We start from the raw sequence: 115,343 nt of genomic DNA on the forward strand, positions 1-115,343 counted from the left end.
ACATTAAATGAAGTTATTACAGATGCTATTTCTATGAATCCAACACCAACTGATAAAGGTCGTAGATTAAATGTATTCTATGCTACTCAAGTGGCGATAGAACCGCCTACTTTTGTCGTATTTGTAAATGACATAGAACTAATGCATTTTTCTTATAAACGTTACCTTGAAAATCAAATAAGAGCTGCTTTTGGATTCGAAGGCACACCTGTGCACATTATATCAAGAAGAAGAAACTAATAAATGGAGGGGTTACATGTCTAATATAACTGTATTTGGTACAGGAAGTTTCGGTACGGCGTTAGCAAATGTCTTAGCGGAAAATGGACATCAAGTATTAATGTGGGGAAAAAATAAAAATACTGTTCAAGAAATCAATGAAGAACATTTAAACACAAAATACCTTAAAAATGCACAACTTGAAACATCGATTACAGCAACTCATGATATTAATGCTGCGATAACACATGCAGATGTTTATCTAATGGCTCTACCTACGAAAGCGATGAGAGAAGTGGCTAATGAAATTGATTCACACTTAACCACTCAAAAAATATTTATACATGTAGCAAAAGGAATTGAAAACGATACTTACAAACGTGTATCTGAAATGTTAGAAGACAGCATATCTGAGGAGCATAATGGTGGCATAGGTGTATTATCAGGGCCAAGCCATGCCGAAGAAGTTGTAATCAAACAGCCTACTACAGTCGCTGCTTCTTCTAAATCACCAGAAGTGAGCAAGCTTGCACAAGATTTATTTATGAACGATTATTTAAGAGTATACACAAATGATGACTTAGTAGGGGTTGAACTGGGTGGCGCTTTAAAAAATATTATAGCCGTTGCGAGTGGCGTGATTTCTGGAATGGGCTTTGGAGATAACGCAAAAGCTGCATTAATGACTAGAGGTTTAGCTGAAATTAGTCGCTTAGGTGAAAAATTAGGCGCCGATCCACTTACGTTTTTAGGGCTCGGTGGTATTGGAGATTTAATTGTTACTTGTACTTCTACACACTCTAGAAACTATACACTCGGCTATAAGTTAGGCGAAGGTAAATCTTTAGATAAAGCGTTAGAAGAAATGAATATGGTTGTAGAAGGTGTATATACTACCAAATCTGTTTACAATTTAGCTGAAGCGCACAATATTGAGATGCCAATTACTACTGCTTTATACAAGGTTTTATTTGAAGATCAACCTGTCGATGAAAGTGTAAAAGACTTAATGGGACGTGGCAAAAAGTCAGAATAAAAAAGTACTATTACACTTTTTTGCAAATATATAACATTTTGATATTAAAATCCTATTAATTCAACGTTTTTTGCACATAAATCATTGCAGTTGCAGTAATCCTTGTGTTAAAGTCATAGCATAATGATATTAAGATATCATTATAGACCCCAGGGGAGGTGAATTCATAATGAACAAGACAGATTTAATCAATGCTGTTGCAGAGCAAGCCGACTTAACTAAAAAAGAAGCTGGTTTAGCTGTAGATGCAGTATTCGAATCAATTCAATCATCACTTTCTAAAGGTGAAAAAGTACAATTAATTGGATTCGGTAATTTCGAAGTACGCGAACGTGCTGCTCGTAAAGGTCGTAATCCACAAACTGGTAAAGAAATTGATATTCCTGCAAGTAAAGTTCCAGCATTCAAAGCTGGTAAAGCTTTAAAAGATGCAGTTAAATAATTCTTTACTTAAAAGCGAAGCCCTTTTAAAGGGGCTTTTTCTTTTTTTATAAGCTCTTTTAAATAAATAACTAAAAATTGATTGTTAACTATGCCTCTTAATATGATATCATTCGGTATAATGGTGTTATATTAAGAGCTTTTTAAAAATGATTAAACATAAACTTTTAATATATCGTTTTTCTTCAAAAATAATCAGTAAAAAGCTCATGGTTTATTTCACAAATTTTATAATTCACAAAATACATAAAACGTAAATATTTATCACTTTGAAAACCGTCGATTTTAATTTTCCTTATATAATGTTAATATGTATATTGATAATAACGTGAGGTGTGAACATGGAAACGACATTAAGCATTTTTGAAAAACAAATTACCCAGCGCTTGAAAGGTATACATTATCATGACACTATTTATGTAAATAAAATGTTAGCTCAAATTCTTGATACCTATGATATACCTGAAGATGCTAAATTAGCTTGCCTCACTATAGATACTGCGATGCGTCATTTAGATGAGGTTTCTAAAAACCTATCCTCTAAAAAATCCATTTTGATTGGCGATTTGCTAAGCGCTCACTTTTATACATTATTAGCTAAGTTAAATGATCCAATTTATCAAAAGGAAATGAGTAAAGCGATTGTGGAAATCAACGAAATGAAATCATCCATTCATAATGGCGCAATTCCAGAAAAAGATATAGGGCATTACATTTTAAAGATAGAAAACAAATTTCCATTTATTACAATTAATCGATATGTGTCCAATAGCAAAATAGCAAATATCGATCAAAAATTATTAACTAACTTGTTAGAAAATCATCCTTCATATTTAAAAAATTATTCAAAAGATGAATTAAACACAATTTTAGAAGAAGTTAAATCAGAAATTTATTCAAAAAAGAGGTAATCAAACATGGCAGATAATAAAGCGAAAAAAGAACAAGTCCATAATGTGTTTCAAAATATTTCTAGAAAATATGATCGTCTCAATAATATCATTAGCTTTGAACAGCATAAAACATGGAGAAAACGTGTTATGAAAGAAATGAATGTTAAACCAGGTAGCAAGGCATTAGATGTTTGCTGTGGAACGGCAGATTGGACTATTTCTTTAAGTAAAGCAGTGGGGCATACTGGTGAAGTATTAGGTGTAGATTTTAGTGAAAACATGTTGGAAGTAGGTAAAAATAAAACAAAGGATATGCAAAATATTCAGCTTATTCACGGCGATGCTATGAATTTGCCCTTTGAAGATAATGAATTTGATTATGTCACTATCGGCTTTGGTTTACGTAACGTACCTGATTATTTAGCTACGCTTAAAGAACTCAATCGAGTTCTAAAACCTGGTGGCATGGTTGTTTGTTTAGAAACAAGTCAACCGAGTGCTCCAATATTCAAACAGTGTTACAAATTATATTTTAAATTTGTTATGCCTGTATTTGGAAAAATATTTGCAAAATCAAAAGATGAATACGAATGGTTACAACAATCTACTTTTGATTTTCCAGATAAAGAAAAATTAAAACGCTTATTCTCACAAGCTGGATTTAGTAACATTAAAGTACGTAGCTTCACTGGTGGCGTTGCAGCGATGCACCTAGGCTATAAATAAAAATGAAACAACCAAAGGTGATTACTGTGTCAAAGTTAAATATAAATAATGAAATTAAGATAATTGAAAAACAATTAGAAAAATCATTGATAAGCAAAGACCAAATCCTAGAGAAAGCTTCTTATCATTTATTTTCATCAGGAGGTAAACGTGTAAGACCTGCCTTCGTTATTTTGAGCAGTCAATTTGGTGAGGAAATGAATGAAGACGTGTACCGTGTAGCTGTTGCGCTTGAATTAATACATATGGCGACATTAGTCCATGACGATGTTATTGATAAAAGTGATAAACGCCGAGGTAGTCTAACAATCGCTAAAAAATGGGACCAGGATACAGCAATACTTACTGGAAACTTTTTATTAGCTGTGGGTTTAGAACATATTTCGAACATTGAAGATAACCGTGTACATAAAGTAATATCTAGTGCAATTGTTGAAGTATGTATGGGTGAGTTATACCAGTTTCAAGATCAATTTAACGCGAAGCAAACGATCACTAATTATTTAAGAAGAATCAATCGCAAAACGGCATTGCTAATCCAATTATCTACAGAAGTAGGCGCTATCGCTTCTCACGCTGATCACAAAACCATTCGAAACTTAAAAATGATCGGTCATTACATCGGGATGAGTTTTCAAATTGTGGATGATATTTTAGATTTTACTAGTACAGAAAAGAAATTAGGAAAACCAGTAGGTAGTGATTTAATGAATGGTCATTTAACGCTTCCAGTATTACTAGAAATGCGTAATAATCCAGATTTCAAACTAAAAATTGAACAACTTAGTCCTGAAAGCGAACAATCATTATTCGATGAATGTATTCAAACAATCAAAAACTCAGATGTCATTAAGCAATCACAAGCGATAAGTGATCGATATTTAGAAAAAGCACTTTATCTCATTGATCAGTTAGAAAAAGATGATGCGAAACCATTATTTAAAAAAATAATCAAAAAAGTAGGGAAAAGAAACGGGTAATTATGTGAAAACCATTGAAAGCGCTTTAATTAACTGTTAATATATTAATGTGCTATAAAACATAATAATGTTTTGTTTTATATTTTTGTTCAAAGTATTTAATTTTATCTTTGTACATTATACATAATTAACAGGGGGATAAACACACAATGGAAAGAACATTTCTAATGATTAAACCGGATGCGGTTCAACGCAATATGATAGGAGAAATTGTTTCTCGTATAGAACGTAAAGGGCTTAAACTAGTAGGCGCTAAATTAATGACAGTACCTAAATCACTTGCTGAAGCACATTACGCTGAACATACAGATAAACCATTCTACGGTAATTTAATCGACTTTATTACTTCTGCGCCTGTGTTTGCGATGGTAGTAGAAGGTGAAGATGCTGTCCATGTCGCTCGTCATATCATTGGCGCAACAAATCCATCAGAAGCAACACCAGGTACTATTAGAGGGGACCTTGGTTTAACTGTCGGAAGAAACATTATCCATGGTTCAGATTCAGTAGACTCAGCAAATAAAGAAATCAATCTTTGGTTTAATTCTGAAGAGTTAAGTGAATTTACAGAATCACGCGAAATGTGGTTGTACGAATAATCGTTTACAAGATAACTCAAATAATGTAGTTAATATGAAAATAAATAAAGTACATAAGTGTAATTTTAAGCGCAAACATATTAAACATTTGAAAATCTACTTTTACTTTCCATTACATTAAAAGTAAATAGGAAAGAGAACAGCTGACTGTATAGGTTAAATTACAGTCAGTTTTTTTATTTTAAGTATCATACTATTGGAATAGCAATATTGCTTTCTAAAATAACAATTGAAATCCATGTGAAATCCATGTGAAATCCATGCTCAAGTCATTTAATATCATAAGTTATTACTGAAAAAATATTCAAATGTTATCATTGTACTTAGGTGTATTATATAAACATTAACAATTTTGAAATTTTTCTGTTAATTTGAACTATTGAATATGATAAGATAAAGGACATATAATCATTTAAAGTACTAAAGAACGGAGTGGGTAAATAATGAGATATTTAACTTCAGGAGAATCGCACGGTCCACAATTAACGGTAATTATTGAAGGTGTGCCATCAAATTTAGAAATCAATGTATCAGATATTAATGAAGAAATGTTTAAACGTCAAGGCGGATACGGTAGAGGGCGTCGTATGCAAATTGAGAAAGATAGTGTTGAAATTGTATCAGGCGTACGTAATGGGATTACACTTGGTAGTCCAATTACGCTTATTGTTACAAATGATGATTTTAAACATTGGAGAAAAATTATGGGGGCAGACCCAATAAGTGATGAAGACCAAGAAAACATGAAACGCGTCATTACCAAACCACGACCAGGTCATGCAGATTTAATTGGCGGTATGAAATATAACCACAGAGATTTAAGAAATGTATTAGAACGCTCTTCTGCTAGAGAAACAGCAGCACGCGTAGCTGTAGGTGCAGTTTCTAAGATTTTACTTAAACAACTTGATATTCATTTTTATAGTAGAGTCATGGAAATTGGCGGTATTAAAGATGATTTAGAATATGACCTTGAAACAATTAAATCTAATGTTGATAAAAATGATGTCCGTGTAATTAACGATGAAATCGCACAACAAATGAGAGATAAAATAGATGATGCGAAAAAAGCAGGTGACACTATAGGTGGAGTTGTCCAAACAGTTATTGAAGGTGTACCTGTAGGCGTTGGTAGCTATGTGCATTATGATCGCAAATTAGATGGTAGAATAGCTCAAGGTGTAGTGAGCATCAATGCATTTAAGGGTGTGAGCTTTGGTGAAGGCTTTAAAGCAGCAGAAAAACCTGGAAGTGAAGTACAAGATGAAATACTTTACGATACAACAAACGGCTACTATAGAGGGTCAAATCATTTAGGTGGGTTTGAAGGTGGCATGTCTAACGGTATGCCTATCGTCGTTAATGGTGTGATGAAACCTATCCCAACATTATATAAACCGCTTAATTCAGTAGATATAAATACAAAAGAATCTTTCAAAGCCTCTGTTGAACGTTCTGACAGCTGTGCTGTACCTGCTGCAAGTGTTGTAGTAGAAAATGTAGTTGCTTTCGAACTTGCAAAAGCGTTGCTAGAAGAATTCCAGTGCAATCATATCGACCAATTAAAAACACAAATTGAAGAACGTCGTTTATTAAATATTGAATACTAAGATTAATTTAAAAATTTTAAGATTAACTAGGTGATATCTATGAAACTACAAACCACTTATGAATCAAATAATTACCCTATAATTATAAAACATAATGCTTTAGATCATTTACATCAATACATTAAGCAATATAAGGATATTGTGCTTATCGTCGATGGTACAATTGATAAAGAATGGAATGAAACTTTAAATTTCATCACGTCTGAATACGATGCACACAAACTTGTTATACCATCTGGAGAATCTACTAAATCTCTAGATTTTTATGGACAGTCAATAGAGACCTTGCTCAGTAACAAGTTAACTCGAAATACTTGCATTATTGCAGTGGGCGGAGGCGCTACTGGAGATTTTAGTGGTTTCTTAGCTGCTACATTGTTAAGAGGCGTCGACTTTATCCAAGTACCTACAACGATATTGGCGCATGATTCTAGTGTAGGAGGAAAAGTAGGCATTAATTCAAAACATGGCAAAAATTTAATAGGCGCTTTTTATAGACCTAAAGCAGTTATCTATGATTTGAATTTTCTTTCAACATTACCTTATACAGAAGTACTCAGTGGTTATGCTGAAGTATATAAACATGCTTTGTTGAACAATGATAATGATGTAAATGAGATTGAAACTCATTTTACAAATAAAAAAACATTAGCTTCTTTAAATGAAATTGAATATTATATTTATAAAGGTATCGAGACAAAATTGAATCTTATTGTCCAAGATGAAAAAGAATCGCATGTACGTAAATTTCTAAATTTAGGTCATACGTTTGGTCATGCAGTAGAGTATACATTTAAAATTCCACATGGCCATGCTGTGATGATAGGCATTATTTTTCAATTTATTGTAGCGAATAAAGTTTTAAACCAAAATTTTGATATAGCCCATTATATTAATTATTTAAAATCTTTAGACTACCCTTTAAATATTATAGAATCATTTGAATTCGACCCGCTTTATGAGCTTATGTTAAAAGATAAGAAAAATGATCAGTTAGGTGTGCAAATGGTCTTATTAGATGGCATTGGTCATCCTGTGGTTAAGCACGTAGGTAAATCAACTTTGTTAGAGAGTTTTAAAGATTTACAAACATATTTTAAAAAGTAGGTGGCATATTTGGTTAATAGTAAAACAGTTGATATAAAAGGGCCTCTTGTTGGAGATATAGAAGTCCCTGGGGATAAATCTATGACGCATAGAGCAATTATATTGAGCTCACTAGCATCAGGAAAGTCAACGATATATAAACCACTATTAGGCGAAGATTGTATTCGTACTGTAGAAATTTTTCGTTTGCTTGGCGTCGAAATAGAGGTCTTAGAAGATAAGATTGAAGTTAATTCCCCTGGATACAAATACTTCCAAACACCACACCAAGTACTTTATACCGGTAACTCTGGTACTACGACACGTTTAGTTGCTGGTTTATTATGTGGGCTCGGCATCGAAACGGTACTCTCCGGAGATGCTTCTATTGGGAAAAGACCTATGGATAGAATTATGAAACCTTTAGGCTTAATGAATGCTAATATTACAGGCATAAATGATAACTTCACGCCATTAATCATTAAACCCGCACGTATTAAAGGGATAACATACCAAATGGAGGTTGTCAGTGCGCAAGTAAAAAGTGCCATATTATTTGCGAGTTTATTTGCAAATGAGAAAACAATGGTTTCTGAAATAGGCATTACACGTAATCATACAGAAACGATGTTCGAACATTATCAAATTCCAATCAAAACAGACGGGCAGACAATAACATTGCCTGAAAATAGCATTGAACACATTAAAGCAGCAGATTTCCACGTACCTGGTGATATTTCATCAGCAGCTTATTTTATCGTCGCGGGCTTGATAACACCTGACAGTGATATTACAATTCACAATGTTGGCATAAACCCAACTCGTTCAGGTATTATTGATATCGTGACACAAATGGGTGGAAATATAACACTATTCAATCAAAATGATAATCCAGAACCAACCGCTTCTATCAGGGTACAATATACACCAGATATGAAACCATTACATATCAAAGGTGATTTGGTACCAAGATCGATTGATGAATTACCAGTCATCGCTTTACTTTGTACTCAAGCTAGTGGTACAAGTATTATAAAAGAAGCAGAAGAATTGAAAGTTAAAGAAACAAATCGAATTGACACAACAGCAAACATGTTGAATTTATTAGGCTTTATGTTACAACCTACAAGTGACGGCATAATTATTCATCCATCTGAATTTGAACAAACAGCTACAGTAGATAGTTTTACCGACCATCGTATTGGCATGATGCTTGCTGTCGCTTCATTATTGACTGATGATTCATTAACAATTGATCAATTTGATGCTGTCAATGTTTCCTTCCCAGGTTTCTTACCTAAATTTAAACAATTAGAAAAAGAGGGATAAAAGTATGGAAGATATCTATAAACTTATAGATGATATCAACTTACAGAAGTTAGATAACTTAGATACACGTGTAAATGACGCGTTAAGTTCTCCAAAAGACGATGCACTCTTTATTCTTGGTGAAACATTATACAATTATGGTTTAATGCCACAAGGACTTGAGGTATTCCGCACGCTTTACCACAAATACCCAGACGAAAGTGAGCTCTTAATCTATTTTATTGAGGGACTTATTGCTGAAGATCAAACTGATGAAGCTTTAGAATACCTTAGTACAGTGGAATTATCTACAGAGCGTTTGATGTTAGAAGCAGATCTATATCAACAATTAAATATGCTTGAAGTAGCCATTGATAAATTAGTAGAAGCCATTGACATTGAACCCAATGATCCAATTATACATTTTGCATTGGCAGAATTACTTTATTTTGATGGTCAATATCTACGCGCTTCTTCAGAATATGAAACTGTGCTTGAAACAGGCGAATATCAAATAAACAACATTAATCTATTCTCACGTTTAGCTGATTGTAGTTTACAAAGTGGTAATTATGGTGATGCGATTAAAATGTTTGATGAAATTAATGAAGATGAAATGGACTCTGAAATATACTTTAAAAAAGCGATTGCATATGAAAAGAATGATTTAACTCAAGAAGCCATCAAATTAGTTCAAACATTATTATCAAAAGACCCAGATTTCCTCCAAGGCTATTTTTATTTACAACAATTATATGAAAACGAACATAACCATGCAGATGCGATTGAAATTGGTAAAGAAGGATTACGACTAAGTCAATTCTATAAAGAATTAATGGTCTCAACAGGTAGTATTGCTATTGAACATGGTGATGCAAATGAGGGTGTAGAATTGTTATTACAAGCTTTAGAAGTAGATAACGCATACCAAGAACCACTCTTAATCTTAAGTGATTTCTTTAGACAAGAAGAAGATTACAACGCACTTATTGGACTATTGCAACATGTTGACGAAGAAGACTTAGATCCAGTGTTCATGTGGCATTTAGCACATGCGTTAGGCCAAGAAGAACGAGATAAAGAAGCTCAACACTTTTTTGAATTGGCTTATCCAACAATGCGTACACAATCTGCATTCTTAAGCGACTATTACTTCTATCTTGTAGAGATTGGTTATATTAAACAAGCTCAAAATATTTTAAATCAATTACTTGAAATGGACCCATCAAATGAAACTTGGCACGATGAAGCTGAGCGATTGCAATCATTCTAATTAGTTAGGAAGGTGAGTATAATGACTGATACACTACAACAAGTAAAGGCTAGTTTTATTGAATATATATTATTCCAATATCGTTTTAAATCTAGAATAAGTGTATGGGTATTGAATTTAATAAAATCCTCACCTGAGTTATTGCAACACATTCACTTTGTTGATGCATATATTTCTAATCACAACACGCTAGAAATTGCGACAGATAATACAAGTCAACCAGCGATAAAATTCACAGTGCAAGATCAAGTAATGATTAACAATGACAAAATATTTGATTATATCGCGGATCAAAAGATATCTTTTGATATTAAATTATATTTAAATCTAGAAGAAGTGCGAGATACAAAATTAGATGAATTATTATTAACTCAATTGCTAAATTCGCCATATTATGCGATATATATTCAAGATATATATCGCATTCCATTATCGAAACAAAGCGAGTCTTCTATCATCAAACATTTACAAGATAACATTGACCTTAGTTTACAATTGCACGACAAGGATTTATTTTATCAATTATCTCAAATTCTTAATACTTTTAAGTTAAGAAATTTAAATATATTACCGAAGGATTGACAGTATGAATATGAATACGCTCTGGCAACTTATTATTTATAACAAAGGTATGTTGTATTTCTTATTAGTATGTAATTTATTAGGGACAATTTATGGGTATATTTGGTATGGTTCACAAATAAGTATTACACAATGGCAATTCATACCTTTTGTGCCCGATAGCCCAACTGCATCGCTTTTTCTATGTATTGCTATCGCAGGTTTGATTATAGGCAAGAATTTGCCTATTATTGAAGCGCTCGCATTTGTTTCACTCATTAAATATGGTGTATGGGCTGTCATTATGAATATCATTTTATTTATTCAATACGATATGATTACAATCACAGGTTGTATGCTCATACTATCTCACGGTATTATGGCAATTGAAGCTTTCATTTTTTATCCAAGATTTAAAGTGACTATCGTAGCATTTTTTATAGCGATGGTATGGGTTTTCCACAATGACATCATCGATTATGTATTTATGCAATATCCTTATTATGATTTTATTGCGAGTCATGTCGAATCAATAGCTTATTTGGCATTTTGGTTAAGTATTATGCCTTTAGTGTTATATTTAAGTTTAACTCGATTTAAAAAGGATAAAATATTTGACCATTATTAACGTCCACAGTAAAATATTAATAAAGGAGTGAGGATTTTTGTCTTTTATTTATATGATTATATACTTTGTTATTTTAATGGTCTTGCCTCTATGGGCACAGCACAAGGTTAAATCTAACTATGAAAAGTATTCACAAGTAAGATCTACTAGTGGTAAAACAGGGCGAGAAGTGGCTCTTGAGATACTTCATTCAAACGGTATTTACGACGTAGATGTTGTAGAAGGAAAAGGTTTCTTAACAGATCATTATGATCCTAGTAAAAAAGTGCTTGTCTTATCACCAGCAAACTTTAGCAGACCTTCAGTAGCTGGTACTGCCATCGCAGCGCATGAGGTAGGCCACGCGATTCAACATGCGCAAGGTTACTTCTTCTTAAGATTTAGAACTTCGCTGGTACCTCTAGCTAATATTGGTAGTTCATTAGGTTATATGGCAGTATTTGCTGGTATTATTTTAACTAGTTTACAGAGCACATTAGGCTCTACCGCACTTTGGATTGGTATTGCTTTAATGTCATTTGCAGTATTGTTTTCAATTATCACATTACCAGTTGAATTTGATGCAAGTAGTAGAGCGATGAAACAAATTAAAAGTTTAGACATCGTTAACGAAAATGAATATCGACATGCTAAGAAAGTACTATCTGCAGCTGCTATGACATATGTAGCATCAACTGCTGTAGCATTAGCAGAACTTGCACGTTTCATTTTAATTGCTAGATCAAGTGAATAAACTATTAAGATATCTCCTATCATGTTTACATGGTAGGATTTTTTTATACCGCAAATATGATTATTGATTATAAAGACAGTGAAAATCTTAGATGTGCCACAAACCGCACTATGTTTCGTCCTTATTTGAAGTGTACGTGTAATGAGTCCTTTTTAAATTATCCAAAATGAATAAACTATCAACTGATTTTTAAATATAATCTAAGGGTTGCAGGAATAATGCATGAAGCATAAAATTAGTCTATACTATATAAGAAACCGTTAGAATGTGAGGCGTTTAATATGAAATCAATGAAAGATATGCAAACTGAAGTTGATACGTATATCAGTCAGTTTAAGACAGGTTACTTTTCTCCTCTAGCAAATCTGGCAAGATTATCTGAAGAAGTAGGGGAATTATCAAGAGAAATCAACCACTATTATGGGGAGAAGAAGAAAAAGGATACAGAAGAGGTTAATTCAGTAAAAGCTGAGCTCGGTGATAATTTATTCGTGTTATTGTGTATTGCTAATTCCTTAGATATAGATATGACTGAAAGCTTTAACGAAACTATGGAAAAATTTAATACACGTGATAAAAATCGTTTCGAAAGAAAATAGATTAATATAATCAAAGAAAGGGTGTTCCACCTATGAAAATAGGCATTACATGTTACCCATCTATGGGTGGTTCTGGTATTATCGCAACTGAATTGGGTATCAAGTTAGCGGAAAGAGGTCATGATATCCATTTTATAACATCAAATATACCTTTTAGAATTCGCAAACCTTTATCGAATATTACATTTCACCAAGTTGAAGTAAATCAATATGCAGTGTTTCAGTACGCGCCATATGATATCACTTTAAGCACAAAAATTGCTGAAGTCATTAACGAATATGATTTAGATCTATTACATATGCATTATGCTGTACCACATGCGGTTTGTGGTATATTAGCTAAACACATGTCTGGTAAAGACATTAAAATAATGACAACACTACATGGAACTGATATTACCGTATTGGGTTATGATCATTCTTTAAAAAATGCAATAAAGTTTGGAATAGAAGGTAGCGACATTGTTACAAGTGTAAGTAAATCACTTGCACAACAAACAACAGATATCATTGAAACTGATAAAGAAATTATTCCTATTTATAATTTCGTTAGGGAAAAAGAGTTTCCTACAAAAGGTGATACACCAAGCAAAGCAGATTTAGAATTAAAAGCGTGTTATGGTATAAATCCTGAGGATAAAGTGATTATCCATGTTTCTAATTTTAGAACTGTCAAACGCATTGACACAGTTATTGAAACGTTTGCTAAGATACATCAACAGTTACCTTCAAAACTTATTCTTTTAGGTGATGGCCCGCAATTAATGGATATGAAAGAAAAAGCACGTGAACTCAATATAGAAGATTCGGTACTTTTTTTAGGTAAACAAAACTGGGTAAGTGAATTTTATCAGATTTCTGATTTAGTGTTATTATTAAGTGAAAAAGAGAGCTTTGGCCTCACGTTACTTGAAGCAATGAAGTCAGGTGTCTTACCTATTGGTTCAACAGCAGGTGGCATCAAAGAAGTCATCAAACATAAAGAAACAGGGTTTATTGTTGATGTAGGAGATAGTAACACGGCAAGTACATATGCATTGGAATTACTAACGAATGATAAATTGTATAACGAAATGCAACAACGTATGTTAGAAGACGTTGCAAAACGCTTTTCTTCTGATTTAATCGCTGACCAATATGAATACTATTATAAAAAAATGTTAGAGGATAATAATGACTAAATCAATATTTGAACAAGCAAAACCTATTTTAAAAACTTTACAATCAAATGAATATCAAGCATTTTTTGTTGGTGGGTCCGTCAGAGACTTTTTAATGCATAAACCAATTCATGATATCGATATTACTACAAGTGCGATGCCTGAAGAAATCGAAGCCATATTTGAAAAGACAATCCCTATTGGTAGAGAGCATGGCACTATTAATGTAGTTTATAATGGCGAACATTACGAAGTTACAACTTTCCGAGCAGAGGGTGACTATGAGGATCACCGTAGACCTAACGAAGTTTTTTTCGTTCGCGAGTTATACGAAGATGTTAAAAGACGTGATTTTACGATGAATGCTATAGCAATGGATGCAGACTACCATATCCTCGACTACTTTGGTGGTCAACAAGATATCGATCACCATATCATAAGAACTGTGGGAAATGCACACGAACGATTTAATGAGGATGCTTTGAGAATCATAAGAGGCTTACGTTTCCAAGCACAACTAGGTTTTACAATAGAAAAGAACACTTTTCATGGTATGAAATCACATATCAGTGATATTAAATATCTATCAATTGAACGTATTGTTATTGAACTTAAAAAATTAACATCGGGTCGCTATATCGATCGTAGTTTCCAAAATTTACAATATTTTAAAGCTTTTAACTACATCCCATTTTTTAAGCACTATGATTTATCGCAAATGATTTTAGATGAATCGGTACCATTTTCATTGTTTATAGCTTTATTAAAAGTACAACAACCGAATGTAAAAGGTCATCTTAATGACTTAAAAATAAGTAACAACGAAAAAAAACATATAGGTAAGTTAGAAAGCATATTGACCCAGTTACCGAACATTAAATCAAAATCGGATTTTAAATTATTTGTTTACGATTATAGTCAAAAAGACATATTAAATGTATTAACCTTTACAACGTTAATCGTCAAAAATAATTTGCCAAATGTTTCACCGTTAATCGTTAATGCACAATCTGTCAAAGAGATCGCTAATCAGCTCCCTATTCAATCTAGAAAAGAAATCGACATAAATGGTAAAGATTTGCTTAATCTCGTAAATAAACCAAGTGGCCCTTGGATCAAGACAGCGCTAAGAGAAATTGAGTGTGCCATTATAGATGGAGACGTCCAAAATATTAAACCAGAACTCATTAAGTGGGTGAAAACGCATGTCTAAATATAGTAAATATGTGATGCAACTGTTATATCAACATCAATCCAATTATATTTCTGGTCAATTTATTGCGGAACATCTCTCTATATCTCGAACAGCAGTTAAAAAGGTGATTGATCAACTTAAAAGCGAAGGGTGCGATATAGAATCTATTAACCACAAAGGTCATTGTTTAATTGAACTCCCAGATAAATGGTATAGTGGGATTGTAGAGTCTTTAATTGATGCACAAGCGATGTTCAACCATGTCGAGGTGTTAGAACAGATTGATTCCACACAATTATTAGCCAAACAAAAACTGGTAGGGAATTCAGAGACCTTTATGATTTTAAGTGACGAGCAAACAAACGGTAAAGGGCGTTTCAATAGACCATGGGATTCACCCCGTGGTAATGGGCTATGGATGTCTATCGTTTTGCGTCCCAAAGTATCATTTGAAATGATTACTAAATTTAATTTGTTTATGGCATTAGGTATTAAAGATACAATGCAACGATTTTGTAATGATAAAGTAACTATAAAATGGCCGAATGATATCTATATAGATGGTAGAAAAGCATGTGGTTTTTTAACTGAAATGGTGGCTAATAGTGATGGTATAGAAGCAGTTATATGTGGTATTGGCATCAATATGAATCATTTACCTGATGATTTTCAAGGCGAGCTACAACAGAAAGCTACAAGTATGAGAATACATGCTAACCAAAAAATACATCGTTATCAATTATTAGAAGTATTGATTCATCAAATCGAAAAACGTTATAACCAATTTCTAAATCAACCATTCTCTACTATTCGAAAAGAGTATATTGAAGCTTCGAATATTTGGAATAGAACCCTAAAATTTACTGACAATGGAAACCAATTTCAAGGAGAAGCAATCGATATTGACGACGAAGGTTATCTTATCGTTATTGACAACCAAAAAGAATATCATAAATTAATGAGTGCGGATATTGAACTTTAATATAAAAGAAAGGAGGAATGCATATGACACGACTTTGTTATGCTGTTGTTGATTTAGAAACAACAGGTAATCAATTGGATTATGATGAGATCATTCAAATAGGAATTACTTTTGTGCGTGAGAATAAAATCATTGGCACCTACCATTCTATGGTTAAGACAGATTTAGAAATTCCTCCTTTTATACAGGCATTAACTTCAATTGAAGAAGAAATGCTAGATCAATCACCATATTTCCATGAAATTGCCGAAGATATTTATAAACAAATTGAAGGTTGTATTTTTGTAGCGCACAATGTAACTTTCGATCTAAATTTTATCAAAAAATCTTTTAAAAATTGTAATATTAAATATCGACCAAAGAAAGTGTTAGATACTTTGGAATTGTTCAAAGTAGCTTTTCCAACAGACAAAAGCTATCAGTTGAGTGAATTAGCTGAATCGCACGGCATCGCTTTAAACAATGCGCATCGCGCTGATGAAGATGCGGCTACAACTGCACAGCTTATGATTTTGGCATTTAATAAATTTGAAGCATTGCACATAGATACTTTGAAACAACTATATTATCTAAGTAAAAATTTAAAATATGATTTACATGATATTCTTTTTGAAATGGCAAGAACTCATACAAATAATGTATTAGAGGACGATTTTACACAATTCGAACAAATTATTTACAAAAAACAAAAAGATTTTAAAGCGCCAACAGCAAACTTTAATGGCACACTAAAAGATTTATATTCCGACCTCACAGAGAAACTCAATTTGACCTATCGGCCACAACAATTATATTTATCTGAAATTATATTAGAACAATTGATGAATAGCGAAAAAGCAATGATAGAAGCACCGTTAGGCAGTGGTAAATCATTTGCTTATTTACTTGCATCACTCATGTATAATATTGAAACAGGCAAACATGTAATGATTTCAACTAATACAAAATTGTTACAAAATCAATTATTAGAAAAAGATATTCCAGCAATTAAATCAGCTTTAAATTTTAAAATAAATGCGTCGTTGATTAAAAGTAAACGAGATTATATTTCTTTGGGATTAATGAGCCAAATTTTAAAAGATGAGTCTAATAATTATGAAGTCAGTATTTTAAAAATGCAATTACTCATATGGATCACAGAAACTAATACTGGTGATATTCAAGAGTTAGACTTAAAAGGCGGTCAAAAAATGTATTACGAACAAAAATTAGAGACTTATGTGCCAGTTCGTAATGATATCAATTATTTCAACTTTATTAAACGCAATGCTCAAAATATTCAAATCGGTATTACCAACCATGCTCATTTAATCCACGCATCACACGACAATACAATTTACCAATTATTCGATGATTGTATTATAGATGAAGCACACAGATTACCAGATTACGCATTAAATCAAGTCACAAACGAATTAAGTTATGCTGATATTAAATATCAATTAGGTCTGATTGGTAAAACTGAAAATGAAAAATTGTTAGCAGCTATAGACCATTTGGAGCAACAACGTATCCTCGAAAAGTTAGATATACCTCCAATTGATGTTTTTGGCTTAAAAACGAATATTAATGAAATACATGATTTAAATGAGCAACTGTTTAGCACTATGTTTCATATGATACAACAATCGGAAGTTCACGATGATGACGCACATAAAATTCATTTCGTATATCATTTTGATGTAACTCCAATTTTGAATGATTTACATTCTATTATTCATAAATTAAATATGACATTAGAATTTTTCAATGGTATGAGCCACAAAACAATTAAAACAGTTAGAAAGCAACTATTATATATCACTGATAGGTTTAGAGCGATTGAAAATAGCTTAAAAAATAGTCATATTAGTTATTTATCAATTAAAAATATCCATCAAAAATCTACAATAAAATTGAATGTTAAAGATTACGATGTCAAAGAGATATTAACCAAACAAGTATTAGATAAATTTAACGCTTTAACCTTTATCTCTGGTACATTAACATTTAATCACTCATTCGAAAATTTCAAACAATGGTTTAATAAAGATATAACATTCAACACCTATGAAATTGATACTTCTTCAGTGTCTCCGAATCAAACAACTGTCTTTATACCAAATGATGTAGCGTCATATAACTATAAAAATATAGACGATTATGTGAGTTCTATCGTTAATTACGTTATTGAATATACTACTATCGTTGAATCAAAATGTTTAATACTATTTACAAGCTACAAAATGATGCACATGGTACAAGAATTATTAAATGAGTTACCTGAATTTGAAGATTATGTCGTATTAACACAGCAACAAAACCAAAACTATAAAATTGTACAACAATTTAATAGTTTTGATAAAGCAATTCTATTAGGTACTGGCACATTTTTTGAAGGCTTTGATTTCCAATCCAACGGAATAAAATGTGTTATGATTACAAAATTACCTTTTATGAATCATAACAATACAAAATATTGGTTAATGGAATCTGAATTTACTTCAACATTTAAAGACTTTGTTTTACCGGATGCCGTTACTCGATTTAGGCAAGGTTTAGGAAGGTTAATAAGAAATGAACAAGATAAGGGTATTATAGTCTCTTTCGATGATCGTTTAATCCGAAGCAACTACAAACAATTCTTTGAACAATCATTAGAAAATTATCGTCAAAGAAAAGGCGATATCAAACAATTCTCAAGTTTACTTAAAAAGTTACAAAAAGAGACAAAACGCCGCTAAAAGTTGATACACGCAACTAGAACTTGCAACTTGATTTTGTTAAAATATATAAGGATTAATAAAAGAAGATTACAATAAAATTAGGAGTTTAGTTATGAAGACAACGATAAAAGAAGCAAAACATTATATTAACCAAGAAGTAACTATTGGTGCTTGGTTAACAAACAAACGTTCAAGCGGTAAAATCGCATTCTTGCAATTAAGAGATGGCACAGGTTTTATGCAAGGCGTTGTGGTCAAAGCTGACGTAGATGAAGATACTTTCCAATCAGCTAAAGATATTACGCAAGAATCTTCACTGTATATTACTGGTGTTATCACTGAAGACAACCGCTCTGATTTAGGCTATGAAATGCAAGTTAAATCAATTGAAATCATTTCAGAAGCACACGATTATCCAATCACACCTAAAAATCATGGTACAGAATTTTTAATGGATCACCGCCATCTATGGTTACGTTCAAAGAAACAACACGCGGTTATGAAAATTAGAAATGAAATTATTCGTGCAACATACGAATTCTTTAATAATAATGGTTTTACAAAGATTGATCCACCAATATTAACAGCAAGTGCTCCTGAAGGCACAAGCGAATTGTTCCATACCAAATACTTTGATCAAGATGCCTTTTTATCACAAAGTGGACAGCTATATATGGAAGCGGCTGCGATGGCACATGGCAGAGTATTTTCATTTGGTCCAACATTCCGTGCGGAAAAATCAAAAACACGTCGTCACTTAATTGAATTCTGGATGATTGAACCAGAAATGGCATTTTGTAACCATAATGAAAGTTTAGAGATTCAAGAGCAATATGTGTCACATGTTGTTAAATCAGTTTTAAATCATTGCAAATTAGAATTAAATGCATTAGAGCGTGATACATCTAAACTTGAAAAAGTCGCGACACCGTTTCCACGTATCACATACGATGATGCAGTTATATTCTTAAAAGAACAAGGCTTTGATGACATCGAATGGGGTGAAGACTTTGGCGCTCCCCATGAAACTGCAATTGCAAATCATTATGATTTACCTGTATTTATCACTAACTATCCAACAAAAATCAAGCCTTTCTATATGCAACCAAACCCAGAGAATGAAGAAACAGTCCTTTGTGCTGATTTAATCGCGCCAGAGGGTTATGGTGAAATCATTGGTGGTTCAGAACGTATCAATGATCTTGCATTGCTAGAACAACGTATCAATGAATTTGAATTAGACCCGGAAAGCTATAGTTACTACCTAGACTTACGTCGTTATGGTAGTGTGCCACATAGTGGTTTCGGATTAGGGCTTGAAAGAACAGTCGCATGGTTATCAGGGGTAGAACACGTGCGTGAAACCGCGCCATTCCCTCGTTTATTAAACCGTTTATATCCATAGTACAATCAATGAAACTAACTACGTCCAGTCTATTTATGGCTGGACGTTTTTATAACAACTATATAGGTAGGAGGAAATCATTTGGATAAAGATATACTTAAAACAAGGCCTGTGGTTATTCGTAAAGAATTATTAGATCACTACAATGAGTTAGGTATCAATGAGCGTGAACTAGTCATTCTAATTAAATTAATCTACGCATCTGAAACTACGAATAAACAGCCGCCCATTGAATCTTTACAAAGAGGCACATCACTAGATTCAAGAGAAACTACTTCTATCATACAAAGTCTGATTCAGCACGACTTATTAGAACTAAATGTTAATAAAGATGAAGAAGGTAAGTTCACTGAATATATGAACCTCGACCAATTTTATAATAAATTAAGTGATATAATCGATCAAATTAATGTAGATAAAAGTCACAAGCAATCTGAGCTTGAATTTAACACGCTTTTTCAAAAAATTGAGCAAGCATTCGGTAGGCCTTTATCACCATACGAAATTGAGACTTTAAACCAATGGTTGGATGTAGACAAACATGAATTAAGTATCATTCAAGCAGCTTTGGATGAAGCACAAAGTCAAAATAAACTTAATTTTAAATATATTGATAGAATATTATTAAATTGGAAAAAGAACAATGTAAAAACCATTGAAGATTCAAAAAAAATAAGCCGACAATTTAACCAACCTAAAATGAAACACACAATTAAAAAAATACCTAAATTTGATTGGCTTAATGAGGAGAATCAAGATGATAAGTAATAAAAAAGCATTAGAAATGATTGATGTTATTTCAAATATGTTTCCAGATGCAGAATGTGAACTTGTACATGAGAATCCATTTGAATTAACCATTGCAGTATTGTTGTCAGCACAAACTACAGATGTTTCAGTAAATAAACTGACTAAACATTTATTTAAAAAGTATAAAACCCCCGAAGATTATATTAATGTTGATATTTCAGAACTCGAAAACGACCTTCGCACCATTGGTTTATATAGAAATAAAGCTAAAAATATTCAAAAGCTATGTCAATCATTGTTAGAAAAATTTAACGGCATTATCCCAGAGACACATGCTGAACTTGAAAGTCTAGCAGGTGTGGGGCGTAAAACAGCAAACGTAGTTATGAGTGTAGCTTTTAATGAGCCTTCGTTAGCTGTGGATACACATGTAGAACGTGTATCTAAACGATTAGGTATATGTAGATGGAAAGACAACGTAAGACAAGTTGAAGATAAATTATGTAAAGTAGTCCCAAGAGAGCGATGGAATAAAACACATCATCAGCTCATTTTCTTTGGACGCTATCACTGCCTAGCACGCAGCCCTAAATGTGATATATGTCCATTATTTGATGTATGTAGAGAAGGACAAAAACGATATAAAGCAAGTTTGAAAGAAGTGTGAACTGATTGATTTCAAAAGAAGACTTTAAAGACATGGAATTACAAATTGATGCATTTTCTAAACAGAAAAAATTAAAATCACCACAAGCTAAAGCATTATTAGATCAATATTTTGATATGATTGAAACTTTTTTTTTACAAATCAATGGTATTAATACAATTGACTTTAATCATTTATCCGCCTATCCTATTGTGCCTATGAATTTTGAAGAGCGTTATCATTATATGGTTGCTCGGAAGTATCATTTTATGGGCTATAGACAAATGAAAACACTCAAATCAGAATTAATTAAAATGAATGCTTCGTATCAAATTCGTCAAAAAAAGAAGGGAACGGGACAGAAATCACATTTTTCTGAGTAGATGACGAAGATTGGTTATGGCTTTGGTTACTAAATAGAATATAAACGTACTGCTATAAAAGTAATTGTCTCCATAAAAGGTGTGTAAAAGAAATTTTAGACGTAGACGCTTAACCTATTAATATGGTTACGCAGCCCTTGGCTCATGCGTAAGTATGCTTTATATAACCACCAAAATAAAAGAGAGGTCTCTGAAGCATAAATGTCTCTAACTCATAAAAAAACGTCAGTTTGTATTGTCACTGAACCAGATTTCTACGCTTTTTTTACCAAAAAACAGGACTGATTTTTGTATCAGTCCTGTTTAGTATAGAGCCTATAAAATGAGCCCCAAAAAGTTTTCTAACTAAAGCATTCTTTTTGGGGCTAAATTTTGGGATGGGTATCCCAAGCACTTCTTATTGTTATGAGTTCATATTAATAACTATTTCACTCAAAACATTTAATTAATCGTTACTCGAACTATTTCTATTAGAATCGGATGATGAGTCACTGTTACTATTACTGTTACTACTGCTGCTTCCACCTTGACCTTGTGGTTTTTTGCTCGTTGTATTGTCATCAGAATGACCTGCAACAGATAAACTATCTTTACTATCACCATTTACTGAATCAGGTTTTGTAAAGTCTTGACCATCTCTAGGTGAAATTGTACTCATTACATCTTCAAATAAAAATTGTGGATATTCTTGTTCTTCGTGACCAACAAATGAGTTGACGCCACCTTGTTTAACTTCATTGAATCCCATCCAAACGGACATACTATATTTTGGTGTAAATCCATTCATCCAAACGTCTTTTGCGGCATCATCAGGTAATCCGTACTCTTGATATGTTTGGTTACCATAAGTACCTGTACCAGTTTTGGCGCCAACATTCACACCAGAAATATTATGACCATAAGCAGAACCATATGCTTCGAATGTACCTTTAAGTACCTCTGCTAGCATGTAAGAAGTAGAGTTTTTCATCGCTTTTTTACTAGTGTGATCATAATTAATTACTTCTCCGTTTTCTTTTTCTACTTTTTTAATTGAATGCGCATTATTATATTCGCCGCCATTTGCAATAGCTGCAAATGCTGATGCTAATTGAGTAGGGGAGAATTCTGATGATGAACCACCTAGTACTTCAGAAGGCCCAATCTCTCCTTCATAATCTAAACCTACATTGTTAGCAAATTGTTTTGGTGCATCATTACCAGCATTTTCTTTGGTAGATTGCCAAGTTTTTAACGCTGGTATATTGAAACTTTGACGTAGGGCATCATATAACTTAACTTCTCCGTGACCTTCCATATCATAGTTTCTAAATGTCACGCCATCTATTTGATAAGATTCTTCGTCCTGGATAGCATGATTTGTAGCCCAATTCATATTTTCTATAGCTGGGCCATAAGCTAAGAACGGTTTTAATGATGAACCAGTAGGGTGCGCGTCAGTAGCCAAGTTTCTATCAACAACATCTTTGTAATTTCTACCACCAGATACTGCAACTAATCCACCAGATTCACTATCTACGATAGAAGCACCAACTTGTTGGTCTTCATTTTTATAGTAGCTACCATTATTTACACGATCTTGTAAAGTTTGTTGAACATCTTTATCCATATTTGTGTAAATTTTAACACCACTATTTAGAACTTCGCCTAAGTTTTTACCTTTAAATTCCTTATTATTCATTAATTCTGATTTTACGAAGTTAATATATGAGTCATATTCTTCAGTTGAATTATCTTCGCTGACTTTGCGTTCTTCAGAACTTCGGTTAACTAAGTTATCTTCTATAGAGGTGTCTTGCGCTTCTTCTTTTTCTTTCTTAGAAATTCTATTATGATATTCCATTAAATATAAAACAGTGTCTTTACGCGACTCTGCTGCTTCTGGATGATCATAAATATTATATGTGTTCGGAACTTGCGGCAATCCAGCAAGATATGCTTGTTCAGCTAAATTTAAATCTTTTAAATCTTTATCAAAGTAATACTTAGCTGCAGCTTTCACACCATAAACACCGTCTGAATAGTAAATTTTATTTAAATACATTTCAAAAATTTCATCTTTACTATATTCTTGTTCGAGCCTATACGATAAGTAAGCTTCTTGAGCTTTACGCGCAATTGATTTTTGATCCGTTAAGAACGAACGTTTAACCACTTGTTGCGTTAGCGTTGAAGCACCTTCTGAACCAAATCCACCTGTAAAGTTTTTAGCTACGGCGCCAAACAAACGTTTGTAATCAAGTGCACCATGATCATAGAAACGATTATCTTCAGTTGCTAATACTGCAGCTTTCATGTTTTTAGGCACTTCGTCTAAATCAACATGTTCTCGTCGTTGTCCATTATCAATGGTTTTAATCAAATCACCGTCTTTATCGTATATTTTAGCAGGAATTGGATCTTGTAATTTTGATTCTGTAAATGCAGGCGCTTTCCAAGCATAATAAGCAAATAACAAAATACCAATTAATGCTAGAACAATAAATGCTATGATGAGAAATCCAATTATCTTGATAATTGTTCTTTTTATATTCCTATTCTTTTTTTCTCCAGACTTACTATTCTTATTAGAATTCGTAGTCCTTTTCTTCTCCGTCATACGCGGTCCTCACTTTCATCTAATATCAACTTATCAACTGCTTTGAGGTAATTCAATCTTGGTTGATACTGATAAGGAATATAGTAACCATTTTTTCTTATTTCTTCAACCGTAATCGACTTTTTAATCTCTTTTTTAAACCGATGCCAATAATATTTAAATTTGCTATAAGGCAATAAATAAACTTCATCTATTAATTTAAAGCGTATTAATAAAAACACTGTACCTCCTTGTTCAAAACAAGCATCCATATGTAACACTTGATGTTCATGCATGTTATTTAATGGAAAGGAAGTTTTATTTTTTGTTTCCTTCGCTTCAAAATCTAAGTAATGCCCGTTATAAATACCATTATAATCAGTAGTCGAAGGCGTTCTGAAATAAGCCTCATTAATCACTGCCTTACTTCTCATAGGATAATGAACGTTTACTATTTGTACCGGCGTTGGCTTTTTATGTATAACAGCTTGTCCGAGTTTCAAATAGTGGGTGTTTGATAATTCAATATCATTCTCTAGTGACATGCCTCTGCCACCATAGTTTATTTTACCCTTTTCTTCCTTATGAGTTCGTCCGACTTGAGACTTATTTCCATAAAATGGTTTCCCATTAGGATAATTCATCGTTTTTCACCACTTTAATTTGGTTTCAAAAACTTTTTTCATTATACCTGAAAACTGTCTTTTTTTCCAAACTATGATATATAAAGCAATGTATCTGTACATACATCATGTATATTTTAACGTGCTTTGTTCAATTAAACAATATTAGACGTTAAATATGCTTTATATATGACATAAATGTAAGGTGTGCATTTCAAAAATGACTATTAAATTCATTTGTGGTAAATTTAGTATGTAGGAGGAAACTTCATGCAACAATTATTCACCCAACTATTAAATGATGTACAAGTTATGCAAGACAGATATGAATTTGTCAAAGCAGATGTCGTAGACTATGACTTTTATAAAGACGTTGTACCATTCACTAGAAACATAGATGAACTATTAGTTTCATTAAAAGCTTACGAAGCTAAAATGCTTCAATTACCTTATATGAATAAGAGAAAATTTGATTTATTAATATCAAACATTGAAGCTTTATCAGTAGAATGTCATTTCAAAAGAACAAGCCGAAAGCTATTCACTGAAAAAGTGAAAGCTGTACAATATGACTTAAGTTATATACAAAGAAGTGATATCAACTTATGATAAAAACAATTTATGTCACAGGTTATAAATCGTTTGAACTTAATATTTTTAAAGATGACGCACCTGAAGTTTCTTATTTAAAAAAATTTATTGCTCATAAATTAAAACAGTTGATTGAAGAAGGACTTGAATGGGTATTAATACAAGGACAGATGGGTATAGAATTATGGACGGCTGAAGTGGTTATTAATTTGAAAGCAACATATCCTGATCTCAAACTTGGTATCGTTACACCATTTTATGGCCATACTGATAAATGGAATGAACAAAATCAAGCAAAATATAACCGAATTGTACAACAGTCTGATTTTGTAGATAGCGTGTTTCACACGACTTATGTAGGGCCACATCAATTTAAACAGACAGATCAATTTATGCTCGATCATACAGATCAATCGCTACTCATTTACGATGAGGAACAAGAAGCCAGTCCAAAATACTTTAAGCAAATGTTAGTTGATTTTATGGAAAAAACAAATTATACTTGTGACATTGTTTCGTTCGATGAATTAACGGAATTTATTAACGATTTGCAGTGGTCTCAAGAACAAAGTTTCGAATGAGGTGGGAAAATATGTCAGATATTTCATTAAAATTATCAGCTAAAGATATTTATGAAAAAGATTTTGAAAAAACTATGACACGTGGCTATAGAAGGGAAGAAGTAGATGCTTTCTTAGACGACATCATAGCTGATTATCAAAAGATGGCAGATTTAGATAATGAAGTTGTTAAACTTTCTGAAGAAAATAATAAACTAAAAAAAGAACTTGAAGAATTGAGATTACGTGTAGCCACATCTAGACCACAAGAAAATAAAAACTTTTCGTCTAATGGTAATGTCAATAACAATTCTAGCAATAATGGGAACAACGTAGATATTTTAAAAAGAATTTCCAACTTAGAAAAAGCTGTGTTTGGAAAGTAATACAACCATTATAATTTAAACGAATATACCAACGTAGATTTGTAGTATCTACATAAAGATAAGTTTTGAAAAATCAAAACTTATCTTATTTTATTTGTTTTGAAATGTTAAAAATGATATACTACTAAGGATGGTGTTTTGGGTAATCGCTATAGCGATATAGAGGAAAGTCCATGCTCACACAATCTGAGATGATTGTAGTGTTCGTGCTTGATGAAACAATAAGTCAAGGCATTAAGTTGACGGCGATGAAATAACCTAAGTCTTAGGATACGGTTAAAATAGTTTGAAAGTGCCACAGTGACGTAGCTTTTATAGAAATATAAAAGGTGGAACGCGGTAAACCCCTCGAGTGAGCAATCCAAATTAGGTAGGAGCACTTATTTAACGAAATTCAACGTATAAATAAGGCATACTTTTTATAGTATGTAGACAGATGGTTACCACCGGCGTACGAGTGTAACTAGTACACGTTGGCAGTACAAAGGTACAAAACATGGCTTATAGAAACATCATTACTAGGCCCAAGCTCTCCCATACAGGAGAGCTTTTTTAATTGTTAAAAATACGAATTTAAGATAAATTATAACTTTCTAATAAAAACTTCTTACACAAAGTGGGCAAATACGTCATAATTGTGATTGAACAGACTTGAAATAATCATAATTTTAATTCAATCATTTTCTGTTAAAAAGATATTTGAGACTAAGATATTAAGTTACATCATAACCTCTAGAATATGGTCATATCTATTTAAAATAACTTTTGATAAAATATAATTAAAACAATATAAAAAAGGAGCAAAACAATGTATCAATTACTAGCTGTATGCCCTATGGGATTAGAATCCATCGTTTCAAAAGAAATTCAAGAGCTTGGTTATGAAACAACTGTGGAAAATGGCAAAATCTTTTTTGAAGGCGATGAAACTGCAATAGTTAAATGTAACTTATGGTTGCGTACTGCAGACAGAATAAAAATTGTAGTAGGTCAATTTAACGCTAAAACATTCGATGAATTATTCGAGAAAACGAAAGCATTACCTTGGGAAACATTAATTGAAAAAGAAGGGAATTTTCCAGTACAAGGCCGTAGTGTTAAATCAACATTGTTTAGTGTTCCAGATTGCCAAGCAATCGTCAAAAAAGCGATTGTAGAACGTTTAAAAGAAACTTATCAAGAAAAAGGTTGGTTAAATGAATCTGGTGCTAAATACCCGATTGAAGTCTCACTATTAAAAGATAGCGCCTTACTCACAATCGATACTTCTGGCTCAGGGTTGAATAAACGTGGTTATAGGTTGGCACAGGGCGAAGCGCCAATTAAAGAAACGCTTGCTGCTAGTTTGATTAGACTAGCAAATTGGACTGGAGATACACCCCTAATTGATCCATTTTGTGGTTCCGGGACAATCGCAATTGAAGCATGCCTAATTGCTCAAAACATTGCGCCAGGCTTTAATCGTGACTTTGTTTCAGAAACTTGGGAGATCATGCCTGATGGATTATATGACCAATTACGAGATGAAGCAGATCAACAAGCGAATTACGATAGACCATTAGAAATCTATGCGTCCGATATTGATCCAGAAATGATAGAAATAGCTCGCAGAAATGCTGAAGAGGTCGGTTTAGCAGATATTATTAATTTTAGCGTTAAAGATGTTAATACATTATCGATAGAATCAGAAGAACCAATCGCATTAATTGGTAATCCACCTTATGGTGAACGTATTGGTGACAGAGAAGAAGTTGAAGCAATGTATCGCTATATCGGTAAGTTAATGCAACAACATCCTTATTTATCATCATATATATTAACAAGTAACAGTGAATTCGAATTTTTAGTTAATAAAAAAGCAACTAAAAGAAGAAAATTATTCAACGGTTATATCGAATGTACATATTATCAATATTGGGGTGATAAAAAACCTAGAAAGTAAACCATTTTAATTTTTAGAAAGAGGTGCCACAGTTGAATAGTGAATTTAAAAAAGGTATATTATTTGCTTTTAGTGCCTACATATTATGGGGGATCCTTCCTATATATTGGGATTTAATAGAAGACATTGGCGCATTTGAAATATTAGCGTTTCGGATCATACTATCAATGATATTTATGTTATTGGTTGTCGTATTCACTAAAAATACCGCGCCTTTCAAACGCGATGTCCAACAACTGATAACTAACCCTATACAACTTGTAGCTATAATTGTAGCTGGTTATGTAATCACGGTTAATTGGGGGACGTTTATATGGGCAGTTACAAATGGTCACGTGTTACAATCGAGTTTAGGATATTACATCAACCCACTTGTAAGTATTTTACTAGCGTTGATATTTTTAAAAGAACGTTTTAATAAATTCGAATGGATAGCTATTGGATTTGCAGTAATTGGTGTATTATATATGACTATTAAGGTAGGAGTATTTCCTGGCATTTCATTACTACTTGCTTTTTCATTTGGTATATATGGCCTGATTAAAAAGATTGTACCTATAGATGCGATTAGCAGTATTACAATAGAATGTATCGTTACTGCTCCAGCTGGGATTATATATTTATGGTATATATGGCAACAAGGTAGTCTAACATTTGGGTATAATAGTTCTTCATTTTGGTTGATTTTCTCAGGTGCCATAACTGCAATTCCGCTTATACTATTTTCAGCAGGTGCTCGAAGAATACCACTTTCTTTAACTGGTTTCATTCAATATGTTGGTCCTACAATCATGTTTATATTAGGTGTTTTCTTATTCAAAGAACCATTTAGTATGGACCAATTTGTTACATTTATTTTTATTTGGGTTGGTATCATTATTTATAGTACTTCTCAATATATTAAGATCAAAAAAAATAAAAACCCAGCAATCAATTAAAAACACTCATTATTTCTCTAAAGGTAATGCTCGTATAATTACCCTTAGAGATTTTTTATAATATATTAAATCGATATATACATTTAAAATGCACAAGCTATTAACTCTTTTTTAAAAAATAATACACCAAATATATTATTAGTATAAATAGCTTATTTGTAGTATTGTTAAAAGAGATAGAGAAAACGGTTGATTCAAAATAAACATTATATTATCAAGATAATTAAAAAATAAAATTTATTTCGCTATTTTTAAAGCATATATAATAATGGAGTGATTTTATGACAAGAGTATTAATATTAGGGGCAAATGGAGCTGTTTCTAAAGCCGCTATTAATTCATTTTTAGAGAACACATCTTATACATTGAGATTATTCTTAAGGGATGCGAATAGATTACCTGACTATGCATCAGACCGTATAAGAGTACGTGAAGGCGATGCTACAAATTTTGAAGACGTTAATCATGCGATGGAAGATGTTGATATCGTCTTTGCCAGTCTTTCTGGAGAATTAGACAAAGAAGCAAGCAATATTGTTAAAGCAATGGAACAAAATAAAGTTGACCGTTTAATATTTGTGGCTGCTTTAGGTATATATAATGAAGTTCCAGGTGAATTTGGACAGTGGGTCGATGAGCAGATTAGAGATTATTTACCTGTTTACAGAAAAGCAGCCGATATCATAGAAAATTCAAATATTAATTATACTATTTTAAGACCAGCATGGTTAACAGATACTAACGAAATTGATTATGAAATCACACATAAAACAGATCAATTTAAAGGGACAGAAGTTTCTAGAAAAAGTGTGGCTGCTGTAGCAGTTAATATCGCTAAAAATCCCAAACTTTATTTAAAAGACAACATTGGTATTAGTAAACCAAACACCAATTTTAATAAGCCGAGATGGAAATGAATAACGTTTATAAATAAACGAGGCATCATTTCAATCTAATTTTTCTCTCGGTATGTAAATGCCACCATTTTAGGTGGTATTTTTTAATTTGGAGTTTATAATATATTGCGCATATTTTTCAGTAATAAAATATATTTTCACAGTATGCCAAAGAAATACTAAATACAATCTAATTTCATAAACTTACTTTAGACCCACATTAATTTGTTATACAATAGAAATAATTACATAAAAGTAATAAAGGGGATACAATCTTATGTCTAAAACGAAGCAACTCGATATTTTATATAAATTAAAAAAAGAGGTTGAAAAATCCAAAAATCATAGACTTGTCCATATTATAAACCAAGTTATTAAAAAAGTGTTTTTAGAACAATATACAGCGACTTTCGTAGGGCATTTTTCAGCAGGTAAATCAACATTAATTAATTTATTATTAGAAGAAAGTATACTACCTAGTTCACCTGTACCAACAACTAGTAATACAGCTATTGTTTCAGTAGCTGAAGAACCAGGCATAATCGCAAACTTAACTAATCAGAGGTATACATTATTAAATAGTTATGATGAAGTTAAACAAATGAACCGCGAAAATATAGATGTGGAATCAGTAGAAATTAAATTTCCATCCAAGAAGTTTAACAAAGGGTTTACGCTACAAGATACACCAGGTGTAGATTCGAACGTCACAACGCATCAATCTAGCACTGAAGAATTTATGTATACAAGCAATGTATTGTTCTATACAGTAGACTATAATCATGTCCAATCAGCAATGAATTTCCAATTTATGAAACAACTAAACCACGCAGGTGTTCCTGTCGTTTTTATAATTAACCAAATCGATAAGCATAACGAAGACGAAATACCTTTTGATTTATTTAAAGAAAGAGTTGAAAAATCAATAAACGAATGGGGCATTGATTTAGATCAAACTTTTTATGTTTCTAAATTTGATCATAAACATAACCAAATCCAAACATTGTCAGATTATCTCGTTAAAAAAGATGAAGATAGAGAGCAAATGTCAGATTATGTCAATCGTATTGTTAATTTTATAACAGAAGAACAATTATCATTTATTCAACATGAAATTCAACACATATTAACAGAACTTGATATTTTTGAAGAAGATTTTGACCAAGCATATTTAAATTTTCAACAGCATCAACAAGTTAGCGAAGAAGCCAAATTATTAAATAATCCAGATAAACTATACGACTTCTTGAAACAAAAACGCAAAGCTATCTTGGATAATGCGTATGTAATGACACATGACACTAGAGAAAAGATAAGGACTTATTTGGAAAGCCGCACAAAAGATTTTAAAGTAGGTGGCATATTTAATAAAAAGAAAAAGACTTTAGAAACACAACAAATTAGACGCCAAGTGCTTCTTGAACAATTACAAGAAAAAGTTAATCAAGAAATACGTCAACCTTTAAGAGAAGACATGTCATTTTTAACTAGATTTATCAATGCTTCAAAAGTGAACGACGCGATTTTAAATCAACATTATACTATACCATCTAAACTTATAGATGACTTATATCAAATGCAGATTTCAATTAGTAACCAGTATGTATTAACTTTTTCAGACGACTTAATGAAATCTATTAAACAGTTTATCTCTAAAGAAACGGAACCATTATTTAAAGAAGCAATCCACCATTCTCAAGCCAATGATATCGGTATTGAGCAAGAAGATGATTACAATGATTATGTAAAATTTATTGAAATGCGTAATTTAAGAGACTCCTTAGAAACGCAAAATTATATGCATTACTACATCCATATTGATGATTCATTAGACAAGTTGATAGATAGAGAAAAGATCACCTATCAGCCCAAACCACAGCAATCAGAAACTAAAAAACGTAACAATGTGAAAATGAATGTCGCTTCAAACGATCAACCATCAACACAAGACATTAGATCTTCTTTAAAATTAATTAAGGATATACCACTGTTTGAACAAACAAAAGAAGACATTCATAATACATTGGAACGGCTTGATAATCAAACAGTTAAAATTGGTGTTTTTGGCACGTTTAGCGCTGGAAAAAGCAGTTTAATTAATGCACTTCTGGGAGGGACGTATCTTGTAAGTTCTCCAAACCCTACGACAGCAGCAATGACAGAATTAAGCTATGGTGATGAAAGTCAAATTACACTTAAGCCCGAAGCGCAAATCCTAGAAGAACTAAATCAATTATTTGAAGTTGATAACCGAAGTTTCGACACAATCGAATCATTTTTTAAACAAAATACAAATAAGCTAACATCTTCATTAGAAAAAAATAAATTAGCCTTTATCAACGCCATTGAAAAGCACTATGCAATGTATCAAGATATGTTAAAAGAAGGTCTGACGCACGCAATCAATCAAGATGAAATTAAAAAGTGGAGTGCAGAAGATGAATTCGCAACATTTGTGAATACCGTTCATTTGAAATTACCTTTAGAATGGTTAAAAGACAAAATCATTGTAGATTCACTCGGTTTACATTCTAATAATCAACGTCACACAAACGAAACAGAAAAGATTTTGACTTCTTCTGATTTAATACTTTACGTGAGTTATTTTAATCATTCTTTCACGGAAAATGACAAACGTTTCATTGAACATATGAAAGAAATGAATCAATTAAATGAAAATCAGGCCTTTAAGATGGTGGTAAATGCCACTGATTTAGCAGAAACTGAAGAGGATCTAAACGCTGTTATTGAATATGTAAGTGATGCGCTTAACCAAGTGAATATGCATTCTGATATTTTTGCTGTTTCTAGCCGAGAAGGCCTGAAAAATGGTGATTCAGGTATTGAAAAATTAAAAAGTAGCGTAACATATTTTACAGAAGTGGCATCAAAAGGTATCTTACAACAACAAATGGTCAAACAACTAACACACATTTCAAAAGCATTTGACCAAATGATTGAAGAAGCACAACACAATCAAACTCAAATCAAGCAACGCAAAAGCAAACTTGAAAATTATCAAAATCAAACGATAATGAATTCTAATATCTTACAAATTGCTGAACAACGTGCTGCAAATGAAGTGGAAGATCAAATTTATCATTTAAATGAACGCTTAAAAATACAATTATTGGACGAAGTTAAATCCATTTATAATGGTCAAATGACTCGAAGTAATAATTTTAATGAACAGAAACGTAAATCTACAAAATCATATTTAGATCAAATTCATCAAAGGTTATATCTAGAGCAATCTTTACTCGTTGAACGTGTTAAAAAATATTTTATCCAACAAATACATGAAGAACTTGCCCCTTTAAAACAAAAATTAGCACAGGTACATGTATTTATTGAGCCTGAATTTAATAAATCCAATATCGATTTAGAAAACCCTTATCTAAAAATTGAATTAAGTGAAATGATTTCATCTTTACCTAAAACACTTACGAAAAAAAATATAATACAATCTAAAACACAGAATGAAATCCAAAGAGCAATTACTCAAAATACAATAGAATTGCTCAAACCATGTATTGCTGATTTAAGAAAAGGACTCATAGAGATTATAGATATCTTAAACCAAGATATTGAGAAGAAATTCACCCACTACGAAAAAGATATCCATTCACAAATTAAACAACTATTATCATTTGAAATGGACAACACATTAATTCAACAGCTTCAAGAAACCAACCATAAATTAAAAGCACAATTGTAAATTGAGAAAGAGGTACTCACAATGTCTAAAAAAATATTATTAATAGATGGCATGGCTTTATTATTCCGCCACTTTTATGCCACAAGTTTGCATAAACAATTTATGCGTAATTCTTATGGCACTCCTACAAATGGTGTTCAAGGATTTGTTCGCCATGTATTCACAGCAATAAATGAAATTCAACCTTCACATGTAGCTGTATGTTGGGATATGGGAAAATCTACTTTTAGAAATGATATGTATGATGGTTATAAACAAAATCGCCCAGCACCACCTACAGAACTGATTCCTCAGTTTGATTATGTTAAAGAAATTTCAAAACAATTCGGTTTTGTAAATATCGGGGTTCAAAACTATGAAGCGGATGATGTTATAGGTACATTAACTCATCAATATTCAGATCAAAACCAGATTTATGTAGTTACCGGAGATAAAGATATCCTACAATGCATTAATCCAAATGTAGAAATATGGCTCACTAAAAAAGGATTTAATATTTACAATCGCTACACGCTGGATCGGTTTCAAAGTGAATATGGGTTAAACCCATTGCAACTAATTGATGTCAAAGCATTTATGGGGGATAGTGCTGATGGCTATCCTGGCGTTAAAGGAATTGGAGAAAAAACTGCTATAAAGCTCATTCAAAAACATGGTTCTGTTGAAGCAGTTTTAGATGCACTACACGAATTAACGCCTAGCCAACGTAAAAAAATTGAAGACAATATATATAACTTAAAATTATCAAAGAATTTGGCGAAAATTCATACCGAAGTGCCATTAAATACAAATGAGTTATTAAGTGATATGAAATTTGGTACTGATTTAGCAGAGGTGCTAAATATTTGTAAACAGCACGAACTATACGTATCTGGCAAATATTTATCGACACATTTTAATTAATACAGGTTGAAGTATAGCGTAGTGATCTAATCTTTATTATTACATTTTTGATTCGTCCGACTTAAAAACGGATCCAAGTTAAGAAGTATCGATATAATGATTTGAGTCAATCTCGTGTATATACGATGCTAAAGCAAAAAATGATATGAACCAAGGATTATATTTACTTACCGTTAATGTATGAAGAAAATGTACAACATTCAAAGCACTCGCGTAAGTATTATTCGTTTTCACAAATAAAAAATAGTCATTTAGAAATGAGTTTATGCGTTTTTATCCAAGCCATTTACTGTCCATATGTGATGGAAGCTGAGACATGTTTATTTATGTCTCAGCTTCTTCTTATTAGTTTGGGTGATTTTATATAATGCATTTTTAGCATGATGATTTGCTTCTTTATTTTGGTTTCTTGGAACCCATCTCACAAACAACAAATCAAAATTTGTTTCTAATGCTTGAATTTGGTCAAAATAGTGCTTGAATTTTTTGTTTTTTACTTGTCCTTTGTTCATACTATCTTCTATTAATTTTGAATCTGTATAGACAAGCGCTGTAGTAATATAATGTGCTTTTGCACATTTTAATGCATATACGAAAGATGCCCATTCCGCACTATGGTTATCTGTTATACCTAAATCAAAATCAAAATGAATTCTTTCGTGTTCAGTAACCAATACTACTGCGCATGCACTTTGTCCAGGATTTCCTGCAGTAGCTGCGTCAAAATATATTTTTGCCATAAATTCACCTTCAAATATAAAAGTTAATTTTATATTAACAAACGAATACGATTTAGACTAATAAAGGGCGGGTATTTTTCTTGAAAAAATAGATTAAAATAACGTAAGCTATGAGAGTTAACAAATATATACATAGCTAAATAACTTAAAAAGGTGATTAAAGTGAAAAATATGTTTATTGTACATGGTTATCAAGCTAATACAGAAAGCCATTGGTTTCAATGGTTAGCGGATCAAATGAAGCCCTATGGTTACAATGTGGAAATCGTATATCTTCCAGATTCAGATTGTCCTTCTTTTGAGGCGTGGTACCAGGCTATTCAAAACAGTATGCAAAATAATTTAAATTCAGAAACGATTATAGTGGCTCATAGTTTAGGTGTTATTTCAACGTTAAATTATTTAACTTCTATGCTTAACGTCCCAACAATCAAAGGGCTTTTTCTCGTTTCTGGTTTTAATGAAAAATTATCGAATTTAATAGAATTAAATCAATATATAGATTGCATCAATATTAATTTAAATAACTTGCATGCACAACATATTGTTACTATCGGCGCAATAAATGACCCTGTGGTTAATATCGATGCAACAGATAGATTATCTGAACAATTAAATGTCAAAACGACTTATGTCAATCATAATGGCCATTTTTTAGCTACAGAAGGTTATAACTCTTTTAATTTCTTAAAAGATAAAATTATCGAAATTTTATAACTCTATTAAATATGAAAACTGAGCCGTCAAACCATAAGTCTTTGTTTCAAGATCTGAAGATGGCAAATGTGTATCTACGTATAAATTTTTTAAATATCCTTTTTATCCATCAGGCACCTAGTTATTCAATTTATTTGATTGTGATTTTATTACAAGGAAGTGTCTTATTTTTTATCTATATTTATATAATCATACTGCTTCCGTAATAAACTTATACCCAATGAAAAGTATGAATGAGAAATTTTCGCTCGAATGGTAACCATAAACAAGCATATAAATACAAAATCTGAAGATTTTAAGTATAAAACGCATTTCCATTAAAATGGAAATGCGTTTTATACTGCATATTGACGTATGAATATTTGTGGCTGTGGTTTGTTTTATTGATTATCTTTAAGAAATGATATTGAGTGATTAATAACCCTCATCTAATTTTTGTATTTTTCCTTTTCTATACATAGATTTTGCCCAGTAGCCAAAAGGAACGTTGAATACGGTAGAAATGATTTTTAGTAAGTAAGTTGTTATAAAGATTTCAAATACTGCTTCATTTGGCATTGCGCCAAAAAAGGCTATAATAACAAATAATGCTGTATCTACAATATTACTTAAAATCGTACTACCATAGGCTCTTATAATAAACGTTTTGTCAGAACTAAAAACCTTTTTAATTATTGAAAATAGTAAAACATCCAAATGCTGACCAATAATATACGCAATAACAGAGCCTAAAGCAATTCTTGGAACAATATTAAAAATGGATTCTAATGCATTTTGTGTATTATCTACTGGGGAAGGTACAAAATGAAGTGAAAATTGCATTACTATAATCATTACTAAGGTTGAACTAAAACCTAACCAAACTGCACGTTTAGCAATTTTACGACCATATATATCATTTAAAATATCAGTTGCTAAATAAATTGAAGCAAACATCACATTTCCTAGTGTGGCCGAAATAGTAAAAATATCGATTGTTTTAATAACTTGAATATTGGCAATAATTGTTCCAATTGCAATCCATGCAATTAAGCCATGTTTACCAAATAATCGATACATAGCCACCAATAACAAAAAAGTTACTAAAAAGGTAATAACTCCAAATATTTCATTAAACAATTTTATTCCTCCTAAATTTTGATGATGCGGGTGTTTAGAAACCGCAAAATAAGCAACTACATTATTTTACTAGAAAAAACAAAAAAATCAAGTTCTATTTATAATTGAATATTTAACGTTTTATTAATAGTTAGAATTACAAATTAATGATTAAACAATCGTTGTTACAAATGATATAATGTCAACAAGTCTCAAATCTTAATTTTATGATTTATTTGGTACTTATATTTCATTTTTAGCAATACAGGAGAGTGAAGCGTATTCTAACCTATTCTGAAAAAGAGGCGATTGATGCAATTGATCAATTGATGAACACATATTGTAAAACGTGCTTGTTAAAACGTCATATCAAAAATACAAAAGGTAAGACACAAGCACATCATTTCTGTATAAATGAATGTTCTGTTGGAAAACAAATAAAACAAATTGGTAATGAATTACAATAAGGAGGAGAATCTATAATGGAAATTTTAAATGTAGCAACTACACCAAATCCAAACACAATGAAAATCGATTTAAAGTTAGAAAGCGGGGACAATAAACCAAATACGTATACTAAGGTGAAAGAAGATCAACCTGATTTTATCAATGCAGTACTAAAAGTAGAAGGTGTTAAGTCGATATTTCAAGCGATGAATTTTATTTCTGTAGATAAACAATCAGATGCTGAGTGGGATCAAATCCTACCTAATATCACAACAGCACTAGAAGAAATATAAGATAGGGAGGGTGCCTTAATGGAAATTGTACGTGTGGAACCTACGCCAAGCCCCAATACGATGAAAATTGTATTGACTAAAAAAAGGGAAGACAACCAATCTAATACTTATACATCAATTAATGAAGGGCAACCTGATTTTATCAATGATGTATTAGCGATTGATGGTGTTAAATCTATATTTCATGTAATGGATTTTTTAGCAGTCGATAAAAAACCAAAATTCGATTGGGAAGAAGTATTACCTAAAGTAACAGCAACTTTAAATGATGAAGAAACCACCTCTGCTGAGCAGCTTCCAGATGAACATTTTGGTGAGATAAAGGCAGAAGTATTAAAATTCAAAGGTATTCCATATCAGATTAAACTAACAACAAGTTCAGAAGAAAAACGCAAACAATTGCCTGAAATTTATGTTGATAGCATGTTAGCTGCTCAAAAAGATAATGACAACGTGATATTTCAACGTAAATGGGAAGATTTAGGCATACGGTACGGCGAAATGGATGAAGTTTTAGAAGATATGTTAGAGGAAGTTACAGCTATGTATCCTAAAGAGCAATTAAAGCAACGTGTGGATGAAGCTTTAGCAACTGATATAATTATTCCAGAAACAAAATATAAACATGTCTCATTAGAAGACTATCAAGCAACTGAAAATTGGAAAGAACGCTTAAGAATGTTAAAATCATTCCCAACGCCCACTATCGAAGACTTACCATTGTTAGGCGACGTTGTCAGTGAAGCGCAGAAAACACCTTTAAGACGGGAAGCTGTCATATTGCTTGGAATGATTGAAGATGAAGTTGTGTTGCCTTACTTATATAAAGGGTTACACGATAAAAGCCCTGGCGTAAGAAGAACAGCTGGAGACTGCTTAAGTGATTTAGGTTTTAAACAAGCCTTACCTGAAATGGAAAAAGCGTTAAGCGATCCACATAAAATTGTCAGATGGAGAGCTGCCATGTTTATGTTCGATGAAGCTGGACCTGAACAGTTACCAGCTTTACGTGAACATGCAGATGATTCAGCTTATGAAGTCAAATTACAAATAGAAATGGCAATCACTAGAATTGAAAATGGGGATGAAGCATTAGGCTCTGTTTGGAAACAAATTGCCAATAGAAATAAAGCATAAATTAAAATGTACCCAAAGTATAGGAGTGTTATATATGAATGCATATGAAGCTTATATGAACGAACTTGCTACTCAAATGCGTAGCGAATTAACAGAGCATGATTTTAATAGTTTAGAATCTGCAGATGAAGTAAATGATTTTATGAAAAACGTATCTGAAGATGAAACTACTTTTGTTGTAATTAATTCGACTTGTGGATGTGCTGCTGGTTTAGCGAGGCCTGCAGCAGTAACAGTTTCAGAGCAAAACGATAAAAAGCCTACACATAAAATAACTGTTTTCGCAGGTCAAGATAAAGAAGCAACTGAAGCAATGCGTTCTTTTATACAACAAGCACCATCTAGCCCATCTTATGCGCTGTTTAAAGGAGAAGAATTAAAACACTTTATCCCGCGTGAACATATAGAAGGAAGAGATATTCAAGATATTTGCATGGATATTAAAGATGCATTTGATGATTATTGCGATTAATCATCAACCTATCAAATCATTTTATACGTAGTTACTTAAACGAGGCTGGGGCATAAATAATGTCTCAGCCTCAAATAGCATATAGAGAACGCAAAGCTAGCATAAAATATAAAGCGCTGCGCTAAAGCATTACTTTTTCTTTTATGTTATTTATAAAAATATGTAGTCCTTACGTGCGTGTTCTAACACTTATATTCCTTCTTCTTAAGTTAATGATACTTATGTATAGAGCCTTGAATTATGTTGTTCTCTATGAAAAAGAATCAGCACCTTAAATCTTGTATGCTTTTTATGAACCATCTTTGCTTAGTGAGATAACAAAAACCATTAAAACGGTAATTTCGTTCTCGACTCTGCTTAATCACTTACATACATTCATTTTATTTAAACTTGTATATTATTTTTTACACTATCAAAGGTTATCTCTTTAAATTATCCGCATTTTAAAATATGATTAAACCTAAATAACATTACTATTGAAAGGAGTGTGGGAGTCATGTTAAATACATTTGATCAAGCATACCACAATCTTTGTACGGAGATATTAGAAATTGGCAAACAAAAAGATGACCGCACAAATACAGGTACTATTTCCAAATTTGGACATCAATTGAGATTTGATTTATCAAAAGGATTTCCCTTATTAACGACTAAGAAAGTATCTTTTAAATTGATTGCTACTGAACTACTTTGGTTTATTAAAGGCGATACAAATATCAAATATTTACTTCAATATAATAATAATATATGGAATGAATGGGCGTTTGAAAATTATATAAAATCGGACGAATATACAGGACCTGATATGGCAAATTTCGGTCACAGAGCTCAAACAGATGATGCATTTAAAGAAGTATACCAAGAAGAAATGCGTAAATTTAAAGCATTAATCTTAAACAATCCTGATTTTGCAACAAAATATGGCGATTTAGGTAATGTTTATGGTAAACAATGGCGAGATTGGGAAGATAAAAATGGTAACCATTTTGACCAATTAAAAACAATAATTGAGCAAATTAAAAAAAATCCCAATTCAAGACGCCATATTATTTCTGCTTGGAATCCTACAGAAATAGATACAATGGCTTTACCACCTTGTCATACAATGTTCCAATTCTATGTCCAAGACGGTAAATTAAGTTGTCAACTATACCAAAGAAGTGCAGATATCTTTTTAGGTGTACCATTTAATATCGCAAGCTATAGTTTATTAACTCATCTAGTCGCTAAAGAATGTGGTTTAGAAGTTGGGGAATTTATCCACACATTTGGTGACGCGCATATTTACTCAAATCATATTGATGCGATTGAAACACAATTATCTAGAAATAGCTTCGAACCACCACAACTTAAAATTAATTCAAATGCTTCTATATTTGAAATTAATTATGAAGATTTAGAAATAGTTAATTATCAATCTCATCCTGCAATTAAAGCGCCAATCGCTGTATAAATTTGGCCACTGTTTAATTTTAGCTTTAGCTAATCTATAATATTTAGGTAAGTATAATATCAGATAAACGAGATCATACTCACTATTAGGAGGATCATTATGACACTTTCAATACTTGTTGCTCATGATCAGCAACGCGTTATCGGCGTGAACAATCAATTGCCATGGCATTTACCAAATGACTTAAAACATGTTAAAGAACTTTCAACTGGCAATACGCTTGTTATGGGGCGTGCAACATTTGACTCTATAGGAAAACCTCTCCCTAATAGAAAAAATGTAGTTCTAACAAGAAATAAATCATTTAAACACGATGGTGTGGATGTTATTCATTCTATTGACGAAATCTATGAATTGCCTGGACATGTCTTCATTTTTGGGGGTCAAACATTATTCGAAGAAATGATTGATAAAGTAGATGATATGTATATTACGGTAATAGAAGATAAATATAACGGGGACACTTTCTTTCCACCTTATACTTTTGAAGATTGGGAAGTTGAATCTTCTATTACAGGAAAGCTAGATGAAAAAAATACGATTCCGCATACATTTTTACATTTAGTTCGTAAAGAAACGGCATAGGAGGATAAGATAATGAAAACAAAAATTGTGACTGATTCAACATCAGATTTATCACATATTTATTTAAAAGATAATGAAATACACGTCATCCCGCTTAATTTAACCATTGACGGTGACACTTTTGTAGATCAAGTAGATATTTCCTCTGAAGCATTTATTCAAAAAATAGAAAATGATGCCGACGTTAAAACAAGTCAACCTGCAATCGGTAAATTCATTGAACTATATGATGAATTAGGTAAAGATGGTTCTGAAATCATTAGTATTCACATGACTTCAGGATTAAGTGGCACGTATCAAACAGCATTACAAGCAAGCCAAATGACCGATAGTAAAGTAACAGTGATTGATTCAAAATCTATTTCATTTGGACTCGGTTACCAAGTTCAACATGTTGTAGATTGGAATAATCAAGGGTTTTCATCAGAAGAAATTGAATCGAAAATTAGTGATTTACAAAAAAATATAAAGTTATACGTTGTGATCGGACAATTAAACCAATTAATTAAAGGCGGTAGAATTAGTAAAACTAAAGGATTAATTGGAAATATGATGAAAATTAAACCAATTGGCACATTAATTGATGGTAATATTGAATTAATTCATAACTCACGTACTCAAAATGGCAGCATTCAATTTTTGAAAAAGGAAATTAGTGCTTTTATCGGGGACAAGAAAATTAAATCCATTGGTATTGCACATGCTAATATTATAGAATTTGTCGATAAAATTAAAAAGCATTTTTCTGAAGAATTTAATTTTTCTCAATTTGATACGAACGTCACGACTCCTATTATATCCACACATACTGGCCAAGGTGCGATAGGCTTAGTTGTATTAAAATCATAAATTCATATATAATAGTATCAAAATAAATTATTTATTTTGATGCTTTTTAAACCTTTAAAACAATTTAATGGCGTATCCCTTAAAATAATGATAACTTTATGACAAGATAGTAAAAAGGAGGTATATCATGGCATATGCAACATTAGCTGGAGGGTGTTTCTGGTGTTTGGTAAAACCATTCACTTCTTATCCGGGTATAGAAAATGTTGTTTCAGGTTATAGTGGTGGACATGTCGAAAATCCTACTTATGAAAGTGTGAGCACCGGACAAACCGGACATGTTGAGGCAGTACAAATCACGTATAATCCTGAAATTACTTCCTTCGAAAACATTTTAGATGTTTACTTTAAAACATTTGACCCAACGGATAATGGCGGCCAATTCTTTGATAGAGGCGAACATTATCAACCAGCCATTTTTTATCATAACGAAGACCAAAAAAAAGCTGCAGGAGCAAAAATTCAAGATTTAAACGAACAAGCTATATTTAATAATCCTGTTATTACGCCCGTAAAACCATATAAAAATTTCTATCCAGCTGAATCATATCATCAAGACTATTATAAAAAGAATCCATTACATTATGAACAATATCAACGAGGTTCTGGCAGAAAAGGCTTTATAGAAAAACACTGGGGGGAACAAAATGATTAAAAAAAATAAAAGCGATTTAACAGAAATGGAATATTTAGTTACTCAAGAAGCGGGAACCGAACCACCTTTTCAAAATGAATATTGGAACCACTTTGAAAAAGGTGTATATGTTGATAAAATTTCTGGGAAACCTCTATTTACCTCAGAAGAAAAATTCGAATCAGATTGTGGTTGGCCTAGTTTCTCTAAAGCTTTAGCTGATGACGAAATTATAGAGCTTGTAGATAAAACATTTGGTATGGTGCGTACAGAAGTAAGATCTGAAGATGCTAACAGTCATTTGGGACACGTTTTCAATGATGGACCAAAAGAAAGTGGCGGTCTAAGATATTGCATTAACTCAGCAGCAGTACAATTTATACCATACGAAAAGTTAGAAGAATTGGGTTATGGAGATTTAATACCACATTTTGAAAAATAAGGAGCGAACAAGACATGTTTAAAAAATTATTTGGTAAAGGTAAAGAAGTTAATAAAGAGATTGCTATTTATACACCCATTACTGGTGAATATGTGAAAATAGAAGACATTCCAGACCCTGTTTTCGCACAAAAGATGATGGGAGAAGGCTTTGGTGTCAATCCTACAGAAGGTGAAGTCGTATCTCCAATTAATGGTAAAGTAGATAATATCTTCCCAACTAAACATGCTATTGGGTTACAAGCTGATAACGGGCTTGAATTGCTCGTACACGTAGGTTTAGATACTGTACAGCTTGACGGTGAAGGTTTTGAGGTACTAGTTGAAAGTGGTGACACTGTTAATATCGGAGATCCGTTATTACGTTTTGATTTAAATTATATTAAAGAAAATGCTAAATCAGTTATTTCTCCTATCATTATTACAAATTCAGACAACACATCTGCAATTGCTGTTGCAGAAGATGTAAATTCAGTATCAAAAGGCGAAACTAAAATAGTTGATGTGACAATGAATTAATGAAAGATCATTCATTTTATCAATTTGCATTAACCGCACGTGGTAGAAAAGATGAAAAAGGCGAATTAGCAGAAGAAATATTTGATGATTTGTCTTTTCCAAGACAAGAAAAAGATTTTCACATATTATCAGATTATATTGAAATGCAAGGAAACTATACTGTTTCAATGTCTGTATTTGATAGTTTGTATGAAGAGTATACTGAATGGTTAAAATTTTAATTTTAGTTTATATTTGAGAGTATATATCAAAGTGTATTAAAATAATAAAGTATCATAGAGAGTGCTGGGGTTAATCTTTAATGATTCAATCCCAGCTACTTTTATTTCCAACTAAATGAAATTTTGATATGAATTATACATACGCATTAGGAAGTGATTAAATGTCGGAACGTTCAGACATCCAAAATGAAAATAATAAAGCGCCCGGTAACGAAGAGACAAACACACAATACTTACCAAAAAGAATGAATTTCAAACGTAAACACTTTATCTTAATATTAATAAGTACGATACTTATCACAGCAGTCATAACTGTGTTTGCAACTATAGGTGTTAATCACTGGGCTAGCGGTCTTGATGGAAATCAAAGAACAGAAATGAAAAAAGTTGAAGAAGTTTATAAAATTTTAAATAATGAATATTATAAGAATACCGATTCAGAAAAGCTATCTGAAGCAGCAATTAAAGGTATGGTTAAAGACTTAGACGATCCATACTCAGAGTTTATGACCAAAAAAGAGACTAAATCATTTAATGAGGACGTTTCAGGTGATTTTGTAGGGATTGGTGCAGAAATGCAAAAAAAAGGCGATACCATACAAATTACAAGTCCAATAAAAGATTCTCCTGCTGATAAAGCAGGCATTCAACCAAAGGATACCGTGACTAAAGTAGATGGCAAATCTATTAAAGGCCAGCCTTTAGAAGCTATCGTCAAAAAAGTGCGTGGTAAACAAGGTACGGAAGTAACCCTTACAATCGAAAGAGAGGGTCAAGCACATGAAATTTCAATTAAAAGAGATAAAATACATGTTAAAAGCGTAGAATACGAAAAACAAGGCAATGTAGGTGTATTTACAATAAATAAATTCCAAAATAGTACATCTGGTGAATTAAAATCTTTAATTATCAAAGCACATAAAGATGGCATACGTAAAATTGTTTTAGATTTACGTAATAATCCAGGTGGTTTACTTGATGAAGCTGTGAAAATGGTCAACATTTTTGTAGATAAAGGTAAAACTGCAGTACAACTTGAAAAAGGCGACCATAAAGAACAAATTAAAACTTCAAATGATGCTTCAAAAGAAGCTAAAGACATGGATGTTTCTATTTTAGTAAATAAAGGCTCCGCTAGTGCTTCAGAAGTGTTTACAGGCGCTATGAGAGATTATGACAAAGCAAAAGTATACGGTTCAAAAACGTTTGGCAAAGGGATTGTACAAACTACACATGAATTTAATGATGGTTCACTGTTGAAATTTACTAATATGAAGTGGCTGACACCTAAATCTCATTACATTCATGGTAAAGGAATCAAACCTGATGTAAAAATTGATGAACCTGAATATCAATCATTAAATGTTATTCCGAATACTAAGACATATCAATTGGATGATCAAGACAAGCATATTAAAACGATAAAAGTAGGGCTCTCAGCTTTAGGTTACCAAACAAATAATAAATCTCAAACTTTTGATGAAAATTTAGCAGATGCTATTAAAACATTCCAAAAAGATAATCGACTAACAGTGAATGGAAAATTTGATAAACAGACAAATAATAAATTCACTCAAGCTTTAGTTGACAAAGCGAATAAAGAAGATACCGTGTTACAAACTTTACTAAAAAAATTAAAATAACATCAAAGAGGTGTAAATTTTATGATTAGACTTGGTACAAAAGCAGACTTACCAGCAATTTTAAACATCGTTAACGAAGCAAAAGCAATCATGAGACAAGATGGCAATCATCAGTGGGATGAACAATATCCCTTAGAAACACATTTCGAAGAAGATATTAAAAAAAAATCACTCTTTGTGCTTGAAGCAAATTCGACTATTTTTGCATTTATAGTTGTCGACCAACAGCAACCTGAATGGTATGATGAACTAGCGTGGCCAATTGATAGAAATAGCGCGTATGTTATTCACAGGTTAGCGGCTTCTTCAAAGTTAAAAGGTGCTGCAACAAAGTTATTTAATTATGCAGTTAATCTTGCACTAAATAACGATATTCTTGTAATATTAACAGATACTTTTGCATTAAATAAACGCGCACAAGGTTTATTCAAAAAATTTGACTTTACCAAAGTAGGTGAAGTCAATATTGATTATCCTCCTTTTGATAAAGGAGAACCATTCTATGCCTATTATAAAAATTTAGAAGAATAGAGGTAATATTATGACAAAAATCGCATTCACCGGCGGCGGCACTGTTGGACATGTTTCAGTAAATCTAAGCTTGATACCAACAGCTTTAGAAGAAGGTCATGAAGCTTTTTATATCGGGTCCAAAAAAGGTATGGAGCGTGAAATGATTGAGTCTCAATTACCACAAATAAAATATCATACAATCTCGAGTGGTAAATTAAGACGGTATATCTCTTTTGAAAATATAAAAGATATTTTTAAAGTATTAAAAGGTATTTTCGACGCGCGCCGTATTTTAAAAAAAGAAAAACCTGATTTATTATTTTCAAAAGGTGGTTTCGTATCTGTACCAGTAGTTATTGCCGCTAAATCCTTAAAAATACCAACAATTATCCATGAGTCTGATTTAACACCTGGACTAGCCAATAAAATCGCGCTCAAATTTGCTCAAAAGATTTATACAACATTTGAAGATACATTACAATACCTTCCAAAAGACAAAGCAGATTTTGTTGGTGCAACAGTCCGAGAAGATTTAAAATCTGGCGATAAAAATAGAGGGTACCAACTTACAGAATTTAAAGATGATAAAAAAGTGTTGTTAATCATGGGAGGCAGTCTCGGTAGTAAAAAGCTAAATGAGATTATTAGAGATAATTTGGATGCACTACAAAAAGATTATCAGGTTATCCATTTAACTGGTAAAGGATTATTAGACCAAAATTTGGTAAATAAACCAGGTTACGTTCAATTTGAATTTGTTAAAGATGATTTAACAGACTTACTAGCCATTACAGATACTGTTATTAGTCGTGCTGGTTCTAACGCTATTTATGAATTTTTAGCACTTAGAATCCCTATGCTATTAATTCCTTTAGGCCTTGATCAATCTCGTGGAGATCAGATTGATAACGCGAAAAATTTCGCGTCTAAAGGCTTTGGTAGAACCATTCCAGAAGACACATTAACTGAACATCAACTGATAAATCAGTTAAATGACATTGAAAATAACCGTGATTCAATTATAACTCAAATGCAAACATATAAAGAAAGTTTTACACGTCAAGATTTATTTCATAAAATTATTAAAGATGCAACAAAATGATGAAAGGGAGGTTTTGCAATGAGTCGTTGGAAAAGAATAAGCTTACTTATCATTTTCACCTTAATATTTGGTATCATTGCATCCTTTCATGAATCTAGATTAGGAAAATGGATAGATAATGAAGTCTATGAATTTATATATGCTTCAGAAAGTTTTATCACAACTACTTTTTTTCTAGGAGTAACTAAAATAGGTGAAGTATGGGCAATGGTTTGTTTATCACTTCTATTAATTGCTTATTTAATGCTCAAAAAACTAAACATTGAAGCATTGTTTTTTGCAATTGCTATGAGTTTATCAAGCACATTAAACCCTTTGTTAAAAAATATATTTGATAGAGAACGCCCTACACTATTACGTCTAATAGATATTTCAGGTTTTAGTTTTCCAAGTGGGCATGCTATGGGTTCTGCAGCGTTCTTTGGTAGCACAATATACATCGCTAATCGTGTCATGAAAGGAAAAACAAAGGGTGTCATGATAGGTCTTTCAGCGTTATTTATACTCTTGATATCATCATCAAGAGTATATCTAGGCGTTCATTACCCTACAGATATTATTGCTGGTATTATCGGAGGCACTTTTTGTGTGGTATTATCCACGTTGATCCTAAGACACAACTTAAAAATATAAGCATTTATATGCACCCAACTAGAAAACGACATGCGTTTATCATCAATTAAAACACAATAGAAATAAGCTAGACGTGAAACCGTCTAGCTTATTTCTATTGTGTCAAAAATTATTACAAAAACCGATTTTACACTGTAAAACCGGTCTTTATATATACGTTGTCTCGCAACGTTAGTCTTTTACGGGCATATAAAAGGGGATATTTGTGAAAATGATCAATCCTATTAAACAAATATGTGTGGGGGGAATGTCTATATAGTATTGATAATCATTTTCAATTACATTATACAACATTGAGAATAATTGTCAATTAGAATCATGAAAAAATTTAACATTAATTTTTTAGTTTTTTTGTATCAATGCCAATCATCATTTTATGCCTTTCACACCTAGATACTTTCTCTATACAGTCATTTCATATATTATATATTTTGAGGTGTAACTAATGACAAAAATTTTAATAGTTGAAGATGAACAAAATCTTGCACGTTTTATTGAATTAGAACTAGAACATGAAAATTATGACGTAGATATTGAATATGATGGAAAACCAGGTTTAGAAAAAGCATTAAATAATGAATACAATTTAATCTTGCTAGATTTAATGTTACCGAATATCAATGGTTTAGAAATTTGTAGACAAATTAGACAAAATAAAACAACCCCCATTATTATTATCACTGCTAAAAGCGACACATACGATAAAGTAGCAGGGTTAGATTATGGTGCTGATGACTATATTGTAAAACCATTTGATATTGAAGAGTTATTAGCTAGAATAAGAGCTATGCTACGCAGGCAACCACAAAAAAACGTGATTGATATGAAAGGCATAATCATAGATAGAGACGGATTTAAAGTCACAGTAGACGGAGAACCTTTAGACTTAACAAAAACAGAATACGATTTATTAACATTACTAGCAGAAAACCGTAATCATGTATTGCAAAGAGAACAAATCATTGCTGATGTATGGGGATATGATTCAGAAGTTGAAACCAACGTTGTTGATGTTTACATTCGTTATTTAAGAAATAAACTTAAACCCTACGGTAAAGATAAGTACATAGAAACCGTTCGAGGAGTAGGTTACGTGGTAAGAAAATGAAACAACGTAAATTAAAAACAAAATGGATGATAATCACAACAACGATTACATTTTCAACAATCTTTATATTCAGTTTAATCATTATTCTCTTTTTAAGTAATGCGCTACGCCATAATGAATTAAACGAAGCAGAAAGGAGTTATACAGATACTTTACAATTATTCGAATCAAAACAACTAAAAGAGATCACCCCATTAGATTTGAATGCATCTTTAGGAAACTTTCAAAAAGTTATACTCTTCAATAAAAAAGGAAAAAAACAAATTGAAACAACAAATGATAATTCAATAACATATTCTCCTAAGTTTAACCCTAAGGATATTAATACTGCTACGATTAAAAAACGTCATAACAGTGATTATCTAATTATTACAAACCAAATTGACACAAGCCATTTCCAAGGATATAGCATTATTGTACATTCTTTAGATCGCTATAATGCACTTGTTAATTCTCTATATTTTATTGCATTGATATTTGGAGTGATTGCCACTTTTATTACTGCAATGGTTAGTTACTTTTTCTCTGCACAAATTACGAAACCTTTGATATTAATGTCTAACAAGATGCAACAAATACGTCGTGATGGTTTCCAAGAAAAAGTGGATTTAGTAACAAATTACGAAGAAACAGATAATTTAATTGTAACTTTCAATGAAATGATGTTCCAATTAGAAGAGTCATTTAATCAACAAAGACAATTTGTTGAAGATGCTTCACACGAGTTACGAACGCCCTTACAAATCATTCAAGGCCATTTAAATTTAATTCAACGTTGGGGAAAAAAGGACGCAGCCATTCTTGAAGAATCACTTGATATCTCATTAGAAGAAATGGAAAGAATTACTAAATTAGTAGAAGAGTTATTATTATTGACTAAAGACAACAATAATAACAGGGAAAATGAAATTGAAAGCGTAGAAATCAATCAAGAAATTACTTCTAGAATTAAATCTTTAAAGCAACTACATCAAGATTATAAATTTGAATTTAGCCCTTATAATAAACCACTTAATATTAAAATGGACCGCTATCAATTCGAACAAGTATTAATTATCTTTATTGATAACGCTATGAAGTATGATCAAGTAAATAAAAACATCCTTATTCAAACTAAACTAAGAAACAAACAAATATCTATAGAAATTACAGATCATGGCGTAGGTATACCCAAAGAAGATATTGAGTTTATATTTGATAGATTCTACAGAGTAGATAAATCACGTTCCAGAAAACTGGGCGGTAATGGATTAGGGCTCTCAATAGCTAAAAAAATTATTGAATTAAATAACGGCACCATCCATGTCGAAAGTGAAGTAGGCAAATATACAACATTCAAAATTACATTTTGACCTATGTTACCGGTTACTAATGCATCTAAACTATGTTACGCTATTAAATGAAAATTCAATTAGCAGAGCCAAATTATATGAGGTTCTGCTTTTTTTATATAACCAGTTATTGGTACTTTAATTTGGTTATATTTAATGCTATTATTGATTTGTAAGCGTTTTAACTATTTTGTGGAGGGTGTAATATGAGCAACGAAAGTCAGGTTTCACAGGCACCTGTAAATTTCGGGGCTAATCTTGGGTATATTTTAGATTTATATGATATGTATCTCAATGATCCAGCTTCAGTTCCTGAAGATTTACAAGTCCTATTTAGCACAATCAAAAACGGTGAAGCAAACATCTCAACAAATACAGCTGAAGGGCAACATAACGTGACCAAAGCTGATAGCACAATCAAACGTGTTATGCGTTTAATTGATAACATACGTCAATACGGGCATTTATTGGCAGATATTTATCCAGTTAACAAACCTGTAAGAGAAAATGTTCCAAAATTAAATATCGAAGACTTTAATTTAGATCAAGAAACACTTGAATCTATTTCTGCAGGTATTGTATCTGAACACTTTAAAGACATTTACGATAATGCTTATGAAGCAATTGTTCGTATGGAAAAACGTTACAAAGGACCTATTGCATTTGAATATACACATATCAATAATAATAGGGAACGCGTATGGTTAAAACGTAGAATAGAAACACCATACAAGGCGACTTTAAATGACAATCAAAAAATAGAATTATTTAAAAATTTAGCGCATGTAGAAGGTTTTGAGAAATATCTACATAAAAATTTTGTAGGAGCAAAACGTTTCTCAATAGAAGGTGTAGATACACTAGTGCCAATGTTACAACAAACGTTAAGATTAGCTAGTGATGAAGGCATTCAAAATATCCAAATAGGCATGGCTCACCGCGGTAGATTGAATGTGCTTACGCATGTATTAGAAAAACCGTATGAAATGATGATTTCAGAATTTATGCATACTGATCCAATGAAATTTTTACCAGAAGATGGCAGCTTAGAATTAACTGCAGGTTGGTCAGGTGACGTAAAATATCATCTAGGCGGTGTGAAAACAACCAATTCATATGGCAGCGAGCAACGCATCTCTCTTGCAAATAACCCGAGCCATTTAGAAATCGTTGCACCAGTTGTTCTAGGTAAAACACGTGCAACACAAGATGATACAAACAAACCAGGAGCTGTTCAAACAGACTTCTATAAATCAATGCCTATTTTAATACATGGTGATGCAGCGTATCCTGGTCAAGGCATCAATTTTGAAGCGATGAATTTAGAAAACTTAGATGGCTATTCAACGGGCGGAACGCTTCACATCATTACTAATAATAGAATTGGCTTTACGACAGAGCCTGAAGATGGGCGTTCTACAACGTATTCATCAGACGTGGCTAAAGGTTATGATGTTCCTATTATGCATGTAAATGCAGATAATGTTGAAGCTACTATTGAAGCGATTGAAATAGCGATGGCATTTAGAAAAGAATTCCATAAAGATGTTGTGATTGATTTGGTTGGTTATCGTAGATATGGCCACAATGAAATGGATGAACCTTCAATCACGAATCCATTACCTTACCATAATATTCGTAAACACGACCCAGTAGATATTTTATACGGCAATCAATTAGTTGAAGATGACATCATCTCAGAAGATCAAATGAACAATATATTTGATGAGGTTCAAAAAGAACTACGTGCTGCTCACGATAAAATTGATAAAAATGATAAAATGGATAACCCAGATATGCAAAAACCAGATAGTCTTGCAGAACCTCTTGAAAGCGTCGGTATCGATATAAGTTATGAACAACTTAAAGAAATTAACGATGCCATGTTATCATACCCATCAAACTTCAATGTACTTAAGAAGCTAAATAAAGTACTAGAGAAACGTAGAGAACCTTTTGAAAACGAAGATGGATTAGTTGACTGGGCTCAAGCAGAACAATTAGCGTTCGCAACAATAACACAACAAGGTGCACCAATCCGTTTAACAGGTCAAGACAGTGAACGTGGCACATTTAGCCATCGTCACGCGGTATTACATGACCCAGAATCTGGTGAAGAATTTATCCCATTACACCATGTACCTGGCCAAAAAGCGACTTTTGAAGTACGTAACTCACCATTATCAGAGGCAGCAGTTGTTGGTTTTGAATACGGTTATAATGTTCAAAATAAAGATTGTATGACAATTTGGGAAGCACAATATGGAGATTTTTCAAATATGGCTCAAATGATATTTGATAACTTCTTATTTAGCGCTAGAGCTAAATGGGGTGAACGTTCAGGTTTAACTCTATTCTTACCTCATTCGTTTGAAGGACAGGGTCCTGAGCATTCATCAGCTCGATTGGAAAGATTCTTACAATTAGCAGGAGAAAACAACTCAACTGTTGTAAACTTATCAAGTTCAAGCAACTATTTCCATTTGTTAAGAGCACAAGCAGCAAGTTTAGGTACGCAATCTATGAGACCTTTAGTAGTTATGTCTCCTAAGAGTCTATTGCGCAATAAAACAGTAGCTGATCCAATCAATAAATTTATATCTGGACAATTTGAACCAATCTTACCAGAAGATCACAATAAAGAAGCTGTTAAAAAGGTTATTCTTGCTTCAGGTAAAATGTTCATTGATTTAAAAGAATATTTAGAGAAAAATCCAAACGAATCCATTTTATTGGTTGCTGTCGAAAGATTATACCCATTCCCAGCAGAAGAAATCGAAGCACTGCTCAGTACATTACCTAACTTAGAAAATGTCGCTTGGGTACAAGAAGAACCGAAAAACCAAGGCGCATGGTCATTTGTTTATCCATATCTCAAAGCATTGACTACTGATAAATACGATTTAAGTTATCACGGTCGTATCCAACGTTCAGCACCAGCTGAAGGCGATGGTGAAATACACAAACTCGTTCAAAATATGATTATCGAACAAAGCACAAAATTTAACTAGGGGGAAGTTAAGCATGCCAGAGGTAAAAGTTCCAGAATTAGCAGAATCCATTACAGAAGGTACCATTGCAGAATGGTTAAAACAAGTTGGTGATAGTGTAGATAAAGGTGAAGCTATACTAGAATTAGAAACTGACAAAGTCAACGTAGAGGTTGTTTCAGAAGAAGCCGGCGTACTTCAAGAATTACTAGCCAACGAAGGCGATACTGTAGAAGTGGGACAGTCAATTGCAGTGGTTGGTGAAGGAAGCGGTAATAATGCTCCAGAGACGTCAAAACAAGATGATTCTGAAAAGCAATCATCTGCATCTAGTAATGAAAATGAAGCAAACCAAACAAAATCAGAACCACAAAATGATAGCGCATCTGATAATGCACAAGATAAAGGGGCGCGTGTGAATGCTACACCATCCGCACGAAAATATGCGCGTGAAAAAGGTATAGATTTATCAGAAGTAGCAACACAATCAAATGATATTGTGAGAAAAGAACACGTTAACCAAACTCAAAATAATCAATCTAATTCACAACAAACTGCTCAATCATCAACAAAAGAAGAACCTAAAAAAACAGCTGCACAACAAAATCCAACTAAACCAGTTATCAGAGAAAAAATGTCTCGTCGTAAAAAAACAGCTGCTAAAAAATTATTAGAAGTATCTAATAATACTGCTATGTTAACGACATTTAATGAAATTGATATGACAAATGTTATGAACTTACGTAAACGTAAAAAAGAACAATTCATCAAAGACCATGATGGTACTAAACTTGGTTTTATGTCATTCTTTACAAAAGCAGCGGTAGCAGCATTGAAGAAATACCCTGAAGTAAATGCTGAAATTGATGGCGAAGATATGATTACTAAACAATTTTATGATATCGGCGTTGCTGTATCTACAGAAGATGGTTTATTAGTTCCTTTTGTAAGAGATTGTGATAAGAAAAACTTTGCTGAAATTGAAGATGAAATAGCTAACTTAGCTACAAAAGCACGCGATAAAAAATTAGGTTTAGATGATATGGTAAATGGTTCATTTACTATCACAAACGGTGGTATCTTTGGCTCAATGATGTCCACACCGATCATTAACGGAAGCCAAGCTGCAATACTTGGTATGCATTCTATTATCACGCGTCCAATTGCTATCGATGCAGACACGATTGAAAACCGTCCAATGATGTACATCGCATTAAGCTATGACCACAGAATTATTGACGGTAAAGAAGCTGTAGGTTTCTTAAAAACAATTAAAGAATTGATTGAGAACCCAGAAGATTTACTATTAGAATCTTAATTTACAACACAAAATAGTTTATTAAACCTAACACAACGGCGTTTTGCGTCGTTGTGTTTTTTATGTAAAAAACAATATTCAAAAACTACATAAAAAATGTTATATCACACCTTTTATTCCTGAAATCTCCCGGTAGAATATAGCAACCTTAAGTTATTTATAAGCTAAAAATACTATCAATAGTGTATAACTATATGTAATCGAATAGTTATATCATCTTCATTAGCATAATAGTGAAACATATTCGCATTAAATTGAATTGCCTCATCTTTATGTATCAAAAAGGTTTCTCCATCCAATACGAGCGTTAATGTGCCTTCATATACCGTTATATATTCTATTGCCCCAGAACCATGTGGTGAGCCGTTCATTCTTCCTTCAGGCTCAATGGTAGCCATATAACTTTCAAATTTCTTTTCAATATCAAATTTAAAGAAAGGGTAAACCTTACATTTCTGATCTTCAGACATCAAAGGTTGCATATCATCTAGAGTTACTTTTCTAATAATAGTGCTATTTTCTTGAGTTAATTCTGTAAAAGAAACTTTTAGACCATTTGCTATTTTCCACAACGTAGTAATAGAAGGAATAGATGTTTTACGTTCTATTTGGCCCAACATCGTTTTACTTACACCAGTGATTTCTGACAAATGTTCAAGTGAATATCCACTTTGTTTTCTGTATAACTTTAAATTTTCAGATATAATATCATTGATTTCTCTCATTATTTATACACCTCTTTTTACAATATAACGTATAAAAAAGAAACTTTAAAGCCTGAACTTTATAACGTAATTTTAGACGTTATAAAGATTCTATTGATAGGGTAGGGGGTAGGAGACTCTAATAATACTACTTATAAACGCTGTCTTGACAATCTTTATACCTATTTTAAATAAAATCGTAGCATTATTTTTTTAAATATTGGGGTTGATTTTGAATCTTTATTTTAATATGAGTATCCAGTATATGTAACACCGTCTTACATCATATTGCTAAAATTACATTTATAATGAAAATGCCACCTTTATTTATTCACTACTTTTTAACAGCGAACTCAATGTTTATCTCGTCTTTTTATATTCATTCGTTAGTGCAATTGAACTTCTTTATATTGTTGACTATTGCTGGATTTTAGATAGTTTAAGTTAGGCCGTATTAGACACTTTATTTAAAAACTTCATAATAAAAACAAACACTTATTTGACTTGTTAATGCTATTTGATTATTTTATGTTGTAATAAATATCCTAGTTAATTAAAAAAACGAGCATTGTATGACTTTACTTGCTCGTTTTATATATGTTTAATTGATTTTTCATTTTTTCACTATAACTATACTGCTGCAGATAGTTCCTTGGGCTGCAACCATAAGAATGTTTAAATCTTCTGTAAAAGTTAGAATAGTCTGTAAATCCACAGCATATTGCTACCTGTTGTGGATTCCCCCCATCTTTTAACATTCGTTGTGCGTTCTGTAAACGCAAATTCAATAAATACCGATAAGGTGGATAACCAACTAATTTAGTAAACTGTTATGTGATTTTATGACGACTTACAAAAAATTTATTTTCAAGATGTTCCAGTGAAATTTCTTTATTATAATTCAATTCCATATAATCTAACACTTGTCTCACTAAATGAGTAGAAGGGTCATCAACATTATCAGATGTATGCTCATTTTCTATAGCAACTCTATTGAGGATAATTAAAAACTGTGTTAGCAACGATTTACCTGCTAAATTTTTGCCAAAAGCATCATTATCTTGCTCGTTGATTAAGCCCTGTAATAAATAATATAATTCTCTTTTCTGCGATTCAGATAATTGTAATAAATTTTTGAATTTCGAAGATCGTTTATTAAAACAAATACTTAAATCACAGTTCTCAACAGAAAGTTCATTTAATATATTTGCATCAAACCTTAATCCAATACGTTCAGCGTGGCCATCCATTTGTTCATCTAAACGATGAAATTCAAACGGTGGAATAATCAGCATTGACCCAACATCTAAATTAAATGATTCTCCTTCTATGGTATAGCGCATATTTCCAGATAATGAAAAAAATATTTCATAATGATCGTGATAATGTAATTCATTCCCAAAATGACCGTCACTAATTTTATGCCATGCAGCATATTCGCCATCAAATGGTAAAGATACCGTATCAAATTGATGCTCAAAATCCCCTCTATTTTTCATTTGAAATTCCTCCTACTCAAAAAACATACTTTTTTCCCTTATTTACAATGTTGTTAATTTTCACTCAAATTATAATTATATTATAGCATTTAAACATTAATATTTTTAAGAAGGAAGGATAAAAATGACAACAAATCAAATTGGCGTTCAAATGATGATGCTCAAACAAAAAGTACAAGAAGAAGGATTATACAATGTGTTAAAGAAAGTTAGCAATTTAGGCTATAATGCTGTAGAAATATCTCAAATTGAAATGAATACTCAGAATATTGAAGAAATGAAACAAGCTATAAATGATTTTGGCATGAATATAGCCGCAATGTCATGTGGCGTAGAGGATATCTCAGAAGATCAAAAATATCCTGGAGATACGTTGAAAAATGACTTTGATAAAATTGTAGCAGATTGTAAAGCTGTAGATTGTTCTATATTAAGAATTGGTATGCTTCCAATCAATTATATGGGGACAAAAGAAAGTACACTTGAATTCGCAGAAATATGTGATTCTTATGCGAAAAGATTAAAAGAAGAGGGCATTGATCTATATTATCATGCACATAATTTGGAATTTGTTCAATATGACGGCCAATTTATGCTTGATTTAATGCGAGACCATACACACTATTTAGGGTTTGAATTAGACGTGCATTGGATTTGGCGTGCAGGGTTAAACCCTATTGAAGTTATACCTAATTATGCAAACCGGATTCGTGCAATACATCTTAAAGATTACCGTATTGGTGAAATAGATATGTCTCAATATCCAGGAGAAGGAAATGAAAAGGTATATTATATGCTACATATGATTACTCAATTCGCTGAATTAGGACAAGGTACATTACCGCTTAAAGAGATTATTGAAGTCGGTCGTGAAAGTGGAAGCGAATATTTCTTTGTAGAGCAAGATGAACTATATGGCGCAGATCCATACGATTGTTTAACTATAAGTCGTGACCACTTAAATGACTTAGGTTATCAATCTTGGTTTTAAAACTTTCAACACAATTTAAAGTTAATTCGTACTTAACACTAACATTAATGTAAGCGCTAACAAACAAAAACAAGGAGTTGATTCCATGCTTGAAAATATAGCAATTTCAGGGTTTTCAGATGAGATATCATCAAATTTGAATACACAATTAAAAACGGTAAACAAGTTAGGGATGCATTATATATCATTAAGAGGTATAGATGATAAAAATATCAGTAAATATTCAGTAGATATGATAAAAAACGACGTATTACCACGCTTAAGTAAATGGGATATAGGTGTATCATCAATCGGTTCTCCTATTGGTAAAATTTATGTGGATGATGAGACAGCGTTTCAAGAGCAATTAGCACAACTGAAAACATTGTGTGAAATAAGCCAATTACTCAATTGTCGATATATTAGAATCTTTAGCTTTTATATACCGAGAAATGAAGATTTCGATAAATACAAAGATAGTGTTATCGAAAAGTTAAAACAATTTGCGGAAATTGCAGAACAATACAACGTTATCTTGTTACATGAAAATGAAAAAGATATTTTCGGTGATATTGCGCGTCGATGCAAGCTTATTTTTGACGAAGTTGGCTCGACTCATTTCAAAGCCATATTTGATTTTGCAAATTTTGTACAATGTGGAGAAAATACACAAGCATGCTACGAATTACTGTCAGATTATATTGAATACATTCATATAAAAGATGCAGTATACAAAGATAATGTGAATGTATTATGTGGCACAGGAGATGGGCAAATAGAAAGTATTTTAACTCAAATATTTAAAGCTGGTTACAAAGGATTCTTAACGCTTGAACCTCATCTCGTTGTTTTTGATTCAATTAAAGATTTAGAATTAGAACATTCAACTGAAACAATTCAAAATTCTGTCGCAAAAGATGGGGCGGAAGGATATAAAATGCAATACGAAGCTTTATTACAAATATTAGCAAATATTAATAAAAAGGGGAATGTATAATGGAAAAAGTTCGTTTAGGTATCATTGGTTTTGGAGCACAAGGAAGTACTTACGCAGGATTTATAAACGAAGGTAAAATTCCACAATTAGAAATAGGGGCGATTTGTGATATTGATTCTGAAAAGCAAAATATAGTAGAAGAAAACTACCCAAATGTGCCTTTTTATGAAAATTATATTGATATGTTAGAAAGTGGAAGCATTGACGCTGTTGTTACTACTGTCCCTCACTATTTACACACAGAGATAGGTACAGAAGCTTTAGAAAGAGATATCCATGCACTTTTAGAAAAACCAGCTGATATATATGCTGAAAAAGTAAAAGAGGTTAGCGAATTAGCATCTTCAAAACCGCATTTAACATTTGGTATATTTTTTAATCAACGAACAAATCCGCTATATCAAAAAGTGAAAACACTGATTGATACTGGTGAAATAGGTAATATCCGACGTACTAATTGGATCATAACGACTTGGTGGCGCCCGCAAGCTTATTATGATCAAAGTTCATGGAGAGCTACATGGTCAGAAGAAGGTGGCGGTGTATTAGTAAACCAAGCTCCCCACCAAATAGACTTACTCCAATGGTTATGTGGTATGCCAAAATCTGTATTTTCAAATATTAAATATGGTTACCAACGCGAATTGAGTGTAGATGATGATGTTACTACCATTTTAGACTATGGTAATGGGGCAACCGGCGTATTTATTACATGCACCCATGATGTTATTGGTACAGACCGTTTAGAAATTACTGGCGATAAAGGAAAAATTTTAGTAGAAGATAGTAAAAAGATCACTTTAACGCGTTTAAAAGAATCCGAAACAGAAATGAATCAAAATATGACATGGCAAGAAGCATCTAAAATATTCCAAGGCAGTGGATTCGAAAATATTTACGACCAAGAAATATTTGAATTTGATAGTGTATGGGGTGAACAACATATAAATGTATTAGAAAATTTCGCTGCAAACATTAAGGATAATACACCATTGATTGCGCCAGGTAGCGATGGTATCAACAGCGTCAATTTAGTAAATGCCATTTATTTATCTAGTTGGACAGGTCAAGAAGTAGCCGTCCCCGTAGATCCTGAAGCGTTTAAAAATGCGTTACACGCTCAAATTCAAAACGAACAATCAGAACAAAGATAAACATATGGAGCTGGTATTATGTTAAAAATTGGAATAATAGGCTTAGGTGATATTTCAACTGTACACTTAAATGTGATTGAAGCTAATCCTCATGTCGAACTAACTGCTGCATGTGATATAGATACAACTTTACAAGTTAAAGTTCCAAATGCGCATTTCTACACAGATTTATATCAAATGTTAGAGCAAGAAAATTTAGATTGTGTACATATTTGTTTACCTCATTATTTGCATTTGCCTGTGACAACAGCTTGTGTAGAAAAAGGGATACATGTATTGCAAGAAAAGCCATTATCCCTCAACGCAAAAGAAGGTTTAGAATTAATACAATTAGAACAAAAAAATCCTGATACGAAAATATGTGTATGTTTTCAAAATCGATATAACGAGACTTTCCAAACTTTACAGAGAATTGTTCAAAGCAAAACATATGGTGAGATAATCGGCATTAAAGGGTTAGTTACATGGTTTCGTCCTGAGTCTTATTATACTGACAAACCATGGCGAGGTAGTATGAAAACTGCTGGCGGGGGCGTATTGATTAATCAGGCGATACACACGTTGGATTTAATGCAATTACTCTGTGGCAAAGTTAAATCAATTAAAGGCAGCACATCACAATTATTGGATTATAATATAGAAGTGGAAGATACTGCTTCTGCTCATATTAAGTTTGAAAACAACGCAAACGGCATGTTTTTTGCTACCAATGCTAATGTCGGTAACTCAAGCATTGAACTCCAAGTTATTTTTGAAAATGAAAAATGCACTATTAAAGATAATATACTAACACGTGTAAATGAAGCAGGTTATAAAACTCAAATCATTGAAGATAAAAAAGCATCGGGTACAAAATCCTATTACGGACCAAGTCATGACACTTTAATTAATCAATTCTATGATTGTATTTTCGAGAATACGCAAAATTATATAAACGTTAAAGATGCATTACCGTCTATTGCAATCATCGATGCGATACAAAAATCTTCTCAAACAAATGAAACAATACAATTCGAAAGTGTATAAACGTTATATAAATAAAGATAAGCAAAAAGTGAGATAGAAGTTCTAATGAATTCTATCTCACTTTTTATACAAAATTTAAACGACTAATGCGATTCAGTTAATACATCATAAAAACAAAAATAGAAATAAGCACTATAAATTTGTTCATTACTTCTATTTTTGTTAAATATACCGTATATAATAATTTAAAATGATGCACCGCTACTTCTATTAAATCTAACTATGCAATAAATACAAATAATTCAATGATTGCTAGAACTAAAAATACTAGGAAAACGACACCGTAAATATTATTTTTCTTAATACTTTCTTTACTTGCTTTTTGCTGTTTTGCTTTATTATTTATATTTGAAAAGAAAGTAATTCCAGAATACACTGCAATGAGCACTGTGATACCAAATAAAATCCATGTACCAACCATATTAAAACCTCCTTATTTGTAAAATAATATTATATTATTTGCGAATAAAAATAATAATTCCTAATATATATCCATATTAATACATTTCTTCTATTCCTCCAATGTCTAAAAATTACAATTTTGTAAATAGTTATGCAATCAAATACTTCATCATACAAATAAATCGCAAAATAAGTTATAATATATTGAAAAGATATGAATAAAGGGGTTAATATAATGAATGGTCTTAGAAGTGTTACTACAGGGACAAATGATTTAGTAAAAACCAAAGCATTATTTTCAGGTATACTTGGACTAAACGTGGCAAATAAAGGACAAGCCTTGCGTTTTGGTGATGCCGAATTAAATTCCGGTACACGTATACATTTTGTAGAAGTGCCGAACTATATTAACAGTAATAATCATATTGAAAACATTGGTTTAAGAGTACCCAGCGATGAAGGAATTGAAGAATATCAATCTATTTTAGAAAAAAACCAAATTACTCATGGGGAAACTACAGACTTAAATGGTCACAAGTGTTTCAATTTCCAAGACCAAAATAGTCAAACATTTAATATTTATTCCAATGAACATAATACAGGAACGCCATTAGGTATGCCTGCTTTTGAAAGTAATGTAAATCCGTTGCATCAAATACAAGGTCTAGGGCCAGTTATGATAAAAGTTAATGATTTCGCATTGACACAATCCATTCTGACAAAAGTCTTTGGTTTAGAACATTTTGCTGAATACGTATCTAGTGATAATGCTGAGTTCAATATGCAAGTATTTCGTATAGGAGATGGCGGTCTAGGTGGCGAGTTACATATCCATGCTTCACCAGATGAAATAAAAATGCCTGAACATGGTATATTAGAACAAATTGAATTTGGTACTGAATCTAAGTCTCAATTTCAACACACTATAGAACAACTTGAATCTATAGGGATTCCTTACCAAACGTTAGACCAAGATGGAGAAAGATCGGTACGTATTACTGAAAAAAGTGGTATCACCTTCATCTTAACGTTAGAAATTTCATAATAGTAAAGAGAGGATTTTATATATGTTACACGAAACTTGGAAAGATAATACACCAATCAAAAAAATAGAAGTTATTCATACAGACGCACAAAAATTCACTGTAGCTGATATGCTAACAGTAGGAAAACAATATGATGTAATAAACGAAACTGAAGAATACTATCAAATTGTCGATAATTCTGGTCTTGTTGGCGGCTATTTTAAAACTTATTTTAAAGAAGTTTAATTTAATGTGTTTCACATGTACTAAATATAGAACGAAACTTTAAATATGGATGATTTGAATAGGACTAGGGCGAAAATATAAACCGTTATTTAAGCCCCAGTCTATTTTTAATGATATAAATTTTGATGAATTATTTATTTTTAAAAGGAGTATTAAACCATGACAAATTCACAATATATAAACAGAGACGAAACTGTTTTTAATGATGCAAAATCATTAATGAGATTGAATAAAAACATTCTTTTGAAGGGACCAACAGGTTCAGGTAAGACAAAACTTGCCGAAACTTTAGGAGAAACGCTCAATCGTCCTATGCACCAAGTCAATTGTTCAGTAGATTTAGATGCAGAAAGTTTATTAGGATTTAAAACAATCCAAACAAATGAAAACGGCACACAGGAAATCGTATTTATTGATGGCCCAGTCATTAAAGCTATGAAAGAAGGACATATTCTATATATAGATGAAATAAATATGGCGAAACCAGAGACATTACCCATTTTAAACGGTGTGCTAGACTACCGTAGAAAATTAACAAACCCATTCACTGGAGAAGTCGTAAATGCAGCACCAGGATTTAATGTAATTGCTGCTATCAATGAAGGATATATCGGGACGTTACCAATGAATGAAGCACTCAAAAACCGTTTCGTAGTCATTCAAGTTGATTATATTGACGGTGATATTTTAAGTGATGTAATCAAAAATCAAAGTCAATTATCAGACGATGCTACTATACAAAATATTATTAAATTTAATGCAGATTTACGCACGATGACAAAGCAAGGACAGATTTCTGAGGAAGCGGCTAGTATTCGTGCTTTAATTGATTTAAGTGATTTAGCAACTGTGATGCCTATTGAACGTGCTATTAAACGAACAATTATTGATAAATTAGAAGATGAACGTGAACAACAAGCTATTTTAAACGCAGTTGAATTAAATTTTTAGTGAGGGATATTTATGAGCGATCGTTTTATATTATTTAATGATGAACAGCTAGATGCTAAACAAGTCATGATGCTTCAAGATTTAGCTCGATTATTGTTAAAAAATGAACAGACACAAGTTAAAATTCAAAAATTCCCATATTACGATCCAATCAATAATATGTTAATTACAAGTTCTTTTTGGTCCCATAGAAGTAAAGACATTGAAACTAACGGCCTTAAAACAGATGTAATGCTTGCTGCTTATGGTTACCAAATGATGGATGAATCTATTGTCAACGAAGTAATTCATAATCACACATTTAACCATCCTAAATTTTACCAACAGCTATTTAAATTATTAGAAGATAAACGTGTGTTAAATGAAATAGTTAAACTTCGTCCATCTACTCAATCTGCTATACAATTACGTAACCAAATCAGACTAAACTACACGCACACTCAAATTAATGTCTATAAGACAAAAGCAACATTTACAGATTTACTATTCTTATATTTGGAAGCATCATTTTTAACAGAAAATTTTTACGACATACCTCAAATCAGCCCAGAAATAGATGACATTTTAACAAACATGTACCAATATCTACCCAATTTTTTCTATAACAATTCATCAGAAGATAATATGTATTTAGCTGAACGTATAATGTTCCAAATCGATGATATATTAAAAGAAGACATGTTAAACGAATATTATCATTTACCTAAAAAGGTATACGAATCTATCCATAATCTTAATTTTGAAGATTTAAAACGAACTGACGCGAGTAATACGGATAAAGCTTCTAATGAAAACCACGAGGATGACGTCGTAAGTGAAGAAATTGAATCAAATTATCAAGATAGTTCGTCGCAAGGTGGTGCTTATTTAGAAATGGAACTTCATGAAGGGGAAAATAGTGACGTCCTAGGAGATAATGATACAGCTCGAGAAGGTGATACGAGTGATGATATGACGGATATGCAAACTAAAAAAGGTAAAGGTTCGTCTAATCATATCGAAAGTGATGAAGGTGGTTCCGTAGGGAATAATTCTGCCTTTGCTTTAAAAGGCATTAATGAAAATGTAGAAATTAAATGGAATGTCCCAGATATTTTACCAGAATATAAAGATTTGTATAATAATGTTGAAAAAGAAGTCCAATTTGAGACAAAAGATTTAACACAAATCATAAAAAAAACAATAAATAGAGAATACCAAGATGAACGTCGCAATTTAACTAAAGGGCGGCTCCAAAAAAACTTATTAAATTGGTTTATCGACGATCAATATAAACTTTTCTATAAAAAACAAGATTTAAGTCAAACCTTTGACGCCACGTTCACACTATTAATTGACGCTTCAGCAAGTATGCAAGATAAAATGTCAGAAACAATTAAAGGCGTTGTATTATTTCACGAAACTTTGAAATCGTTAAATGTGAAACATGAAATTCTAGCTTTTAATGAAGATGCTTTTGACGCTGACGATTCAAAACAGCCTAATATTATTGATGAAATTATTTCATATGACCATTCTATAATGACACAAGATGGTCCAAGGATTATGGCGTTAGAACCTCAAGATGACAATAGAGATGGTGTGGCTATTAGAATTGGGAGCGAAAGATTAATGCGTAAATCTCATAACCAACGCTTCTTAATTGTATTCTCAGATGGTGAACCATCTGCTTATAACTATAGTCAAGACGGGATACTCGACACTTATGAAGCTGTGGAAACCGCTCGTAAAATGGGTATTGAAGTGTTTAATGTATTTTTAAGCCAAGATTCTATTACTGAAGATATTGAAGAAACAATTCATAATATTTATGGAAACTATGCAATTTTCGTAGAAGGTGTAGAAAACCTACCGAGTCATCTTGCACCATTGCTTAAAAAATTATTATTAAAATCATTTTAAAACGTACTTTTTTTATTATATCGAACATAAATTTAAATATTCTGAATTTTATATAGACTACTTCTCATAAATCGTGATAGAATAGTAAATATTATTTTATAGGCAAGAAGGAGAACAATTTATGAATAAAAATACATGGATTATAGGGTTTACTTTGTTTGCTATGTTCTTTGGTGCTGGTAACCTTATATTCCCACCGAATTTAGGTTTAGATAGCGGTCAATATTTTTGGCCTGCAATTTTAGCATTTGCTTTAACGGGAATTGGTTTACCTCTATTAGGAGTAGTAGTTGGTGCTTTAGACAAACAAGGATATATCGGTTCTTTAAATAAAATTTCACCCAAATTTTCAGTAATATTTTTAATCATTATTTATTTGACGATAGGGCCACTTTTTGCGATACCTCGTACCGCATCAACGTCGTTTGAAATGACTATTACGCCGATTACTCATACAAATAGTGCATTAGCTCTATTGATATTTACAGTTATTTACTTTTTAATCGTATTATATTTATGTATTAATCCAAATAAAATGATTAACCGTATCGGTTCACTACTTACACCATTATTACTAATTACCATATTAGCAATGATTATTAAAGGATTTGTCGATTACGGTAGTAATGCACATAGTCAATCTGCTGAAGCTTTCACTTCTAATTTTTCTGGGTTTTCTCAAGGATTTACAAATGGTTACTTAACTATGGATGCCATTGCAGCAATTGCCTTTTCTATGATTGTAGTTAATGCAGTCAAATCAACTGGTATCTCGCATGCTAACCAAATTTTCAAACAAACACTTTTAGCAGGTATTATCGCTGCAATTGCACTTATGTTTATTTATATTTCCTTAGGCTTTATAGGTAACCACATGGCAGTGCCGCAAGAGAAAATAGCTAGTTTAACTGCGAATGATCAAAATATTGGTACTTATTTATTAACGACAATGGCTAGTACGGGATTTGGAACTTTTGGTAAATACTTATTAGGTATTATCGTCGCACTTGCATGTTTAACAACTGCCTGTGGGTTGATTGTATCTGTTTCAGAGTATTTCAATAGAATATTCCCAAAAATTTCATATAAACTTTATGTAATCATCTTTACGTTAATTAGTTTTATTTTAGCTAACCAAGGATTGAATTCAGTTATTACAATGTCTGTTCCTGTGTTAAGCATTGTATATCCAATTGCAATTACATCCGTGTTATTAATATTGATTGCACGTTTTGTACCAACAAAACCAATTGCGCAACAAATCCCTGTGGCAGTGGTGGCAATCGTTTCAATCTTAAGCGTTATTCACACACAAGGTTGGATTAACATAAGTATTATTGATAGTTTACCATTAAAAGATTATTCATTAGAATGGTTCCCAATAGCTGTTATCACAACAATCATTGGCTATCTCGTATCTTTAATGCTTAAAAACCAACAAACAATAGTTTATGAAAAAGAATAGTTAAATCAAATAGGAGGCCGAGACAAAATAATGTCTTGGCCTCCTTTATAATACAAGCAGTAGAGGGGTTATTTAAAAATATTCTTATGCCAAGTTTTTGATAGAAATACTTTTTCTGAGGTACGTCTTAGAAAAAAGATAATCTCAATCTCGTTTTATTTGTAAGTTGTCTACATATTTATATCACGTTCATTTTTTACGTAATATTTATTTGTTGTTTTTCATATCAAGTAATTGGTTTTTCATTTCTGTTTCTAACTCATTTAACTCAGTTTCAGCTTGTTTGCGTTTGTTACGACCTTGTTCTTGAATTTGTAATGTTTGCTCAATCGTGTCAATAATATCTTGTTGTGTCGTTTTTAATGTTTCAATATCTACGACACCGCGCTCATTTTCTGTAGCTGTAGCAACAGCGTTTTGTTTTAATAACTCTGAATTTTTGAGTAATAAATCATTTGTTGTATCAGTAACTGCTTTTTGTGCTGAAACTGCATTACGTTGTCTCATAAGTGTTAAAGCAATCGACATCTGATTTTTCCATAATGGGATGCTTGTTAAAATTGAACTTTGAATCTTTTCAGCTAGTGCGTGGTTCACGTTTTGTATCATTCGAATTTGTGGTGCAGTTTGAATAGCAATTTGTCTTGATAATTGTAAATCATAAATACGTTTATCTAATCTATCAACGAACTGTTCCATATCTGATACTGCTTGAACATCCATTTGATTATTAGTTGATTCAGCTTGTGACCTTAGTTTAGGTACTTCTTCTTGTTGTAATAAATGTTGTTTTCTTTTAGCTGCTTCAATATATAGGGTTAATTCATCAAAGTAATCTTTATTTAAATTATATAATTCATCGAGCATCTCTATGTCTTTATTTAAATTATTTTTATGCTTATCTAATTCGATAGAGATACGATCAATTTGTGAACCTACTGATTGCATTTTAGAGAATATTTCATTAACCGAAGCTTTAGTGCGTCTAAAAATACGTTTTAACTTAGACTGATTTTCCGGATTTAATTCATCAGGATTAACAGATTTAAGCTTACTCATCAATCCATTTAATGATTCACCTACAGGCCCTACATCCGTTGTCTTCACTTCGTTTAAAATACGATGTGAAAATTGAGACATATTGGATTGTGCAGCTGTACCATAGTTTAATAAAGTATCATTATCCATTGGTTTTATTTGTTCACTCAATTTGTCAATTTTCTGCTGATCTTCTTGAGAGTGTTGTTTTGTGCTGTTGATAATCTCTGATTCATTTGTTGTCTGTTCATCAATATATTTATCCAATGGATGCGAATTTAAAAAGTCTTGTTCTCTAACCATTTAATTCCTCTCCATTTCATCGTGTATATTATTTATGTCTTTTTTGTTCAATTTTGTTCAATTCCATTTCTATATCTAATTGACTATAATCTTCTTCGTTGATTCTTTTTAAGTCTGCTACTAAAGTACGTTTAACTTCATCTAGAGTAATACGCGTTTGTGCTAACTTTTGTTTTTCTTCTTCAGACTTTTTTGGTGACTTTGATAATCTCGTATAGGCTTCAATTAAATTCAATGCATTATCGATATGAGAGTAAAAGAAACTCTCTACTTTGAAAAACGTTCGTGGCTGTTGTTTAACTGCATAATATATAGCTCGTGTGATCCGATATATTTCATTGACTTGCTTAAAATCTTTAATTGATCTTACATTAACAAAAGATTTTAAAATTCTTCTTATTTTATCTTGAGCGTTATTTAACTGACTATTGATAAAATGATAATCTCTACGTGATAAGCCAATTTCTTTTAAATATTTTCTAGAAGTTAAACGTTGAGTAGGGAAGTAGAACACTACAAACGCTACCGCAGAAATAAGAAAATCAAAAATAAAATATACGTCTAATGCAAATACACTAGCAATCCATGCGATAACAGCTATTGGAAAAGCAATAATGGCCCCGTAAATACGCGAAATATTGTATCTCAAACTTCATCTTCCTTTATAATGTTTATAATGTTCTAAAATTTTTCCATGATGGGTTAGTTTCAATTTCTTCAATCTCATAATCTTCTATATGAGAAGCAGGTGAAGCACCCTCAATTACAGCATTGGTAAACGATGTTAACGAATTTTTATCGCCTTGGGCGTAAATGTCTACATAATCAGATACGTTTTGTACAGTACCTACAATATTATATTTTCTAGCTATCTTTTCAGTATAATAGCGAAAACCGACACCTTGCACTATACCAAATACTTTAATATGTTTGCATTGCATATAATCACCTCTTATTATCATTATACGAAATTTTAACTTACAAAACTAATATTTTTGTTTGGATAGTAATTGTCTATCGGCCAAAAGTATGAAACAGATAACTTGATTTTGTTCATGATACATTTAAAATATTATACATAGCTATTAATCAAATATAATAAGCATAACGACAATAAGACTTATTTTTTATATACAATACATATATGTAATGCGTGTGAACAAGTGAGTTCTAATAAAATAAATTTAATCATTCTAAAATAATGATGATACTATAAGTACCGTATACAATACTGGTATTTTTTAAGTTAAAGATGAAAGGGTGTAATTTACATGTGGACAGTTGCAAAGATTCGAGCTGATTATGAAGGCTGGTGGTTATTTAGTGACTGGACTGATCATATCGTCGAACAATATCATTTTGATAATTATGAAGAAATGTTAAGTTACTACCAATCAATAATAGGAAATAGTAAGCAGTTTTACGATAATTATTTAGTTGGCAAATACAATATTCATGCATTTTATAATAATTGTGAATTAGGTTTTTGTGAAGATTGTGATGAAGATTTACAGATTTTTTATAGTTATATTGTTTTAAATAATAATGAAGTTTATTATAAATTACCTATTATTTAAGAAATAGTTTTTTCACAATTGCATTGCATTTTTAGTTAAAATAGCTTATAATATAAGTCAAGCAATTGTTTTATTCCATATTGCAAAGAATATTGTAAAACAGATTTAGACTGTGAAATTGTATTTTTTGTAATATGCGAATAATGCATATTGAATGAATATTAGTCTTGGAGGTTTCACATTTATGAAACAAGGTACAGTAAAATGGTTTAACGCTGAAAAAGGATTCGGTTTTATCGAAGTTGAAGGAGAAAACGACGTATTCGTACACTTCTCAGCTATTAACCAAGAGGGTTACAAATCATTAGAAGAAGGTCAATCAGTTGAATTTGAAGTAGTTGAAGGCGACCGCGGTCCTCAAGCTGCAAACGTTGTAAAACTATAATATAGATTGCAATATTGACTTATCAAAGAACCTTGTTAAAGGTTCTTTTTTTTATAGCCTTCTTGCGATGAGCTAGGGGGCTTAATGTATGTCCTCTTCTATGAATAGCCGTTATATTTAATTACGGTGGCTTATTGTATACATAATACATATTATTTCATATCAGTATAAACTAAATGAAAAGTGGTTCCATCAACCTAAAGTAGGGGATAGAACCACTTTTTTAATTTATTTAGTATCATTTATAATTAATTGTCTTAAAGATTGACGTTTAATGACTTCTCTTGCTTTACTATCTTTCAAGAAGAATACTGAGGGCTTTTGCATTTGGTTATAATTTGAAGCCATTGAGTAGTGGTATGCACCTGTAGATAAGATAGCTAAATAATCCCCACGTTTTACTGTGCTAGGTAATTGGGCATCTTTAATAATAATATCTCCAGATTCACAAAGTTTACCTGCAATGGTTACAGTCTCATCTTTCGGGTCATTTCTATTAATTAACAAAGCTTCATACTGAGCATCGTATAACGCTGTACGAATATGGTCGCTCATACCACCATCTACAGACACATATTTATTAACATCGGGGATGTTTTTAATTGTACCTACTTCATATAGCGTTATACCTGCTTCACCAACAATAGATCTTCCTGGTTCGATTCCAATTTCTGGGAGTGGGTAGTCAAACTGCGTAGAAAATTGTTTAATAGCATCAGTAATCTCAGTTATACCGGTTTCAATAGGGAAACTTACATCTCCTTCAACATACTTAATGCTAAACCCTCCACCTAAGTTAATCAGTTCAACTTTTATATCATTTTCTTTCAACCATTGAATTACAATTTTAGCAGTTTCAATCATAGCTTCTGTACCTTCAATTTGTGAACCTACATGGAAATGGACACCTTTTAACTTCAAGTGTTTTGAGTTTATTACTTTTTCAACGCCTTGAATCGCTAAACCATGTTTGATTGATAAACCAAATTTACTATCTTCTTGCCCAGTTTGAATAAATTCATGTGTATGTGCTTCAACACCTGGGTTTAACCGTAATACTACATTTACTGTTTCACTTGCATATTTATCAATCAGTTCAATTTCTTCTAAAGCGTCAATCACAATATATCCTACTTTACTTTCTAACGCGTATTGAATTTCATGCTTTGTCTTATTATTACCATGAAAATGAATATGCTGGGGATCGAAACCAGCCTCTAAAGCTGTATATAACTCTCCCTCAGAAACTACATCAAGTTCAAGGCCTTCTTCTTGGACTAATTTCACCATTTGTAAACAAGTAAACGCTTTAGAAGCATATGAAATACTGTATTTTAAATTACTTTTTTGAAAGGCTTGATGAAATCGTTGCATTTGTGCCCTAATTTGATTTTCATCATAAACGATAGTGGGGGTGCCAAAACTCTGTGCTATTGTTTTAAGACTAGTGCCTCCCATTGTAAGCTCGCCATAACTATTATATTCTACTGCCATAATTTATCTATACTCCTTTATTAGTGAGTCATGATTCATTGCACTTAACTGTTCAGAATTCGCGCCAACGCCTTTAAACGTAAATTCATCAATGCGAATATCATTATTATATAATAATACTTCATCCTGTGCATGAACATGATGATCTACTTCAACAAACATATGACTCATCATCAGTGCACGAATGGGATAACGTTTGCCATTGATAAGCGCCTCATGTTTGGCCCTCGATTTAAGGATACCATCTCCATAGCCAATATCAACTACTGCTAATTGTGTATGATTGTGCGTAGCTTCAAATGCAAAGCTGTAACCACAATAATCACCTTCATTTACTTCACGTACTTGAATGACATTGCCTTTTACAGTCAAAGCTTGTTCAATGGATTTTTCATCAATTGTAGCATAAGGTCTTGAACCGTATAATGCTATACCCACACGAGCGTGTGTATGATTTTCAAAAACACCATGTTCTCTATAATAACTTGCACTATTTTGCGCATGTATCATATCAAATTGATAACCTTCATCTAACAAGTTTTTAACAACCGTTAACCACGCTTTACGTTCTATATCATATTCAGGCACGTCAAATTCATCTGCATAACCAAAATGCGTCCATAAACCTGTAATGTGCACTTTCTCATTACTTTTATCATTACGATGGTGAATGAGTACTTCTCTTATTTCATCAATGGTTTTCAAACCAGAGCGATGTAATAAATTTTCATATTCTAAATGAACTTCAATACCTTTTAAATCTTCTAAATGCTGATAATAAAATGCTAAAGATGGCAATGTCATTTGAATTTGGTTATCACGTACTTTATCAAATTCATATACAGCATTCATTAAAAATATAGTTGCGTTTGGCGCTAATTGTCGTATACGTATAGCTTCTCTTAAAGAAGTTGTACTAAACGTATTGATGCCTGCTTCTAAAAATTGATTAACTGCAAATTCCAATCCATAATGATAAGCATTGTTTTTTACAACTGCCATAAGTTGATTATTTTGAATTACTTTTAGCGCATTATTATAAAATCTTTCAGTGTCTACAGACCAAATTGCTGTCATTATGCTTCCACCTCGCCATAAGATTTTAAAATAGCTTCATAATAATCTGCAATCTTAATCAACATATATTCATTAAAGTTTAAATGAGCGGTATGCAACCCAGTTACATATCCTTTCGACACGTCTCGCACACCAACAAATACAAAATAACTTGGAGCAAGTTGACTATAAAAACTAAAATCTTCACCAAATAAATACGGTGTCGGTTTATCAATAATTGTAAAACCAGCATTTTCTAAGCCATGTTCAACATGCTTGCGTAGTTTTGGCGCATTATATGTAGGTGGATAGCCTTCTTCAAACTTCACTTCACAATCTACATTAAACAATAATTTGACACTTTCAGCAATCGTCTTCATTTGTTGTTTAACTGATTCTAAATCATTGATATCATAAGTTCTTATCGTACCTTCTAAATATCCGTTACTTGGCACTGTATTGATCGCTTCTCCAGCTACAAAGTGTCCCATATGCACAATATTTCTTTTTAATCCATTTAAATGGAATTGCTGTATTTGACCGACTTGACTTAATACATGTTGTAAGGCTTCTCCAGCTGAATAACCTTGCTCTTTATCCGCTACGTGGCTAGACAGGCCAGTTAAGTAAAAGCGATATTCGGTCGCACTTGCCGTAATTTCTTCATCTCGAATTACAACATGGCCTTCGTCTTCAAACGGCATAACATGGATACCAAACACTGCTTCTATAGGGTAATTTTCAAACGCACCTGCACGAATTAAACGGTTTGCGCCGCCGCCGGTTTCTTCAGCTGGTTGGAAAATAAAAACGATATTTTGAGGCAATGTCCCTTGATCTGCCATAGCTTTACATCGTTTAACAAATAACATTAACACAGTTGTATGTCCATCATGGCCGCACGCGTGCATCACATTATCAGTTAAACTTCGATAGGGAACATCATTTTCTTCAAAAATAGGTAACGCATCTATATCTGCGCGATAAGCAATTGTATGTTTTCCATTACCTGGAAGGTATGCAATTAATCCCGTATCAAGAGGGCGCTTATACTCAACGCTAAGATTATCTAAAAATGCTGCGATATAGTCTGTCGTTTCAAATTCTTGTAGGCTTAATTCTGGATGTTGATGCAAATGACGTCTATGTGTTGTTACAAATTCTAACTCATTCATTAAAATCAAATCCTTCTAGTTTATTAATTTGTTTAAACATAAAACTAAATCAACGTCTAAACTTTTATGTATAAAAAAGAGGAGGTTAGACGAACATCATAAATTGATATATACATATAAATTAATGCGTCTATCAATCATTAGATGTTATTTCGTCATAAACCTCCTATATAAATATTTTAATTTCAGCTTCTATTTATCATTTAAATCAATTATTAATCATTTAATTTTCTTAAAGCTGAAACAATTTCACGTTTTGAATCTTCTACTTCACTTGTTTGTTTAATGACTTTAGCTGGTGTGCCTGCAACTACCGAACCAGCTGGTACTTCTTGGGTCACAATTGCACCGGCTGCAACGATTGATCCTTTACCAACACGAACACCTTCCAAAATAACTGCATTCGCACCGATAAGCACATCATCTTCAATTATAACTGGTGAGGCACTTGGTGGTTCAATTACACCAGCTAATACTGCACCAGCACCAACATGAACATTTTTACCAGTAGTAGCACGACCACCAAGTGTAGCATTCATATCTACCATAGTACCTTCGCCAACAACTGCGCCAATATTGATAGTCGCACCCATCATAATAACTGCACCATCTTCAATAATAGCTTGTTCACGGATAAATGCACCGGGTTCTATACGTGCATTCGTATTTGTTAAGTCTTTCAATGGGATAGCTGAGTTACGACGATCCATTTCAATTTCTAATTCATCAATACTCGATTGATTATTTTCATAAAACTGTTTCCAATCATCCGCTTCACAAAAGATAACCTTTGAATCAGAACCGCCAAAAACTTTAAAACTTTCAGGGAAGGTTACATTGTCAAACTGCCCATTCACATGAACTTTAAGGGGTGTCGATTTCTTTGCATCACTTATATATTGAATAATCTCTTCTGCCGTTAAATGTTGTACCATAATTTAATTCTCTCCTTAGTGATTATAAATTATCAAATGTGTAAAAATCATTTGATTTATGAATTAATTTTTCTGCTGCGCCTATTGATCCATTAGCAAATATATCTTTTGATTGAGCACGATGCGTGATTTCAATTGTTTCATCCGTTCCCGCAAATAAAACATCATGTTGCCCCACAATAGTTCCACCTCGGACCGAATGTATACCAATTTCCTCTTGTGTACGTTTTGCATTTGTTTCATGTCTATCATACACAGGCGTCGTTTTATCGCGTAATGACTCGATCACATCATATAATTTCACTAATGTGCCACTAGGTGCATCTACTTTCTTATTGTGGTGTGCTTCTGTAAGTTCAATGTCGAAATCTTGAAGTAGTGGGACAGCCGCTTCTAAAATTTTAGTTAGCGCATGGACACCGTAACTCATATTCGCACTGAAAAATACTGGCATTTTACTGCTAAGTTCTTTTAATTTTTCAACGATTTCCTCTTTTTCCCCGGTTGTTGCAATTACCAATGGTAGTTTAAATTCATCATCTAATAATGGTAACAATAACTCTGGATTTGAGAAATCAATTGCAACATCTGCATCCTTAGCGTCTGAAATACGTTCAAAAATCGGGTAAGGATACGTTTTTGATGAATCACGTACAATTACACCTACGACTTCATGTCCCTTTTCTTCGGCTAATCTGGCCACGCGTTGATTCATGGCACCATAACCTATTAAAATGATTTTCATGCTTGGTCACCTGCTTTAAATTGTTCATATGCTTGTTCTAATGTTTCACGCTCAGCATCTTGTAATTTCACTAGCGGAAGGCGTACTTCATAATTACCAAAACCTTCAACTGCAGTGAGCGCCTTAATTGGAATAGGGTTAACATCAATTGCTAAAGCGTCTAATAATGTTTGAATAGGGTGAAATTGTACTTCAATATCTTCTCCCTTTTGCTTAGCATTATATAATGATTGGAATGCGTTTGGTATTACATTTGAAGCTACTGAAATAACACCGTGACCACCTTTATCAAAATAGTCAACGACATTATCGTCATTTCCACTATATAAAGCAAAATGATTTAGATCTAAACGTTTTTTTAGTTCGTCCATATATTCAAAATCATTAGTAGCGTCTTTTAAGGCTACAATATATTCATTATCACTCAAAGTTTCAACCGTTTCAGGATTAATCGTCATATTTGTACGTGATGGTACATTATATAAAATGACTGGTAATTTCACTGCATTAGCAATAGTAGTAAAGTGTTCAATTAAACCGCGTTGATTCGTTTTATTATAGTATGGCGTGATAAGCATAATACCATCTGCACCAATTTCTCTAGCACGTACTGAAGCTTGTATAGACTTTTCAGTATTGTTTGTACCTGTACCAGCAATAACTGGTACTTGGCCATTTACATAATTCACAACTACTTCTAAGACTTGGTCTTTTTCTTCGTCTGTTAACGTTGGATTCTCAGCTGTAGTGCCATTAACCACAATACATTTTGCATCGTTTTCTAATAAATATTTTAAATGTCTTCTCAGTGCATTTAAGTCTATTTCATTATGTGTAAATGGTGTTGTTAAAGCGACACCTACACCTTCAAATATATGTCCCATATTATTTTACTCCTTTCAAGCTCATAACTTGGTCAAGCACTTGTACTGCATTTAAAGCCGCGCCTTTCAATAAGTTGTCAGAAGTACACCAAACATGGAAAGTATTGTCTAATGAATCGTCGCGACGAATTCTACCAACAAATATCTCATCTTTACCTGTAGAGTGAATCGCTAATGGGTATTCATTCTGTTCTGGATTATCAATAAGTACTACACGTTGATCATTTTCAAAGAGTTGTTGAATTGCTTGTACTGAAGCTTCTTTTTCTAGCGTAACGCTCATATGCACACTGTGACTATCTTGAACAGGCACACGGACGCAAGTCGCTGTTACTTTTAAATCATCATCTTTTAAAATTTTTCTTGTTTCATCAATCATTTTTTGTTCTTCTTTTGTATACCCGTCTTCAAGAAAAGTATCAATATGTGGTAACACATTATTATAAATAGGATGCGGATATGCTTCTGGTTCTTTACCATTTGCACCTTCAGATAAATCTTGTCTTCCTTTAACTCCTGAACCTGAAACTGCTTGATAAGTTGTATATGCTACGCGTTGTAATCCAAATGCTTCTTGTAATAATTTCAAAGGTACAACAGATTGAATCGTTGAACAGTTTGGATTTGCTATAATTTTTCTATTTAAGATTGGCTCATTAACTTCAGGTACAATTAAATCAATATCTTCTACCATTCTCCAATGACTAGAGTTATCAATAACAATTGCACCAGCTTTTTCAAAAATAGGGGAGAAATGCGCACTTGTACTACCACCAGCGCTCATTAACACATAATCATAATGTTCTGTTGCAGCTTCTTCTGTTAATTCTCTAACTGTATATGTGCTGCCTTGAAATTCAATTTTCTCACCAGCAGAACGCGCAGATGAAAATAGTACTAATTCATCAAATGAAATGCCTTTGCGATTGATTGTTTCTAACATTTTTCTTCCTACTAAACCAGTTGCGCCCGCGATTGCTAATTTTGTCATATCTCATACACTCCATTTTCATTATTTTATTAAAATTAATTATATTAAGAAAATTCAGATATCAAATGTTTCGTATAGTGCTTGAACGGCACGTTCACCATTTTCAGAATCTATAACACATGAAATACTAATTTCTGATGTTGTCGTTTGATAAAAGGTAATACCGTTTTCGATCAGTGTGATAAACGCTTTTGAAGCAACACCAGACATATCACGCATACCAGAACCAATTAATGAAAGTTTAACGTATGCTTCATTAATCTTGAAGTCTAACGCATTAAATTTTTCTTTTAATGATTCTAAAATACGTGTGATTTGAATTGCATCTGTGTCTTTAATCGTAAACGACATTTGCAATCCTTCCAAATTTATTATTTGAGAAATCATATCAACATTAACAGATTCATTCTCTAAATGATTAAATAAATCTGTTAATAGTCTGTTATCTGGCAGGGGATGGCTAATAGTAACGTGCATCATATGTGTATCTAAGGCAACACCCGTAACTGCTTTTTTTTCTAATAATTCTGCTTGTGACATAATCCATGTTCCTTTCACATTTGATAAAGTTCTTCCTAAATATAGGGGGATATTATAATTGTTTGCTAGTTCAACACTTCTTGTTTCAAGTACACCAGCACCTAAAGCACTCATTTCCATCATTTCTTCATACGAAACGTATTCAAGTCGCCTTGCGTCTCTGTAGACTCTAGGATCAGTAGCGTATACGCCGTCTACGTCTGTATATATTTCACAGGTTGTTTGATTACTAGCAGCTAAAGCGACAGCCGTGGTATCTGATCCCCCGCGACCTAATGTCGTTACTTCAAACTCATCATTGATACCTTGGAACCCTGCGATTACTAATACATCATTACTTTCAAAAGCATGTTCAAATGTGATGGGATCAATTTCTGCAATACGACTTTTTAAATGATGGCCAACTGTTTTAATACCAGCTTGGTAACCTGTCATCGCTTTAGCATTGACGCCAATATCATTTAATACCATTGATAAATATGATACGGTTTGCTGTTCACCAGTAGTTAGTAACAATGCGAGTTCTTGATCTTTTGGTGTAGTTGTAAGCGTTGAAACATTAGCCATGAGTTCATCAGTGGTTTTACCCATTGCGCTAACTACAACAATGAGTTGTTCACCATTTTCAACTCTCGTTTGTAACATTCCGGCTATATTTTTTATTTTTGTAAAATCACTTACCGAAGAACCTCCAAATTTCAAAACACTTCTTCCCAATTCTATATCCTCCTCATTTAATAGGGGAGAATCACAATGATATAAAAAAGAACAAGTCCGGAATGCGAACCTGTTCTATAATTTATATACAAGTGATGCACTCCATTATTTTAAAATAATGACAGACTCTTAGCTCTTAACCATAAAGTCCAACTTGTTATAAGCTGCTATTATAACTGTTTCGGCATCTCACCCTTTCAAAATTAGCTGCTAGCAGACAGGTTCTTCTAAAATTTACTAATGATTGATGCGCCTCATCAAAACTTATTTAATTTTTGTTTATGACTCATATTATACATACGGTTATATGTACTGTAAACCGCTTTTACAAAGTTTTTATAATTTACTGAAAAATTAAACTATTTTACACACGTTTTACTTTATAAGTGTAAATGTATCTATTTTTTAATATGAAGTTTTTATACGTTAATAATATAAAGATTAAGCAAAAACTTAAAATTCCTCATATACAGCAGGATCTTGGTCTTTACGTCTACCATCTTCTCGCGTAAGCGTATCTATTTTCTCTAAATCATCGCTATCTAAATAAAAATCAAAAATATCAATATTTTGAAATTGTCTGGCTACCGAGGTAGATTTTGGAATAGGGACCACGCCGTTTTGTATATGCCATTTTAATATAACCTGAGGTATAGTTTTATTATGTTTATCAGCAATTTCGGTAATCTTTTCATCATTGATAACATTCGACGCACGGCCCAACGGACTCCACGCTTGAGTGACAATGCCTTTTGATGCATTATACTTAACCATTTCTCGTTGATTGAAATAAGGATGTAACTCAATTTGATTTATGACTGGTAAAACGCCAGTTTCCTTTTCTAGTGTTTCAATATGTTCAGGTAAAAAGTTACAGACACCAATTGATTTGACTAAACCAGCTTTTTGGGCATCAATCATAGCTTGCCAAGCTTCAATATATTTACCTTGTTTCGGATTTGGCCAATGGATTAAATATAAATCCAAATACTCGACGCCCAAACGGTATATTGACTCCTGTATTGCAGTAAGCGAAGCATCATAATCTTGATAACGACCTGGTAATTTGGAAGTTATAATGATTTGATCTCGCGGTACATTACTCATTTCAATAGCCTTACCAACAGTGCCTTCATTTTCATAATTATATGCTGTATCTAATAAACGGTAACCTTGGTCTAACGCACTTACAATCGCATGCGCGCCTTGCATACCGTTCAGTTTATATGTACCGAAACCTATTTGAGGAATAATTTGCCCATCAAGCATATTTAACTGTTCCATTTATAAATACCTCCATCATTGTATAGTTATTTTGAATTATATAATTCAAAATAACTTATTCATAGTAATCAGCCTGAGCATAGAAGCTTATCTTGCATCATAAAACATAAAAGGGGAGGGTGTTTGCGTTTTTCCAAGCAGCGTTTATTGGCGCTCTCGTTAAAATGGATAGTAAAAATACAAAAAACAAGGATATTGCATAAGCACTATTAGGTTTAAGTCAATTACTTGAAGTAAGGACTATGTATAAGTGTTAGTAAATTCAAAAGAAGGCTTATAATGTCTAATCATCTTCATAAATTGAATGAAGTCGTAGCTCTCTGAAGCGTTGACGCTTTACAAGTTCAATTCAAATAGCTATTGCCAATATGATATTAAATAGGCTGAAATATCAATAGATATCTCAGCCTCTAATCTTTATAAACGCTATTTATTATTTACTTAAAACGCCTGTTTCTTGTAGATAAGCTTCATATGAGATTTCTTTAGACAATCCACCAGCAGGGTTTAAGTCAATCACACGGTTAGCAATTGTATTGATAAACTCAAAGTCATAAGATGTGAATATCATAGAACCTTTGAAATTTTTCAAACCATCATTTACCGCTGTAATACTTTCTAAGTCTAAGTGGTTAGTAGGCTCATCGAGCAATAACACGTTAGCACTTGATAACATCATTTTACTTAACATGCAGCGCACTTTTTCGCCACCTGATAAAACACTCGCTTTTTTCTTAACTTCTTCACCGCTAAATAACATGCGTCCTAAAAAGCCACGTAGGAATGTTTCAGTTTGTTCGTCTTCAGGCGCATATTGACGTAACCAGTCAACAAGATTCATGTCTACACCTTCGAAGTATTCAGAATTATCTTTAGGGAAATAACTACGTGAAGTCGTCACTCCCCATTTAACTGTACCTTCATCTGGTTCCATTTCACCAGCTAAGATTTTAAGCAACGTTGTTTTAGCAAATTCACTATCACCAATTAATACGGCTTTATCATTAGGGTACATTGTAAATGAAATGTTATCTAACACTTTTACACCGTCAATTGTTTTCGATACATTCTCAACAAACAATAAATCATTACCAATTTCACGTTCCGGCGTAAATTTTACGTATGGATAACGACGTGAGGAAGGTTGAATATCATCTAGTTCAATTTTTTCTAATTGTTTTTTACGACTTGTTGCTTGTTTAGATTTAGATGCGTTCGCAGAGAAACGAGCAACGAAATCTTGCAATTCTTTAATTTTTTCTTCTTTTTTCTTGTTTTGTTCTTGAGCCATTCTCATAGCTAATTGACTTGATTGATACCAAAAATCATAGTTACCAACGTAAACTTTTATTTTTCCATAATCTAAGTCAGCAATATGCGTACACACATTATTTAAGAAGTGTCTATCGTGTGATACTACGATAACTGTATTTTCAAAGTTGATTAAGAAATCTTCTAACCAACTAATAGCTGGAATATCTAAACCGTTTGTAGGCTCATCAAGTAGAAGGACGTCTGGCTTACCAAATAAACTTTGGGCCAAAAGGACTTTTACTTTTTGATTGTTTTCTAATTCAGACATCTTTTTATCTTGTAAATCTGCAGAGACGCCTAAACCAGATAGCAGGGAGCCCGCGTCTGCTTCAGCGTTCCAACCATCCATTTCAGCAAATTCGCCTTCTAATTCCGCTGCTCTAATTCCGTCTTCATCACTGAAATCTGGTTTCATATAAATTTCATCTTTTTCTTTCATAACTTCGTATAAACGTTCATAACCTTTAATTACCACATCAATAACACGTTCATTTTCGTATGCAAAGTGATCCTGTTTTAAAATTGCTAAACGTTCATTTTTCCCCATAGAAACATGACCAGATTGCGCATCCAATTCACCAGATAAAATTTTTAGAAACGTTGATTTCCCAGAACCGTTCGCTCCAATCAAACCATAACAATTGCCTTCTGTAAATTTAATATTTACATCTTCGAATAGTTTACGATCGCCAAATCGTAAACTCACATCAGTAACTTGTAACATGCATTTGCTCCTTTTTCGATAATCTAACGGACAAATTATAACACAATTATCCAGGAGTTTCGACCATTCTCAATGTGATGATGCTTGTTTCTTTATACCATGTTATAATAAATAAGAATAAATTTAAGTACGAAGGAGAACAGTATGGCCCAAGACGAGAAAAATATTGTAGGTTCCATAGAGTTTCTTGAAGTTATTGGATTAGAAGGATCTACTTACAAGTTACAAGGACCGAATAAAGAAGAAGTTAAACTCAATCACTCCGAAGTGAATGAAGAAGATGAATTAATCGTAGGCGAAGAATATAGTTTCTTTATTTATCCAAATAGATCAGGGGCATTATTTGCTACACAAAATATGCCTGATATTACCACTAGTAAATATGACTTTGTAAAAGTATTAAAAACAGATCGCGATGGTGCACATGTTGATGTCGGTTTGCCTAGAGAAGTATTAATACCTTGGATTGACCTGCCAAAAGTAAAAGATGTATGGCCCATTCAAGATGACGAGGTGTTAGTAACGTTGCGTATTGACAGTGAAAATAATATGTTCGCACGTTTAGCAACAGAAACGATTGTAGAATCAATGTACACACCCGTATACAACGATGAAATGCAAAATAAAGTGATTGAAGCTCGACCATATAGAGTATTAAGAATTGGGAGTTTTTTACTTTCAAAAGATGGCTACAAAATATTCGTACACGAATCTGAACGTAAATCAGAACCACGTTTGGGTGAAAACGTAGAAGTCCGAATCATTGGTCATAATGAAAAAGGTGAACTTAATGGATCATTTTTACCACTCGCACACGAGAGACTTGACGAAGATGGCCAACACATCTTTAACCTATTAGTTGAATATGAAGGAGAGCTGCCGTTTTGGGATAAATCAAGCCCTGAAGCAATAAAAGAAGTATTTAACATGAGTAAAGCTGCATTTAAACGCGCCATTGGCCATTTATATAAAAATCAAATTATTACAATTGAAACTGGTAAAATAGCATTAACTAAAAAAGGATGGAGCAGAGTCGAAGACGAGTTTTCTCTATAGTTAAAAAATAATATTTGAGCACTTTTTATATCTTCCCATATAACACAAATATTTGTGTTATATGGGATTTTTTCATATTACGAATTCTAATTAATTTATCACATGCAAGAATGCAGTTGTATTAATGTTTATAGGAAAAGCACTATTGATCATAAAAGGGTATGTGAATTTTGTAAATGAAGTCAATAAATTCTTAACATAACTTTTACACTAAATCCACTTGTATTTAACAAACAACCTGTAGTATTAGCAGTGTAATAAATACATATAACTTTTGGGTTATTTATTAGGAGGATGTTTCAATGAAAAAATGGCAATTATTTGGTACTACAGTAGTTGGTGCTTCACTTTTATTAGGTGCTTGTGGCGGTGGAAATAGCGGTTCAGGCGAAGAAGGCGGAGAAGTCAAAGGCGACGGTTCATCAACAGTAGGTCCAATCATTGAAAAATTAAATGAAAAGTTCGCAAAAGATAATTCAGATGTTACAGTTTCAAACGGTACTTCAGGAACTGGCGGCGGATTTGAAAAATTCATAGCAGGTAACACTGATTTCTCAAATGCGTCTAGACCTATAAAAGATGAAGAAAAGAAAAAATTAGACGACAAAGGTATTAAATATGATGAATTCAAAATTGCGCAAGATGGCGTAACAATCGCAGTCAATAAAGAAAATGACTTTGTAGACGAACTGACTAAAGAACAATTAAAAGACATTTACTCTGGTGAAGCTAAAACTTGGGAAGATGTAAACTCAGAGTGGCCAGACAAAGAAATTAAAGCATTTTCTCCTGACCAGTCTCACGGAACATATGATTTCTTTAGCGAAGAAATTATGGATAAAGGAGATATTAAAGCTGAGAAAAATGCTGATACAAACGTGATCGTTCAATCTGTGGAGAAAAACAACGAAGGTATCGGTTACTTTGGTTATAATTTCTATACACAAAATAAAGACAAACTAAAAGAAGTTAAAATCAAAGATGAAGACGATAATCTTACTGAGCCAACTAAGAAAACAATCCAAGATGGCTCATATGCATTAAGTAGACCACTTTACATCTACACAAACGAGAAAAAATTAAAAGATAATAAAGGATTCCAAGACTTCATGAAATTTATAATTGAAGATAAAGGTAAATCAGCTGAGAGTGCAGGATTTGTTGCATTACCTGATAAAGATTACAAAGATCAAGAAAGCAAGTTAAACGACATTATTGGTAAAGATAGCGACAAAAAAGAAGAATAAACTTATTAATAATTTTTAAGGTTGGGATTCAGAAAGTGGGGGACAAAGTGATAGCAACTGCATCATTTTGTCACTCACCTTCAAGTTCAATTCATCATATTTAACCATCTAGTGAAATGCCCCTGATGTTTAAGATGAAGAACAATCCTAACCTTTGTTTTAATATTGGGAGTCTATAAGAAAGAAGGGTATTAAAATGACTAATCAGAAAATCTCTGTTAGTGAAATGATTGCTCAAAATAACGCTAAGAAAAAAGGGATTAGCGATAAAATTGTGCCAATCATTTTAGGCATCATCGCTATTTTTTCAATATTAGCGACAGTTGGTATTATTGTCACATTATTAACTGAAACAATAACATTTTTTACACGCGTACCTATAACTGAATTTTTATTTACTAAAGATTGGAACCCATTCTCTTCAACGCCACAATATGGGATATGGGCATTAATCTTAGGCACACTTAAAATTACGGCTATTGCCACATTTGTTGCGGTACCAATCGGTTTAGGCGCAGCATTATATCTAAGTGAATATGCATCTACTAGGGTTAGAAAAATAATCAAACCTATTTTAGAAATCTTATCAGGAATTCCAACAATTGTATTTGGTTTCTTTGCACTTACATTTGTTACACCTGTACTAAGAAGTATCTTCCCTGAATTAGGCAGTTTCAACTCTGTCAGCCCTGGGATTGTAGTCGGTGTTATGATTATCCCTTTAATTTTTAGTATGAGTGAGGATGCGATGTCATCTGTTCCAAACAAAATGAGAGAAGGCGCACTTGGTTTAGGCGCAACAAAGTTTGAAGTTGCAATAAAAGTAGTCTTACCAGCAGCAACTTCAGGTATTATGGCATCTATTGTCTTAGCCATTTCTCGTGCAATAGGTGAAACAATGATTGTATCACTAGCCGCAGGTAGTACACCGACTTCTTCATTAGATTTAACCGGTTCAATTCAAACAATGACTGGATATATCGTACAAGTTGCTACAGGCGATGCTACATTCGGCTCAGATATTTATTACAGTATCTACGCTGTTGGTTTTACTTTATTCCTATTCACCCTCGTGATGAACTTAATCTCACAATGGATCACGAAACGCTTTAGAGAGGAGTATTAAAATGGCTGAGACAAAAACGAAAACACTTGTTAATCAACAGACAATTGAAAAGAAACTTTCTAGTCGATTAACTACAAATAAATTAAATAAATGGGCATTTTTCGCATGTACGATGATTGGTTTACTATTTTTAGCTGCGTTACTTATAGATACTTTAATTAAAGGTGCTGGTCATTTAACACCTTCATTTTTCACTAGCTTTTCCTCTTCTACGCCATCAATGGCTGGCATAAAAGGTGCATTAATAGGGACGATATGGTTAATGGTTACAATTATTCCTATTTCAATTATTTTAGGCGTTGGCACAGCAATTTATTTAGAAGAATATGCTAAAGATAACGCTTTAACTAGTTTCATTAAAGTATGTATTTCAAATTTAGCTGGTGTGCCTTCTGTCGTATTTGGTTTATTAGGACTAACAATATTCGTTAGGGGCATGGGGATTGAGGCGCTTGCTTTAAGTAATTCTGTATTAGCAGCAGCCTTAACCATGTCACTGCTTATATTGCCTGTTATTATCGTTGCGAGCCAAGAAGCAATTAGGTCTGTACCGAGTGCAGTTAGAGAAGCCTCATATGGTTTAGGTGGAAATAAATGGCAAACGATTCGTAGAGTCGTTTTACCAGCAGCAATTCCTGGTATTTTAACAGGTTTTATTTTGGCATTATCACGCGCATTAGGTGAAACAGCACCACTAATATTAATTGGTATACCAACTGTATTATTAAGCTTACCATCCAGTGTTTTCGACCAATTCCAAGCGCTACCAATGGCAATCTATAATTGGGCTAAATTACCTCAAGATGAATTCCAAAATGTGGCATCTGCCGGTATTATTGTCCTACTTGTTATTCTATTATTAATGAATGCAATTGCAATTTTCTTAAGAAATAAATACAGCAAAAAATATTAAAGTTATTTCAAAATTCAATTTAAAGGTAATGACTATTTTTGGGGAAAGATTAATCATATTTAATTTATAAATAGTCAATAAAAGGAGTTTTTAATTATGGCTAAAGAAACAATTAAAAAAGAAAAATCAGAATTAGAAACACATGCAGCTCAAAATGCAACACCTATTACAACACTAGATACAGAGCTAAAAGCTAATAAAACACCTGATAGGGAGAAAAAAATTATTTATTCTACTAAAAATTTAGATTTATGGTATGGCGATAATCATGCTTTAAAAAATATTAACCTGGATATCTTAGAAAATAATGTAACTGCTATTATTGGCCCGTCAGGTTGTGGTAAATCAACTTATATTAAAACATTAAATAGGATGGTCGAACTCGTACCCTCTGTTAAAACAGCAGGTAAAATTATCTACCGTGATCAAAACATCTTTGACGATAAATATTCAGTTGAAAAATTGAGAACGAATGTCGGCATGGTATTCCAACAACCAAATCCTTTTCCAAAATCAATCTATGATAATATCACTTACGGACCAAAAATACACGGTATTAAAAACAAAAAAGTACTTGATGAAATCGTAGAAAAATCTTTACGCGGCGCGGCAATATGGGATGAATTAAAAGATCGGTTAGATACGAATGCTTATAGTTTATCAGGAGGGCAACAACAACGTGTTTGTATAGCACGTACTTTAGCCATCGAACCTGATGTAATATTAATGGATGAGCCAACTTCTGCGTTAGATCCAATTTCAACTTTAAAAGTAGAAGAACTCGTACAAGAGCTCAAAGAAAAATATTCAATTATTATTGTTACACACAATATGCAACAAGCAGCACGTGTTTCTGACAAAACAGCATTCTTCCTTAACGGTTATGTAAATGAATATGACGACACTGATAAAATCTTCTCTAATCCTTCTGATAAACAAACTGAAGATTATATCTCTGGACGCTTCGGGTAATCAATATATGGCGATTAGGCAAAAATACGAAGGTCAATTAGAGGCATTGATTAAGGATTTACGTCGACTTGGCCTCCGTGTATATTATAATATCGAATATGGATTAAAGTCGTTAAGCGAAGAAGATAGAAACTATGCACGACAAACTATAGCTAATGACAAAAATATTAACGCATTAGAAACCGACATAAATGAAAAAGTCATCATGTTGATTACGAAACAACAACCTATTGCGACTGATTTAAGATTGATGATGGCAGCTTTAAAAATCGCTTCTGATTTTGAACGTATTGGTGATAATGCAGCTAACATTGCAGAAATTAGGCTACGTGCTAAGATTATCGATCAGTTTGTACTGACAAGATTAAATACAATGGGCAAACTTGCATTACTTATGCTCAAAGACCTCGATGATGCAATCAAAAAGGATGACGTTACGTTGATTAAAGAAATCATTGAAAGAGATAAAGACATTGATGATTTGTACAAACACATCGTTAATACAACGTATTTAATAGACAACGACCCTTTTGTCGCAGGACAAGCTCATTTAGCTGCCAGACATTTAGAGCGTATCGGTGACCACATCAGTAATATAGCAGAGAGTATTTTTTATTTTATAACAGGCAAACGCTATGAATCATACGATTAAACAAAAAAGCACAATGGCACGGATTAAGTAAGTTCCAATACTTTGTTTGGAAACCCACACTTAAAATCGTCATTGTGCTTTTTGTATATACTGTATCTTTTACATATATTAACAGTTGCTATTCAAATTCTATCTCATCCGTCAGTTGTTCCAAGTCGTCAACTAGCTTACCTATATAGCCAATTGTAGCTTTTAATGGCTGATCAGTGGTTATGTCAATGCCAGCTATTTGAGCTAATTCTACAGGTGATGTACTTCCACCAGCCTTCAATGTATTTAGCCAATCATCAACGGCAGGTTGACCTTCATTTTGGATACGTTGTGACATGACTGTACCAATCGTTAAGCCTGCTGAATAAGTATATGAATATAATCCCATATAGTAATGCGGCTGTCTCATCCATGTTAATTCTGCACCTTTAGTAAATTTAACACTATCTCCAAAGAATTGTGAATAAACGTCTAACATAATTTGGTTTAGCAATGGAGCAGTTAATGATTCGCCGTCATCCACTTTTTTATACACTTCACGTTGATACGCAGCTTCTAATAAATGTGTTACCATATTATGATAATATGTTCTAGAGACAATAGAACCAATAACCCATCGTTTAAATTTAGCGTCATTACTATTTTTGAATAGATAGTTAGCCATCAACATTTCGTTCATAGTTGAAGGTGCTTCTACAAAATACATTGATGGTTCTGACTCTAAATAATTTTGATGGCTTTGCGCTAATGTAAAATGCCCAGCGTGTCCTAATTCATGCGCTAAAACAAATGTTTCGGTCATTTTACCAGTCCATGAAATAAATACATATGAATGTGTAGTATATGGGCTTGCACAATAAGCGCCAGTATCTTTACCTTTATTTTGCGCAAAATCTATCCATCTATCTTGATAAGCTGTTTCAACCATTTTTAAATAATCTTTACCTAACACATTTAATGCACCATAAATATATTCTTTAGAATCTTCAATTGAAATATCTGGCTCATAATCAGGGTCTATAGATACTTTTAAATCTTCAAAATGCATGACCTCTAATCCGTGAACACGTTTAATTAATTTCGCATATTTTTGCATGATAGGTGCTAAATCACTCATAATCACATCAATTTGACGATCAAACATATCTCTAGTTACTTCTTGATCTTGCAATAAATAATCTATGACAGAATCATAACCACGTAAATCTGCTTCTATTTTTTCTTGTTGGACTTGCATATTATAGGTAGCAGCAGTGGTATGTTGATACTTATTCAACGCATCGCTAAATTTTTTAAAGCTAATTCTTCGGAATGCTTCATTGGGATGATCTTCATATTCATTCTCAAACGTGGCGTAATCTAATGGATATGTATGACCATTATGTTCAAACGACTCGAAGTCAATATCTAGCATTTTAGTGATACCATATAATTCAAAAGGACGTTCAAATACAGGTGATAAACTGGCTAATGTCTTTTCGACTTCTGGGCTAAGTTGATAAGCTTTTTTCTCTTTTAATTTTTGTAAAAAATGTGGATATTTTGATGTTGCAATATAATCATTTAAAACATCATCAGAAAGTATTAATATTTCTGACTCTACAAAAGATAATTCACTAGCAATTTTGCCGTAAGAATTTGAAAATTTAGAACTTAACGATTGTGCTTGTTCGTTCGTTGTATCTACACTTAATCTCAATTCAGCGTAATTAGCCATTCTATCTAATTGGATAAGTATGTTTGAATAGGCGTCTAACGCTTCCTCAATTGTGTCAGGTTGATTTAAACGATATACATAGGTTTCATTAAAGTTTTTCGCTAATGTAATCGTTTCGTTTAAAGTTTGATAAAAAGCTTCATCTGAATTAAATAAAGCTGTAATGTCCCAGGTCTTTTCAGAAGGGACTTCATTTCTAAATGGTAGTATTTCAGCCATTTAATCACTCCTCTTCATATACACTTAATTTAATATTAATTATACATGAAAGCACCTTAGAAAATACAATTGTTAGTTTATAAACAAACCGGAAGTATGTTAATGAATGTAACCGTATTTAAAACATTGACAATTGACGTGACTATGCCAATATTTTAATATAAAGTTATACTACTCAGGACTGAATATAAATAGGTTTTCTTTTAGTATAATTAGATTGTTATGATGACAATATATGTCGAATGATATGAGGAGCGCTATAAATGACGATTTTTGATTTGCCTAATTTTTTGTGGATTTCTGTAGTAGCTGTTGTAGTGGTTACATTATTCTGTACGCTTGTTTTGAACAAATGGTTTTCGGCAGCAATTTTAACATTTATTGTCTTGGCTATTGCTGCATTTTTAATACCTAATTTTGAAAATATTACATATGAACCGTTGTTAGGTTTTGCTGCGTTTATGGCAGTGTTAAGTTTAATTATGAGCTTTTTAATATGGTACTTTACACGTGACTTTAGGCGCAAACGTCGTGAAAAGAAAGCGATAAAAGAAATGCGTAAACGTGGTATTACGCCAGAAAACGATACAGAAGAATATAAAAGTAGATAATTTGTAAAAAGCTGGGGTACCAATTGTTATCTCAGCTTTAAGTATATATTAACGATAAGTGATCGAATTAACGTTTGGAATTATATCCTTTTTTCGGTTCAAATGTTAACCGCTTATGAATCTCGCGAGATAGAAGCCTTTTAAAACTAAGATTTCTATCTCGCGTTTTACTATTTATTATTGAGAATGCTAATGAATAAAAAGAAAGCATTTCGTATTGACCTTAACGTTACGTAAGACATTATAGTTAAGCTATGAGGAGGTTAAGTAAATGGAAATGACAGTTAAAGGGCTGGCCGATTTAGTTGGTATTAGTGTGCGTACATTACATTACTACGACAGTATTAACTTATTAAATCCTACAAGCATATCTGAATCAGGTTATAGATTATATTCTGAGGGCGATTTAAGATAAGCTACAACAAATCTTGTTTTTCAGAGAACTTGATTTTCCTTTAAAAAAGATTAAAACAATGCTCGATAATCCATCATTTGATCAGCAAGCAGCGTTAAAAATGCATAAAAAAATGCTAATAGAAAAAAGAAATGGTATTGACCAAATGATACAAACGATTGATCAAACATTACTACATCTGAAAGGAGAATTATCAATGACAAATGAAGAGAAATTTAAAGGCTTTGACTTTAATAAAACGAAATATGATAAAGAAGCACGTGAAAAATGGGGCGAGAAAATTGTAGATAAAGCTAATAATCGTATTAATTCTTGGTCAGTCAAAGAAAAAAATGCTAAATCGGAAGCAATGAACCAAATTTTTAAAAAGTTTTCAGAACTTAGAACACAATCGCCAGGATCAAAAGAAGTACAAGCAAATGTACAAAAATGGTACAACTATTTAAATTCAAATATCGACTATAATTATACATTGGAAGTATTTAAAAGTTTAGGGGATATGTACGTGGCTGATGCGAGATTCACTAAAAATATCGACCAATTCGGCAAAGGCACTGCCCAATTGATTAAAGAAGCTATAGATATTTATGTAGAAAACTGTCAGTAATAAACAATTTCAAACCAAGTGTACAACCAAGACTTTAGACTGATAAAATAGCGTGCAGCGTTTGCGACAAAAACCAAGTTTTATCTTTAAATGTCATATTGGCTATAGACAACTTGAATCAAAACATAAAGTCCCGCTTCTCAATTGATTGAGTGAGTGGGACTTATATGTGCATTTGATTCAAGTGAGATGCTCCAATCCATTTATCTTTTTCTTGAAAATGTAAAACCAAATAACTAACAACATAGAATATATAAAGCAAATCCTTAAAAAGAGACTGGTTAAAATATAATTATGTTATAAAGAAAGGCAAATGGTGAATATATAAATAACGATATGGCATTTATATATTAAAAAGGGGGATTTTATGAGTGGAACGCTATTTACGCTTTTTTCTTGCGCTGGGTTTATGGCATTAGTTGCTTGGTATGCTTATTACAAAACAAAAAATAAAGTTAATGATTCTACTGGTTATTTTTTGGCAGGTAGAACGTTAACAGGCAGTTTTATAGCTGGTTCATTAGTACTTACAAATTTATCTGCTGAGCAATTAATTGGGCTGAATGGACAAGCATATAACGCTAATTTAACTAATATGGCGTGGGAAGTGACAGCAGGTTTTTCAGTTATTATTTTATCACTTATACTTTTACCACGCTATTTGAAAGGAGCGTTTACTACACTTCCAGAATTTTTAAACGATCGTTTTGACCAAGGCACAAGACTGCTTGTTGTGATGCTATTTATGCTTGGTTATGGTCTAGTGACGATACCTTCTATTTTATATTCGGGTGCTATCGCTGTATTACAATTTTTTGATATACCTTCTATGTTAGGTATCACCTTTGAACAATCTATGTGGTTATCCGTTTGGGTAATAGGAATAATAGGATCTATGTATGCAATTTTTGGCGGCTTACGTGCAGTTGCTATTTCCGACACGATTAATGGCATTGGCTTACTTATCGTTGGGTTAATCGTGCCTATATTAGGATTCATCACGTTAGGAAGCGGGGATTTCTTAGTTGGTATAAAGACGGTCATTACAGACCATCCAGAAAAATTAAATTCGATTGGCTCGAAAGAAGACGGCGTCCCTTTTGGAACCATTTTCACGGGTATGATATTTGCAAACCTATTTTATTGGGGTACAAATCAATATGTCATTCAGCGAACGTTAGGGGCTAAAAATCTTGCTGAAGGTCAGAAAGGCGCTTTATTTACTGGTTTTTTGAAAATTTTAGTTCCATTTTTAATGATGGTGCCTGGCGTTATTGCATTTCATTTATACGGTTCTAATTTAAAAACCATGGACTTGGCGTATCCAACATTAATTAATGATGTTTTTCCTAAATTTTTAAATGGATTCTTTTTAGCAGTATTACTAGGTGCAGTATTTTCGAGTTTTAATTCACTATTAAACAGTGCTGCCACTATGTTTACTTATGACATTTACAAAGTTATTTTTAACAAAAAAGCTAATGATCAACAAATGATAAGGGTTAGCCAATGGTTCGGTATTACTTTATCATTGATTACATTCTTTATATCTCCACTTTTAATTTATGCACCTGATGGTTTATGGACAGTAATTAGAGAATTTACAGGTTTCTTTAATATACCAATTATTGCAATTGTGTTAATCGGTATATTTTCTAAACGCGTCCCTGCTATTGGGGCTAAAATAGTTATAATCTCTCATGTATTTATTTATTATTTTTTGATGTGGGGGATGCCAACTTTTCTTAATGTGACGCTTCCCATTAATTTCATTCATATTCAAGGCGCGCTTTTCCTAGCAGAAATTATATTTTTATTAGTTATGGGCAGATTCAAACCACTAAAACAACCCTTTGTTTTTATAAATAAGTCTAGGGTAGATCTTACGCCGTGGAAATATGCAACACCGGTTTCAATTTGTTTAGTAAGCACTATGATTTTTACTTTTACTTTATTTTCTAAAATTGGCTTAGCTATAGAAGATGGCATCGTATCCATCTGGTTTTGGCCTTTTACATTAGTGTTGGTAATCGCTACTTTGATAGCATCTTTAATTGCTGTGCAATCATGGAAAAGAAAATACTTAAGCAAATAAACCCAATTAAAATAAGACAATGTCTTATTTTGTAGTGAACATTTATGAGCATAACATGTAATTATAGTATTGATTACCATACATCTGCAAAATAGCATCTCTCTTAAGATTACAGCCTCAATCCATGTTCATGACAAGAAAGCAAATTGCTACAAAATATTGGCATAAAACGTGCCCCCAAAATTTCTTTAATTAGAAACCTTTTGGGGGCTGAATTTTGAAATTTATACGTTAGACACTTAAATTACTTATCTTGTAAAAAAGCATTATAAATACTTTTTGAATGATCGTCACTATCCTTTTCACAATAATACCAATTCTTGCACTCGTAATCTGGGTTCTCCATTCGGTTTTTAGCATCCTTAATAATACTTGGAGAGGGAGCTAATATTTTATCTCCTGTTTCCCAATTTGCAGGTGTAACATGTTCTGTTTTATCTGTTGTTTTTAAAGCTTTGATTACACGTAGTATTTCATTTATATTACGGCCTATAGTAGCCGGATAATCTATAACTGAACGTACCACAGAATCTTCATCAATAATAAAAATAACTCTTGAAGTTTCTGAACCGTTACTTTCTTTAGATAACATGCCGTAGTCTGTTGATATTTGTTTATTTAAATCAGCGATTAAAGGAAATTCTATTTGTGTATCGAAAGTTTCTTCTATACTATTTAACCACGCTACATGTGAAGTTATATTATCTACGCTAATACCCACAACTTCAACGTTCAGTTCTCTTAATTTTGAAGAAGCAACTTGTAAAGCTACAAATTCTGAAGTAGAAACCGGGTCAAAATCAGAAGGATGTGCAAATAGAATAAACCATTTACCCTTATAATCGTCTAAAGATATATTTCCTTGAGTCGAATTCGCGTTAAAATGAGGCGCTTGTTCACCAACATACGGCATACTGTTCATTTTTTGATAATCGTTCGTTTCAAAAGCCATTGATACCACCTCGTGTATTTATAAAGTTTTAATCAAAAGTGAATAATGTGAAACCTAGATTTAAACAAACTAAATTTCTACTTAAACTAAGGATGAGTGAGTAAACCATTTATTTTTTTCGTAATGAATTTAAAAAATTCTGAAATTCACTTTTTTACTTTTATTCCCAAGCATTATGTCATTAAACATTTAAAAAAATTAACGAAATAGATTTTCTAAATTAAAATGATAAAAAATTTATATTGCCGTGTGTCGCTGTTTTAAATTTACATATAAGGTAATAACAGATGTGGAAAGGGGATATAGAATGAAAGAGATACCTAAAGAGCACGGTTTAGATCACACTTTAAGTTTATTAAATGAAGGTTACTATTTTATAATTAATAGAAGCGAAAGACTAAATACAAATATATTTGAAACAAAATTGTAGGCGAAAAAGTATATTGCCTAAGTGGAAGTAAAGGTGCAGAACTATTTTATGACAGCCACTTATTCAAAAGAAATGATGCTGCGCCTATCAGAATCCAGAAAACACTTTTTGGGCAAGGTGGCGTTCAATGTCTCGATGGAGCAGCGCATCGCCAAAGAAAAAATATGTTTATGCGATTAATGAACGATAACGCGATGCAGGAAATAAGCACCTCAATTCATAAACACTGGAAAAAATATTTTAATCATATTTCAGAATCAGAAAACATTAATATGTATGAAGCTTCAAAAAAAGTTTTTTTACAAACAGCTTGTGAATGGACAGGAATCCCTTTAAAAGAAAATGAAATCGATAAAAGGGCCGAACAATTATCTGAATTATTCGAAAACGCGGCATCTGTCGGATTACAACATTGGAAAAGTAGAAGGGCGCGAACAAATGCAGAAACATAGATAAAAGATATAATTCATGACACTAGATTAGCTCGTTTAAACCCATGTAAAAACAGTGCTTTATATCAATTTACTTGGCACTTGGATATAAATAACGAACTACTTGAAAAAGTAGTCGCTGTTGAAATTTTAAACTTATTAAGACCTATGGTAGCTGTGTCTGTTTGGGTGGCTAATATAGGGATAGGGATGCATCAATTTCCTGAAGCAGCAAAGCAATTACAAAATGGGGGTAATCAATATATAGAAATGTTCTTACAAGAAACAAGAAGATATTATCCGTTTTTCCCTTTCGCAGTAGCGAGAGTACAAAAAGATTTTGAATACGAAGGCTTTAAATTAAAAAAAGACACGCTAACGCTTTTGGATTTATATGGAACAAACAGACATCCAAAAGACTGGTCTCAACCAGAAACGTTCCTACCAGAAAGATTCATTAATTGGAAACAAACACCATTTAATTTTATACCGCAAGGTGGAGGTAATTATGATTTTGGACATCGTTGTGCTGGAGAATTTGTCACAATGTCTATGATGAAAGCTACAATTCACTATCTAATTAAATATATTAGTTATGACGTACCCGAACAAAACTTTGATTTTAATTTTAATGATATTCCAGCTGTACTTAGTGACGGTTTTACGATTAATAACATCCATTATTTATAAAACTTAATTAATTTTTAATAAACGGATAAATTGACTTTTCGAAAACGATATATTAACACTACTACTTTAATTTGCAAAAGGAGGAGAACCATGGAAAATGCTCAAAACTCAGTCAAAACTTCAGAAGTAAGAAAAAAAGTAGTTGTAACATCTATGGGGAACGCAATTGAATGGTTTGATTTCGCATTATATGCGCAATTGGCAACTTATATTAGCCATAACTTTTTTGGAGATGTGGCAAGCCAAAATCAATTACTTTTTACTTTTGGAACATTTGCTATTGCTTTCTTAATGCGCCCAATCGGTTCACTCGTCTTTGGATACATTGGGGATAAACAAGGCAGAAAAGTAGTGTTAACCATTACAATTACGATTATGTCTGCCTCTACATTAGCCCTAGGTTTACTACCTACTTCGGATCAGATAGGGATATGGGCCCCTATACTCCTATTAGTGGTAAGGATGGCTCAATCCTTTTCTACAGGGGGCGAATATAGTGGCGCTATGACCTATATTGTTGAAAGTTCTCCAGATAAAAAAAGGGGACGACTTACGAGTGGACTTGAAATGGGGACTATGATAGGAAATGCTTTAGCCGCAATTACCGTAGCTACACTTTTATATTTTTTAACTACAAATCAAATAGAGACATGGGGTTGGAGAATTCCATTTTTACTAGCAGCGCCATTTGGCCTTGTAGTCGTTTATTTAAGATTTAAATTAGATGAAACACCATCGTTTAAAAATAAAACAGAGGACTCAGAAAATAACATTTTAAAAGCTTTTAAAGATTATAAAAAAGAAGCTGCCTTAATGGCTATAGGGGTTATATTTTTAAATGTAAATAATTTTATGTTCTTAACCTATTTACCTTCCTTTTTAAAAAGTAACATCGGCATAGATGCTCAATATTCTACGATTCTCAATGCAATAGCATTAATATTGATGCTGCCATTTATTTTTATGTTTGGTGTATTGAGCGATAAATTTGATAATAAAAAAGTGCTTACATTTGGGCTCTCTAGTTTCGTTTGTTTTTCAATACCCGCATTTCTTCTTATGGACACCGGCCACCATATCTTTGTCATTTTCTTAGGTATAATGCTACTTGCAATCATGTTATCTGTTTTTAATGGTGTTATGCCCTCTACATTGCCTGCAATCACGCATACAAATGTACGAATGAAATTCCTGTCTATTATATACAATCTTGGAACAGCTATATTCGGTGGGATTACGCCATTTATTTTATCAATACTAGGCAATTTAAAAAATGGCGCTTTAGCTCCAGCATTTTATTTAATATTTATTAATTTAATTGGATTAGTTGTTTTTGGTATTTACTTTAAAGCTACTTCTAATAAGCCTCTCAAGGGTTCTAACCCTAACATTGATATAGAAAAATCGTAAACATTATTAAAATAGTAGCGTTATTAAATCGTATATCCCATGTTTAATTTATTAACAAAAAGGAATCCCCATTAATAAGACCAACAAGAATATAAACATTGCAGTAAACACTTAGCATTTAAGTTCAACATCCAAGATAGTGCATAATAAATTTTTAAGAGGATGTGTTGAAAGATGAGAATGCAAGTTAAGCAATATATAAATGGCGAGTGGATTGAAAGTACGAGTGGTGAAACCATCAACGTTATCAATCCAGCAACTGAAGAAAAAATGGGCGAAATTGCTAAAGGTAACAAGCAAGATGTAGATAAAGCAGTAGAAGCTGCACATAATGTTTATCTTAATTTCCGTCATACTTCAGTACAAGAACGTCAAGATTTATTGTCGAAAATTGTTGTAGAATATGAAAATCGTAAGGAAGACTTGATTGAAGCTATGACAGAAGAATTAGGCGCACCTGTCAAAGTATCAGAAAATGTACATTATCAAATGGGCTTGAATCATTTTGCTGCAGCAAGAGATGCACTAGATGACTTTGAATTCGAAGAACGACGTGGCGATAATTTAATCGTAAAAGAAGGTATTGGCGTAGCTGGATTGATTACACCTTGGAATTTCCCAACAAATCAAACTTCACTTAAACTCGCTGCAGCTTTTGCAGCTGGTTGTCCAGTTGTTTTAAAACCCTCTGAAGAAACACCATACGCAGCGATTATCCTAGCAGAAATATTTGAAAAAGTAGGCGTCCCTAAAGGCGTTTTCAATTTAGTAAATGGGGATGGCGAAGGAGTAGGCAATCCCTTAACGGAACATCCTAAAGTACGTATGATGTCATTTACTGGTTCAGGAGGCGTTGGCGCTAAAATTATGGAAAAAGCAAGCGAAGATTTTAAAAAAGTTTCGCTTGAATTGGGCGGAAAATCTCCTTATATTGTTTTAGCTGATGCTGATATAAAAAGCGCAGCAGAAGCAGCTGTGGGCAAAGTAGTAAATAATACAGGGCAAGAATGTACAGCTGGAAGTCGTACAATCATACCGAAATCTATGAAAGAACAATTCTTAGCAGCTGCAAAAGAAAAAATGTCAACGCTAAAAGTGGGTGACCCACAATCCGAAGAAACAGATTTAGGGCCACTAATCAACCAAAAACAATATGACGGTGTACAAAATTATATAGAAAAAGGAATCGATGAAGGTGCTTCTCTTATATATGGCGGCGCTGGAAAACCTGAACAACTTGAACAAGGTTACTTTGTAAAACCAACGATTTTTAGTGACGTCAATAATCAAATGACGATTGCCCAAGAAGAAATATTCGGCCCAGTAATGTCAGTGATCACTTACGAAAATTTAGAGGAAGCTATTAAAATCGGAAACGATACAAAATACGGACTAGCAGGATATGTATACGGTGAAGACAAAGAAACACTCCATAAGGTTGCTCGTTCAATTGAAGCAGGTATTATAGAAATTAACGAATCAGGCCAAGCTTATAATTTACCGTTCGGTGGCTATAAACATTCTGGTATAGGAAGAGAATGGGGAGATTATGGTATTGAAGAATTTTTAGAAGTTAAATCAATTGCTGGATATTATCAATAAATTGGTAGTACAAGAGGAAATTTAGAATGTAACATTTGCATGTACTTTTCAACTAGTTGCTTAAATATATAAATGTGTGGCTGTTTTCACACTTGAGAAGTGGGAACAGCCCCTTTATTTGTAATAAGAATAAGACTTTTGAAATATATGGTATTTGTAACGCTTATATTACTAAAAACTTATACATTCTTAGTTTTGTTTCAATCTAATTATAAACTAGAGTATCAAACGCCCATACAATTTATTCTAGGAGGCTAAATTATGGATTATACATTATTAGGCCATTCAGGGTTAACTGTTTCAAAATATGCTTTAGGCACAATTCCGTTCGCAGGTACAAATGGTTTCGAAAATGCTGGTGGCATGACCCAAGAAACCGCAAATTATATGGTAGATTATGCGTTAGAACAAGGTATTAACCAATTCGATACAGCTAATTTATATTCAAAAGGTGAGTCAGAAATTACTTTAGGGAAAGCTATCCGAAATAAACGTGAAGAAATGATTATCAGTAGTAAAACTGGCGTACAATTATCAGAAAACCCTAATGATGGTGGGGCGACTCGTATTAATATTGAACATTCCATCGACAAAACATTAAAACGTTTGAATAGCGATTATCTAGACTTATACTATGTACATTTATGGGATGGACAAGTTCCTGTTGAAGAAACTATCCAAGTGATGAATGACTTAATTAAAAAAGGAAAGATACGTTATTGGGGCGTTTCTAATTATAGTGGATGGGCATTAGCGAAAACCCACACGCTAGCGTCAGCCAACAATATGGCGCCACCGATTGCTCAACAAATTTACTATACTCCAGAAGCAAGAGAGGCAGAATATGAATTATTGCCTGCAGGCAAAGAGTTAGGCGTTGGCAATAGTATTTGGTCTCCTTTAGGTGAAGGCTTATTAACTGGAAAAATTAATAGAACTCAATCTGGAGAAACTGGCACAAGACAAGGGGATGGTTGGCCAGAACCTTATATAAAAAATAAAGCATTATTTTATCAATTGATTGATGTCATGCAAGAAATTGCTTTGAATTATAACGTGTCTGTAGCACAAGTAACGCTTGCTTGGTTAAGAGATAGACCTAATGTAGATTCTATAGTCCTAGCCGCAAGAACTGAAGCGCAGTTAAAAGATAACATCGCGTCTTATCATCTACAACTAGCAAATAGTGAAATTGAAGCGATTAGCAATTTAACGACACCAGAACCGATTTATCCGTTATGGCATCGTGCGATGAACGCATACGATAAAGCTTCAGAAGCGGAAAAAATATATCTTAGTGAGTATAATAAACTTATGAACGACAAAAACAATTTATTGTAAGTTAAAAGCCAAGAAACTGGTACATTAAAATAGATAATAAAATTAACAATATCATAAATAATAAATAATGGTTAATAGTTAGGCTGTTTTCATAAATATCATATGAGAACAGCCACTTTTAATGTTTCAAGAAGTTCGTTAAAATTTCTGTATAACTATTAAAATGTATTATGTGTTTACGAATAATATGCTTTCTCTTTTTTACTGTTTTTGGCGCTTCATCCATTTATTTACAAAATAACAACGTGGAAAACATAACTAGATTTGCTACCGAAACAGCAACGTTTGCTACCTTACAACATTATCCATTAGGCTTTATTTTAAGCATGCTCACATTGATTGTTATAGCTATATTCTTTATTACTTCAGCTGATTCAGCGACTTATGTTTTAAGAATGTTAACTACGAAAGGTTCTATCTCGCCACCTAGTTTTGTGAAGGTTCGTTGAGGGTGATTTTAGCCTTATTTTCTATCATCATGTTTTATACAGGTGGTATGCAGTCTATACAAAATTTGCTAATCATTACTGCTTTAACTTTTTCTATCATTATTATATTAATGATTTGTTCTTTTTTTAAAGCTTTGCATGACTATCACAAATTAAAAATGTATTTTGAAAATTATAAATCACACTTAAGATATATATTATTTTATAAAAAGATACATATGTGTAGTTGCACATGTATCTTTTTATTGTTTTACACTTGCGTATCAGTTTTAGTTCATATAAAACAACTATAAATTCCAATCATTATTATGCGAAATTTCAGTGTTTTCGTTTCTTTTTAATGTGTTTCTCTTACCAAATTCAAGACTTCAAAATTCTGAAAGAAAACACCCTCGAAATATTATTTTTTAAGATAATGATCAACGTTTTTTTCTATTTCTTAAAACTCTATACCTATTTTTTTGTCGATAACCATATGTGCTTTCTAATACAAGTTTTTCATCAGATAACCCAATTCCAATAGCGCCGACAACTGTAGCTAAAGAAGAAGCAAACCATGCAATATCCAGATAACGTGTAAAACCTATACCTTCTTTAATGCCTAAAGTTTGCCCTAAGAAACTGGGTGGTAATAAAGTTACAGAAAGTAATAAAAATAAAAGGAACAAAATGAAATAAAATATTAAAATAGAACTCATTAAAGTTGATAACGTGGTTAAGTTATATAGTTTCCTAAATTTCTTTCTGTTTTTTTTAGATGGCACTTCCCATAAATTATGGGAAACAGTGATCCAAGCGAGCATTCCTAGAATGGAAGATACAGAAGCAAGTAACAGTCGCCATCCATTAAATAAATAACTTAATTGCCACATTGTAGTAAATGCCATACAAAAAGCACCTGTAGTAAAACCGATAGCTAGTACGCCGCTTAGTGTTTGTAGCATATTAAGTGGGTTATTAATAAATGTCATACCCGTAAGTATACGCATATAGCTCTTTATTTTAGAACCTAATATAAAACGTGTATGGAAGCTATCCGTTTCTTTAATTTTCAACCTTACACTTTTATAATTTCGGGGAAATATATTTATGAAAGAGGGGCTTCGTTTATTATTAGAATCATTATCACTTTCACTTATAGTTAAGGCCATTTTAATAATTAACTGTTTTATAACGTTCTTTTTAAGTTTCCATCCTAAAGAAGGGAGCGAAATTAAAATAACATCATTTTTTTCATTTATATCAGCGTTAACTACTTTGCCTTCATGAAATATTGGTAAGTCTGTGATTCCAATGGTAACGTCCCAAGCATTTTTTTAGTATGCGCATTTATTTTTTGGAATATCTCATTAATAGATTCAGCAGATCCTGTTAAGGAATCAACGATGGTTTGAACCTGCCATTCTTCTGTGTTTTGACTTACTTCTTTTAAAGCACAAGGAATCATATCAATTAATGTGTTCACCTTTTTTTCGGCCTCTCCAGGTGAAACAACTAGGCCTAAAATTTTTTTATTCACTATGAACACCTCACTTTATATTATTTCTTATTTGAAGATTTGGCTCTATAGTATCTATTTAATTGTCTATAAGAATAAGTGATTTTTCTGATTTTTTCTTTTTTCTGCATTGTAGAACCGAAAGCACCCACTATCACGCCCAATGAAGTAATAAACCAACTTAACTTTAAATAATTGAGGGTTGAATGCTCAGGGTTAGCTTTTCCCCACATAGTGAACAACGTTTCTGGTATAAAAAATACAATCATTAAAGTCAACATTATATATAATATTAAATAATTTGTAATGGTTACGACACTTAATGTTGTAAAAGTAGTGATATTGTATATAAATCTGTATTTACGCTTATTAGCTGAAGCTTTAGGTTCCCATAAATTATGGGTATACATTAACCAAACAACCATACCAATAATAGCTATAAGTGTAAGCATGATAAAACGAATTAAGGAGAAATTGTCACTTAATTGCCAAGGTGTGGGAAAAATAGATATATAAGTACCAGTTGCAAACGATAAGGATAATATCTTTGTAAAAGAAGTTATCGCTTTCCATGGTTGGTTTAAATATGTCATCCCGCTAATAGTCTGCATTTTCCCAATCATTCTAGAATTTATAATATAGCGTTTGCTAACATGTTTTTTATTTTTAAAATCTAATTTATTAACCTTTGATAATAGGTTTGTTGTTATATGCATTTTTTTAATGTGCTGAGGATTATATTGTGCTGTTTTTGAAAGCAAATCATTGAGTATGTCTTTAATGATATTATGTGCCTTGCTTGTCATATTAATTGCACCTAGACTCGGGAGGAAAATAAGCGCAGAATTTTGGCTGATGTTCACGTCAGAGATAATCGTCTTCTTTTTTGAAAACCTAGGTAAATCTGTTAAACCTATTATATAATCCCAATTTTTCTCTTCTCTAATACGATTAATGATATGCATTGCTTTATTTATATGTTCAGAAGAATCAGTTATTGGGTCTTTTTTTATTTCAAACTTTAAATTTATATTCCAATTGTTTTCTTCTTTGATATTTGTAGATAATTTATTAACAATCTTAGACGTGATTTTTTCTGGCATCCCTGGTGAAGGGACTAAACCTACAACGATGGCATCCAATATATCCCTCCTTTACTTTACGACTTCTTCAATCTATAAATTTTATATTCCCTTAATTGTTAGATAAAAACTGCGAAATAATTAACAGCATAATATATGTTGTCAATTTACAATTTTAGGGTAAACAAATCGTAATATAGAAAGGAGTTTATATGATGAAGTTAAATGCAATTATTTTAAACGGCTCTTTGAAACATGGAGATGAAGGTTCTAATACTGAAGCTTTAGCAAAAGAAGTTATTGAAATTTATCAAAAAGAGAATGTAAACAGCGAAATCATTCGTTTAAGTGACTATCACATTTCATATGGCATAGCTGATGATATGGGCGAAGGAGATGAATGGCCTGAAATTTTAAAAAAAATTGCAAATGCGGATATTTTGATTATTGGAACACCTTTATGGTTAGGAGAAAAAAGTAGTGTTGCTACATTAGCGATTGAACGGTTATATGGCAGTAGCAGTTTAACAAATGAGCAAGGTCAATCAATTTTCTATAATAAAGTAGGCGGCGCCGTAGTTACAGGTAATGAAGATGGCGCTAAACATGCAGCAACTTCCATATTATATTCGCTATCTCACATCGGGTTTACTATACCACCGAACGTCGATGCATATTGGGTAGGCGAAGCTGGTCCAGGCCCTTCATATATGGATATTGATTACGAAAATGACTTCACAAAAAAACATGTAGAAATGTTAGCATATAATACCATTCATTTAGCTAAAATTTTCAAGGAAAACCCTATACCGAACAAAGGTAATCTATTAAATGACTAAAAGCAAAATTTGAAATCATTTTATAAACGTAACAAATAAGGTTCTTGGGCAACATCCTTCTACAAACTACCACGCTAACGATGACACTTGCCTAAGTGCTCAATTTAAAATTGTTTATTAAAATTAGCAAAACGTATTTTCAAAACTAAATCGAACGGTAATAAAGAAGACATTATAACGAAGACAACTCTTATTATCGTAGTAACCAACCAATCTATAATAAACAAAAGTAACCTAAAGTTTATTTATTACAATATAAGGGAAAAATTTATGTGACACAGTAAAAATTAGAAAGAGGTGGCAATATGAAAGCAGTTACTTTTCAAGGACAAAAACAGATGGAAGTAAGACAAGTCAAAGATCCTAGCATTGAGGCAACTACAGATGCAATCATTAAAGTTACAGCATCCGGTATTTGTGGATCGGATTTGCATTTGTATCACCAAGGTGATTTAATGATGGATCCAGGATTTGTTATAGGGCATGAACCTATGGGCATCGTTGAAGAAGTGGGTAAAGACGTTAAAAAACTTAAAAAGGGCGATCGCGTTGTCATACCATTTAATATCGGTTGTGGAGATTGTTATTATTGTAACCATGATATGGAATCTCAATGTGACAATTCAAATCAAGATCCAATAAACTGGAAAATGGATAATGGCGGTTTGTTTGGTTTTGGTAGTATGCACGGCAATCACTGGGGAGGCCAAGCCGAATATCTTAGAGTGCCATATGCAGACTTTTCTTCTTTCGTAGTACCTGATAATGATAAAAAAGATGAAGAAGTACTTTTTTTATCTGACGTAGTGCCAACTGCATATTGGAGTGTAGAACATGCTGGTGTTAAATCAGGTGATACTGTAGTTATACTCGGTTGTGGACCGATTGGTTTAATGGCCCAAAAATTCTCTAAAATGAAGGGGGCTAAACGCGTAATCGGTATAGATAATGTAACGCATAGACTGCAACACGCGAAACAATATAATCAAGTTGAAGTTTACAATTTCGACGAAGAAAAAGAAATCGGAAAATTACTTCGTGAAACAACGCAAGGCGGCGCAGATGTCGTTATTGATTGTGTAGGCATGGACGGTCAAGTAAAAGAATCTGAACGTAATTTAAGTTCAAATTCAGCGCAACGTGGAACGATAAGTCCAATTGATACGGCGGCTGAAGCAGTAAGGAAATTTGGCACAATTCAATTAACAGGTATATATGCCAGCCCAGCAGACGATTTTCCGTTAAATTTAATATTTAACCGTAACGTTCAAGTAAAAACAGGCCAAGCGCCAGTCATCCATCTCATGCCAAAACTATATGACATGATTCAAGATGGCACTTTTGACCCAACTGATATTATTACGCATACGATGCCTTTAGATGAAGCAGCTGAGGCTTATGAAATATTTGACCAGAAAAAGGATAACAATATTAAAGTCGTGTTAAAACCTTAAATACGCTACAGCAAATCTATCATAACAATATTTTGAACAACAAACACTATAGAGCCTTATCTAAAACTCAAGAGAAATGTTATAACAATTCAAATAGTAAACACAAAAATCTCCACGTAAATCAGATATTTATTAATGGAGATTTTTTTATGAGGAATTCAATTATATATTTAAAACTAAAATAAAAAAAGCAATCATTGTAGTCATATAGTAATTTAACTTAAAATTCAACATAATAAAATGACTCATATTATCTGATTAGCTTATAGAGATAGACATCAAATAAACTAATCAGATAAACTAGTATTCAAAAAGTGATATAAAACTTTAAGTAATTAAGTATCACAAAGTGGAGAAGCATCTCAAATCGTAAATACAACTATAAACCTAACTTTAATATAACTTCCTATAATATATATTATGTAAACTAAAATATGAAAATAAATATAGTAATTGAATGATATGTCTTTAACGATACGTTTCATCAAGTTACTATACGTGTATACGTTATTCAATTGTAATTTAAACTTTAAGTACATACGTTTATATATAGCCATCGTTATCTATTGAATATCAATTTAGTTTTAAATATTTCATATCATAAACTTTATATTGACTAAGCAATTTAAATACGCTTAAATTGCTTAGTCAATATATATACTTATAAGTATGCCAATACATCTTAATTAAACTGATAAACTGACGTTATAATCTAAACAAGCAATAAGTTGCTATATACTAATTATAATTATTTACTTAAATTAATTGATAGTTTATTAAGTACAGCGCTTTGTCTATAAAGTGAACTATCTATAAAAATGTCTGTGATCTTATCTATTGCAGTTAAATCATTTACAATAGCATGAATATCAACACACGGTAATACAATTTGATGCTCAAATATAGGAACATCAGCGTCATAAATCATTAAAAATAGTGCATTCGTAGTAAAATGGCTGCTATAAGTTTACAAATGACAGTTTTTGCTATAAAAATATATAATATTTTAGTCTTTAATTGATGGTTTTGAAATAGTATATTAAACTATAAAGTTTACATAACATAAATAAAGTAAACTAATAAAATATTAAGTCTACTTCTTATAGCAATAAATCGCGCTTTGTGCACATATTTCACGTATTTTCATCAAAAAACCCAAAGAACCGAGACATTGTACATATCCCGGTTCTTTGATGAATGGCTATTTATTACTCATCCTCTTGGTATAAATAATCTCTTGTCATCGGTAAATCATTGTTTACACCTTTTGTAATCAAGAATTGATGTAAATCCGACACACCATAAGTGAAGTTTGCAGCACATGCATTTAAATATAAACGCCACATTCGAATAAATCGTTCATCAAATTGATCACGAACTTTATCTATATTATATTCAAAGTTTTCTACCCAATGACGTAACGTTAATGTATAGTGTCTTCTTAGGCTTTCCACATCAACAATTCTTAAATTATTTTGTGACATATGGTCAATTAATTCTCTAATCGATGGAATTGCGCCTCCTGGGAAGATATATTTAGTAAGGAACTCATTACCTTCTACTTCCTCCAGGCCGGTAATACAATGCAACAGGGCTACTCCACCCTCTTTTAATAACTTGTGTGTATTATCCATAAATGTTGGGATGTTCTCATGACCGACGTGTTCCAGCATACCTACGCTCACAATGCGATCAAAGGTTATATTTTCATTCATAAGGTCTCTATAATCCATCAATTTCACATCTACTTGCCCTACTAATCCTTCAGCTTCAACACGTTCTAATGTTTTTCTATATTGCTCTTCACTTAGTGTGATTCCCAATGATCGAACATTATATTGCTTTGCAGCTTCAATGATGAGATGTCCCCATCCTGAACCAATATCTAACAAACGTTGCCCTGGCTGTAAATTCAATTTTTTTAGTATATGGTTCATTTTATTGACTTGTGCTTCGTACAATGAATCATGTTCTGATTTAAAATATGCACATGAATAGTTCATAGTAGGATCTAACCAAAGACGATAAAAATCATTGCCTATATCGTAATGAAACGAAGCATTTTCTTTAGATGTTTGTTTGTTATTCCCTTTTTTAGTTGATTTGCTTAATTTTTTCTTAGGTTGATTTATAAAACTACTTTGTTTAGAAAATATCGTTTCCATTACATATTCTAAATGACCTTCTACTTCAATATCTTTATCCATATAACCTTCAGCTAAGGCAATCATAGGATTTTCTTTTAAAGATTTTCGATTTAATGGTTTATTAAAAGTCAAACGGAATTTCGAAATTCCGTCATTATAATGGATTGTTGAACCATCCCAAAACGTCACATCAAACGGCTCCGTTGATAAATTTTTCAATAACTTTTTGTATATCACTTTTTTAATTGACATAGCCATTGATTAAACACTCCTATACATACTTTCTAATAACATACTATATATATAGATTGAACTTAAATAGAGATTAAATCAAATATTACAATTTAGCTTTCTATAAACAATTAACATAATAATATTATTGAAAATAAACGTGTTGAAGGCTATGGTTTGGGGTAAATATTACTTAGAATGGGGTGAAATAGATGTATCCAAAAACAGGCATCAAATGGTCTAGCTTATTAATTGGCGTTTTTTTCTTAATTATTGGTGTATTTATCGTTAGTTTTCCAGAAGAAAATTTATTTGCTATTACTTGGTTGATTGGTATTTTATTTATTATTAATGGTTTTATTGAAATATTTATCAGACGTGTTATGAAACAAGCGACTCAAAATGGTTCCAATATACTTATTGTATTGGGCATTATTAATATTATCATCGGTGTACTTATATTATTTAATGTAGTAACAAGCACGACATTTATCGTTTATTTATTCGCGATTTGGTTTATTATTAACGCACTTTTTAATATGTTTACTGTGACACCAGCAGAAAAATCAAATAGAGGTTTCCATAGTTTATCTATCATTTTAAATATTATAGAAATCATATTTGGGGTTATTTTACTATTCAACCCTCTTATAGCAGCTGTTATCATTGCTATATTTATGAGTGCTGTTTTCTTTATTATTGGCATAACTTATATTATAGACGCCTTACATTAATAAGTTTCAATATATATTAAATATTGAAATATTTCTTTTAGTAATTTAACAATCAAAGAAGCATATTCCTGAAATATAAGGAATATGCTTCTTTGATATATTTTTAAGTTTATATTATAAAATTATTTTTTACTATTCTGTTAATAGAATGAATTGATATTGCAAATGATATGCATTGTACTTTATACTAAAAATGTGGAAGACAACTAGAATTTACATTACATGATAATCCACTCAAAGTTCACTGTTATATGAAGTGTGTGTCTTTATATAACCGACTTTTGAACATAAGAAAGCATACTGGATTGGGGCTTATATTTACCAGTATGCTTTCTTTTTTATTTTTTGATTTTTTTTCTAATATTATTCAATGTATTAAATAACCAATATTTAGATTTCTTAATCGGTTTATAAAAATCACCAATTAATTCTTCTATTTGTACTCCAAAACCACGTTTAAATCGATATACGCCATAATCTTCACTGTTTTCAGTAAAATCACCTGATAAACCGTAGAAGTTGTAACGGCCGTATCCATGATCAAAACAATAATTAATCATATGCCAATGCATCATATAAGGGCCCATATATTGGTTATATTTTTCAGATGAACCACCTGAAAAATAATTCACTTCATAAGCATTAGCAAAATACACGCCTGCCGCAAGATTTAAAATAGAACCGTCTGTTAACCTTAACTCACTGGCATGTAACAATTCTTTTTTGTCATGCTCAATTTGTTTATCTATTTCAGCAATTTTTTTTAGTTGTTTATCTGATTTATTTTCTTTTTGCATCATTTGATCTCTGCGTGCTTCTTTATCATTAATACTTTCTTGTGTATTAATGATATATTCGTCTAAATCTATATAGGCTAAAGGAAGTAATGCTTTGTCTCCATAATTGTCTATAAAATTATAGAAATATTCATCCGTTTTAGATACAAACCCAGCCCGCTCTTCTGTTTCACGGTAAAGCGATAAAAAGAGATCAAATTCATCTTTTTCTAAAAATCTTACTTTTACCCCAAAATTAATTGCCTTATTAATATTACGCTTTCTTTGACTATCAAATTGTTTTTTTAGTGATGCTGGCGTTTGGCCATCCAAATTCAAAACGCCCATCCATCTTACTTGACTTGATGTATCATATTCAGTTGTAAATCCATGGTGTGTATAGCCATGAGACTTAAATAAATTAACAAGCGCATCACTTTTTTCATGATTGGGTAATGGATTAACGTCTTTATCATAGATTTGATATATCCAATATGGATCCATTTTTACATACAAACAGTTTTGTTTTTGAAGATAAGTATCTAATTCCCGTAAATAGAAGTCCACTAAGCCTAAGTCTTTATAATCCATTACTGGACCTCGATTTGAATAATATACATAGCTACCCATCGTTGGAATTTTAGAGAAAAGACTAGCAGCAATCACTTGATTATCATCATCTTTTAAGCCCAATAAAACAACTTGAAAACCATCTTCTTCTCTAGTAGCTATATTTTCCTTTACTTGAAAATAATGACTCTCTAATGCTGGGTTTTGTACAAAATTGTCATATTCTTTGACAGTTAACTCTGTAAATTTCATTATAGCTAGTTCCTTTCTAAATTATATTGCTTATTTCTTTTTATCTTTTAGCGTTTTTAATGTTGTATAAATTTTGTACATTGGTTTATTTATTGGCTTGATAAAGTCTCCAACATATTCAACGACGTTGGCGTTAAAGCCTTTTTTAAATTTAACAACACCTGCATCTTCAGCATCTTCTGAAAAATCTCCACTAATCCCATAAAAATTATATCTATCAATATGATGATCAATAGCATAATTTATCATTTTCCACTGTATCGCATAACTCCCTGCAAAATGCCTAAACTCATTAGATGTGCCTCCAGCATAATAAACTACTTCGTACGGGTTAACGATAAAGAACGCCGCAGAAATTGGTAATTCATTACCATGCGTTTCTTGTAATGCTTTCGCTTCATCAATTTTTTGTTGATTTGCAATGAGTTGTTTTTCTAAATTTTCTTTTTTATTATATGCTTTTTTATTTTCAGGGCGTTTTTCAATATCTTTAAGCGCTTTATTTATATCTTTGCTGAGCACTTCACGTTCAGATTTTAATTCTTCAATATATTCATCAAAATCCATATAAGCCAATGGAACTAAGACGCGACCTTTGTAGTATTTCAACCTATTGTAATAGAAGCTATCCTCTCTATCGTCAAAATCTTTCGTTTCTGAGGTATCCTCCATAAATGAACGGAAAATAGGTAATTCATCTTCATTTAAAAATCTTACTTTTACGCCGTTTTTTTGAACTTTTTTCGTATTACGTTTACGCAAACTATCCATATTATTGAGAACATCTTTTGCAGTTTTATCTTTTAAGTCTAATACCGAATGGAATCTAATTTGAATAATTGGATCAAAACCAGTTAAAAAACCTTGATGTTTATAACCAAGTTGTTTCATTTTATCAAAGAGCCAATCATGGCCTGCATTTTCTAATACTTCTCCATCATGATTACGGTACTGGTATGCAACATACGGGTCTACTCTTAAATATAACGCGTTGTGTTTTTTAACATATTTTGATAGTTCATTGAAAAAATAATGGACTAGTTCCTTATTTTCAAAATCAATAACTGGCCCACGATTAGTGTAAAAGTATTTGAATAATTTCATTACTGGTACAGCAGTTAATAAACAAGCTGCAACCACTTCGTTGTTGTTATCTTTTACACCTACTAAGTGTGTTTCAGTACCTTCTGCAATTTTCAGCTCATAATTTCCAACCATTTGTGTAAAATGACTGTTTGGCATATGATCAACAAATGCCCCAAACTCTTTAGCAGTTAAATTCGTAAATTTCATTTTATATACTCCTATTTGTCTATAGTTCTTTTTTCGAGTTTAAACTTCAATCTTGATTATTATACAATATTCATTTACAAAACTAAATCGATACCCTATATATATTTGCTAAATGCTACAATTAGGTTTTAATCTATGTATTTTATATTATAGCACTATATTTATTTTAACAAAGAATACTCATTTAAACACAAATCTAAATTGAATAATAAGCATGTTCTATAAAAGACATAGATATAAATATATTTTCCTAAAATTATAGATTTTGTGCTTGTAAAAATGATTAGAGCAATAAAATAATAAGCTGATGTAAGCCTTTTTTCGAACTTGCTTCACTACTTGCGATAATAAAGAAGGATCTGGGATATTTCACTATATCCCAGATCCTTCATAAAATTATATATAATTTATCTTCTATATTAATTTAAAGCATCTCTTAGTGCTTTACCTATTGCTACGCTTGATTGAGGATTTTGACCAGTAATGAATTGATTATCTGTTTCAATATGCTCTGTAAAGTCTTCATTTGTTATAAATTGAGCACCTTGTTGTTCTAATGCTGTTTGTGTTAGGAAAGGCACTTTATCCTCTAGACCCATCGCACGTTCTTCATTATCTGTGAATGACGTTAAAGTAACGCCTTCTACTAGGTACTTGCCATTTTTATCTTTTGCACCTACAAAGGCACTTGGACCATGGCACACAGAGGAAATGAACTTGCCTTCATTTTTGAAGTCAGATAAGATATTAGCTAATCTTTGGTTGTGCGCAAAATCGAATACCGTACCGTGGCCACCCGGTAGATAGACTGCATCATATTCTATAACATTAACTTCATCTATGCTCGGCACATTTTTAATTTTTTCTACAAATTGCGCATATTTATTCAACTCGTCGTTTTGAGTTGAATTTGGATCTAAAGGAATTTCTCCTCCCTCAATTGAAACTATATCAACTTGTATACCATCTTCCGTTAGAATATGATAAGGTTCACTGGCCTCTTCTAACCATAAACCTGTTGGTGTGCCATCTTCATACTGTGCTCTACTTGTTATAATGAATAAAACTTTTTTACTCAACATAGTCACCTCTTCATTCGTTTGACTCTTTATTTGAATTAAATTGAATTCAATTTAACCATCTATAATTGATTTCTATTACAAATAATACCCGTCTCATACGAACTTCACACATCTAATATGTTTTTTATTTATCTAACGCTTTTCTGATAGAATTTAGATAATTTACTGTTTGTTGGTTCTGATCGCGATCAAATCGTTTAACAATTTCGCTGCCAATAACTGCACCATCTGCTACTTCAACAATATCTTCTACATGGTCAGGTGTACGAATACCAAATCCTGCAACTACTGGTACGTTTGCTTTTAATTTGATATTGTTTATTCTTTGTTTTAAGTCCGGATGAAACTTACCATTTTCACCTGTAGTCGCGTTCATAGTAACTGTATAGATAAACCCTTCGGCATTTGCAACAATTTGATTGATACGTTCTTCTGAAGTAGTCATAGCGATTAGAGGGATAAGGTTCACTTTCCGGTTGGGGTGCCTGTCTTTTAATTGTTGTACAAGCTCATGTGGTAAATCAGGTATGATTAAACCATATACACCAGCTTTTTCACACGCATCAAAAAACGCATCTTCCCCGTAATAATTTATAATATTAATATATGTCATTAACACATACTTACTAGATAATTTTTCACGATGAGCGGTTAACGCATCCAAGATGTATTGTATATTTACACCTTCTTGAATCGCTTTATTGCCAGCTTCCATAATCACAGGCCCATCAGCGACAGGGTCAGAAAAAGGGACGCCTACTTCTATAATATCAGCACCTGCATCGCTTAACGTTTTCATGTTTTCAATAAAACGTTTGTTACCCATAATATATGGAATAAATAATTTACGCATCTTTGTCACCGTCCTGTTTCATGTAATTTCTTATTGTTTCCATATCTTTGTCGCCACGTCCAGATACAGTTACCACGATTATTTGATCTTTATCCATAGTTGGCGCTATTTCTTCAACAAAACTTAATGCATGTGCACTTTCAATAGCAGGAATAATACCTTCTGCTTTCGTAAATCTCACCAATGCATCCATCGCCTGTTTATCACTAGCTGTAGCATATTTTACTCTTCCAATATGATGATAATATGAATGTTCTGGCCCGACGCCTGGATAATCTAGCCCTGCAGATATGGAATGTGCTAATTCAATCTGACCGTGATCGTCTTGAATTAAATACATTTTAGTGCCATGTAAGATACCTTCTTTTCCTTTATTAATAGCAAGTGCATGTTTATCGCTATCAATACCTTCACCGGCTGCTTCAACGCCATACAATGCAACATCATCTTGTATAAATGGATAGAAAGTGCCAATCGCATTCGATCCACCACCTACGCAGGCAATAATCGCATCTGGTAATCGCCCTTCTTTGTCACTCATTTGTTCTTTAATCTCAGTACCTATTATTTTTTGAAAATCTCTAACTATAGTTGGAAACGGGTCTGGTCCTAGCGCCGATCCCAATAAATAATGCGTTTCATCCACATGACTGACCCAATATTGTAAAGCTTTATTTACAGCATCGGATAAGGTCCCCTGACCTTCAGTCACGGGTTCAACCGTTGCACCAAGTAATTCCATTCTAAATACATTTAACGATTGGCGTTTAATATCTTCTTCACCCATAAATACTACTAGTTCCATA

Annotated in this window: 110 protein-coding genes, 1 other RNA gene, 3 pseudogenes and 1 riboswitch (2 of these 115 running past the window's edge); of the genes and pseudogenes, 82 read left to right on the forward strand and 32 right to left on the reverse strand. The window is 32.4% G+C overall.

From position 1 onward, the window contains the following. The 23 genes from der to BJG89_RS07475 form a co-directional block, all read left to right on the forward strand. Nucleotides 1–240 carry the 3' portion of a ribosome biogenesis GTPase Der gene (der, locus tag BJG89_RS07365; RefSeq protein ID WP_096809641.1) on the forward strand. Its footprint begins 1,071 nt before the window's first position, so only the last 240 of its 1,311 coding nucleotides appear in the window; its start codon lies beyond the left edge, outside the window; it ends in the stop codon at nt 238–240. A 16-nt stretch (nt 241–256) separates the two neighbouring features. Then, entirely contained in the window at nt 257–1,255 is a 999-nt protein-coding gene (locus tag BJG89_RS07370; RefSeq protein WP_096809643.1) for an NAD(P)H-dependent glycerol-3-phosphate dehydrogenase, read from the forward strand. A gap of 169 nt (nt 1,256–1,424) precedes the next feature. Next, nucleotides 1,425–1,697 carry an HU family DNA-binding protein gene (locus BJG89_RS07375; RefSeq protein ID WP_002483248.1) on the forward strand — a complete coding sequence of 91 codons (273 nt, stop codon included), beginning with the start codon at nt 1,425–1,427 and terminating at the stop codon, nt 1,695–1,697. Nucleotides 1,698–2,037: 340 nt separating this feature from the next. After that, nucleotides 2,038–2,607: a heptaprenyl pyrophosphate synthase subunit A gene (locus tag BJG89_RS07380; RefSeq protein ID WP_096809645.1), complete on the forward strand. Its 570-nt coding sequence runs from the start codon at nt 2,038–2,040 to the stop codon at nt 2,605–2,607. A 6-nt stretch (nt 2,608–2,613) separates the two neighbouring features. Then, the gene (locus tag BJG89_RS07385; RefSeq protein WP_096809647.1) at nt 2,614–3,315 is read left to right on the forward strand and encodes a demethylmenaquinone methyltransferase; all 702 of its coding nucleotides are present in this window, start codon (nt 2,614–2,616) and stop codon (nt 3,313–3,315) included. A 26-nt stretch (nt 3,316–3,341) separates the two neighbouring features. After that, the gene (locus BJG89_RS07390) at nt 3,342–4,295 is read left to right on the forward strand and encodes a polyprenyl synthetase family protein (RefSeq protein WP_170006899.1); all 954 of its coding nucleotides are present in this window, start codon (nt 3,342–3,344) and stop codon (nt 4,293–4,295) included. Nucleotides 4,296–4,444: 149 nt separating this feature from the next. Further along, complete coding sequence (gene ndk, locus BJG89_RS07395; protein WP_096809651.1) at nt 4,445–4,894, forward strand: nucleoside-diphosphate kinase; 450 nt, start codon at nt 4,445–4,447, stop codon at nt 4,892–4,894. A 443-nt stretch (nt 4,895–5,337) separates the two neighbouring features. Continuing rightward, on the forward strand, nt 5,338–6,504 hold the full coding sequence (gene aroC, locus BJG89_RS07400; RefSeq protein WP_096809653.1) for a chorismate synthase: 1,167 nt from the start codon (nt 5,338–5,340) through the stop codon (nt 6,502–6,504). 39 nt (nt 6,505–6,543) lie between these two features. After that, nucleotides 6,544–7,611 (forward strand): 3-dehydroquinate synthase, encoded by a 1,068-nt coding sequence (gene aroB, locus BJG89_RS07405; protein ID WP_096809655.1) that lies wholly within the window; start codon nt 6,544–6,546, stop codon nt 7,609–7,611. 9 nt (nt 7,612–7,620) lie between these two features. Continuing rightward, a complete protein-coding gene (aroA, locus tag BJG89_RS07410) occupies nt 7,621–8,919 on the forward strand; it encodes a 3-phosphoshikimate 1-carboxyvinyltransferase (RefSeq protein WP_096809657.1) in 1,299 nt (432 codons plus the stop codon). Between the two features lie 4 nt (nt 8,920–8,923). Then, nucleotides 8,924–10,171, forward strand: a complete 1,248-nt coding sequence (locus BJG89_RS07415; protein WP_096809659.1) for a tetratricopeptide repeat protein — start codon at nt 8,924–8,926, stop codon at nt 10,169–10,171. A 21-nt stretch (nt 10,172–10,192) separates the two neighbouring features. Next, a complete protein-coding gene (locus BJG89_RS07420; RefSeq protein ID WP_096809662.1) occupies nt 10,193–10,753 on the forward strand; it encodes a YpiB family protein in 561 nt (186 codons plus the stop codon). A gap of 4 nt (nt 10,754–10,757) precedes the next feature. Further along, nucleotides 10,758–11,360 carry a DUF1405 domain-containing protein gene (locus BJG89_RS07425; protein ID WP_096809664.1) on the forward strand — a complete coding sequence of 201 codons (603 nt, stop codon included), beginning with the start codon at nt 10,758–10,760 and terminating at the stop codon, nt 11,358–11,360. Between the two features lie 37 nt (nt 11,361–11,397). After that, on the forward strand, nt 11,398–12,093 hold the full coding sequence (locus tag BJG89_RS07430; RefSeq protein ID WP_096809666.1) for a zinc metallopeptidase: 696 nt from the start codon (nt 11,398–11,400) through the stop codon (nt 12,091–12,093). Between the two features lie 281 nt (nt 12,094–12,374). Continuing rightward, entirely contained in the window at nt 12,375–12,692 is a 318-nt protein-coding gene (locus BJG89_RS07435; RefSeq protein ID WP_096809667.1) for a nucleotide pyrophosphohydrolase, read from the forward strand. 32 nt (nt 12,693–12,724) lie between these two features. Next, nucleotides 12,725–13,873 (forward strand): N-acetyl-alpha-D-glucosaminyl L-malate synthase BshA, encoded by a 1,149-nt coding sequence (gene bshA / locus BJG89_RS07440; RefSeq protein WP_096809668.1) that lies wholly within the window; start codon nt 12,725–12,727, stop codon nt 13,871–13,873. After that, nucleotides 13,866–15,065: a CCA tRNA nucleotidyltransferase gene (locus BJG89_RS07445; protein ID WP_096809669.1), complete on the forward strand. Its 1,200-nt coding sequence runs from the start codon at nt 13,866–13,868 to the stop codon at nt 15,063–15,065. The genes bshA and BJG89_RS07445 overlap by 8 nt, the downstream gene beginning before the upstream one ends. Continuing rightward, nucleotides 15,058–16,029 (forward strand): biotin--[acetyl-CoA-carboxylase] ligase, encoded by a 972-nt coding sequence (locus BJG89_RS07450; protein WP_096809670.1) that lies wholly within the window; start codon nt 15,058–15,060, stop codon nt 16,027–16,029. The genes BJG89_RS07445 and BJG89_RS07450 overlap by 8 nt, the downstream gene beginning before the upstream one ends. Before the next feature lie 23 nt (nt 16,030–16,052). Further along, on the forward strand, nt 16,053–18,752 hold the full coding sequence (locus BJG89_RS07455; RefSeq protein WP_096809671.1) for a helicase C-terminal domain-containing protein: 2,700 nt from the start codon (nt 16,053–16,055) through the stop codon (nt 18,750–18,752). Nucleotides 18,753–18,846: 94 nt separating this feature from the next. Beyond that, nucleotides 18,847–20,139 carry an asparagine--tRNA ligase gene (gene asnS / locus BJG89_RS07460; RefSeq protein ID WP_096809672.1) on the forward strand — a complete coding sequence of 431 codons (1,293 nt, stop codon included), beginning with the start codon at nt 18,847–18,849 and terminating at the stop codon, nt 20,137–20,139. A gap of 81 nt (nt 20,140–20,220) precedes the next feature. Further along, complete coding sequence (locus tag BJG89_RS07465) at nt 20,221–20,907, forward strand: DnaD domain-containing protein (RefSeq protein ID WP_096809673.1); 687 nt, start codon at nt 20,221–20,223, stop codon at nt 20,905–20,907. Continuing rightward, nucleotides 20,897–21,556: an endonuclease III gene (gene nth / locus BJG89_RS07470; protein ID WP_096809674.1), complete on the forward strand. Its 660-nt coding sequence runs from the start codon at nt 20,897–20,899 to the stop codon at nt 21,554–21,556. Before BJG89_RS07465 ends, nth begins: the two co-directional genes overlap by 11 nt. Nucleotides 21,557–21,561: 5 nt before the next feature. Then, nucleotides 21,562–21,918 (forward strand): YpoC family protein, encoded by a 357-nt coding sequence (locus BJG89_RS07475; protein ID WP_096809676.1) that lies wholly within the window; start codon nt 21,562–21,564, stop codon nt 21,916–21,918. A gap of 445 nt (nt 21,919–22,363) precedes the next feature. Here BJG89_RS07475 and BJG89_RS07480 read toward each other — a convergent pair whose 3' ends face one another. Both BJG89_RS07480 and recU read right to left on the reverse strand, forming a co-directional pair. Further along, nucleotides 22,364–24,517 (reverse strand): transglycosylase domain-containing protein, encoded by a 2,154-nt coding sequence (locus BJG89_RS07480; protein WP_096809678.1) that lies wholly within the window; start codon nt 24,515–24,517, stop codon nt 22,364–22,366. Further along, the gene (recU, locus tag BJG89_RS07485; RefSeq protein WP_096809680.1) at nt 24,514–25,140 is read right to left on the reverse strand and encodes a Holliday junction resolvase RecU; all 627 of its coding nucleotides are present in this window, start codon (nt 25,138–25,140) and stop codon (nt 24,514–24,516) included. Before recU ends, BJG89_RS07480 begins: the two co-directional genes overlap by 4 nt. Before the next feature lie 249 nt (nt 25,141–25,389). Here recU and BJG89_RS07490 point away from each other — a divergent pair, with 249 nt between their 5' ends. The 9 genes from BJG89_RS07490 (at nt 25,390) to BJG89_RS07530 (ending at nt 35,053) form a co-directional block, all read left to right on the forward strand. Beyond that, nucleotides 25,390–25,728 (forward strand): DUF1798 family protein, encoded by a 339-nt coding sequence (locus BJG89_RS07490; protein ID WP_096809681.1) that lies wholly within the window; start codon nt 25,390–25,392, stop codon nt 25,726–25,728. Next, on the forward strand, nt 25,725–26,291 hold the full coding sequence (locus BJG89_RS07495) for an SLOG family protein (RefSeq protein WP_096809683.1): 567 nt from the start codon (nt 25,725–25,727) through the stop codon (nt 26,289–26,291). The genes BJG89_RS07490 and BJG89_RS07495 overlap by 4 nt, the downstream gene beginning before the upstream one ends. 11 nt (nt 26,292–26,302) lie before the next feature. Then, the gene (gene gpsB, locus BJG89_RS07500; RefSeq protein WP_096809685.1) at nt 26,303–26,656 is read left to right on the forward strand and encodes a cell division regulator GpsB; all 354 of its coding nucleotides are present in this window, start codon (nt 26,303–26,305) and stop codon (nt 26,654–26,656) included. 134 nt (nt 26,657–26,790) lie between these two features. Further along, an RNA gene (gene rnpB / locus BJG89_RS07505) (RNase P RNA component class B) lies at nt 26,791–27,165 on the forward strand. 299 nt (nt 27,166–27,464) lie between these two features. Next, the gene (locus BJG89_RS07510) at nt 27,465–28,598 is read left to right on the forward strand and encodes a THUMP domain-containing class I SAM-dependent RNA methyltransferase (RefSeq protein ID WP_096809687.1); all 1,134 of its coding nucleotides are present in this window, start codon (nt 27,465–27,467) and stop codon (nt 28,596–28,598) included. Between the two features lie 32 nt (nt 28,599–28,630). After that, nucleotides 28,631–29,536, forward strand: a complete 906-nt coding sequence (rarD, locus tag BJG89_RS07515) for an EamA family transporter RarD (protein WP_096809689.1) — start codon at nt 28,631–28,633, stop codon at nt 29,534–29,536. Nucleotides 29,537–29,817: 281 nt separating this feature from the next. Beyond that, complete coding sequence (locus BJG89_RS07520; RefSeq protein WP_096809691.1) at nt 29,818–30,453, forward strand: SDR family oxidoreductase; 636 nt, start codon at nt 29,818–29,820, stop codon at nt 30,451–30,453. A 256-nt stretch (nt 30,454–30,709) separates the two neighbouring features. Next, nucleotides 30,710–34,150 carry a dynamin family protein gene (locus BJG89_RS07525; protein ID WP_096809693.1) on the forward strand — a complete coding sequence of 1,147 codons (3,441 nt, stop codon included), beginning with the start codon at nt 30,710–30,712 and terminating at the stop codon, nt 34,148–34,150. A gap of 21 nt (nt 34,151–34,171) precedes the next feature. Continuing rightward, entirely contained in the window at nt 34,172–35,053 is an 882-nt protein-coding gene (locus BJG89_RS07530; protein WP_096809696.1) for a 5'-3' exonuclease, read from the forward strand. Between the two features lie 320 nt (nt 35,054–35,373). Here BJG89_RS07530 and BJG89_RS07535 read toward each other — a convergent pair whose 3' ends face one another. After that, nucleotides 35,374–35,793, reverse strand: coding sequence for a ribonuclease HI family protein (locus tag BJG89_RS07535; protein WP_096809698.1), 420 nt, complete (start codon nt 35,791–35,793; stop codon nt 35,374–35,376). 171 nt (nt 35,794–35,964) lie between these two features. Here BJG89_RS07535 and BJG89_RS07540 point away from each other — a divergent pair, with 171 nt between their 5' ends. Beyond that, on the forward strand, nt 35,965–36,510 hold the full coding sequence (locus BJG89_RS07540; RefSeq protein ID WP_242692935.1) for an RBBP9/YdeN family alpha/beta hydrolase: 546 nt from the start codon (nt 35,965–35,967) through the stop codon (nt 36,508–36,510). A gap of 414 nt (nt 36,511–36,924) precedes the next feature. Here BJG89_RS07540 and BJG89_RS07545 read toward each other — a convergent pair whose 3' ends face one another. Continuing rightward, the gene (locus tag BJG89_RS07545) at nt 36,925–37,629 is read right to left on the reverse strand and encodes a queuosine precursor transporter (protein WP_096809702.1); all 705 of its coding nucleotides are present in this window, start codon (nt 37,627–37,629) and stop codon (nt 36,925–36,927) included. A gap of 251 nt (nt 37,630–37,880) precedes the next feature. On the opposite strand from BJG89_RS07545, the gene BJG89_RS07550 reads away from it, so the two are divergent. The 19 genes from BJG89_RS07550 to sucB all read left to right on the forward strand — a co-directional run bounded on the left by BJG89_RS07550 (nt 37,881) and on the right by sucB (nt 55,297). Beyond that, entirely contained in the window at nt 37,881–38,075 is a 195-nt protein-coding gene (locus tag BJG89_RS07550) for a zinc-finger domain-containing protein (protein ID WP_096809704.1), read from the forward strand. A gap of 15 nt (nt 38,076–38,090) precedes the next feature. Then, nucleotides 38,091–38,348, forward strand: coding sequence for a NifU N-terminal domain-containing protein (locus tag BJG89_RS07555; RefSeq protein WP_096809706.1), 258 nt, complete (start codon nt 38,091–38,093; stop codon nt 38,346–38,348). An 18-nt stretch (nt 38,349–38,366) separates the two neighbouring features. Then, nucleotides 38,367–39,485, forward strand: coding sequence for a conserved virulence factor C family protein (locus tag BJG89_RS07560; RefSeq protein WP_096809708.1), 1,119 nt, complete (start codon nt 38,367–38,369; stop codon nt 39,483–39,485). 34 nt (nt 39,486–39,519) lie between these two features. Continuing rightward, nucleotides 39,520–39,957: a BrxA/BrxB family bacilliredoxin gene (locus tag BJG89_RS07565; protein WP_096809710.1), complete on the forward strand. Its 438-nt coding sequence runs from the start codon at nt 39,520–39,522 to the stop codon at nt 39,955–39,957. A gap of 496 nt (nt 39,958–40,453) precedes the next feature. Then, complete coding sequence (locus tag BJG89_RS07570; RefSeq protein WP_096809712.1) at nt 40,454–41,410, forward strand: thymidylate synthase; 957 nt, start codon at nt 40,454–40,456, stop codon at nt 41,408–41,410. 99 nt (nt 41,411–41,509) lie between these two features. Then, nucleotides 41,510–41,995, forward strand: a complete 486-nt coding sequence (locus BJG89_RS07575; RefSeq protein WP_096809714.1) for a dihydrofolate reductase — start codon at nt 41,510–41,512, stop codon at nt 41,993–41,995. A 9-nt stretch (nt 41,996–42,004) separates the two neighbouring features. Further along, entirely contained in the window at nt 42,005–42,844 is an 840-nt protein-coding gene (locus BJG89_RS07580; RefSeq protein ID WP_096809716.1) for a DegV family protein, read from the forward strand. 127 nt (nt 42,845–42,971) lie between these two features. Then, nucleotides 42,972–43,499 (forward strand): peptide-methionine (S)-S-oxide reductase MsrA, encoded by a 528-nt coding sequence (msrA, locus tag BJG89_RS07585; protein WP_096809718.1) that lies wholly within the window; start codon nt 42,972–42,974, stop codon nt 43,497–43,499. After that, on the forward strand, nt 43,492–43,920 hold the full coding sequence (msrB, locus tag BJG89_RS07590) for a peptide-methionine (R)-S-oxide reductase MsrB (RefSeq protein WP_096809720.1): 429 nt from the start codon (nt 43,492–43,494) through the stop codon (nt 43,918–43,920). The genes msrA and msrB overlap by 8 nt, the downstream gene beginning before the upstream one ends. A 14-nt stretch (nt 43,921–43,934) precedes the next feature. After that, entirely contained in the window at nt 43,935–44,438 is a 504-nt protein-coding gene (locus BJG89_RS07595; protein ID WP_096809723.1) for a PTS sugar transporter subunit IIA, read from the forward strand. Continuing rightward, the gene (locus tag BJG89_RS07600; protein WP_096809725.1) at nt 44,438–44,659 is read left to right on the forward strand and encodes a YozE family protein; all 222 of its coding nucleotides are present in this window, start codon (nt 44,438–44,440) and stop codon (nt 44,657–44,659) included. The genes BJG89_RS07595 and BJG89_RS07600 overlap by 1 nt, the downstream gene beginning before the upstream one ends. A gap of 161 nt (nt 44,660–44,820) precedes the next feature. After that, on the forward strand, nt 44,821–46,302 hold the full coding sequence (locus BJG89_RS07605) for a S41 family peptidase (RefSeq protein ID WP_096809727.1): 1,482 nt from the start codon (nt 44,821–44,823) through the stop codon (nt 46,300–46,302). Between the two features lie 21 nt (nt 46,303–46,323). Further along, nucleotides 46,324–46,833 carry a GNAT family N-acetyltransferase gene (locus BJG89_RS07610; RefSeq protein ID WP_096809728.1) on the forward strand — a complete coding sequence of 170 codons (510 nt, stop codon included), beginning with the start codon at nt 46,324–46,326 and terminating at the stop codon, nt 46,831–46,833. Between the two features lie 10 nt (nt 46,834–46,843). Beyond that, nucleotides 46,844–47,917, forward strand: a complete 1,074-nt coding sequence (locus BJG89_RS07615) for an undecaprenyldiphospho-muramoylpentapeptide beta-N-acetylglucosaminyltransferase (protein WP_096809730.1) — start codon at nt 46,844–46,846, stop codon at nt 47,915–47,917. Nucleotides 47,918–47,935: 18 nt separating this feature from the next. Further along, a complete protein-coding gene (locus tag BJG89_RS07620; protein WP_096809732.1) occupies nt 47,936–48,550 on the forward strand; it encodes a phosphatase PAP2 family protein in 615 nt (204 codons plus the stop codon). A 445-nt stretch (nt 48,551–48,995) separates the two neighbouring features. Beyond that, nucleotides 48,996–49,658: a response regulator transcription factor gene (locus BJG89_RS07625; protein WP_096809734.1), complete on the forward strand. Its 663-nt coding sequence runs from the start codon at nt 48,996–48,998 to the stop codon at nt 49,656–49,658. Then, entirely contained in the window at nt 49,655–51,010 is a 1,356-nt protein-coding gene (locus BJG89_RS07630; protein ID WP_096809736.1) for a HAMP domain-containing sensor histidine kinase, read from the forward strand. Before BJG89_RS07625 ends, BJG89_RS07630 begins: the two co-directional genes overlap by 4 nt. A 185-nt stretch (nt 51,011–51,195) precedes the next feature. Continuing rightward, a complete protein-coding gene (locus BJG89_RS07635; protein ID WP_096809737.1) occupies nt 51,196–54,000 on the forward strand; it encodes a 2-oxoglutarate dehydrogenase E1 component in 2,805 nt (934 codons plus the stop codon). A gap of 13 nt (nt 54,001–54,013) precedes the next feature. After that, nucleotides 54,014–55,297 (forward strand): dihydrolipoyllysine-residue succinyltransferase, encoded by a 1,284-nt coding sequence (gene sucB / locus BJG89_RS07640; protein ID WP_096809738.1) that lies wholly within the window; start codon nt 54,014–54,016, stop codon nt 55,295–55,297. Nucleotides 55,298–55,473: 176 nt separating this feature from the next. On the opposite strand, the gene BJG89_RS07645 is transcribed toward sucB, so the two are convergent. The 3 genes and pseudogenes from BJG89_RS07645 to BJG89_RS07650 form a co-directional block, all read right to left on the reverse strand. Continuing rightward, the gene (locus BJG89_RS07645) at nt 55,474–56,022 is read right to left on the reverse strand and encodes a helix-turn-helix domain-containing protein (protein WP_096809740.1); all 549 of its coding nucleotides are present in this window, start codon (nt 56,020–56,022) and stop codon (nt 55,474–55,476) included. Between the two features lie 557 nt (nt 56,023–56,579). After that, nucleotides 56,580–56,816, reverse strand: a pseudogene (locus BJG89_RS14800) (helix-turn-helix domain-containing protein); the annotation flags it as partial. Nucleotides 56,817–56,831: 15 nt separating this feature from the next. After that, the gene (locus BJG89_RS07650; RefSeq protein WP_232514166.1) at nt 56,832–57,500 is read right to left on the reverse strand and encodes a cupin domain-containing protein; all 669 of its coding nucleotides are present in this window, start codon (nt 57,498–57,500) and stop codon (nt 56,832–56,834) included. Nucleotides 57,501–57,624: 124 nt separating this feature from the next. Here BJG89_RS07650 and BJG89_RS07655 point away from each other — a divergent pair, with 124 nt between their 5' ends. From BJG89_RS07655 to BJG89_RS07670, 4 genes are all read left to right on the forward strand, one after another. Beyond that, the gene (locus BJG89_RS07655; RefSeq protein WP_096809742.1) at nt 57,625–58,491 is read left to right on the forward strand and encodes a sugar phosphate isomerase/epimerase family protein; all 867 of its coding nucleotides are present in this window, start codon (nt 57,625–57,627) and stop codon (nt 58,489–58,491) included. 85 nt (nt 58,492–58,576) lie between these two features. Next, nucleotides 58,577–59,467, forward strand: a complete 891-nt coding sequence (locus BJG89_RS07660; RefSeq protein ID WP_096809744.1) for a sugar phosphate isomerase/epimerase family protein — start codon at nt 58,577–58,579, stop codon at nt 59,465–59,467. Continuing rightward, nucleotides 59,467–60,621: a Gfo/Idh/MocA family protein gene (locus BJG89_RS07665; RefSeq protein WP_096809746.1), complete on the forward strand. Its 1,155-nt coding sequence runs from the start codon at nt 59,467–59,469 to the stop codon at nt 60,619–60,621. Before BJG89_RS07660 ends, BJG89_RS07665 begins: the two co-directional genes overlap by 1 nt. A gap of 18 nt (nt 60,622–60,639) precedes the next feature. After that, the gene (locus tag BJG89_RS07670) at nt 60,640–61,647 is read left to right on the forward strand and encodes a Gfo/Idh/MocA family protein (protein ID WP_096809749.1); all 1,008 of its coding nucleotides are present in this window, start codon (nt 60,640–60,642) and stop codon (nt 61,645–61,647) included. Nucleotides 61,648–61,867: 220 nt separating this feature from the next. On the opposite strand, the gene BJG89_RS07675 is transcribed toward BJG89_RS07670, so the two are convergent. Next, on the reverse strand, nt 61,868–62,068 hold the full coding sequence (locus BJG89_RS07675) for a Mid2-like cell wall stress sensor domain protein (RefSeq protein ID WP_096809751.1): 201 nt from the start codon (nt 62,066–62,068) through the stop codon (nt 61,868–61,870). Nucleotides 62,069–62,284: 216 nt separating this feature from the next. Here BJG89_RS07675 and BJG89_RS07680 point away from each other — a divergent pair, with 216 nt between their 5' ends. The 5 genes from BJG89_RS07680 to brnQ3 all read left to right on the forward strand — a co-directional run bounded on the left by BJG89_RS07680 (nt 62,285) and on the right by brnQ3 (nt 67,638). After that, nucleotides 62,285–63,094 (forward strand): VOC family protein, encoded by an 810-nt coding sequence (locus BJG89_RS07680; RefSeq protein ID WP_096809753.1) that lies wholly within the window; start codon nt 62,285–62,287, stop codon nt 63,092–63,094. 22 nt (nt 63,095–63,116) lie between these two features. Further along, complete coding sequence (locus BJG89_RS07685) at nt 63,117–63,320, forward strand: DUF6501 family protein (protein ID WP_096809755.1); 204 nt, start codon at nt 63,117–63,119, stop codon at nt 63,318–63,320. A gap of 159 nt (nt 63,321–63,479) precedes the next feature. After that, nucleotides 63,480–64,271, forward strand: coding sequence for an ATP-binding protein (locus BJG89_RS07690; RefSeq protein ID WP_096809759.1), 792 nt, complete (start codon nt 63,480–63,482; stop codon nt 64,269–64,271). A 12-nt stretch (nt 64,272–64,283) separates the two neighbouring features. After that, entirely contained in the window at nt 64,284–66,173 is a 1,890-nt protein-coding gene (locus BJG89_RS07695) for a vWA domain-containing protein (RefSeq protein ID WP_096809761.1), read from the forward strand. A 121-nt stretch (nt 66,174–66,294) separates the two neighbouring features. Next, nucleotides 66,295–67,638: a branched-chain amino acid-like transporter carrier protein BrnQ3 gene (gene brnQ3, locus BJG89_RS07700; RefSeq protein ID WP_096809763.1), complete on the forward strand. Its 1,344-nt coding sequence runs from the start codon at nt 66,295–66,297 to the stop codon at nt 67,636–67,638. A 207-nt stretch (nt 67,639–67,845) separates the two neighbouring features. On the opposite strand, the gene BJG89_RS07705 is transcribed toward brnQ3, so the two are convergent. From BJG89_RS07705 to BJG89_RS07715, 3 genes are read right to left on the reverse strand one after another with little or no spacing between them, the layout of a single operon-like run. Beyond that, nucleotides 67,846–68,979 carry a toxic anion resistance protein gene (locus BJG89_RS07705; protein ID WP_096809764.1) on the reverse strand — a complete coding sequence of 378 codons (1,134 nt, stop codon included), beginning with the start codon at nt 68,977–68,979 and terminating at the stop codon, nt 67,846–67,848. Between the two features lie 28 nt (nt 68,980–69,007). Continuing rightward, nucleotides 69,008–69,628 carry a 5-bromo-4-chloroindolyl phosphate hydrolysis family protein gene (locus BJG89_RS07710; protein ID WP_096809766.1) on the reverse strand — a complete coding sequence of 207 codons (621 nt, stop codon included), beginning with the start codon at nt 69,626–69,628 and terminating at the stop codon, nt 69,008–69,010. Nucleotides 69,629–69,650: 22 nt separating this feature from the next. Further along, a complete protein-coding gene (locus BJG89_RS07715; RefSeq protein ID WP_096809768.1) occupies nt 69,651–69,920 on the reverse strand; it encodes an acylphosphatase in 270 nt (89 codons plus the stop codon). A gap of 330 nt (nt 69,921–70,250) precedes the next feature. Between BJG89_RS07715 and msaA the strand changes: the two genes are divergently transcribed. Continuing rightward, complete coding sequence (gene msaA, locus BJG89_RS07720; protein ID WP_096809771.1) at nt 70,251–70,556, forward strand: regulatory protein MsaA; 306 nt, start codon at nt 70,251–70,253, stop codon at nt 70,554–70,556. A 184-nt stretch (nt 70,557–70,740) separates the two neighbouring features. After that, nucleotides 70,741–70,941, forward strand: coding sequence for a cold shock protein CspA (cspA, locus tag BJG89_RS07725; RefSeq protein WP_001831260.1), 201 nt, complete (start codon nt 70,741–70,743; stop codon nt 70,939–70,941). Between the two features lie 228 nt (nt 70,942–71,169). Here cspA and lysA read toward each other — a convergent pair whose 3' ends face one another. From lysA to BJG89_RS07775, 10 genes are all read right to left on the reverse strand, one after another. After that, nucleotides 71,170–72,435, reverse strand: a complete 1,266-nt coding sequence (gene lysA, locus BJG89_RS07730) for a diaminopimelate decarboxylase (RefSeq protein ID WP_096809772.1) — start codon at nt 72,433–72,435, stop codon at nt 71,170–71,172. A 3-nt stretch (nt 72,436–72,438) separates the two neighbouring features. After that, entirely contained in the window at nt 72,439–73,512 is a 1,074-nt protein-coding gene (locus tag BJG89_RS07735) for an alanine racemase (protein WP_096809774.1), read from the reverse strand. After that, nucleotides 73,512–74,666 (reverse strand): amidohydrolase, encoded by a 1,155-nt coding sequence (locus BJG89_RS07740; protein WP_096809776.1) that lies wholly within the window; start codon nt 74,664–74,666, stop codon nt 73,512–73,514. Before BJG89_RS07740 ends, BJG89_RS07735 begins: the two co-directional genes overlap by 1 nt. Nucleotides 74,667–74,881: 215 nt before the next feature. Continuing rightward, nucleotides 74,882–75,601 carry a 2,3,4,5-tetrahydropyridine-2,6-dicarboxylate N-acetyltransferase gene (dapD, locus tag BJG89_RS07745; RefSeq protein WP_096809778.1) on the reverse strand — a complete coding sequence of 240 codons (720 nt, stop codon included), beginning with the start codon at nt 75,599–75,601 and terminating at the stop codon, nt 74,882–74,884. A gap of 22 nt (nt 75,602–75,623) precedes the next feature. Next, on the reverse strand, nt 75,624–76,346 hold the full coding sequence (gene dapB, locus BJG89_RS07750) for a 4-hydroxy-tetrahydrodipicolinate reductase (protein WP_096809780.1): 723 nt from the start codon (nt 76,344–76,346) through the stop codon (nt 75,624–75,626). Beyond that, nucleotides 76,343–77,230, reverse strand: coding sequence for a 4-hydroxy-tetrahydrodipicolinate synthase (dapA, locus tag BJG89_RS07755; protein ID WP_096809784.1), 888 nt, complete (start codon nt 77,228–77,230; stop codon nt 76,343–76,345). Before dapA ends, dapB begins: the two co-directional genes overlap by 4 nt. 1 nt (nt 77,231) lies before the next feature. Next, entirely contained in the window at nt 77,232–78,221 is a 990-nt protein-coding gene (locus tag BJG89_RS07760; RefSeq protein ID WP_096809786.1) for an aspartate-semialdehyde dehydrogenase, read from the reverse strand. A gap of 54 nt (nt 78,222–78,275) precedes the next feature. Further along, the gene (locus BJG89_RS07765; RefSeq protein ID WP_096809788.1) at nt 78,276–79,478 is read right to left on the reverse strand and encodes an aspartate kinase; all 1,203 of its coding nucleotides are present in this window, start codon (nt 79,476–79,478) and stop codon (nt 78,276–78,278) included. 87 nt (nt 79,479–79,565) lie between these two features. Further along, nucleotides 79,566–79,744: riboswitch (Lysine riboswitch) on the reverse strand. A 187-nt stretch (nt 79,745–79,931) separates the two neighbouring features. Beyond that, the gene (locus tag BJG89_RS07770; RefSeq protein ID WP_096809790.1) at nt 79,932–80,762 is read right to left on the reverse strand and encodes an aldo/keto reductase; all 831 of its coding nucleotides are present in this window, start codon (nt 80,760–80,762) and stop codon (nt 79,932–79,934) included. Between the two features lie 433 nt (nt 80,763–81,195). Continuing rightward, on the reverse strand, nt 81,196–82,800 hold the full coding sequence (locus tag BJG89_RS07775; protein ID WP_096809791.1) for an ABC-F family ATP-binding cassette domain-containing protein: 1,605 nt from the start codon (nt 82,798–82,800) through the stop codon (nt 81,196–81,198). 144 nt (nt 82,801–82,944) lie between these two features. Between BJG89_RS07775 and BJG89_RS07780 the strand changes: the two genes are divergently transcribed. The 6 genes from BJG89_RS07780 to phoU all read left to right on the forward strand — a co-directional run bounded on the left by BJG89_RS07780 (nt 82,945) and on the right by phoU (nt 88,766). Beyond that, entirely contained in the window at nt 82,945–83,856 is a 912-nt protein-coding gene (locus tag BJG89_RS07780; protein ID WP_096809792.1) for a CvfB family protein, read from the forward strand. A 302-nt stretch (nt 83,857–84,158) separates the two neighbouring features. Then, complete coding sequence (locus BJG89_RS07785) at nt 84,159–85,103, forward strand: PstS family phosphate ABC transporter substrate-binding protein (RefSeq protein ID WP_096809793.1); 945 nt, start codon at nt 84,159–84,161, stop codon at nt 85,101–85,103. 196 nt (nt 85,104–85,299) lie between these two features. Next, on the forward strand, nt 85,300–86,229 hold the full coding sequence (gene pstC / locus BJG89_RS07790) for a phosphate ABC transporter permease subunit PstC (protein WP_096809794.1): 930 nt from the start codon (nt 85,300–85,302) through the stop codon (nt 86,227–86,229). A gap of 1 nt (nt 86,230) precedes the next feature. Continuing rightward, a complete protein-coding gene (gene pstA, locus BJG89_RS07795; protein WP_096809795.1) occupies nt 86,231–87,142 on the forward strand; it encodes a phosphate ABC transporter permease PstA in 912 nt (303 codons plus the stop codon). A 96-nt stretch (nt 87,143–87,238) separates the two neighbouring features. Beyond that, nucleotides 87,239–88,114: a phosphate ABC transporter ATP-binding protein PstB gene (pstB, locus tag BJG89_RS07800; RefSeq protein ID WP_096809796.1), complete on the forward strand. Its 876-nt coding sequence runs from the start codon at nt 87,239–87,241 to the stop codon at nt 88,112–88,114. Nucleotides 88,115–88,121: 7 nt separating this feature from the next. Further along, nucleotides 88,122–88,766, forward strand: coding sequence for a phosphate signaling complex protein PhoU (phoU, locus tag BJG89_RS07805; RefSeq protein WP_096809797.1), 645 nt, complete (start codon nt 88,122–88,124; stop codon nt 88,764–88,766). 118 nt (nt 88,767–88,884) lie between these two features. Here the strand turns inward: phoU and pepF are convergent, their stop codons facing one another. Then, on the reverse strand, nt 88,885–90,693 hold the full coding sequence (gene pepF / locus BJG89_RS07810) for an oligoendopeptidase F (RefSeq protein ID WP_096809798.1): 1,809 nt from the start codon (nt 90,691–90,693) through the stop codon (nt 88,885–88,887). A gap of 263 nt (nt 90,694–90,956) precedes the next feature. Between pepF and BJG89_RS07815 the strand changes: the two genes are divergently transcribed. From BJG89_RS07815 to BJG89_RS07825, 3 genes and pseudogenes are all read left to right on the forward strand, one after another. Beyond that, nucleotides 90,957–91,304 (forward strand): hypothetical protein, encoded by a 348-nt coding sequence (locus BJG89_RS07815; protein ID WP_096809799.1) that lies wholly within the window; start codon nt 90,957–90,959, stop codon nt 91,302–91,304. A gap of 271 nt (nt 91,305–91,575) precedes the next feature. Beyond that, nucleotides 91,576–92,326: pseudogene (locus BJG89_RS07820) on the forward strand (MerR family transcriptional regulator). 367 nt (nt 92,327–92,693) lie between these two features. After that, nucleotides 92,694–94,421 (forward strand): solute:sodium symporter family transporter, encoded by a 1,728-nt coding sequence (locus BJG89_RS07825; RefSeq protein ID WP_096809801.1) that lies wholly within the window; start codon nt 92,694–92,696, stop codon nt 94,419–94,421. 244 nt (nt 94,422–94,665) lie between these two features. Here the strand turns inward: BJG89_RS07825 and BJG89_RS07830 are convergent, their stop codons facing one another. Continuing rightward, nucleotides 94,666–95,373, reverse strand: coding sequence for a peroxiredoxin (locus tag BJG89_RS07830; protein WP_096809803.1), 708 nt, complete (start codon nt 95,371–95,373; stop codon nt 94,666–94,668). Nucleotides 95,374–95,680: 307 nt separating this feature from the next. Here BJG89_RS07830 and BJG89_RS14940 point away from each other — a divergent pair, with 307 nt between their 5' ends. The 7 genes and pseudogenes from BJG89_RS14940 to BJG89_RS07860 all read left to right on the forward strand — a co-directional run. Next, nucleotides 95,681–95,803 (forward strand): hypothetical protein, encoded by a 123-nt coding sequence (locus tag BJG89_RS14940; protein ID WP_257790582.1) that lies wholly within the window; start codon nt 95,681–95,683, stop codon nt 95,801–95,803. 170 nt (nt 95,804–95,973) lie between these two features. Next, complete coding sequence (locus BJG89_RS07835) at nt 95,974–96,255, forward strand: cytochrome P450 family protein (protein WP_096823806.1); 282 nt, start codon at nt 95,974–95,976, stop codon at nt 96,253–96,255. Between the two features lie 81 nt (nt 96,256–96,336). Continuing rightward, on the forward strand, nt 96,337–96,924 hold the full coding sequence (locus BJG89_RS07840; protein ID WP_096809807.1) for a cytochrome P450: 588 nt from the start codon (nt 96,337–96,339) through the stop codon (nt 96,922–96,924). Between the two features lie 90 nt (nt 96,925–97,014). Beyond that, nucleotides 97,015–98,334 (forward strand): MFS transporter, encoded by a 1,320-nt coding sequence (locus BJG89_RS07845; RefSeq protein WP_096809809.1) that lies wholly within the window; start codon nt 97,015–97,017, stop codon nt 98,332–98,334. Between the two features lie 174 nt (nt 98,335–98,508). Beyond that, complete coding sequence (locus tag BJG89_RS07850) at nt 98,509–99,936, forward strand: aldehyde dehydrogenase family protein (RefSeq protein WP_096809811.1); 1,428 nt, start codon at nt 98,509–98,511, stop codon at nt 99,934–99,936. Nucleotides 99,937–100,197: 261 nt separating this feature from the next. Then, nucleotides 100,198–101,277: an aldo/keto reductase gene (locus tag BJG89_RS07855; RefSeq protein WP_096809813.1), complete on the forward strand. Its 1,080-nt coding sequence runs from the start codon at nt 100,198–100,200 to the stop codon at nt 101,275–101,277. Nucleotides 101,278–101,459: 182 nt separating this feature from the next. Beyond that, a pseudogene (locus BJG89_RS07860) lies at nt 101,460–102,019 on the forward strand (BCCT family transporter); the annotation flags it as partial. A gap of 126 nt (nt 102,020–102,145) precedes the next feature. On the opposite strand, the gene BJG89_RS07865 reads toward BJG89_RS07860, so the two are convergent. The 3 genes from BJG89_RS07865 to BJG89_RS07875 all read right to left on the reverse strand — a co-directional run bounded on the left by BJG89_RS07865 (nt 102,146) and on the right by BJG89_RS07875 (nt 104,366). Next, nucleotides 102,146–102,781 (reverse strand): hypothetical protein, encoded by a 636-nt coding sequence (locus BJG89_RS07865; protein ID WP_096809815.1) that lies wholly within the window; start codon nt 102,779–102,781, stop codon nt 102,146–102,148. 197 nt (nt 102,782–102,978) lie between these two features. Continuing rightward, nucleotides 102,979–103,245 carry a hypothetical protein gene (locus BJG89_RS07870; RefSeq protein WP_096809816.1) on the reverse strand — a complete coding sequence of 89 codons (267 nt, stop codon included), beginning with the start codon at nt 103,243–103,245 and terminating at the stop codon, nt 102,979–102,981. A 20-nt stretch (nt 103,246–103,265) separates the two neighbouring features. Beyond that, nucleotides 103,266–104,366 carry a hypothetical protein gene (locus tag BJG89_RS07875; RefSeq protein WP_096809819.1) on the reverse strand — a complete coding sequence of 367 codons (1,101 nt, stop codon included), beginning with the start codon at nt 104,364–104,366 and terminating at the stop codon, nt 103,266–103,268. 152 nt (nt 104,367–104,518) lie between these two features. On the opposite strand from BJG89_RS07875, the gene BJG89_RS07880 reads away from it, so the two are divergent. Further along, a complete protein-coding gene (locus tag BJG89_RS07880) occupies nt 104,519–105,145 on the forward strand; it encodes a flavodoxin family protein (RefSeq protein ID WP_198401673.1) in 627 nt (208 codons plus the stop codon). A gap of 305 nt (nt 105,146–105,450) precedes the next feature. Next, the gene (locus BJG89_RS07885) at nt 105,451–106,599 is read left to right on the forward strand and encodes an alcohol dehydrogenase catalytic domain-containing protein (protein ID WP_096809822.1); all 1,149 of its coding nucleotides are present in this window, start codon (nt 105,451–105,453) and stop codon (nt 106,597–106,599) included. A gap of 1,208 nt (nt 106,600–107,807) precedes the next feature. Here BJG89_RS07885 and BJG89_RS07895 read toward each other — a convergent pair. Continuing rightward, the gene (locus BJG89_RS07895) at nt 107,808–109,004 is read right to left on the reverse strand and encodes an SAM-dependent methyltransferase (RefSeq protein ID WP_269467062.1); all 1,197 of its coding nucleotides are present in this window, start codon (nt 109,002–109,004) and stop codon (nt 107,808–107,810) included. A gap of 185 nt (nt 109,005–109,189) precedes the next feature. Between BJG89_RS07895 and BJG89_RS07900 the strand changes: the two genes are divergently transcribed. Next, entirely contained in the window at nt 109,190–109,711 is a 522-nt protein-coding gene (locus BJG89_RS07900) for a DUF308 domain-containing protein (RefSeq protein WP_096809828.1), read from the forward strand. A 338-nt stretch (nt 109,712–110,049) separates the two neighbouring features. Here the strand turns inward: BJG89_RS07900 and BJG89_RS07905 are convergent, their stop codons facing one another. The 5 genes from BJG89_RS07905 to trpB form a co-directional block, all read right to left on the reverse strand. After that, the gene (locus tag BJG89_RS07905; protein WP_096809830.1) at nt 110,050–111,309 is read right to left on the reverse strand and encodes an aminoacyltransferase; all 1,260 of its coding nucleotides are present in this window, start codon (nt 111,307–111,309) and stop codon (nt 110,050–110,052) included. Between the two features lie 30 nt (nt 111,310–111,339). Further along, complete coding sequence (locus BJG89_RS07910; RefSeq protein ID WP_096809831.1) at nt 111,340–112,602, reverse strand: aminoacyltransferase; 1,263 nt, start codon at nt 112,600–112,602, stop codon at nt 111,340–111,342. Between the two features lie 419 nt (nt 112,603–113,021). Then, nucleotides 113,022–113,681: a type 1 glutamine amidotransferase domain-containing protein gene (locus tag BJG89_RS07915; RefSeq protein ID WP_096811215.1), complete on the reverse strand. Its 660-nt coding sequence runs from the start codon at nt 113,679–113,681 to the stop codon at nt 113,022–113,024. Nucleotides 113,682–113,808: 127 nt separating this feature from the next. After that, nucleotides 113,809–114,537, reverse strand: a complete 729-nt coding sequence (gene trpA / locus BJG89_RS07920) for a tryptophan synthase subunit alpha (protein ID WP_096809833.1) — start codon at nt 114,535–114,537, stop codon at nt 113,809–113,811. Continuing rightward, nucleotides 114,530–115,343: the 3' portion of a tryptophan synthase subunit beta gene (gene trpB, locus BJG89_RS07925; RefSeq protein ID WP_096809835.1), read on the reverse strand. The gene runs 401 nt beyond the window's last position; 814 of the gene's 1,215 nt are visible here — the last part of the coding sequence; the start codon falls outside the window, past its right edge; the stop codon is at nt 114,530–114,532. Before trpB ends, trpA begins: the two co-directional genes overlap by 8 nt.

Origin of the sequence: Staphylococcus nepalensis (genome assembly GCF_002442935.1) — a bacterium.
Lineage (GTDB): Bacteria > Bacillota > Bacilli > Staphylococcales > Staphylococcaceae > Staphylococcus > Staphylococcus nepalensis.

Bases quoted from the DNA above. Each gene is read 5' to 3' on its own strand.
- BJG89_RS07655 (WP_096809742.1), top strand. From the start codon at position 57,625: ATGACAACAAATCAAATTGGCGTTCAAATGATGATGCTCAAACAAAAA.
- BJG89_RS07740 (WP_096809776.1), bottom strand. From the start codon at position 74,666: ATGAATGAGTTAGAATTTGTAACAACACATAGACGTCATTTGCATCAA.
- BJG89_RS07780 (WP_096809792.1), top strand. From the start codon at position 82,945: ATGGCCCAAGACGAGAAAAATATTGTAGGTTCCATAGAGTTTCTTGAA.
- BJG89_RS07715 (WP_096809768.1), bottom strand. From the start codon at position 69,920: ATGCAATGCAAACATATTAAAGTATTTGGTATAGTGCAAGGTGTCGGT.
- BJG89_RS07370 (WP_096809643.1), top strand. From the start codon at position 257: ATGTCTAATATAACTGTATTTGGTACAGGAAGTTTCGGTACGGCGTTA.
- BJG89_RS07450 (WP_096809670.1), top strand. From the start codon at position 15,058: ATGTCTAAATATAGTAAATATGTGATGCAACTGTTATATCAACATCAA.
- BJG89_RS07680 (WP_096809753.1), top strand. From the start codon at position 62,285: ATGAATGGTCTTAGAAGTGTTACTACAGGGACAAATGATTTAGTAAAA.
- brnQ3 (WP_096809763.1), top strand. From the start codon at position 66,295: ATGAATAAAAATACATGGATTATAGGGTTTACTTTGTTTGCTATGTTC.
- BJG89_RS14940 (WP_257790582.1), top strand. From the start codon at position 95,681: ATGAAAGAGATACCTAAAGAGCACGGTTTAGATCACACTTTAAGTTTA.
- BJG89_RS07445 (WP_096809669.1), top strand. From the start codon at position 13,866: ATGACTAAATCAATATTTGAACAAGCAAAACCTATTTTAAAAACTTTA.
- BJG89_RS07825 (WP_096809801.1), top strand. From the start codon at position 92,694: ATGAGTGGAACGCTATTTACGCTTTTTTCTTGCGCTGGGTTTATGGCA.
- BJG89_RS07670 (WP_096809749.1), top strand. From the start codon at position 60,640: ATGTTAAAAATTGGAATAATAGGCTTAGGTGATATTTCAACTGTACAC.
- BJG89_RS07635 (WP_096809737.1), top strand. From the start codon at position 51,196: ATGAGCAACGAAAGTCAGGTTTCACAGGCACCTGTAAATTTCGGGGCT.
- BJG89_RS07595 (WP_096809723.1), top strand. From the start codon at position 43,935: ATGTTTAAAAAATTATTTGGTAAAGGTAAAGAAGTTAATAAAGAGATT.
- BJG89_RS07555 (WP_096809706.1), top strand. From the start codon at position 38,091: ATGGAAATTTTAAATGTAGCAACTACACCAAATCCAAACACAATGAAA.
- BJG89_RS07785 (WP_096809793.1), top strand. From the start codon at position 84,159: ATGAAAAAATGGCAATTATTTGGTACTACAGTAGTTGGTGCTTCACTT.
- phoU (WP_096809797.1), top strand. From the start codon at position 88,122: ATGGCGATTAGGCAAAAATACGAAGGTCAATTAGAGGCATTGATTAAG.
- BJG89_RS07530 (WP_096809696.1), top strand. From the start codon at position 34,172: ATGTCTAAAAAAATATTATTAATAGATGGCATGGCTTTATTATTCCGC.
- BJG89_RS07420 (WP_096809662.1), top strand. From the start codon at position 10,193: ATGACTGATACACTACAACAAGTAAAGGCTAGTTTTATTGAATATATA.
- BJG89_RS07645 (WP_096809740.1), bottom strand. From the start codon at position 56,022: ATGAGAGAAATCAATGATATTATATCTGAAAATTTAAAGTTATACAGA.
- BJG89_RS07540 (WP_242692935.1), top strand. From the start codon at position 35,965: ATGTTTATTGTACATGGTTATCAAGCTAATACAGAAAGCCATTGGTTT.
- BJG89_RS07905 (WP_096809830.1), bottom strand. From the start codon at position 111,309: ATGAAATTTACAGAGTTAACTGTCAAAGAATATGACAATTTTGTACAA.
- BJG89_RS07480 (WP_096809678.1), bottom strand. From the start codon at position 24,517: ATGACGGAGAAGAAAAGGACTACGAATTCTAATAAGAATAGTAAGTCT.
- BJG89_RS07845 (WP_096809809.1), top strand. From the start codon at position 97,015: ATGGAAAATGCTCAAAACTCAGTCAAAACTTCAGAAGTAAGAAAAAAA.
- BJG89_RS07775 (WP_096809791.1), bottom strand. From the start codon at position 82,800: ATGTTACAAGTTACTGATGTGAGTTTACGATTTGGCGATCGTAAACTA.
- BJG89_RS07625 (WP_096809734.1), top strand. From the start codon at position 48,996: ATGACAAAAATTTTAATAGTTGAAGATGAACAAAATCTTGCACGTTTT.
- BJG89_RS07535 (WP_096809698.1), bottom strand. From the start codon at position 35,793: ATGGCAAAAATATATTTTGACGCAGCTACTGCAGGAAATCCTGGACAA.
- BJG89_RS07665 (WP_096809746.1), top strand. From the start codon at position 59,467: ATGGAAAAAGTTCGTTTAGGTATCATTGGTTTTGGAGCACAAGGAAGT.
- trpA (WP_096809833.1), bottom strand. From the start codon at position 114,537: ATGCGTAAATTATTTATTCCATATATTATGGGTAACAAACGTTTTATT.
- gpsB (WP_096809685.1), top strand. From the start codon at position 26,303: ATGTCAGATATTTCATTAAAATTATCAGCTAAAGATATTTATGAAAAA.
- nth (WP_096809674.1), top strand. From the start codon at position 20,897: ATGATAAGTAATAAAAAAGCATTAGAAATGATTGATGTTATTTCAAAT.
- BJG89_RS07760 (WP_096809786.1), bottom strand. From the start codon at position 78,221: ATGACAAAATTAGCAATCGCGGGCGCAACTGGTTTAGTAGGAAGAAAA.
- BJG89_RS07575 (WP_096809714.1), top strand. From the start codon at position 41,510: ATGACACTTTCAATACTTGTTGCTCATGATCAGCAACGCGTTATCGGC.
- pstA (WP_096809795.1), top strand. From the start codon at position 86,231: ATGGCTGAGACAAAAACGAAAACACTTGTTAATCAACAGACAATTGAA.
- BJG89_RS07520 (WP_096809691.1), top strand. From the start codon at position 29,818: ATGACAAGAGTATTAATATTAGGGGCAAATGGAGCTGTTTCTAAAGCC.
- BJG89_RS07620 (WP_096809732.1), top strand. From the start codon at position 47,936: ATGAGTCGTTGGAAAAGAATAAGCTTACTTATCATTTTCACCTTAATA.
- BJG89_RS07900 (WP_096809828.1), top strand. From the start codon at position 109,190: ATGTATCCAAAAACAGGCATCAAATGGTCTAGCTTATTAATTGGCGTT.
- BJG89_RS07560 (WP_096809708.1), top strand. From the start codon at position 38,367: ATGGAAATTGTACGTGTGGAACCTACGCCAAGCCCCAATACGATGAAA.
- BJG89_RS07815 (WP_096809799.1), top strand. From the start codon at position 90,957: ATGACGATTTTTGATTTGCCTAATTTTTTGTGGATTTCTGTAGTAGCT.
- dapD (WP_096809778.1), bottom strand. From the start codon at position 75,601: ATGGTACAACATTTAACGGCAGAAGAGATTATTCAATATATAAGTGAT.
- BJG89_RS07705 (WP_096809764.1), bottom strand. From the start codon at position 68,979: ATGGTTAGAGAACAAGACTTTTTAAATTCGCATCCATTGGATAAATAT.
- BJG89_RS07565 (WP_096809710.1), top strand. From the start codon at position 39,520: ATGAATGCATATGAAGCTTATATGAACGAACTTGCTACTCAAATGCGT.
- BJG89_RS07675 (WP_096809751.1), bottom strand. From the start codon at position 62,068: ATGGTTGGTACATGGATTTTATTTGGTATCACAGTGCTCATTGCAGTG.
- BJG89_RS07880 (WP_198401673.1), top strand. From the start codon at position 104,519: ATGATGAAGTTAAATGCAATTATTTTAAACGGCTCTTTGAAACATGGA.
- BJG89_RS07415 (WP_096809659.1), top strand. From the start codon at position 8,924: ATGGAAGATATCTATAAACTTATAGATGATATCAACTTACAGAAGTTA.
- BJG89_RS07570 (WP_096809712.1), top strand. From the start codon at position 40,454: ATGTTAAATACATTTGATCAAGCATACCACAATCTTTGTACGGAGATA.
- aroB (WP_096809655.1), top strand. From the start codon at position 6,544: ATGAAACTACAAACCACTTATGAATCAAATAATTACCCTATAATTATA.
- msaA (WP_096809771.1), top strand. From the start codon at position 70,251: ATGTGGACAGTTGCAAAGATTCGAGCTGATTATGAAGGCTGGTGGTTA.
- BJG89_RS07510 (WP_096809687.1), top strand. From the start codon at position 27,465: ATGTATCAATTACTAGCTGTATGCCCTATGGGATTAGAATCCATCGTT.
- BJG89_RS07660 (WP_096809744.1), top strand. From the start codon at position 58,577: ATGCTTGAAAATATAGCAATTTCAGGGTTTTCAGATGAGATATCATCA.
- dapA (WP_096809784.1), bottom strand. From the start codon at position 77,230: ATGGGACATATATTTGAAGGTGTAGGTGTCGCTTTAACAACACCATTT.
- BJG89_RS07685 (WP_096809755.1), top strand. From the start codon at position 63,117: ATGTTACACGAAACTTGGAAAGATAATACACCAATCAAAAAAATAGAA.
- BJG89_RS07605 (WP_096809727.1), top strand. From the start codon at position 44,821: ATGTCGGAACGTTCAGACATCCAAAATGAAAATAATAAAGCGCCCGGT.
- BJG89_RS07770 (WP_096809790.1), bottom strand. From the start codon at position 80,762: ATGGAACAGTTAAATATGCTTGATGGGCAAATTATTCCTCAAATAGGT.
- BJG89_RS07385 (WP_096809647.1), top strand. From the start codon at position 2,614: ATGGCAGATAATAAAGCGAAAAAAGAACAAGTCCATAATGTGTTTCAA.
- BJG89_RS07910 (WP_096809831.1), bottom strand. From the start codon at position 112,602: ATGAAATTTACGAATTTAACTGCTAAAGAGTTTGGGGCATTTGTTGAT.
- BJG89_RS07375 (WP_002483248.1), top strand. From the start codon at position 1,425: ATGAACAAGACAGATTTAATCAATGCTGTTGCAGAGCAAGCCGACTTA.
- BJG89_RS07495 (WP_096809683.1), top strand. From the start codon at position 25,725: ATGATAAAAACAATTTATGTCACAGGTTATAAATCGTTTGAACTTAAT.
- BJG89_RS07380 (WP_096809645.1), top strand. From the start codon at position 2,038: ATGGAAACGACATTAAGCATTTTTGAAAAACAAATTACCCAGCGCTTG.
- dapB (WP_096809780.1), bottom strand. From the start codon at position 76,346: ATGAAAATCATTTTAATAGGTTATGGTGCCATGAATCAACGCGTGGCC.
- pstB (WP_096809796.1), top strand. From the start codon at position 87,239: ATGGCTAAAGAAACAATTAAAAAAGAAAAATCAGAATTAGAAACACAT.
- pstC (WP_096809794.1), top strand. From the start codon at position 85,300: ATGACTAATCAGAAAATCTCTGTTAGTGAAATGATTGCTCAAAATAAC.
- aroC (WP_096809653.1), top strand. From the start codon at position 5,338: ATGAGATATTTAACTTCAGGAGAATCGCACGGTCCACAATTAACGGTA.
- BJG89_RS07735 (WP_096809774.1), bottom strand. From the start codon at position 73,512: ATGACAGCAATTTGGTCTGTAGACACTGAAAGATTTTATAATAATGCG.
- msrA (WP_096809718.1), top strand. From the start codon at position 42,972: ATGGCATATGCAACATTAGCTGGAGGGTGTTTCTGGTGTTTGGTAAAA.
- BJG89_RS07435 (WP_096809667.1), top strand. From the start codon at position 12,375: ATGAAATCAATGAAAGATATGCAAACTGAAGTTGATACGTATATCAGT.
- BJG89_RS07600 (WP_096809725.1), top strand. From the start codon at position 44,438: ATGAAAGATCATTCATTTTATCAATTTGCATTAACCGCACGTGGTAGA.
- BJG89_RS07695 (WP_096809761.1), top strand. From the start codon at position 64,284: ATGAGCGATCGTTTTATATTATTTAATGATGAACAGCTAGATGCTAAA.
- recU (WP_096809680.1), bottom strand. From the start codon at position 25,140: ATGAATTATCCTAATGGGAAACCATTTTATGGAAATAAGTCTCAAGTC.
- bshA (WP_096809668.1), top strand. From the start codon at position 12,725: ATGAAAATAGGCATTACATGTTACCCATCTATGGGTGGTTCTGGTATT.
- BJG89_RS07850 (WP_096809811.1), top strand. From the start codon at position 98,509: ATGAGAATGCAAGTTAAGCAATATATAAATGGCGAGTGGATTGAAAGT.
- BJG89_RS07835 (WP_096823806.1), top strand. From the start codon at position 95,974: ATGCGATTAATGAACGATAACGCGATGCAGGAAATAAGCACCTCAATT.
- asnS (WP_096809672.1), top strand. From the start codon at position 18,847: ATGAAGACAACGATAAAAGAAGCAAAACATTATATTAACCAAGAAGTA.
- cspA (WP_001831260.1), top strand. From the start codon at position 70,741: ATGAAACAAGGTACAGTAAAATGGTTTAACGCTGAAAAAGGATTCGGT.
- BJG89_RS07630 (WP_096809736.1), top strand. From the start codon at position 49,655: ATGAAACAACGTAAATTAAAAACAAAATGGATGATAATCACAACAACG.
- BJG89_RS07525 (WP_096809693.1), top strand. From the start codon at position 30,710: ATGTCTAAAACGAAGCAACTCGATATTTTATATAAATTAAAAAAAGAG.
- BJG89_RS07885 (WP_096809822.1), top strand. From the start codon at position 105,451: ATGAAAGCAGTTACTTTTCAAGGACAAAAACAGATGGAAGTAAGACAA.
- BJG89_RS07690 (WP_096809759.1), top strand. From the start codon at position 63,480: ATGACAAATTCACAATATATAAACAGAGACGAAACTGTTTTTAATGAT.
- BJG89_RS07455 (WP_096809671.1), top strand. From the start codon at position 16,053: ATGACACGACTTTGTTATGCTGTTGTTGATTTAGAAACAACAGGTAAT.
- pepF (WP_096809798.1), bottom strand. From the start codon at position 90,693: ATGGCTGAAATACTACCATTTAGAAATGAAGTCCCTTCTGAAAAGACC.
- BJG89_RS07425 (WP_096809664.1), top strand. From the start codon at position 10,758: ATGAATATGAATACGCTCTGGCAACTTATTATTTATAACAAAGGTATG.
- BJG89_RS07895 (WP_269467062.1), bottom strand. From the start codon at position 109,004: ATGGCTATGTCAATTAAAAAAGTGATATACAAAAAGTTATTGAAAAAT.
- lysA (WP_096809772.1), bottom strand. From the start codon at position 72,435: ATGGCAGTAGAATATAATAGTTATGGCGAGCTTACAATGGGAGGCACT.
- sucB (WP_096809738.1), top strand. From the start codon at position 54,014: ATGCCAGAGGTAAAAGTTCCAGAATTAGCAGAATCCATTACAGAAGGT.
- ndk (WP_096809651.1), top strand. From the start codon at position 4,445: ATGGAAAGAACATTTCTAATGATTAAACCGGATGCGGTTCAACGCAAT.
- BJG89_RS07490 (WP_096809681.1), top strand. From the start codon at position 25,390: ATGCAACAATTATTCACCCAACTATTAAATGATGTACAAGTTATGCAA.
- BJG89_RS07615 (WP_096809730.1), top strand. From the start codon at position 46,844: ATGACAAAAATCGCATTCACCGGCGGCGGCACTGTTGGACATGTTTCA.
- BJG89_RS07650 (WP_232514166.1), bottom strand. From the start codon at position 57,500: ATGAAAAATAGAGGGGATTTTGAGCATCAATTTGATACGGTATCTTTA.
- BJG89_RS07830 (WP_096809803.1), bottom strand. From the start codon at position 95,373: ATGGCTTTTGAAACGAACGATTATCAAAAAATGAACAGTATGCCGTAT.
- msrB (WP_096809720.1), top strand. From the start codon at position 43,492: ATGATTAAAAAAAATAAAAGCGATTTAACAGAAATGGAATATTTAGTT.
- BJG89_RS07610 (WP_096809728.1), top strand. From the start codon at position 46,324: ATGATTAGACTTGGTACAAAAGCAGACTTACCAGCAATTTTAAACATC.
- BJG89_RS07855 (WP_096809813.1), top strand. From the start codon at position 100,198: ATGGATTATACATTATTAGGCCATTCAGGGTTAACTGTTTCAAAATAT.